This is a genomic window from Streptomyces griseoviridis (genome assembly GCF_005222485.1).
GTDB lineage: Bacteria > Actinomycetota > Actinomycetes > Streptomycetales > Streptomycetaceae > Streptomyces > Streptomyces hintoniae.
Map to the genome: position 1 here is coordinate 2,094,551 of NZ_CP029078.1, position 114,106 is coordinate 2,208,656.

General features: G+C 72.0%; 101 protein-coding genes, 3 rRNA genes, 2 pseudogenes and 1 riboswitch (1 of these 107 only partly in view). Of the genes and pseudogenes, 41 read left to right on the forward strand and 65 right to left on the reverse strand.

All coding sequences use genetic code 11. The features are described from left to right. Positions 1–63: 63 nt before the first annotated feature. Complete coding sequence (locus DDJ31_RS08320) at positions 64–765, reverse strand: transglycosylase family protein (protein WP_127180927.1); 702 nt, start codon at positions 763–765, stop codon at positions 64–66. Positions 766–1,316: 551 nt separating this feature from the next. Here DDJ31_RS08320 and DDJ31_RS08325 point away from each other — a divergent pair. Both DDJ31_RS08325 and DDJ31_RS08330 read left to right on the forward strand, forming a co-directional pair. Next, a complete protein-coding gene (locus tag DDJ31_RS08325; RefSeq protein WP_127180926.1) occupies positions 1,317–2,102 on the forward strand; it encodes a hypothetical protein in 786 nt (261 codons plus the stop codon). Between the two features lie 80 nt (positions 2,103–2,182). Further along, a complete protein-coding gene (locus DDJ31_RS08330; RefSeq protein WP_431029260.1) occupies positions 2,183–2,614 on the forward strand; it encodes a hypothetical protein in 432 nt (143 codons plus the stop codon). Positions 2,615–2,677: 63 nt separating this feature from the next. Here the strand turns inward: DDJ31_RS08330 and der are convergent, their stop codons facing one another. The 5 genes from der to aroH all read right to left on the reverse strand — a co-directional run bounded on the left by der (position 2,678) and on the right by aroH (position 7,162). Continuing rightward, positions 2,678–4,153, reverse strand: coding sequence for a ribosome biogenesis GTPase Der (gene der, locus DDJ31_RS08335; RefSeq protein ID WP_127180925.1), 1,476 nt, complete (start codon positions 4,151–4,153; stop codon positions 2,678–2,680). A 77-nt stretch (positions 4,154–4,230) separates the two neighbouring features. Beyond that, positions 4,231–4,818, reverse strand: coding sequence for a lysophospholipid acyltransferase family protein (locus DDJ31_RS08340; protein ID WP_431029258.1), 588 nt, complete (start codon positions 4,816–4,818; stop codon positions 4,231–4,233). A 53-nt stretch (positions 4,819–4,871) separates the two neighbouring features. Then, positions 4,872–5,558 (reverse strand): (d)CMP kinase, encoded by a 687-nt coding sequence (gene cmk, locus DDJ31_RS08345; RefSeq protein ID WP_127180923.1) that lies wholly within the window; start codon positions 5,556–5,558, stop codon positions 4,872–4,874. A gap of 159 nt (positions 5,559–5,717) precedes the next feature. Continuing rightward, positions 5,718–6,803: a prephenate dehydrogenase gene (locus DDJ31_RS08350; protein ID WP_127180922.1), complete on the reverse strand. Its 1,086-nt coding sequence runs from the start codon at positions 6,801–6,803 to the stop codon at positions 5,718–5,720. Next, complete coding sequence (aroH, locus tag DDJ31_RS08355) at positions 6,800–7,162, reverse strand: chorismate mutase (RefSeq protein WP_127180921.1); 363 nt, start codon at positions 7,160–7,162, stop codon at positions 6,800–6,802. Before aroH ends, DDJ31_RS08350 begins: the two co-directional genes overlap by 4 nt. A 325-nt stretch (positions 7,163–7,487) precedes the next feature. Between aroH and DDJ31_RS08360 the strand changes: the two genes are divergently transcribed. Next, positions 7,488–7,898 (forward strand): Rieske (2Fe-2S) protein, encoded by a 411-nt coding sequence (locus tag DDJ31_RS08360; RefSeq protein ID WP_127180920.1) that lies wholly within the window; start codon positions 7,488–7,490, stop codon positions 7,896–7,898. A gap of 22 nt (positions 7,899–7,920) precedes the next feature. Next, the gene (locus DDJ31_RS08365; RefSeq protein ID WP_127180919.1) at positions 7,921–8,670 is read left to right on the forward strand and encodes a nucleotidyltransferase domain-containing protein; all 750 of its coding nucleotides are present in this window, start codon (positions 7,921–7,923) and stop codon (positions 8,668–8,670) included. Here the strand turns inward: DDJ31_RS08365 and DDJ31_RS08370 are convergent. From DDJ31_RS08370 to DDJ31_RS08420, 11 genes are all read right to left on the reverse strand, one after another. Then, positions 8,667–9,692 (reverse strand): ADP-ribosylglycohydrolase family protein, encoded by a 1,026-nt coding sequence (locus tag DDJ31_RS08370; RefSeq protein WP_127180918.1) that lies wholly within the window; start codon positions 9,690–9,692, stop codon positions 8,667–8,669. The genes DDJ31_RS08365 and DDJ31_RS08370 overlap by 4 nt on opposite strands. Next, positions 9,689–10,501 carry an NUDIX hydrolase gene (locus DDJ31_RS08375; RefSeq protein WP_127180917.1) on the reverse strand — a complete coding sequence of 271 codons (813 nt, stop codon included), beginning with the start codon at positions 10,499–10,501 and terminating at the stop codon, positions 9,689–9,691. Before DDJ31_RS08375 ends, DDJ31_RS08370 begins: the two co-directional genes overlap by 4 nt. Positions 10,502–10,657: 156 nt before the next feature. Then, on the reverse strand, positions 10,658–11,779 hold the full coding sequence (locus DDJ31_RS08380) for a pseudouridine synthase (protein WP_127180916.1): 1,122 nt from the start codon (positions 11,777–11,779) through the stop codon (positions 10,658–10,660). Further along, the gene (gene scpB, locus DDJ31_RS08385) at positions 11,779–12,348 is read right to left on the reverse strand and encodes an SMC-Scp complex subunit ScpB (RefSeq protein WP_240678450.1); all 570 of its coding nucleotides are present in this window, start codon (positions 12,346–12,348) and stop codon (positions 11,779–11,781) included. The genes DDJ31_RS08380 and scpB overlap by 1 nt, the downstream gene beginning before the upstream one ends. 68 nt (positions 12,349–12,416) lie before the next feature. Further along, positions 12,417–13,616: a segregation and condensation protein A gene (locus DDJ31_RS08390; RefSeq protein WP_127180914.1), complete on the reverse strand. Its 1,200-nt coding sequence runs from the start codon at positions 13,614–13,616 to the stop codon at positions 12,417–12,419. 18 nt (positions 13,617–13,634) lie between these two features. Next, a complete protein-coding gene (locus DDJ31_RS08395; RefSeq protein ID WP_127180913.1) occupies positions 13,635–14,219 on the reverse strand; it encodes a hypothetical protein in 585 nt (194 codons plus the stop codon). Next, the gene (locus DDJ31_RS08400; RefSeq protein WP_127180912.1) at positions 14,204–15,340 is read right to left on the reverse strand and encodes a ParA family protein; all 1,137 of its coding nucleotides are present in this window, start codon (positions 15,338–15,340) and stop codon (positions 14,204–14,206) included. The genes DDJ31_RS08395 and DDJ31_RS08400 overlap by 16 nt, the downstream gene beginning before the upstream one ends. A gap of 412 nt (positions 15,341–15,752) precedes the next feature. Then, on the reverse strand, positions 15,753–16,877 hold the full coding sequence (ald, locus tag DDJ31_RS08405; protein WP_171480981.1) for an alanine dehydrogenase: 1,125 nt from the start codon (positions 16,875–16,877) through the stop codon (positions 15,753–15,755). Between the two features lie 132 nt (positions 16,878–17,009). Continuing rightward, complete coding sequence (locus DDJ31_RS08410) at positions 17,010–19,073, reverse strand: tetratricopeptide repeat protein (protein WP_127180911.1); 2,064 nt, start codon at positions 19,071–19,073, stop codon at positions 17,010–17,012. A 164-nt stretch (positions 19,074–19,237) separates the two neighbouring features. Further along, positions 19,238–19,864: an NUDIX domain-containing protein gene (locus DDJ31_RS08415; RefSeq protein ID WP_127180910.1), complete on the reverse strand. Its 627-nt coding sequence runs from the start codon at positions 19,862–19,864 to the stop codon at positions 19,238–19,240. A gap of 82 nt (positions 19,865–19,946) precedes the next feature. Beyond that, the gene (locus tag DDJ31_RS08420; protein ID WP_127180909.1) at positions 19,947–21,596 is read right to left on the reverse strand and encodes a CTP synthase; all 1,650 of its coding nucleotides are present in this window, start codon (positions 21,594–21,596) and stop codon (positions 19,947–19,949) included. A gap of 503 nt (positions 21,597–22,099) precedes the next feature. Between DDJ31_RS08420 and DDJ31_RS08425 the strand changes: the two genes are divergently transcribed. Beyond that, entirely contained in the window at positions 22,100–23,902 is a 1,803-nt protein-coding gene (locus tag DDJ31_RS08425; RefSeq protein ID WP_127180908.1) for a glycoside hydrolase family 15 protein, read from the forward strand. Positions 23,903–24,126: 224 nt separating this feature from the next. Further along, complete coding sequence (locus tag DDJ31_RS08430) at positions 24,127–25,755, forward strand: PucR family transcriptional regulator (protein WP_127180907.1); 1,629 nt, start codon at positions 24,127–24,129, stop codon at positions 25,753–25,755. 24 nt (positions 25,756–25,779) lie between these two features. On the opposite strand, the gene DDJ31_RS08435 is transcribed toward DDJ31_RS08430, so the two are convergent. The 5 genes from DDJ31_RS08435 to DDJ31_RS08455 form a co-directional block, all read right to left on the reverse strand. Then, positions 25,780–26,916 (reverse strand): glycosyltransferase family 4 protein, encoded by a 1,137-nt coding sequence (locus DDJ31_RS08435; protein WP_164785018.1) that lies wholly within the window; start codon positions 26,914–26,916, stop codon positions 25,780–25,782. 680 nt (positions 26,917–27,596) lie between these two features. After that, positions 27,597–29,348, reverse strand: a complete 1,752-nt coding sequence (gene recN, locus DDJ31_RS08440) for a DNA repair protein RecN (RefSeq protein ID WP_171480789.1) — start codon at positions 29,346–29,348, stop codon at positions 27,597–27,599. An 85-nt stretch (positions 29,349–29,433) separates the two neighbouring features. Next, positions 29,434–30,339 (reverse strand): NAD kinase, encoded by a 906-nt coding sequence (locus DDJ31_RS08445; RefSeq protein WP_127180906.1) that lies wholly within the window; start codon positions 30,337–30,339, stop codon positions 29,434–29,436. Further along, complete coding sequence (locus DDJ31_RS08450) at positions 30,336–31,151, reverse strand: TlyA family RNA methyltransferase (protein ID WP_127180905.1); 816 nt, start codon at positions 31,149–31,151, stop codon at positions 30,336–30,338. Before DDJ31_RS08450 ends, DDJ31_RS08445 begins: the two co-directional genes overlap by 4 nt. Before the next feature lie 7 nt (positions 31,152–31,158). Beyond that, a complete protein-coding gene (locus DDJ31_RS08455) occupies positions 31,159–31,440 on the reverse strand; it encodes a hypothetical protein (protein WP_127180904.1) in 282 nt (93 codons plus the stop codon). Between the two features lie 42 nt (positions 31,441–31,482). Here DDJ31_RS08455 and DDJ31_RS08460 point away from each other — a divergent pair, with 42 nt between their 5' ends. After that, complete coding sequence (locus DDJ31_RS08460; RefSeq protein WP_127180903.1) at positions 31,483–31,830, forward strand: SCP2 sterol-binding domain-containing protein; 348 nt, start codon at positions 31,483–31,485, stop codon at positions 31,828–31,830. A 94-nt stretch (positions 31,831–31,924) separates the two neighbouring features. Here DDJ31_RS08460 and DDJ31_RS08465 read toward each other — a convergent pair whose 3' ends face one another. The 4 genes from DDJ31_RS08465 to DDJ31_RS08480 all read right to left on the reverse strand — a co-directional run bounded on the left by DDJ31_RS08465 (position 31,925) and on the right by DDJ31_RS08480 (position 36,058). Then, the gene (locus tag DDJ31_RS08465) at positions 31,925–32,866 is read right to left on the reverse strand and encodes an ABC transporter ATP-binding protein (protein ID WP_127180902.1); all 942 of its coding nucleotides are present in this window, start codon (positions 32,864–32,866) and stop codon (positions 31,925–31,927) included. After that, on the reverse strand, positions 32,863–33,900 hold the full coding sequence (locus tag DDJ31_RS08470; protein WP_127180901.1) for a FecCD family ABC transporter permease: 1,038 nt from the start codon (positions 33,898–33,900) through the stop codon (positions 32,863–32,865). Before DDJ31_RS08470 ends, DDJ31_RS08465 begins: the two co-directional genes overlap by 4 nt. Beyond that, positions 33,897–34,940 carry a FecCD family ABC transporter permease gene (locus DDJ31_RS08475; protein WP_127180900.1) on the reverse strand — a complete coding sequence of 348 codons (1,044 nt, stop codon included), beginning with the start codon at positions 34,938–34,940 and terminating at the stop codon, positions 33,897–33,899. The genes DDJ31_RS08470 and DDJ31_RS08475 overlap by 4 nt, the downstream gene beginning before the upstream one ends. Before the next feature lie 89 nt (positions 34,941–35,029). Then, on the reverse strand, positions 35,030–36,058 hold the full coding sequence (locus DDJ31_RS08480; protein WP_127180899.1) for an HAD hydrolase-like protein: 1,029 nt from the start codon (positions 36,056–36,058) through the stop codon (positions 35,030–35,032). A gap of 82 nt (positions 36,059–36,140) precedes the next feature. On the opposite strand from DDJ31_RS08480, the gene DDJ31_RS08485 reads away from it, so the two are divergent. Continuing rightward, positions 36,141–37,433, forward strand: a complete 1,293-nt coding sequence (locus DDJ31_RS08485) for a DUF1015 domain-containing protein (protein WP_127180898.1) — start codon at positions 36,141–36,143, stop codon at positions 37,431–37,433. A 115-nt stretch (positions 37,434–37,548) separates the two neighbouring features. On the opposite strand, the gene DDJ31_RS08490 is transcribed toward DDJ31_RS08485, so the two are convergent. From DDJ31_RS08490 to DDJ31_RS08515, 6 genes and pseudogenes are all read right to left on the reverse strand, one after another. Beyond that, positions 37,549–38,448, reverse strand: a complete 900-nt coding sequence (locus tag DDJ31_RS08490; RefSeq protein WP_206280834.1) for a tetratricopeptide repeat protein — start codon at positions 38,446–38,448, stop codon at positions 37,549–37,551. A 762-nt stretch (positions 38,449–39,210) separates the two neighbouring features. After that, positions 39,211–39,726, reverse strand: a pseudogene (locus DDJ31_RS40005) (tetratricopeptide repeat protein); the annotation flags it as partial. Positions 39,727–39,840: 114 nt separating this feature from the next. After that, a 5S ribosomal RNA gene (gene rrf / locus DDJ31_RS08500) occupies positions 39,841–39,957 on the reverse strand. A 104-nt stretch (positions 39,958–40,061) separates the two neighbouring features. Then, positions 40,062–43,183, reverse strand: a 23S ribosomal RNA gene (locus tag DDJ31_RS08505). Positions 43,184–43,481: 298 nt separating this feature from the next. Continuing rightward, a 16S ribosomal RNA gene (locus DDJ31_RS08510) occupies positions 43,482–45,006 on the reverse strand. Together the 16S, 23S and 5S rRNA genes form the textbook arrangement of a ribosomal RNA operon. A 573-nt stretch (positions 45,007–45,579) precedes the next feature. Then, on the reverse strand, positions 45,580–46,221 hold the full coding sequence (locus tag DDJ31_RS08515) for a DNA-3-methyladenine glycosylase (protein WP_127180896.1): 642 nt from the start codon (positions 46,219–46,221) through the stop codon (positions 45,580–45,582). Positions 46,222–46,358: 137 nt separating this feature from the next. On the opposite strand from DDJ31_RS08515, the gene DDJ31_RS08520 reads away from it, so the two are divergent. The 3 genes from DDJ31_RS08520 (at position 46,359) to DDJ31_RS08530 (ending at position 48,426) form a co-directional block, all read left to right on the forward strand. Further along, positions 46,359–47,141 carry a sporulation protein gene (locus DDJ31_RS08520; RefSeq protein WP_127180895.1) on the forward strand — a complete coding sequence of 261 codons (783 nt, stop codon included), beginning with the start codon at positions 46,359–46,361 and terminating at the stop codon, positions 47,139–47,141. A gap of 86 nt (positions 47,142–47,227) precedes the next feature. Then, positions 47,228–47,767 carry a YbhB/YbcL family Raf kinase inhibitor-like protein gene (locus DDJ31_RS08525; protein ID WP_127180894.1) on the forward strand — a complete coding sequence of 180 codons (540 nt, stop codon included), beginning with the start codon at positions 47,228–47,230 and terminating at the stop codon, positions 47,765–47,767. Between the two features lie 152 nt (positions 47,768–47,919). Next, positions 47,920–48,426: an HNH endonuclease gene (locus tag DDJ31_RS08530; RefSeq protein WP_127180893.1), complete on the forward strand. Its 507-nt coding sequence runs from the start codon at positions 47,920–47,922 to the stop codon at positions 48,424–48,426. 182 nt (positions 48,427–48,608) lie between these two features. Here the strand turns inward: DDJ31_RS08530 and DDJ31_RS08535 are convergent, their stop codons facing one another. The 3 genes and pseudogenes from DDJ31_RS08535 to DDJ31_RS08545 form a co-directional block, all read right to left on the reverse strand. Next, positions 48,609–49,553: an SPFH domain-containing protein gene (locus DDJ31_RS08535; RefSeq protein ID WP_127180892.1), complete on the reverse strand. Its 945-nt coding sequence runs from the start codon at positions 49,551–49,553 to the stop codon at positions 48,609–48,611. A 130-nt stretch (positions 49,554–49,683) separates the two neighbouring features. Beyond that, a complete protein-coding gene (locus DDJ31_RS08540) occupies positions 49,684–50,115 on the reverse strand; it encodes an NfeD family protein (protein WP_127180891.1) in 432 nt (143 codons plus the stop codon). A 316-nt stretch (positions 50,116–50,431) separates the two neighbouring features. Next, positions 50,432–50,962: pseudogene (locus DDJ31_RS08545) on the reverse strand (ABC transporter ATP-binding protein); the annotation flags it as partial. A gap of 137 nt (positions 50,963–51,099) precedes the next feature. On the opposite strand from DDJ31_RS08545, the gene DDJ31_RS08550 reads away from it, so the two are divergent. After that, positions 51,100–51,882 carry a hypothetical protein gene (locus DDJ31_RS08550; protein ID WP_127180889.1) on the forward strand — a complete coding sequence of 261 codons (783 nt, stop codon included), beginning with the start codon at positions 51,100–51,102 and terminating at the stop codon, positions 51,880–51,882. A gap of 185 nt (positions 51,883–52,067) precedes the next feature. Here DDJ31_RS08550 and DDJ31_RS08555 read toward each other — a convergent pair whose 3' ends face one another. The 4 genes from DDJ31_RS08555 to DDJ31_RS08570 all read right to left on the reverse strand — a co-directional run bounded on the left by DDJ31_RS08555 (position 52,068) and on the right by DDJ31_RS08570 (position 54,785). After that, positions 52,068–52,307 (reverse strand): chaplin, encoded by a 240-nt coding sequence (locus tag DDJ31_RS08555; RefSeq protein ID WP_127180888.1) that lies wholly within the window; start codon positions 52,305–52,307, stop codon positions 52,068–52,070. A 286-nt stretch (positions 52,308–52,593) separates the two neighbouring features. After that, positions 52,594–52,839: a chaplin gene (locus DDJ31_RS08560; protein ID WP_127180887.1), complete on the reverse strand. Its 246-nt coding sequence runs from the start codon at positions 52,837–52,839 to the stop codon at positions 52,594–52,596. Between the two features lie 166 nt (positions 52,840–53,005). Beyond that, entirely contained in the window at positions 53,006–53,647 is a 642-nt protein-coding gene (locus tag DDJ31_RS08565) for a response regulator (protein WP_127180886.1), read from the reverse strand. Continuing rightward, positions 53,640–54,785 carry a GAF domain-containing sensor histidine kinase gene (locus tag DDJ31_RS08570; protein ID WP_127180885.1) on the reverse strand — a complete coding sequence of 382 codons (1,146 nt, stop codon included), beginning with the start codon at positions 54,783–54,785 and terminating at the stop codon, positions 53,640–53,642. The genes DDJ31_RS08565 and DDJ31_RS08570 overlap by 8 nt, the downstream gene beginning before the upstream one ends. 286 nt (positions 54,786–55,071) lie before the next feature. Between DDJ31_RS08570 and DDJ31_RS08575 the strand changes: the two genes are divergently transcribed. The 3 genes from DDJ31_RS08575 (at position 55,072) to DDJ31_RS08585 (ending at position 57,895) form a co-directional block, all read left to right on the forward strand. Then, entirely contained in the window at positions 55,072–55,764 is a 693-nt protein-coding gene (locus DDJ31_RS08575; RefSeq protein WP_127180884.1) for an SDR family NAD(P)-dependent oxidoreductase, read from the forward strand. Then, positions 55,764–56,834: an S-adenosylmethionine:tRNA ribosyltransferase-isomerase gene (locus DDJ31_RS08580; RefSeq protein WP_127180883.1), complete on the forward strand. Its 1,071-nt coding sequence runs from the start codon at positions 55,764–55,766 to the stop codon at positions 56,832–56,834. The genes DDJ31_RS08575 and DDJ31_RS08580 overlap by 1 nt, the downstream gene beginning before the upstream one ends. A 323-nt stretch (positions 56,835–57,157) precedes the next feature. Then, positions 57,158–57,895 carry a transglycosylase SLT domain-containing protein gene (locus DDJ31_RS08585; RefSeq protein ID WP_127180882.1) on the forward strand — a complete coding sequence of 246 codons (738 nt, stop codon included), beginning with the start codon at positions 57,158–57,160 and terminating at the stop codon, positions 57,893–57,895. A gap of 102 nt (positions 57,896–57,997) precedes the next feature. Here the strand turns inward: DDJ31_RS08585 and DDJ31_RS08590 are convergent, their stop codons facing one another. Next, on the reverse strand, positions 57,998–60,514 hold the full coding sequence (locus tag DDJ31_RS08590) for an ABC transporter ATP-binding protein/permease (protein ID WP_127180881.1): 2,517 nt from the start codon (positions 60,512–60,514) through the stop codon (positions 57,998–58,000). Between the two features lie 241 nt (positions 60,515–60,755). Here DDJ31_RS08590 and serB point away from each other — a divergent pair, with 241 nt between their 5' ends. After that, the gene (gene serB / locus DDJ31_RS08595) at positions 60,756–61,970 is read left to right on the forward strand and encodes a phosphoserine phosphatase SerB (protein ID WP_127180880.1); all 1,215 of its coding nucleotides are present in this window, start codon (positions 60,756–60,758) and stop codon (positions 61,968–61,970) included. 121 nt (positions 61,971–62,091) lie between these two features. On the opposite strand, the gene DDJ31_RS08600 is transcribed toward serB, so the two are convergent. The 4 genes from DDJ31_RS08600 to DDJ31_RS08610 form a co-directional block, all read right to left on the reverse strand. Next, a complete protein-coding gene (locus DDJ31_RS08600) occupies positions 62,092–62,610 on the reverse strand; it encodes a SixA phosphatase family protein (protein ID WP_127180879.1) in 519 nt (172 codons plus the stop codon). A gap of 65 nt (positions 62,611–62,675) precedes the next feature. Beyond that, complete coding sequence (locus DDJ31_RS08605; protein ID WP_127180878.1) at positions 62,676–62,882, reverse strand: hypothetical protein; 207 nt, start codon at positions 62,880–62,882, stop codon at positions 62,676–62,678. A 196-nt stretch (positions 62,883–63,078) separates the two neighbouring features. Next, the gene (locus tag DDJ31_RS39000; RefSeq protein WP_093836269.1) at positions 63,079–63,195 is read right to left on the reverse strand and encodes an SGM_5486 family transporter-associated protein; all 117 of its coding nucleotides are present in this window, start codon (positions 63,193–63,195) and stop codon (positions 63,079–63,081) included. Between the two features lie 48 nt (positions 63,196–63,243). Continuing rightward, positions 63,244–64,746, reverse strand: coding sequence for a CynX/NimT family MFS transporter (locus tag DDJ31_RS08610; RefSeq protein ID WP_127180877.1), 1,503 nt, complete (start codon positions 64,744–64,746; stop codon positions 63,244–63,246). An 82-nt stretch (positions 64,747–64,828) separates the two neighbouring features. On the opposite strand from DDJ31_RS08610, the gene DDJ31_RS08615 reads away from it, so the two are divergent. Next, positions 64,829–65,518 (forward strand): FadR/GntR family transcriptional regulator, encoded by a 690-nt coding sequence (locus DDJ31_RS08615; protein WP_127180876.1) that lies wholly within the window; start codon positions 64,829–64,831, stop codon positions 65,516–65,518. Here the strand turns inward: DDJ31_RS08615 and DDJ31_RS08620 are convergent. From DDJ31_RS08620 to fabG, 3 genes are all read right to left on the reverse strand, one after another. Continuing rightward, positions 65,499–65,843: a hypothetical protein gene (locus DDJ31_RS08620; RefSeq protein WP_127180875.1), complete on the reverse strand. Its 345-nt coding sequence runs from the start codon at positions 65,841–65,843 to the stop codon at positions 65,499–65,501. The two genes, DDJ31_RS08615 and DDJ31_RS08620, sit on opposite strands and share 20 nt — an antisense overlap. 196 nt (positions 65,844–66,039) lie before the next feature. Further along, entirely contained in the window at positions 66,040–66,807 is a 768-nt protein-coding gene (gene fabI, locus DDJ31_RS08625; protein ID WP_127180874.1) for an enoyl-ACP reductase FabI, read from the reverse strand. 5 nt (positions 66,808–66,812) lie between these two features. After that, the gene (fabG, locus tag DDJ31_RS08630; RefSeq protein ID WP_127180873.1) at positions 66,813–67,517 is read right to left on the reverse strand and encodes a 3-oxoacyl-[acyl-carrier-protein] reductase; all 705 of its coding nucleotides are present in this window, start codon (positions 67,515–67,517) and stop codon (positions 66,813–66,815) included. 212 nt (positions 67,518–67,729) lie between these two features. On the opposite strand from fabG, the gene DDJ31_RS08635 reads away from it, so the two are divergent. The 4 genes from DDJ31_RS08635 (at position 67,730) to tyrS (ending at position 72,946) form a co-directional block, all read left to right on the forward strand. Further along, positions 67,730–69,256, forward strand: a complete 1,527-nt coding sequence (locus DDJ31_RS08635) for a TldD/PmbA family protein (RefSeq protein WP_127180872.1) — start codon at positions 67,730–67,732, stop codon at positions 69,254–69,256. A gap of 812 nt (positions 69,257–70,068) precedes the next feature. After that, a complete protein-coding gene (locus DDJ31_RS08640) occupies positions 70,069–70,242 on the forward strand; it encodes a hypothetical protein (protein WP_206280845.1) in 174 nt (57 codons plus the stop codon). Continuing rightward, a complete protein-coding gene (locus DDJ31_RS08645) occupies positions 70,239–71,633 on the forward strand; it encodes a metallopeptidase TldD-related protein (RefSeq protein WP_127180871.1) in 1,395 nt (464 codons plus the stop codon). Before DDJ31_RS08640 ends, DDJ31_RS08645 begins: the two co-directional genes overlap by 4 nt. Before the next feature lie 44 nt (positions 71,634–71,677). After that, positions 71,678–72,946 carry a tyrosine--tRNA ligase gene (tyrS, locus tag DDJ31_RS08650; RefSeq protein WP_127180870.1) on the forward strand — a complete coding sequence of 423 codons (1,269 nt, stop codon included), beginning with the start codon at positions 71,678–71,680 and terminating at the stop codon, positions 72,944–72,946. Positions 72,947–73,015: 69 nt separating this feature from the next. On the opposite strand, the gene DDJ31_RS08655 is transcribed toward tyrS, so the two are convergent. Beyond that, the gene (locus DDJ31_RS08655) at positions 73,016–73,303 is read right to left on the reverse strand and encodes a GlsB/YeaQ/YmgE family stress response membrane protein (RefSeq protein ID WP_127180869.1); all 288 of its coding nucleotides are present in this window, start codon (positions 73,301–73,303) and stop codon (positions 73,016–73,018) included. 246 nt (positions 73,304–73,549) lie between these two features. Between DDJ31_RS08655 and DDJ31_RS08660 the strand changes: the two genes are divergently transcribed. Together DDJ31_RS08660 and DDJ31_RS08665 are read left to right on the forward strand one after the other, a co-directional pair. Further along, positions 73,550–73,942, forward strand: coding sequence for a DUF3099 domain-containing protein (locus DDJ31_RS08660; protein ID WP_127180868.1), 393 nt, complete (start codon positions 73,550–73,552; stop codon positions 73,940–73,942). Positions 73,943–74,182: 240 nt separating this feature from the next. After that, a complete protein-coding gene (locus tag DDJ31_RS08665; RefSeq protein ID WP_127180867.1) occupies positions 74,183–74,401 on the forward strand; it encodes a hypothetical protein in 219 nt (72 codons plus the stop codon). Here DDJ31_RS08665 and moaA read toward each other — a convergent pair whose 3' ends face one another. From moaA to DDJ31_RS08680, 3 genes are all read right to left on the reverse strand, one after another. Then, the gene (gene moaA, locus DDJ31_RS08670) at positions 74,402–75,391 is read right to left on the reverse strand and encodes a GTP 3',8-cyclase MoaA (protein WP_216626891.1); all 990 of its coding nucleotides are present in this window, start codon (positions 75,389–75,391) and stop codon (positions 74,402–74,404) included. It lies immediately after the preceding gene. Positions 75,392–75,551: 160 nt separating this feature from the next. Further along, on the reverse strand, positions 75,552–77,174 hold the full coding sequence (locus tag DDJ31_RS08675; RefSeq protein WP_127180865.1) for a solute symporter family protein: 1,623 nt from the start codon (positions 77,172–77,174) through the stop codon (positions 75,552–75,554). Beyond that, positions 77,171–77,527, reverse strand: coding sequence for a DUF485 domain-containing protein (locus DDJ31_RS08680; RefSeq protein ID WP_127180864.1), 357 nt, complete (start codon positions 77,525–77,527; stop codon positions 77,171–77,173). Before DDJ31_RS08680 ends, DDJ31_RS08675 begins: the two co-directional genes overlap by 4 nt. A gap of 258 nt (positions 77,528–77,785) precedes the next feature. On the opposite strand from DDJ31_RS08680, the gene DDJ31_RS08685 reads away from it, so the two are divergent. The 4 genes from DDJ31_RS08685 (at position 77,786) to DDJ31_RS08700 (ending at position 83,954) form a co-directional block, all read left to right on the forward strand. Further along, complete coding sequence (locus DDJ31_RS08685) at positions 77,786–79,312, forward strand: S8 family peptidase (RefSeq protein WP_127180863.1); 1,527 nt, start codon at positions 77,786–77,788, stop codon at positions 79,310–79,312. A gap of 206 nt (positions 79,313–79,518) precedes the next feature. Beyond that, a complete protein-coding gene (locus DDJ31_RS08690; RefSeq protein ID WP_127180862.1) occupies positions 79,519–81,039 on the forward strand; it encodes a S8 family peptidase in 1,521 nt (506 codons plus the stop codon). Positions 81,040–81,245: 206 nt separating this feature from the next. Continuing rightward, a complete protein-coding gene (locus tag DDJ31_RS08695; RefSeq protein ID WP_127180861.1) occupies positions 81,246–82,826 on the forward strand; it encodes a CoA transferase in 1,581 nt (526 codons plus the stop codon). A gap of 117 nt (positions 82,827–82,943) precedes the next feature. Beyond that, positions 82,944–83,954 (forward strand): CopD family protein, encoded by a 1,011-nt coding sequence (locus DDJ31_RS08700; RefSeq protein ID WP_164785017.1) that lies wholly within the window; start codon positions 82,944–82,946, stop codon positions 83,952–83,954. Positions 83,955–84,004: 50 nt separating this feature from the next. Here the strand turns inward: DDJ31_RS08700 and DDJ31_RS08705 are convergent, their stop codons facing one another. Both DDJ31_RS08705 and DDJ31_RS08710 read right to left on the reverse strand, forming a co-directional pair. Continuing rightward, positions 84,005–85,051: a zinc-dependent alcohol dehydrogenase family protein gene (locus DDJ31_RS08705; RefSeq protein WP_127180859.1), complete on the reverse strand. Its 1,047-nt coding sequence runs from the start codon at positions 85,049–85,051 to the stop codon at positions 84,005–84,007. A 223-nt stretch (positions 85,052–85,274) separates the two neighbouring features. Further along, positions 85,275–85,988, reverse strand: coding sequence for a VIT1/CCC1 transporter family protein (locus DDJ31_RS08710; protein ID WP_127180858.1), 714 nt, complete (start codon positions 85,986–85,988; stop codon positions 85,275–85,277). Positions 85,989–86,161: 173 nt separating this feature from the next. Between DDJ31_RS08710 and DDJ31_RS08715 the strand changes: the two genes are divergently transcribed. From DDJ31_RS08715 to DDJ31_RS08730, 4 genes are all read left to right on the forward strand, one after another. Next, positions 86,162–87,166: a DEDDh family exonuclease gene (locus DDJ31_RS08715; RefSeq protein WP_127180857.1), complete on the forward strand. Its 1,005-nt coding sequence runs from the start codon at positions 86,162–86,164 to the stop codon at positions 87,164–87,166. Between the two features lie 42 nt (positions 87,167–87,208). Beyond that, on the forward strand, positions 87,209–88,003 hold the full coding sequence (locus DDJ31_RS08720) for an SURF1 family cytochrome oxidase biogenesis protein (protein ID WP_240678252.1): 795 nt from the start codon (positions 87,209–87,211) through the stop codon (positions 88,001–88,003). 153 nt (positions 88,004–88,156) lie between these two features. Further along, on the forward strand, positions 88,157–89,944 hold the full coding sequence (locus tag DDJ31_RS08725) for a glycoside hydrolase family 15 protein (RefSeq protein ID WP_127180855.1): 1,788 nt from the start codon (positions 88,157–88,159) through the stop codon (positions 89,942–89,944). 18 nt (positions 89,945–89,962) lie between these two features. Then, on the forward strand, positions 89,963–90,718 hold the full coding sequence (locus DDJ31_RS08730; protein ID WP_127180854.1) for an SDR family oxidoreductase: 756 nt from the start codon (positions 89,963–89,965) through the stop codon (positions 90,716–90,718). Between the two features lie 13 nt (positions 90,719–90,731). Here DDJ31_RS08730 and amaP read toward each other — a convergent pair whose 3' ends face one another. The 5 genes from amaP to DDJ31_RS08755 are packed head-to-tail and all read right to left on the reverse strand — an operon-like array spanning position 90,732 to position 93,054. After that, complete coding sequence (gene amaP / locus DDJ31_RS08735) at positions 90,732–91,319, reverse strand: alkaline shock response membrane anchor protein AmaP (protein ID WP_127180853.1); 588 nt, start codon at positions 91,317–91,319, stop codon at positions 90,732–90,734. Between the two features lie 7 nt (positions 91,320–91,326). Continuing rightward, entirely contained in the window at positions 91,327–91,980 is a 654-nt protein-coding gene (locus DDJ31_RS08740) for a DUF6286 domain-containing protein (RefSeq protein WP_127180852.1), read from the reverse strand. Then, positions 91,977–92,360: an Asp23/Gls24 family envelope stress response protein gene (locus tag DDJ31_RS08745; protein ID WP_127180851.1), complete on the reverse strand. Its 384-nt coding sequence runs from the start codon at positions 92,358–92,360 to the stop codon at positions 91,977–91,979. Before DDJ31_RS08745 ends, DDJ31_RS08740 begins: the two co-directional genes overlap by 4 nt. Beyond that, positions 92,357–92,542: a hypothetical protein gene (locus DDJ31_RS08750; protein ID WP_127180850.1), complete on the reverse strand. Its 186-nt coding sequence runs from the start codon at positions 92,540–92,542 to the stop codon at positions 92,357–92,359. The genes DDJ31_RS08745 and DDJ31_RS08750 overlap by 4 nt, the downstream gene beginning before the upstream one ends. A 32-nt stretch (positions 92,543–92,574) precedes the next feature. Continuing rightward, positions 92,575–93,054, reverse strand: coding sequence for an Asp23/Gls24 family envelope stress response protein (locus tag DDJ31_RS08755; RefSeq protein WP_127180849.1), 480 nt, complete (start codon positions 93,052–93,054; stop codon positions 92,575–92,577). Positions 93,055–93,140: 86 nt separating this feature from the next. On the opposite strand from DDJ31_RS08755, the gene DDJ31_RS08760 reads away from it, so the two are divergent. Beyond that, on the forward strand, positions 93,141–93,869 hold the full coding sequence (locus DDJ31_RS08760; protein WP_127180848.1) for a nucleopolyhedrovirus P10 family protein: 729 nt from the start codon (positions 93,141–93,143) through the stop codon (positions 93,867–93,869). Between the two features lie 40 nt (positions 93,870–93,909). On the opposite strand, the gene DDJ31_RS08765 is transcribed toward DDJ31_RS08760, so the two are convergent. The 4 genes from DDJ31_RS08765 to DDJ31_RS08780 form a co-directional block, all read right to left on the reverse strand. Continuing rightward, complete coding sequence (locus DDJ31_RS08765; RefSeq protein WP_127180847.1) at positions 93,910–94,713, reverse strand: enoyl-CoA hydratase/isomerase family protein; 804 nt, start codon at positions 94,711–94,713, stop codon at positions 93,910–93,912. A 119-nt stretch (positions 94,714–94,832) separates the two neighbouring features. Then, a complete protein-coding gene (locus DDJ31_RS08770) occupies positions 94,833–95,054 on the reverse strand; it encodes a helix-turn-helix domain-containing protein (RefSeq protein ID WP_004002281.1) in 222 nt (73 codons plus the stop codon). Positions 95,055–95,399: 345 nt separating this feature from the next. Then, complete coding sequence (gene abc-f / locus DDJ31_RS08775) at positions 95,400–96,998, reverse strand: ribosomal protection-like ABC-F family protein (RefSeq protein ID WP_127180846.1); 1,599 nt, start codon at positions 96,996–96,998, stop codon at positions 95,400–95,402. Positions 96,999–97,090: 92 nt separating this feature from the next. After that, positions 97,091–97,762: a hypothetical protein gene (locus tag DDJ31_RS08780; RefSeq protein ID WP_127180845.1), complete on the reverse strand. Its 672-nt coding sequence runs from the start codon at positions 97,760–97,762 to the stop codon at positions 97,091–97,093. A gap of 348 nt (positions 97,763–98,110) precedes the next feature. Here DDJ31_RS08780 and ypfJ point away from each other — a divergent pair, with 348 nt between their 5' ends. Further along, positions 98,111–99,001 carry a KPN_02809 family neutral zinc metallopeptidase gene (gene ypfJ / locus DDJ31_RS08785; protein ID WP_127180844.1) on the forward strand — a complete coding sequence of 297 codons (891 nt, stop codon included), beginning with the start codon at positions 98,111–98,113 and terminating at the stop codon, positions 98,999–99,001. Between the two features lie 20 nt (positions 99,002–99,021). On the opposite strand, the gene DDJ31_RS08790 is transcribed toward ypfJ, so the two are convergent. The 3 genes from DDJ31_RS08790 to DDJ31_RS08800 form a co-directional block, all read right to left on the reverse strand. Further along, positions 99,022–100,431 (reverse strand): hypothetical protein, encoded by a 1,410-nt coding sequence (locus tag DDJ31_RS08790; RefSeq protein WP_171480792.1) that lies wholly within the window; start codon positions 100,429–100,431, stop codon positions 99,022–99,024. A gap of 180 nt (positions 100,432–100,611) precedes the next feature. Beyond that, positions 100,612–101,739 (reverse strand): alpha/beta hydrolase, encoded by a 1,128-nt coding sequence (locus tag DDJ31_RS08795; RefSeq protein ID WP_127180843.1) that lies wholly within the window; start codon positions 101,737–101,739, stop codon positions 100,612–100,614. A gap of 93 nt (positions 101,740–101,832) precedes the next feature. Beyond that, a complete protein-coding gene (locus tag DDJ31_RS08800; protein ID WP_127180842.1) occupies positions 101,833–102,543 on the reverse strand; it encodes a class II aldolase/adducin family protein in 711 nt (236 codons plus the stop codon). A 183-nt stretch (positions 102,544–102,726) separates the two neighbouring features. Between DDJ31_RS08800 and DDJ31_RS08805 the strand changes: the two genes are divergently transcribed. The 8 genes from DDJ31_RS08805 to cobO form a co-directional block, all read left to right on the forward strand. Continuing rightward, positions 102,727–103,476: a lysozyme gene (locus DDJ31_RS08805; RefSeq protein ID WP_127180841.1), complete on the forward strand. Its 750-nt coding sequence runs from the start codon at positions 102,727–102,729 to the stop codon at positions 103,474–103,476. Between the two features lie 143 nt (positions 103,477–103,619). Next, the gene (locus DDJ31_RS08810; RefSeq protein ID WP_127180840.1) at positions 103,620–104,873 is read left to right on the forward strand and encodes an inorganic phosphate transporter; all 1,254 of its coding nucleotides are present in this window, start codon (positions 103,620–103,622) and stop codon (positions 104,871–104,873) included. A 32-nt stretch (positions 104,874–104,905) separates the two neighbouring features. After that, on the forward strand, positions 104,906–105,127 hold the full coding sequence (locus tag DDJ31_RS08815) for a hypothetical protein (RefSeq protein WP_127180839.1): 222 nt from the start codon (positions 104,906–104,908) through the stop codon (positions 105,125–105,127). Between the two features lie 116 nt (positions 105,128–105,243). Then, a riboswitch (cobalamin riboswitch) is annotated at positions 105,244–105,383 on the forward strand. 101 nt (positions 105,384–105,484) lie between these two features. Continuing rightward, positions 105,485–106,429, forward strand: coding sequence for a cobalamin biosynthesis protein (locus DDJ31_RS08820; protein WP_127180838.1), 945 nt, complete (start codon positions 105,485–105,487; stop codon positions 106,427–106,429). Then, a complete protein-coding gene (locus tag DDJ31_RS08825; RefSeq protein ID WP_127180837.1) occupies positions 106,426–107,937 on the forward strand; it encodes a cobyric acid synthase in 1,512 nt (503 codons plus the stop codon). Before DDJ31_RS08820 ends, DDJ31_RS08825 begins: the two co-directional genes overlap by 4 nt. Further along, complete coding sequence (gene cobN / locus DDJ31_RS08830; protein WP_127180836.1) at positions 107,934–111,587, forward strand: cobaltochelatase subunit CobN; 3,654 nt, start codon at positions 107,934–107,936, stop codon at positions 111,585–111,587. The genes DDJ31_RS08825 and cobN overlap by 4 nt, the downstream gene beginning before the upstream one ends. Further along, complete coding sequence (locus DDJ31_RS08835; protein WP_127180835.1) at positions 111,584–113,605, forward strand: putative cobaltochelatase; 2,022 nt, start codon at positions 111,584–111,586, stop codon at positions 113,603–113,605. The genes cobN and DDJ31_RS08835 overlap by 4 nt, the downstream gene beginning before the upstream one ends. After that, positions 113,605–114,106, forward strand: the 5' portion of a protein-coding gene (gene cobO / locus DDJ31_RS08840; RefSeq protein WP_127180834.1) for a cob(I)yrinic acid a,c-diamide adenosyltransferase. 107 nt of this gene lie beyond the right edge of the window; 502 of the gene's 609 nt are visible here — the first part of the coding sequence; its start codon is at positions 113,605–113,607; its stop codon lies beyond the right edge, outside the window. Before DDJ31_RS08835 ends, cobO begins: the two co-directional genes overlap by 1 nt.

The window sequence follows — 114,106 nt, forward strand, 5'->3', positions numbered from 1 at the left end:
TGACCCGGCCCCGGGTCCGTGGGAGCGGGCCGGTCCCGGGCCGTCACCCGGGACCGGGCCGGCTCACAGATCGAGCTGCTGTCCGGGCACGATCAGGTCCGGGTCGCCGCCGATGACGGCCTGGTTGGCGGAGTAGAGCCGCTGCCAGGTGGTGCCGTTGCGCTCGGCGATCACGCTCAGCGTGTCGCCCTCGCGGACGGTGTAGTCGCCCCGGGAGGCGCCGCGTGCCGTACCGGCCGCCGGGCGTTGCGGCGCCTTCGACGGCTTCGAGGTGTGCGGGGTGCCGGGGGCCTGCGGGGTCCTCGCCGCGGTGGACTCCGGCGCCGACCTCGCCGTCGAGCCGCCGCCGGAGCCCGTGGCGCCGCTCGGCGCGGACGCGGCCGGCGCGCCGCCCGTCGCTCCGGCCCGGACCGAGCAGACCGGCCAGGCGCCCCAGCCCTGCGCGCCCTGGACCTTGGTGGCGACGGCGATCTGCTGCTCCCTGGTGGCCCCGTCGGCGGTCGCCGCGTAGGCCGCGCCGCCGTAGGCACGCCAGGTGCCGGCGGAGAACTGAAGCCCGCCGAAGTAGCCGTTGCGGGTGTTGATGTGCCAGTTGCCGCCGCTCTCGCACTGCGCGATGCGGTCCCACACTCCGCCGTCCGCGGCTGCGGCGTTGCCGGTCGCGGCCAGCAGTCCGAGCGGGGCGAGCAGGGCCGCCCCGGTGAGGACCGCCGTCGTGCGCGTCTTACGGACGTTGCCGCGAGTGGTGTCGGCACATTCGGACATGTAGTTCCCTCTCCATGCGCCCGGGTTCCCCCAAGGCGGGGCGGGCCGACGGCACAGGGGCCGTTCGCCGCGCTCCGCCCCGTCCGCCGACGGTGGTGGTGCTGTCGATCACGGGTACTGCTCGCTTGGTGCGGTCGGCGGACGTTCCCGAGCGGTGCTCGTTGCACACGGCGGAGGAATCTAAGGAGCGGGGCGGGCCGAGGACAACCAACGGGCCTTAGGGCCAGGCCAGTTCAGGGTTACCGCCGGTATCATCGATTTCTGGACACCCACTTCATCACGGGATATCCCGATATTGCGACCAGTAGGCGGAGCTGACTGTGACTCACATCACTCCTCCAACTCCCTTGCGGTTCGGCCCCTTTGACGATGAGTGACCGATTCTGGACCGATCGTGACCGTCTGCGGCGGACCGACCGATCACGTTCGCCCTGGGGCGTGACCACCACCACAGATCACCCGTTGTCCTCTTCATGAGCCCGGGGCCCACCCGGTTCACGGGCCGGGAGCCGCCCGGCCCCGCCCCGCACCACTTCCCGAGGGAGCCACCCGTGCCGCGCATGCTCGACGTCAGCGACGAGGTACGTGCCGAGATCGGCGACGAAGAGGCCGACCGGCTGCTCGCCGGAGAGAACACCCCCGGCAGCTACGACTGCACGTCCTGCCGCACCCCGGGCGACTCCGAACAGGAGCGCACCAGCACCGTCCTGTTCATCGGCGACGAGACCGCCGTCCTCGCCTTCGCCCACGCCACCTGCCTGCCCTCCCAGGTCGTGCAGGTCACCGAGGACCAGCTCCAGGGGGCCGTGCGCTCCATCTCCGGGGACTCCGTGGACCTCGGCCCCTCGAAGGTCGTCCCCGAGCAGGCCGTGCTCGGGGTGACCAGCGGACTCGTGCTGATCGCCGGGGAGTTGCACCCCGCCCTCGTCGTCGAGCCGACCGCGCCGATCGCCCGCCCCGGCACCGACGGCGTCAATGGCGACGAGTTCCTGCCGCTCCTCGTCGAGCAGGGCTTCACGCCGCTCTCCGCGATCGACGCCCCGCCCGCGGTGCTGCACGGCTGGTCGGTGCTGCTCGCGGTGGGACAGCTGCACGCGGTGCTCCAGCCGGGCCCGAGCGGCGGCCAGCCGGTGGCCTGGTGGCAGGCGCACCAGCCGCTCCAGGTCACCGAGAGCTGGCGGGCGGCCGCCAACAAGCACCAGCAGGTGCTGATGTTCGCGGCGCCGGTCGGCTCCATCGGCCGTCAGCCCCGCGAGGACCTGCTGCGGGACGCGCTCGACAAGGCCGCCGCCAACGGCAGGCTGGTCGCCGCCGCGATGCCGCTCGCGGGCGTCTGAGCCGCCGTCCGCACACCCGCACGCCCCTGAAGAGGCGCTCCCCGACCGCATCCCTTCAGGGGCCGGGTCGTTTGCACAACGTGCACTCCTACGACGTTCCGCTCCGCCAGGCCTACCAGCCGGTCCCTCCGCTGTCGCCGCTGCGTCACGGCAGGGAGATCCCTCCGGCGCGCTCGGCCCACGATCTCCACGGCGGCTCCTCGGCCACACCGATCTACGACGCGCTCTACGCCGAGTACGTCAAATCCTTCCGCACCCTGCCGGGCGACCGCAGCGGTGAGGAGGAGCTGGGTTTCACCGCCTTCGGGAACATTCCCTACGGCGCGGGCGTGCACTCCCAGAACTCCGGGCACCGTCCCGGTTCGTTCAGCAGCTCCTACAGCGCCTACAGCGCGGGCGCGTACAGCGCGCGGCAGCAGTCGCAGTGGCAGCGGGTGGGCCAGATCGGGCAGCAGGGGGGCGGCATGCAGCACGTACCGGCCGCACTGCCGCCCGGCGGACGCGGCATCTGAGCGGCGGTACACCGAAGGGCGGCCCCGGTACTCGACCGGGGCCGCCCTTCGGGCCGTTCGGGGTTACTTCTTCTTGCCGCGCTTCTCGCGCACCCGCACCGAGATGTGGATCGGGGTGCCCTCGAAGCCGAACTCCTCGCGCAGCCTGCGCTCGATGAAGCGCCGGTAGCCCGCCTCGATGAACCCGGAGGCGAACAGCACGAACCGGGGCGGCTTGGTGCCCGCCTGGGTGCCGAAGAGGATGCGGGGCTGCTTGCCGCCGCGGATCGGGTGCGGGTGGGCGGCGACCAGCTCACCGAGGAAGGCGTTCAGCCTGCCGGTCGGCACCCGCGTCTCCCAGCCCGCGAGGGCCGCCTCGACCGCCGGGACCAGCTTCTCCATGTGCCGCCCGGTGCGCGCCGAGACGTTGACCCGGGGCGCCCACGCGACCTGCGCGAACTCGGTCTCGATCTCGCGCTCCAGGTAGTAGCGGCGCTCCTCGTCGAGGTTGTCCCACTTGTTGTAGGCGATGACCAGCGCGCGGCCCGCCTCGACGGCCATGGTGACGATCCGCTGGTCCTGCACCGAGATCGACTCGGTGGCGTCGATCAGGATGACCGCGACCTCCGCCTTCTCGACGGCGGCCGCGGTGCGCAGCGAGGCGTAGTAGTCGGCGCCCTGCTGGAGGTGGACCCGCTTGCGGATGCCGGCCGTGTCGACGAACTTCCAGGTGACACCGCCGAGTTCGATCAGCTCGTCGACGGGGTCGCGGGTGGTGCCCGCCTGCTCGTTGACGACGACGCGCTCCTCGCCCGCCACCTTGTTCAGCAGCGAGGACTTGCCGACGTTCGGGCGGCCGATCAGGGCGATCCGGCGCGGGCCGCCGACAGCGGTGCCGAAGGTCTGCTCCGGCGCCTCGGGCAGCGCCTCGAGGACGGCGTCCAGCATGTCGCCCGTGCCCCGGCCGTGCAGGGCGGAGACGGGGTGCGGCTCGCCGAGGCCGAGCGCCCACAGGTAGGAGGCGTCGGCCTCGCCGCTGGGGCCGTCGACCTTGTTGGCGGCCAGCACGACCGGCTTGCCGGCCTTGCGCAGCAGCCGGACGACCGCCTCGTCGGTGTCGGTCGCGCCGACCTTGGCGTCCACCACGAAGACGACGGCGTCGGCGGCCTCGATGGCGTACTCGGCCTGCGCGGCCACGGACGCGTCGATGCCGAGGACGTCCTGCTCCCAGCCGCCGGTGTCGACGACCTTGAAGCGGCGGCCCGCCCACTCGGCCTCGTAGGTGACGCGGTCCCTGGTGACTCCGGGCTTGTCCTCGACGACGGCCTCGCGGCGGCCGATGATCCGGTTCACCAGGGTCGACTTGCCGACGTTCGGCCGGCCGACGACGGCGAGCACCGGCAGCGGTCCGTGGCCCGCGGCCTCGATGGCGCCCTCGACGTCCTCGCTGTCGAAGCCCTCTTCCGCGGCCAGCTCCATGAACGCTGCGTACTCGGCGTCGCCAAGCGCTCCGTGGTCGTGCTCCTCGCCCGAGCCCTCGGAGTGGATGTGGTCGTTCATGAAGTCCGTACCTCGTTCATCGTGGTGATCGGTGGGCCGTCCCGGTGTCGCCGGGCCGGTCCACTACTCAGTGTCGCCTAGCGACCGGTCAGTCGCCTGGCGTTTTCCAGGTGGGCGGTGAGCTGCTTCTGGATGCGTTCGGTGGCCTCGTCCAGGGCCTTGCGGGTGCGGCGGCCCGAGCCGTCGCCCGCCTCGAAGGGGTCGCCGAAGACGACGTCGACGCGGGACCGCAGCGGCGGCACCGCCTTGACCAGTCGGCTGCGCCGGTCGGTGGAGCCGAGCACCGCGACCGGGACGACCTGGGCGCCGCCGCGCACCGCGAAGTAGGCGAGCCCGGCGCGCAACGAGGCGAAGTCGCCCTCGCCGCGGGTGCCCTCGGGGAAGATGCCGAGGACGCCGCCGGCCTTCAGCACGTCGAGCGCCCGGGTGATCGCGCCCCGGTCGGTGGTGTCCCGGTCGACCTTCAGCTGCCCGATGCCCGTCAGGAACGGGTCGAGCGGGCCGATGAAGGCCTCCTTCTTGATGAGGAAGTGCGTCGGCCTGGGGGCCACGCCCATGACCATGGGGCCGTCGATGTTGTGCGCGTGGTTGACGGCGAAGATCACCGGGCCGGTCGCGGGCACCTTCCAGGCGCCCAGGACGCGCGGCTTCCACAGCCCGTACATCAGGCCGACCCCGATGCGCCTGCCGATCTCGGCGCCCCGCTCGGAAGACTGTGTCACTTCCCCGCCCGCTTCTCCTCGACGAGGGTCACGACGCACTCGATGACCTGCGTGAGGGTCAGCTCGGTGGTGTCGACCTCGACCGCGTCGTCCGCCTTGGCGAGCGGCGAGGTCTTGCGGCTGGAGTCGGCGGCGTCCCGCTTGATGAGGGCCTCGCGGGTGGCGTTGACGTCGGCGCCCTTCAGCTCGCCGTTGCGGCGGGCGGCGCGGGCCTCGGCCGAGGCGGTGAGGAAGATCTTCAGGTCGGCGTCGGGCAGCACGGTCGTGCCGATGTCCCGGCCCTCGACGACGATGCCGCCCTCGGCGCCGGCCGCCACGGCGCGCTGCAACTCGGTGATCCTGGCCCGCACCTCGGGCACCGCGCTGACCGCGCTGACCCGGGAGGAGACCTCCTGGGTGCGGATCGGGGCGGAGACGTCGACGCCGTCGACCGTGATGGTCGGATTGGCCGGGTCGGTGCCGGAGACGATCTCCGGCTTGCCCGCCACGGCGGCGATCGCGGACGGGTCGTCGACGTCGATCGCGTTGGTCACCATCCACCAGGTGATGGCACGGTACTGGGCGCCGGTGTCCAGGTAGCTCAGGCCGAGCTGCGTGGCGACGGCCTTCGACGTGCTCGACTTACCGGTGCCGGCGGGGCCGTCGATGGCGACAATCACGGGCTGGGCGGCGCCGTTTTCCACGGGGGGACACCTTCCTGGTGCGGTGTGGTGGGAGTGGGTGGGGCGCGATCGTGCCCCGTACAAGGTTACTGGCTCCCCGGAGGGCGTTTCACGGCCGGACGGGCCCGGCGGCCCGTGCCTGCTCGGGCCCGTCCGCTCACGGCCGGGCGGCCTGGCCCCTCACTGCCTGATGGCCCAGCCGCGCTCGCGCAGCGACGCCGTGAGGACCGGCGCCGCGTGCGGCTCCACCATCAGCTGCACCAGACCCGCCTGCTGCCCGGTGGCGTGCTCGATGCGCACGTCCTCGATGTTGACCCCGGCGCGACCGGCGTCGGCGAAGATGCGGGCGAGCTGGCCCGGCTGGTCGTCGATGAGGACGGCCACGACCTCGTAGGCGCGGGGCGCGGAGCCGTGCTTGCCCGGGACCCTGACCTGGCCGGCGTTGCCGCGCCGCAGGACGTCGGCGATCCCGGCGCCGCCCGCGCGCCGCTTGTCCTCGTCGGCGGACTGGAGGGAGCGCAGGGCGCGGACGGTCTCGTCGAGGTCGGTGGCGACGTCGGCGAGGAGGTCGGCGACCGGGCCGGGGTTCGCGGAGAGGATGTCGATCCACATCCCGGGGTCGGAGGCGGCGATCCGGGTCACGTCCCGCACGCCCTGCCCGCACAGCCGCACGGCGGCCTCCTCGGCGTGCTCCAGGCGGGCCGCGACCATGCTGGAGACCAGGTGGGGCATGTGCGAGACGAGGGCGACGGCGCGGTCGTGGGCGTCGGCGTCCATGACGACCGGCAGGGCCCGGCAGTGCGAGACCAGTTCGAGGGCGAGGTTGAGGACCTCGGTGTCGGTGTCCCTGGTGGGGGTGAGGACCCAGGGGCGGCCCTCGAAGAGGTCGGCGGTCGCGGCCAGCGGCCCGGACTTCTCCCGGCCGGACATCGGGTGGGTGCCGATGTAGCGGGACAGGTCGAGGCCGAGCGCCTCCAGCTCGCGGCGGGGTCCGCCCTTGACGCTGGCCACGTCGAGGTAGCCGCGGGCCAGGCCGCGCCGCATGGCGTCGGCGAGGACGGCGGCCACATGGGCGGGCGGGGCGGCGATGACGGCGAGGTCGACCGGCGCGGTGGGCGGCTCGTCGGTGCCCGCGCCGAGCGCGGCCGCCGTGCGGGCCTGTTCCGGGTCGTGGTCGGCGAGGTGCACGGTGACGCCCCGCCGGGCCAGCGACAGCGCGGCGGAGGTGCCGATGAGGCCGGTGCCGATGACGAGCGCGGTCCTCACTGGGCGATGTCCCTGCGCAGGGCGCCCGCGGCACCGAGGTAGACGTGCGCGATCTCGGCGCGGCTGCGGTCGGACTCGATGTGCGCGAGGATCCGCACGACGCGCGGCATGGCGCCCTCGATGTCGAGTTCCTGGGCGCAGATCAGCGGGACGTCCACGATGCCCAGCTTGCGCGCGGCGGCCGCGGGGAAGTCGCAGTGCAGGTCGGGGGTGGCCGTGAACCAGACGCTGATCAGGTCGTCGGGGGTCAGGGCGTTCCGTTCGAGAACGGCGGTGAGCAGGGCTCCGACCTGCTCCTCCATGTGTCCGGCCTCGTCCCGTTCGAGCTGGACGGCCCCCCGGACCGCTCGTACCGCCACGGTGCTGCTCCTCGTCGTTCCGCTGCATGGGTCTCTGCTCGTCCAGCCTAGCCAGCCCGCGCGGAACGGCATCGTGGCGCCCGCCTCCTGAGACGGCCCGCGGACGCCGGGGCTCCGCCGCCCGGAGGGCACCTTTTCTCCGCTCTCCACCGTTTCCCTCCCGATTTCCCATGTCCCGGGTGGTTCGGGTGCCAAGATGCTGCTGCTCCGCCCGGAGCGCCCGCCTCGGCCTTCCGGTCCCTTCCCCGGTCCCGCCGAAGGCGCCGGCCCCTCTGCCCTGGCTTCGCCGCCCTCCCTGTTCCTTCCGCACGTACGGAGTGACGACATGACCCACGCCTCGACCCGGCGCACGATCCTTCTCACGACCGGCGCGGTGGCGCTCGCCGCGGGCTGCGGTTCCGAGAGCGGCGGCGGCAGCGGTGCCGCGTCGCAGTCCGCCGGCTCCGGCGGCAAGGAGCTGGCGACGACGGCCGACATCCCGGTCGGCGGCGGCACGATCTTCAACAACCAGAAGGTCGTGGTGACCCAGCCGAAGAAGGACGAGTTCAAGTGCTTCTCGGCGATCTGCACCCACCAGGGCTGCACGGTGGCCAAGGTCGCGAACGGCACCATCGACTGCCCGTGCCACGGCTCCAAGTTCCACATCGCGGACGGCTCGGTGGCGCACGGTCCGGCGACGAGGCCGCTGCCCGCGGAGAAGTTCGAGGTGCGCGGAAATTCGATTCGCCTGACGTGAGGGTCCGCGTACCGTCCCGTCCATGCGCCCCGACCCGGCGGCCGACCCGGTCCCGCCCCCGACGCCCGAGACCCTGGTCCGCGACCACACCGTCTACGCCTGCGTCATGGGGTCGCGGGCCTTCGGTCTCGCGACCCCGGACAGCGACATCGACCGGCGGGGCGTGTTCCTCGCCCCCACTCCCCTGTTCTGGCGGTTCGAGAAGCCGCCGGCGCATGTCGAGGGGCCGGGCGAGGAGCGGTTCAGCTGGGAGCTGGAGCGGCTGTGCGCGCTGGCGCTGCGCGCGAACCCGAACGTCCTGGAGTTCCTGCACTCCCCGCTGGTCGAGCACGTCGACGACACCGGGCGTGAACTCCTCGCGCTGCGCGGGGCGTTCCTCTCCCGCGAGGTCCACAGGTCGTTCACGGGCTACGCGCTCGGCCAGCGCCGGAAGCTGGAGGCCGACCTGCGGGTGCACGGCGCCCCGCGCTGGAAGCACGCGATGCATCTGCTGCGGCTGCTGACGAGCGCCCGCGATCTGCTGCGCACCGGCACGCTGACCGTGGACGTCGGCGCGGAGCGCGAGCCGCTGCTCGCCGTGAAGCGGGGCGAGGTGCCCTGGGACCGGGTGCGGGCGCGGATGGACCGGCTGTCGGCGGAGACCGACGACGCCGTGCGCCGCACCCCGCTCCCGGCGGAGGCGGACCGCCCCCGGGTGGAGGACTTCCTGATCCGCGCCCGCCGCGCGTCGGCGCTGCGCGCCCTCGCCGGGGAGGGGCCGGGCGGCTGCTAGGGCCTGTCGTCCCAGAGCGCGCCCAGTGCCGTCAACTCGCTTCCGTGCTCGATCCGTTCGGTCCACGGGGTCGGCCAGGCGCCGTCGCCGAGGTGGGCGCCCGCGAAGGCGCCGGTGAGGCAGGCGATGGAGTCGGAGTCGCCCGAGGTGCAGGCGGCGCGGCGCAGCGCGGTGAGGGGGTCTCCGGGGAACCAGAGGAAGCACAACAGGCCGGTCGCCAGGGCCTCTTCGGCGATCCAGCCGGCTCCGGTGGCCAGGCAGGGGTCGGTCTCGGGGGAGACGTCGGTGACCGCTTCCTGGAGCCGGTCGAGGATCGCGAGGCACTCGTCCCAGCCGCGGGCGGCGAACCGCTCGGGGCTCGGGTCCTGGCCGCGGGTCCACAGGTCGCCGAGCCAGTCGTGCCGGTAGCGGGTGCGGTGGGCGACCGCGTACGCCCTCAACTCGGCTGTCAGGTCGGCTGGTTGGACGCCCTGCGCGAGCAGGTGCACGGCGCGGGCGGTGAGGTCGGAGGCGGCGAGCGCGGTGGGGTGCCCGTGGGTGAGGGCGGACTGCAACTGGGCCGCGCCGGCGCGCTGTTCGTCGCTGAGACCGGGGGCGAGTCCGACGGGCGCGACCCGCATGTTGGCGCCGCAGCCCTTGGAGCCGATCTGACTGGCGTCCTGCCAGCGGCGGTTGCCGTCCTCCAGCAGACCGCAGGCGGTGAGGCAGGTCCGGCCGGGCGCGCGGTTGTTCTCGGGCGAGCGGTACCAGGCGCCGAACTCCTGCCGCAGCGGCCCTTCCAGGCTCTCGGGCGCGAGCACCCCGCGGTCCATGGCGGTGCGCAGGGCGTCCGCCACGGCCAGCGTCATCTGGGTGTCGTCGGAGACGAAGGCCCGCCGGGGCAGCTCCATCTCCCGCCAGGGGCCGCACTTGGCGAGGATCGACGGCACGTCGTTGAACTCGGTGGGGAAGCCGAGCGCGTCCCCGAGGGCGAGCCCGAGCAGGGAGCCGGTGGCGGCGCGCTTGTGGACGGTGGTGGTCATGCGGGGCGTCCTTCCGTGGACGGCCGCAGCAGCGGCGGGTGGAGGGTGGCGGCGGGGCCGGCGCGGTAGAGCGCGGCCGGTTTGCCGCGGCCCCTGGTCAGCCGCGCGGCGCCGGGCACCGGTTCGACGAAGCCGGGGGTGGCGAGCACCTTGCGGCGGAAGTTGGGCCCGTCGAGTGAGGTGTCCCAGACCGCCTCGTAGACGTGGCGCAGCTCGCCGAGGGTGAACTCGGGCGGGCAGAAGGCGGTGGCGAGGCCGGTGTACTCCAGCTTGGCGCCGACGCGTTCGTGCGCGTCGGCCAGGATGCGTTCGTGGTCGAAGGCGAGGGCGGGCCTGGGGCGGTGGGGCAGCCAGGCGGCGCGGGCCGCGTCGCTGCCGGCCCGCGGTTCGGGGGCGTCGGGCAGCAGGGCCGCGAAGGCGACGGAGACGACGCGCATCCGGGGGTCCCGGTCGGGCTCGCTGTAGGTCCGCAGCTGCTCCAGGTGGAGCCCGGTGACGTCGTCGAGGCCGGTCTCCTCGGCCAGCTCGCGCCTGGCGGCCGTCTCGGCGGACTCGTGGGGTTCCACGAAGCCGCCCGGCAGCGCCCAGCGGCCCGCGTAGGGCTCCTGTCCGCGTTCGACGAGCAGGACCCGCAGGTCGCCGTCGCGGACGGTCAGGACGGCGAGGTCGGCGGTGACGGCGAAGGGCTCGTAGGCGTACTTGTCGTACGCGGCACCTTCATCGCCTCGGTCACGGCCCGCACTGCCCGCACCGTCCGCACCGTCCGCACCGTCTGCGTTGTCTGTGTTGGCTGCGTTGTCGTACACCATGCACTCTCCCCCGTCTCCCGCCCCAACTTAAGAGTCAAGGCGACCATTAACTTGGTCCGACTATAAGGAGATCGACCGGTCGGGGGCAAGGGGGAAAACACATCGGCCGGCCCCGGAGAACTCCGGAACCGGCCGACACCCGCGCGGGGCGAGGGGCTACAGCTCGACTTCCTGCATCAGCATGCCGACCTCGGTGTTGGACAGCCGCCGCAGCCAGCCCGACTTCTGGTCGCCCAGCGTGATCGGACCGAAGGAGGTGCGCACCAGCCGCTCCACCGGGAAGCCCGCCTCGGCGAGCATCCGCCGCACGATGTGCTTGCGGCCCTCGTGCAGCGTCACCTCGACGAGGTAGTTCTTGCCGGTCTGCTCGACGACCCGGAAGTGGTCGGCGCGCGCGTACCCGTCCTCGAGCTGGATGCCGTCCTTGAGCTGCTTGCCCAGGTCGCGCGGGATCGGGCCGACGATCGCCGCGAGGTACGTCTTCTTCACCCCGTACCTGGGGTGGGTCAGCCGGTGGGCCAGCTCACCGTGGTTGGTGAGCAGGATGACACCCTCGGTCTCGGTGTCGAGCCGCCCCACGTGGAAGAGGCGGGTCTCCCGGTTGGTGACGTAGTCGCCCAGGCACTGCCGGCCCTCGGGGTCCTCCATCGTGGAGACGACACCGGCCGGCTTGTTCAGCGAGAAGAACTGGTACGACTGCGTGGCCACGGTCAGACCGTCGACCTTCACCTCGTCCCGCTCCGGGTCGACCCGCTTGCCCTGTTCGAGGACGATCTCGCCGTTGACCTCGACCCTGGCCTGCTCGATCAGCTCCTCGCAGGAGCGCCGGGAGCCGTAGCCCGCGCGCGCCAGCACCTTCTGGAGCCGCTCGCCCTCCTGCTCGGCGCCCGGGAAGGTCTTGGGCGGCTTGACGTCCTTCTTGCCCGCGTACCGCTCCCGGTTGCGCTCCTCGGCCCGCGCGTCGTACTCGCGCGAGGTCGCCGGGGCCCATCGGCCGCGCCCGGTGCCCTGGCCCTGCTTGGGTCCGCCCTTGGCGCCGCCGCGCGCGGACGCGCCGCGCCCCGACTTCGGGCCCTCGTGGGACGCGCCGGGGCCCACGTCGTAGCGGCGCTCCTCGGGGCGGGGCTTGCTCGGCCTGCCGGCCGGCTTGTCGTCCCGGTTGTTGCCGGTGCCGCGGTTGCCGCCACGGGCACCGCCGCTCCCGCCGCGGCCGCCGCTGTTGCCACCACGGCTCCCGCCGTTGTTTCCGCTGCTGTTCCTGCCGCTGCTGCTTCGCATCAAAGTTCCGTCTTGTCGTCTGCGTCCTCGGAATCCGGAGCGTCCGGATCGAACGACGGGACCCCTTCCAGTGTGTCGGCCTCGATCGCCTCCGCCTCCGGGAGGAAGGGCGCGAGTTCCGGGAGCTCGTCAAGGCCGCGCAGGCCCATCCGCTCCAGGAAGTAGTTCGTCGTCGTGTACAGGATCGCACCTGTTTCGGGTTCCGCGCCCGCCTCCTGGACCAGACCGCGTTGCAGGAGGGTGCGCATGACCCCGTCGCAGTTGACTCCGCGGACCGCGGAGACCCGGCCGCGGCTCACCGGCTGCCGGTAGGCGACGACCGCGAGCGTCTCCAGCGCGGCCTGGGTGAGCCGGGCCTGCTGGCCGTCGAGGACGAAGCCCTCGACGGCCGCCGCGTAGGCGGGACGGCTGTAGAACCGCCAGCCGCCCGCGACCAGCCGCAGCTCGAAGCCCCGGCCCTGCGCGGTGTACTCGTCGGCCAGCGCGCGCAGCGCGGCCGCCACCTGCCCGCGGGGCCGCTGGAGGATCTTCGCGAGATGGTCCTCGGTGGCGGGTTCGTCCACGACCATGAGGACCGCTTCGAGCGCGGGCGCGAGGTCGAGGTGGGCGACGGCGGACCCGGTGTTCTCGGTGGTGCTCACGCCTTGTCCTCCTTCGGTGGCTCGGGCGCCCGGTCGAATTCGTCGGTCACCCGCGGCTGGTCCGCGCCCTCCCCGCCGGTCCAGCGCACCAGCAGGTCGCCGAGGGCCGTCTCCTGGTCGAGCGCGACGGCCTTCTCCCGGTACAGCTCCAGGAGCGCCAGGAAGCGGGCGACGACGGTGAGGGTGTCGTCGGTGTCCTCGACCAGGGCCCGGAAGCTGGCCTCGCCCAGCTCCTTCAGGCGCGCGACCACGATCCCGGCCTGTTCCCGCACGCTGACCAGCGGCGCGTGGATGTGGTCGACGTACACCTGCGGCCTGGGCCGCGGCTGCATCGCCTTGACGGCGAGCCGCGCGAAGCCCTCGGCGCCGATGCTGATGACGACCTCGGGCAGCAGCTCCGCGTGGTGCGGTTCGAGCCCGACGGTACGGGGGTAGCGGCGGGCCTCGTCGTCGAGGCGCCGGTCGAGGATGTCGGCGATCTGCTTGTAGGCGCGGTACTGGAGCAGCCGCGCGAACAGCAGGTCACGGGCCTCCAGGAGCGCGAGGTCGGCCTCGTCCTCCACCTCGGCGGCGGGCAGCAGCCTGGCCGCCTTCAGATCGAGGAGGGTGGCGGCGACGACCAGGAACTCGGTGGTCTCGTCCAGGTCCCAGTCAGGGCCCATGGCCCGGATGTGCGCCATGAACTCGTCGGTGACCCGGGACAGGGCGACCTCGGTGACGTCCATCTTGTGGCGGGAGATCAACTGGAGGAGCAGATCGAACGGCCCCTCGAAGTTGGCGAGCCGGACCGTGAAGACACCGCCGCCGTCGTCATCGTCACCGCCGCCCCCGGACGGCGCCGGGGGATCCGCGGGGGCGGGCGCCTCGGTGACCCGCGCCGCCCGAACGGTTCCGCGCGCCGGCTCGGCGGTCCGGGGCTCGACGGTCTCCGGCTCGACGACGGCAGGGGCCGCCTGGACGCTCTCGGGCGCCGCCTCGACGGTCCCCGGCGTCGGCTCGGCGCTCCCCGGCGACGGCTCCGCGGTCCCGGCGCTCCCGGATGCCTCCTCGGCGGTCCCGGTCGCCGCCTCGACGCTCTCGGGTGCCGCGGGCGGTGCCTCGGCGGGGCGGGTGTCCGCTCCCGGTCCCCTGCCCAGCGCACGCCGTCGCCCGGCGGGCGCGCCGGGTCCTGGGGCGGGTGGGTCGTTCGAGGTCATGGCCCTCGCAGGCTACGCCTACCGCCCGCGCAACCGGCGTACCAGAATGCTCGCGTCCCCGCGGGACTCCAGGTCGGCCAGGACGACGGCGACCGCCTCCCGGACGATCCGGCCCCGGTCGACGGCGAGCCCGTGCTCACCGCGGAGCACCAGACGGGCGTGCTCCAGATCCATCAGTTCCTCGGCGGACACGTACACGGTGATCTTCTCGTCGTGCCGCTCCCGTCCGCTTGGCCTGCGGGCCGGCGGACGGCCGCCGCGCTTGCGGGGCCCGGCGTCGGCGGAGGCAGAACCTTCCTGCGCGCCCTGGCGCCTGCCGGAGCGGTCGTCGACCGTCCCGGGCGCCGTCCGGCTGCGGGACTCGCCCGCGTCGGCGGGACCGGGCTCCGTGGCCACGTGCTCCGCGCCGCCGCCGTCGCCGCCCTGGGCGGGCACCGCGTGCGGCGCGTCCTCGGTGGCCGCGATGCCGTCGCTCTCCCCCGCCGGACCCGGTACCCGGGCGTCACCGCCGGGGCCGCGCCGCGGGGCCGACGGCTGGAGCGCCGTTCCCCCTGTCGTACGGAAGAGTTCGTCGGCTCCCGGCAGACTCACTCGGCGTGACACCGGGCGAGCACCTCCCTGGCGAGCTGACGGTAGGCGGCCGCGCCGACGGAGTTGGAGGCGTAGGTGGTGATCGGCTCACCGGCCACCGTGGTCTCCGGGAAGCGGACCGTGCGGCCGATGACCGTGTGGTACACGTGGTCGTCGAACGCCTCGACCACGCGCGCGAGCACCTCACGGCTGTGCACCGTGCGGGAGTCGTACATCGTGGCGAGGATGCCGTCCAGCTCCAGTTCCGGGTTGAGCCGCTCCTGGACCTTCTCGATGGTCTCGGTCAGCAGCGCCACACCGCGCAGCGCGAAGAACTCGCACTCCAGCGGCACGATCACCTTGTGGGCGGCCGTGAGGGCGTTGACCGTGAGCAGGCCGAGCGAGGGCTGGCAGTCGATCACGATGTAGTCGTAGTCGGCCATCAGCGGCTTCAGGGCGCGCTGGAGCGTGGACTCGCGCGCGACCTCGGAGACCAGCTGGACCTCGGCCGCGGACAGGTCGATGTTGCTCGGCAGCAGGTCCATGTTGGGGACCGCGGTCTTCAGGAGCACCTCGTCGGCCGCCATGCCCCGCTCCATGAGCAGGTTGTAGACGGTGAGGTCGAGCTCCATCGGGTTGACGCCGAGACCCACCGACAGCGCGCCCTGGGGGTCGAAGTCGACGAGCAGCACGCGCCGGCCGTACTCCGCGAGCGCGGCACCCAGGTTGATGGTCGACGTCGTCTTGCCGACGCCGCCCTTCTGGTTGCACATCGCGATGATCTTCGCGGGGCCGTGGTCGGTCAGCGGGCCCGGGATCGGGAAGTACGGCAGCGGACGTCCCGTCGGCCCGATGCGCTCACGGCGCTGGCGGGCGGCGTCGGGCGCGAGCGTGGCCGCGTACTCCGGGTCCGGCTCGTATTCGGCGTCTGGGTCGTAGAAGTGCCCGTCGGGCAGTTCGTCGTAGTCGGCGAAGTGGTTGTGGGGCGCGCCACTTCCGTCGCCGGCCATGGCGTTCACGTGATGGCCATCCATGCTCTGGTGTGCTGACTGAGTCACCGCGGTCCTCGGGTGGCTCTGATGGGATGCGAAGGTGCGCACCGCGACGGAGCCGACAGCCTCGAACCCCGCGGGACCTTGGTCCCGTACCGGCATTCCTGGTTGACCACCTCCGGGAGAAAATGTCGACTCATTCACAAGTCGTCTTACCTCCTTGGTGACCAGGAAACTTCTAGACAGGTCAGCGTGGCACCATGCCGACGGTTGGCGACTCTATGGCGTGTCGGGCGTCCGCAGCAACACAATCCGCCGGACCCGGCAGGATGTGTCGGCAATGAAACATCCCTCTGTCAAGGGCGTACAGCCGTCGCACCGCAGGTTTCCCCGGTGTACGAATCGGCCAAAGGGTTACGTTCGAGGCGAGTTGGCCGAGTGCCGCAAAGTGACCATACACACATCCGGCCGGACCTTGTGGGCAAGGTCCGGCCGGATGTGCGACGTTGACGGGCCGTGTTGACGTATCGCCTTTTACCGAACGGTGACTTAGCCGCCGGACGGCCCCGACGGCTCAGCCGAGAAGCGTCTCCAGCTCGACGTGCTCCAGGCCGTGCGCCTCGGCGACCTCGCGGTAAACCACCTTGCCGTCATGGGTGTTGAGGCCCTTGGCGAGCGCGGCGTCGCGGCGCAGCGCGGCCACCCAGCCCCGGTTGGCGAGTTCCACGATGTACGGCAGCGTCGCGTTGGTGAGCGCGTAGGTGGAGGTGTGGGGCACCGCGCCGGGCATGTTGGCGACGCAGTAGAAGACCGATCCGTGGACCGGGAAGGTCGGTTCGGCGTGGGTGGTCGGACGGGAGTCCTCGAAGCAGCCGCCCTGGTCGATCGCGATGTCGACAAGGACACTTCCGGGCTTCATCCGGGAGACCAGCTCGTTGGTCACCAGCTTCGGCGCCTTGGCGCCGGGGATGAGGACCGCGCCGATCACGAGGTCGGCCTCCAGGCACGCCTTCTCCAGCTCGAAGGCGTTCGAGACGACGGTCTGGATCCGGGTGCCGAAGATCTTGTCGGCTTCCTTGAGCTTGTTCAGGTCCTTGTCGAGCAGCGTGACGTGGAAGCCCATGCCGATCGCGATCTGGGCGGCGTTCCAGCCGGAGACACCGCCGCCGATGACGACCGCCTTGCCGGCCGCCACGCCCGGGACGCCGCCGGGCAGCACGCCCCGGCCGCCGTTGGCGCGCATCAGCTGGTAGGCGCCGACCTGCGGGGCGAGCCGGCCCGCGACCTCGGACATCGGGGCGAGCAGCGGCAGCGCGCGGCCCGGCAGCTCGACCGTCTCGTAGGCGATCGCGGTGGTGCCCGACTCGATGAGCGCGTCGGTGCACTCCTTGGAGGCGGCCAGGTGCAGGTACGTGAAGAGGGTCTGGTCCTTGCGGAGGCGGTGGTACTCCTCGGCGATCGGCTCCTTGACCTTGAGCAGCAGGTCGGCGGTGGCCCACACCTCGTCGGCGGTCGCCAGTATCCGGGCGCCGGCCGAGACGTACTCGTCGTCGGTGATGGAGGAGCCGAGTCCCGCGCCGCCCTCGATGACGACCTGGTGACCGTGGCGCACCAGCTCGTGCACACCGGCGGGGGTGATGGCCACCCGGAACTCGTTGTTCTTGACCTCGCGGGGGATGCCGACCTTCACGTCGATCACGGTCCTTGACTCAGGGGTGCGGGACATACAGCACATACCCAGGCGGGCATGGCACACCGGGGTACACCGCGGGAGAAGGTGCGGCAGAGCCAGTTTAATGAAGGTGTTCCCGCTGTCTAGCCTTCCAAAGCATCAATCTTTAGTCGATGTACTGCGGATTTCGTAGGCGTTAGCACGGTGTTCCGTGTCATCGGCCTGGTCCGGGTCGCCCGGGTCCTCCCCGAGCAGCCGTTCGGCCGCGGTGCGGTGCAGTCCGGCGGACGCCGGATCGCCGAGGTGCTCGAGGGTGTCGGCGAGCCGCAACTGGAGCGCGGCCTGAAGCCGCACGTCCTCGGCGCGACGCGCCCACTCCAGCGCCTCGTGACAGGTGTGCAGCGACTCCTCGGGCCGCCCGGCGTACTCCTGGACGCGGGCCAGCTCGCTCAACGCCCGTGCCTGGGACGCCACATCGCCGTCCTTGCGGTACCCGGCGACCGCGGCCCGCCACCCCCGCTGGGCCTCCCCGTAACGGCCCGCGAAGGTCTGGGCGGCGGCGATCCTGCCGTACAGCCGGGCGGCGTCGGCGCGCTCGTCCCGGGCGAGGCGCTGGGCCAGGGCCCGGCCGAACCAGTCGGCGGCCCGGTCGTAGTCCCCCAGCTCCAGGTGAGCGCCGCCTACGGATTCCATCGCGCGGCCGGTCGCGTACGGGTCGTTCGCGCTGCGCCCGGCGTCCAGCGCCTCCCGGTAGCGCACCAGCGCCTGGGCGGTCCGGCCGGTCTGGGCGTCCAGATCTCCGAGGTTCAGCAGCGCGGCGGCCTTCTCCCTGGGCAGCTCGCGGCGCTCGGCCACATCGAGGACCAGGCCGTGGACGCCGTACAGGTCGGGCGCGGCCGCCTGGGTGCCGAAGTGCGCGACCATCGTCCTGACCAGCTGCGACATCAGCCGCCTCGCCAGCGTGTCAAGCTCCCCGTCGGCGACCGCGAGCCGGGCCGCGGCCAGCAGCGCGGGCCGCCGGATGCGCAGCCAGTCCTCGGCCGCCCGCGGGCTCGGGAAGCGCAGCGAGCGCGGCATGCCCTGGAGTTTCTCGCGCGCCTCCGGGCTGTCGGTCTCGGTGATGGCCCGGCAGGACTGGAGCAGCCGCACGGTCCGCTCCAGCATCCGGGCGCGGGCCAGCTGCAACTCGGCGGGGCGGTCCTGCTCCTCGGCGAGCGCCCGCAGATGCGGGTGCAGACAGCCGGGGACCTCGTACTGCGGCAGCGGCGAGGGGACGGCCCGCAGCAGGCCGAGCCCGACGAAGTCGTCGAGGGTGGCGCGGGCGCGCCCGACCGAGCAGCCGGCCAGCGCGGACGCGGTGTGCGGGTCGATCAGCCCGGCCGGGGCGAGCGCGAGCAGCCGCAGTGTCCTGGCGGCGGACGCCGGCAGCGAGGTGTGGACGAGCTGGAACGCCCGGCCGAGGGGGGTGCTGTCGTCGCCCTCGGCGCGCAGCTGCTTCGCGACGTCGGCGACGGCCGCCTTGGGCCGGGCGGCGAGCCAGCCGCCCACCAGGGTCAGCGCGGCGGGGTGCCCCTGGCACTCCTCGACCAGGCCCTCGGCCGCGCACGGGTCGACGGTGATGCGGACCGAGCCGGTGGAGCGGGTGAGCAGGTCGAGGGCCGACTTGGTGTCGAGGCCGCCGATCGTGCAGGGGCGGACGTCGGAGATGCCGGTGAGCGGTCCGGTCGAGACGGCGACGGCCAGGCAGTCCGGGGTGTCGGGGAGCAGCGCGTCGACCTGTTCGGCGTCGACGGCGTCGTCGAGCAGGAGCAGGGCCTTGCGGTCGGCGAGGGCGGTGCGCAGGGCCGCGCTCAGGTCGTCCTGGTCGGCCCCCGCGGGGGTCGGCAGGTCGAGGGCGGCGAGCAGCTCGCGGGCGGCGCGCTCGACGGGGACGGGGGTGCCGTCGGATTCGCTGAGGCGGACCCTGAGCACCCGTCCGTCGTAACGGTCGGCGACCTGTCGGACGAGTTCCTCGGCGAGCGCGGTGCGTCCCGAACCGGCTCTGCCGGCGATCAGGAGGACGCGCGCGCGAGGCGCCTTGCGTCCCGCGATGGTGTCGAGGCCCGCGCGCTCGATGTCGGCGAGGAGTTCTTTCAACTCCCTTGTCCTGCCGAGGAACTGACGCTCCGCAGCAGCCGTTCCCGACAGCCGTACGCCGCCTGTGTCCACCGCCTGATCCGTCACGGGCCACACTCCCGTCCCACCGCACGCGCGCAAGCCCGCCGGGTCTCCGGATCGGGCGTTTCCAGAGCCTAGTTCACGCTCTGCTACGTTCCGGGCGGAGCGCGGCGGACACGTCCCCCGATCGGATCAACCGATCGTCACAACAATAGGTGGGAGGGGGACGTTCAGGACGTGAAGGGACGCGCCGGCCAGGGCGCGTCGGCCGGCCTCAGCGCGTCGAGGCCGTCGCCCTGCCGGGCACCGACCAGCGAGAGCACCCCCACGACGAGGCAGTTGTTGTGCAGCTCGCCCGCGAGGACGCCGCGCACCAGGTCGGCGACCGGCACCCGCGCGTACTCCATGTCGGCCTCTTCGTCCTCGACCGCGAAGCGCTCGCCGTCGGCCTCGGACAGCTCCCGGGCGAGGAAGATCCGCACCGCCTCGTCGCAACCTCCCGCCGTGGTGTAGACGTCGGTCAGCACCCGCCAGTCCTCGGCCTTGACGTGCGCCTCCTCGTACAGCTCGCGCTGGGCCGCGTGCAGCGGGTTCTCGCCCGGCACGTCGAGCAGCCCGGCCGGGATCTCCCACAGCTTCTGGCGCACGGGGTGGCGGTACTGCCGGATCAGCAGCACCCGGTCGGAGTCGTCCAGCGCCAGCACGGCCACCGAGCCGGGGTGCACCTGGTAGTCGCGGTGGACCACACTGCCGTCCGGCATGACCACGTCGTCCGTGCGGACGGAGGTCTTGTTGCCCGTGAAGGGCGTCCGCGTGGCCCGGATCTCCCACTCGGTGGGGATGTCCTTGATCGTCATGCCGTGCCCTTCCCGACGTGCTGAGGAGAACGGGGTGCGCACCGCTCGCGGCGCGCACCCCGGTCACCGTACAACTGGTGTGCTACTTGGCGATCTTGCGCTCGACCGCGGCCTTGACCAGACCCGCGAACAAGGGGTGCGGGCGGGTCGGACGCGAGCGCAGCTCCGGGTGCGCCTGGGTGGCGACCAGGTACGGGTGGACCTCGCGCGGATACTCCACGTACTCCACGAGCTTCCCGTCGGGCGAGGTGCCCGAGAAGACGATCCCGGCCTTCTTCTCCAGCTCCGCGCGGTAGGCGTTGTTCACCTCGTAGCGGTGGCGGTGGCGCTCCTCGACGTACTCCTTGTCGTCGTACACCTCCCGCACGATCGACCCCTCGGCCAGCTTCGCCGGGTACATGCCCAGCCGCATCGTGCCGCCCATGTCGCCGTCGCCCGCCACGATGTCGAGCTGCTCGGCCATGGTGGAGATGACCGGGTGCGCGGTCGCCGAGTCGAACTCGGTGGAGTTGGCGTCCTGGATGCCGGCCAGGTTGCGGGCGGCTTCGATGACGATGCACTGGAGGCCGAGGCAGAGGCCGAGGAGGGGGATCTTCTGTTCTCGGGCGTACTGGATGGCGCCGACCTTGCCGGCGACGCCGCGGTCGCCGAAGCCGCCGGGGATGCAGATCGCGTCGGTGTCGGCGAGCTGGGCGGCGGCGCCCGCGGGGGTCTTGCAGTCGTCGGAGGTGACCCATTTGATCTTCACGCGGGCCTTGTTGGCGAAGCCGCCGGCGCGCAGGGCCTCGGTGACGGAGAGGTAGGCGTCGGGGAGGTCGATGTACTTGCCGACCAGGGCCATGGTGATCTCGTGGTCGGGGTTGTGGACGCGGTCGAGGAGGTCGTCCCAGGTGGTCCAGTCGACGTCGCGGAAGGGCAGGTCGAGTTTGCGGACGACGTAGGCGTCGAGGCCCTCGCCGTGGACGGTCTTGGGGATGTCGTAGATGGAGCGGGCGTCGGGGCAGGCGACGACGGCGGCTTCGTCGACGTCGCACATCAGGGAGATCTTCCGCTTGATGGCGGTGGGGACCTCGCGGTCGCAGCGCAGGACGATCGCGTCGGGCTGGATGCCGATGTTGCGCAGGGCGGCCACCGAGTGCTGGGTGGGCTTGGTCTTCAGTTCGCCGGAGGGGCCGATGTAGGGCAGGAGCGAGATGTGGACGACGAAGACGTTGTCGCGGCCGACCTCGTGGCGGACCTGGCGGACGGTCTCCAGGAACGGCAGTGACTCGATGTCGCCGACGGTGCCGCCGACCTCGGTGATGACGACGTCGACGGCGTCGGTGGCCATCCGGCGGATGCGGTGCTTGATCTCGTTGGTGATGTGCGGGATGACCTGCACGGTGTCGCCGAGGTACTCGCCGCGGCGTTCCTTGGCGATGACGGTGGAGTAGACCTGGCCGGTGGTGACGTTGGCCGAGCCGTCGAGGTCGCGGTCGAGGAAGCGTTCGTAGTGGCCGATGTCGAGGTCGGTCTCGGCGCCGTCGTTGGTGACGAACACCTCACCGTGCTGGAAGGGGTTCATCGTGCCGGGGTCGACGTTCAGGTACGGGTCGAGCTTCTGCATCACGACGCGCAGCCCGCGGGCCTTGAGCAGCATGCCGAGGCTGGAGGCCGTCAGGCCCTTCCCGAGGGAGGACGCGACACCCCCGGTGACGAAGATGTGCTTGGTCGTCGAGGAATTGGACGGCATGGCCAAGACGGGGCTCCCGTGGTCGCGGTCTGGGGGTGCGGTACGGCCGCCGGCCCGGATTTTCCGGGGGTGCCGTCGCTGCGGTTCGGGGGTTTTTCTCCCACCGGTCCACGGGCTACCAGGGTATCAGCGCCTCAGAGCGATGGCTTCCGGCCACACTCCGCACACATGTCGACACGAGACCCGCCCGATCTCACGGCTTTCTCACCCGTCGCTCACCCGATCGGTGGACTCGGGTTGTCCGGAGCGGCACGCAGATCATCTACGTGCGTCGTATCCTGCTCGGACGTTCTCTGCCGGGTCCGTCCGGCCATACGGCACCACCCCCGCCCGTTGGCACCGGAACAACAAGAGCCCGTCAGTTGGTTGAGGAGAAATTGTCGTTTTGCCACACGGCTTGACGACTGCTTTGCTTCAGCACTCAACGACGTAAGACAGAACCCCTTGACCGCACCAGCGACCGCCCCCATGGGCGTGACGTGGCCGTTCGACTGGAGTTGCACGTGGCCGGGCGCATCGAAGATTACGCACTCATCGGAGACATGCAGACCGCCGCACTGGTCTGCCGGGACGGCACAGTCGACTGGCTGTGCCTGCCCCGCTTCGACTCGCATGCCATCTTCGCCGGGCTGCTGGGCACCGAGGAACACGGCTTCTGGCGGCTCGGCCCGGCGCACGCGTCGGACGCCGAACCGCCCACCGCGAACCGCCGTACCTACCGGGGCGACTCACTCATCCTGGAGTCCGAGTGGGACACCCCGCGCGGCACCGTACGCGTGACCGATTTCATGCCCCCGCGAGACGGCGCACCCCAGCTGATCCGCATCGTGGAGGGCGTCTCGGGCCGCGTCCCGATGCGCTCGGCCCTGCGGATGCGGTTCTCCTACGGGCGGGTCGTGCCGTGGGTGCACAAGCACGACGGGCGGACCGTCGCCGTCGCGGGACCCGACTCGGTGTGGTTCGACACGTCGGCCGAGACCTACGGGAAGTCCCTGACGACGTACGCCGACTTCACCGTCGCCCCGGGTGACCGGATCGCGTTCACCATCTCCTGGGAGCCCTCGCACAAGGAGCCCCCGGCCCTGCCCGAGCCCGAGGCCTCGCTCGTCGCGACCGAGGAGTTCTGGCGCGAGTGGGTGGAGCACTGTACGTACCACGGGCCCTACCGGGAGGCCGTGATCCGCTCCCTGATCACCCTCAAGGCCCTCACCTACGGCCCCACCGGCGGCATCGTCGCCGCCCCCACCACCTCCCTGCCCGAGGACATCGGCGGCGTCCGCAACTGGGACTACCGCTACACCTGGCTGCGGGACGCGGCGATCACGCTCTCCTCGCTGCTGCGCACCGGCTACCGCGAGGAGGCCCGCGCCTGGCGCGAGTGGCTGCTGCGCGCGGTGGCGGGCGACCCCGAGAACCTCCAGATCATGTACGGCATCGCCGGGGAACGGGAGCTGGGCGAGGCCGAGCTGGACTGGCTGCCCGGCTACGAGAACTCCGCGCCGGTGCGCGTCGGCAACGGCGCCGCCCACCAGCTCCAGCTGGACGTCTACGGCGAGGTCACCGAGGCCCTGCACCTGGGCCACATGACGGGCCTGGCCCGCAACGACTACGCCTCGCTGCTCCAGCTCAAGCTGATCCGCTACCTGGAGCAGCACTGGGACGAGCCGGACGAGGGCATCTGGGAGGTGCGCGGCCCGCGCCGCCACTTCGTGCACTCCAAGGTGATGGCCTGGGTCGCCGTCGACCGCACGATCAAGCTGATCGAGTCGGGCGACGCCGACGGCCCGCTGGAGCGGTGGCGCGAGCTGCGCGACGACATCCACCGGGACGTCTGCGAGAAGGGGTACGACAAGGAGCGCAACACCTTCACGCAGTCGTACGGCTCGAAGGAGCTGGACGCGTCGCTGCTGCTGATCCCGCAGATGGGCTTCCTGCCGCCGGACGACAAGCGGGTCATCGGCACCATCGAGGCGATCCAGCGCGAGCTGTCCACGCCGGACGGCTTCATCCTGCGCTACCCGACCGAGGGCGAGAGCGAGGGCGTCGACGGCCTCCCCGGCGACGAGGGCGCCTTCCTGGCCTGCTCGTTCTGGATGGCGGACGACCTCGCGATGATCGGCCGCGTGGACGAGGCCCGCAAGCTGTTCGAGAAGCTCCTCGCCCTCCGCAACGACCTCGGCCTCCTCGCCGAGGAGTGGGACCCGGTCAACCAGCGCCAGGTGGGCAACTTCCCGCAGGCCTTCAGCCACGTCCCGCTGATCGACACGGCCCTGCGCCTGACGGCGTCGGGAGCGTACGGAGGCTGACCCGCCCCGCCCCTGGAGAACCCGCCCGCCCCGGAACCCCCGGGGGGCGGGTTCTTCCGTACTAGGGGGCGGCGGAACGGGGTGGAAACCTTCCGTGCGCCGGGCCGGGCCACCAAAGGCGGGTTCCTCACCGGCGGCCCCGATGCCCGCCGACGCCCGCCCGATGCCCCGTCCGCGCCCACCGGGGCTGACCGGACGGCATCCGCGCAGGTAGCGTCCGCTTCATGGACAGCGGATTCGACACCCCGGGCGCCGGGATCACCGTTCGGCGGGCGCTGGAACTCCCCGGGCTGCGCAGCGGGCTGCCCGAGGTGCTCGCGGGCGCGGAGCGGCTGCACCGCACCGTGCGCTGGGTGCACGCGGGCGAGGTGCCCAACATCGCCTCGTTGCTCAAGGGCGGCGAGCTGCTGCTGACCACCGGATACGGTCTCGGCACCCGCCCGGCCGACCAGCGGGCGTTCGTGCGCACCCTGGCCGAGCGGGGCATTGCGGCCCTCGTGGTGGAGCTGGGCCCGCGCTTCACCCGGCTGCCCGCCGCCCTCGTCGACACCGCGCGCACGACCGGTCTTCCGCTCGTCCAGCTGCACCGCGAGGTGCCGTTCGTGACGGTCACCGAGGAGATCCACACCGAGATCGTCAACGGGCACTACGCGTTGCTCCAGCGCGCCGAGGAGGTGCACAGGCGGTGCACCGAGGCGCTGCTCGGCGGGGGCGGGGTGCCGCAGGTCCTCGGCATCCTCGCCGACTTCAGCGGCAACCCGGTCTTCCTTGAGACCCCCGAGGGACAGCTCCTGTACGCGGCGGGGGCGGGACCCGAGGGCGCCGACCCGCTCCAGGTGTGGGAGGGGCTGCGCGCCCAGCACAAGGACGACCCGCCGGCCGGTTCCGCGCTGGTGGACGTGCCGGGCGGCGGCCCCGGCACCGGTGCGGTACGGGCCAGGCTGGTGCTGCTGCCGGTGCGCGCTCCGCTGACGCCGGTGCACCGGATGGCGGCCGAGCGGGCCGCCGGCATCCTCGCCGTGGTGCTGATGCAGGCCCGGCAGGAGGAGGAGTTGGCGGCCCGGGGGCGCGGCGACTTCCTCACCGATCTCGCCGAGGGCCGGATCGCCGCCGAGGACGCGCCCGCGCAGGCGCGCGTGCTGGGCTTCAAGCCGGGCCGCAGCCCGCTGCTGCCGGTCGTCATGCGGCTGGCTGATGCGCTGGTGCCAGGCGGCGGCTGGGCGGTCCTGGCGCGCGCGGTCGCCGAGGAGCTGACCGCGGTGGGCGTGCCGGTGCTGCTGGGGGTGCGGCCCGTGGAGGGCCGGGTGCCGCTGCTGGTGGGGCTGCGGTCGGAGTCGGAGCGGCCCGCGGTCGCCGACCGGGTCGCGGCGGCGCTGCGGGCGGGCGTGGAGCGGGCCGGGATGCAACGGCCGGGCGCGCGGCCCCCGGTGGTGGTGGTCGGGGTGGCGGGCGGCTGGGCGGCGGCCTCGGCGGGGCTGCGGCACGCGGCGGAGACGGCGACCGCGGCGCAGGGCCTCGCGGACCGGCCCTGGTACGACGCGCGGCGACTGGACATCGATCTGCTGCTGTGGCGGCTGCGCGACCACCAGGACCTGGCCGCTTTCGTGGACCGGGCGATCGGCCCGCTGCGCGATCACGACGTGCGCTCACGGCCGCCGCTGCTGCCGACCCTGGAGACCTATCTGGCGCACGCGGGCCGCAAGGCGGAGACCGCCCGTGAACTGCACCTCAACCGGCAGACCCTCTACAACCGCCTCGCCCGCATCGGCGAGTTGCTCGGCACCGACCTCGACGACCCGCAGACGGTACTGGCGTTGAGCCTGGCGCTGCGCGCCCGACGGCATGTGACCTGAGCGGTCGGCAGCTGACCCGGACGTTCAGATCAGCGGCAGAGGGCGCGTCAACTCGTCGTACACGCTGAGCACTTGGGCGACGGTCTCGTCCTCGGTCGGCCAGGTCGCCGCCTGCCGGGCGCCCTTCTCCCGCATCAGGGCCCGCCGTTCGGGATCGCCGAGGAGGCGGACGACGGTGTCGGCGAGGGCGACGGCGTCGCCGTACGGGACCAGTTCGGCCGCGTCGCCGACGAGTTCGGGGATGCCGCCGACGTCGGTGGCGACCAGCGGCACGCGCGCGTGCAGGGCCTCCTGCGCGAGCACAGAACGGGCCTCCCAGCGGCTGGGCAGCAGCGCGAGGTCGGCGGCGGCGATCAGGTCGGAGACGTCGTCCCGGCCGCCGATCAGCCGGACGGGCAGTTCCTCGTCGTCGATACGGTGCTGGAGTTCGGCCCGCAGCGGGCCCTCCCCCGCGATCGCGACCAGCGGCCCGGGGTCGAGGCGGCACCAGGCGCGGGAGGCATCCAGGAGCGTGTGGTAGCCGCGGTGCCGGTCGAGGGAGCCGACGGCCATCAGCAACGGGCGGTCGAGGGCGCCGAGTTCGGCCCGCACCTTGGAGCGCAGCCCGTCCAGGTCCTCGGCGTCCGCGATCCGGCGGGGCGCGGGCAGCGCGACGGCGGCCAGCCTGGCGTCGCGGGCGCCGGTGCCGCGGGCCCGGTCGACCAGGGCCGAGGTGGTGCCGAGCACCACGGCGGCGGCCCGCACGACCCGTCGTTCCAGGAGGCGCACCAGGTGGGCGCGGGCGCCCTCGGCGTGCGCGCGGTCGTGCCAGGTGACGACCAGCGGGGTGTGCCGTCCGCTGAGGGCGAGGACGGCGCGGAAGGACGCGTGCAGCCCGTGCGCGTGGACCAGGTCGGCGTCCTTGCAGGCTTCCCTGAGCATCGCCACGGACGCCGGGTCGCTGCTGCGCGGCACGTGCACGTGGTCGGCGCCCGCGCCGGTGAAGTCGTAGGCGCGGTCGGCCTCACCGGGGGCGCACACCGTCACCCGCACGCCCCGTGCGACGAGCCCGAGGGCCAGCGACCGCACGTGCGCGCTGCTGCCGGCGTTGCCTCCGCCCAGCACCTGCACGGTGCGCAGCGGAGACTGGCCGGTCGGTGAGTGGCTGCTCACGAGGCTCACGTGGCCGGGGCTCCTGGTTCGGCGTGGGACGGTCACGAAGAAAGTACAGAAGGATCGAGCGGAGAGGGTGAGCCGCGCGGATTCCTCCACGTACTCGGTCAAGGATGCCAGCACGTACGGGTGTTCCGGGAACGACAAGGGCGGAACGTCTGCCCGTACCGGTAGGACACTTCACCCTTTCGAGTGACAGAACAAGCGGCTCCGATGACGGAACGACCGCCTCCGCTCACGGCACCGGGGGACGGGCTCACTCCCGGTCCCACTCCCCGCTCCGCCGCCGGGGCCCCGCACCGGATCCCGGTCAGGACCTCGCTCCGGCCCCCCACTTCGCACCCACCGCGAGCCCCTCCCGACACCCGGCCACAAGCCCCTCGGCTGCCCGCGCCCTAGGAAGGGAAACCCACCGGGCACCGAGGGGGACGGAGACTCACCGGACCGACCTGCCGGACGGACCGGAGGGCGACGGCCCGACGGGCCCGACGGACGGAGCCCGGGGCAAGCCGCCCTACGGCGGCCGATGGCAGGCGGCCCGCCGAACGGACCTCGCGGGGAACGGCCTGCGGAGGGACCGGCGGCAGGCGGGCAGACGGCCCGGGGAGCGACCGACGGCAGGCGGGCAGACGCCCGCCGCCCGCCGGGCCGCTGTCGGCCCGCCGGACCGCTGTAGGCCCTCCAGACCGCTATCCGTCAGCCCGAGCCGTCGCGAGGAGTTCCTCCGCGTGGGCCCTGGCCGTCTCCGAGTCCTCCTGGCCGGCCAGCATCCGGGACAACTCCCGTACCCGGTCCTCCCCTTCGAGGACCTTCACGCCCGACCTGGTGACCGATCCGTCGTTCGTCTTCTCGACCAGCAGCTGCCGGTCGGCGAACGCGGCGACCTGCGGGAGGTGGGTCACCACCACGACCTGTGCGGACTTGGCGAGCTTGGCGAGCCGGCGGCCGATCTCGACCGCGGCCTTGCCGCCGACGCCCGCGTCGACCTCGTCGAAGAGGTACGTCGGCACCGGGTCCGTGCCGGCGAACACGACCTCGACGGCGAGCATCACCCGGGACAGCTCACCGCCGGACGCGCCCTTGGCGATGGGCCGCGGCGGCGCCCCGGGATGCGGGGCGAGCAGCAGCTCGACCTCGTCGGCACCGGACGGTCCGTACGCGACCGTCCGTCCGCCGACCTCGATGCCGGCCGCCTCCTCGGTGGTCTCGGTCTGCCGGATGTCGAACGACACGCGCGCGTGCGGCATCGCGAGGGAGGCAAGCTCCGCCGTCACGGCCGCCGCGAACCGCTCCGCCGTCTCCGTCCTGGCGTCCGTCAACGCCTGGGCGAGGACGCTCAGTTCGGCGCGCAGGGTGTCGCGTTCCGCGGTCAGCTCGCCGATCCGCTCGTCGTCGCCGTCCAGTTCGGTCAGCCGGGCCGCGCTCTCCTCGGCCCAGGCCAGCACCGAGGCGATGTCGTCGCCGTACTTGCGGGTCAACGCGCCGAGCGCGGCCCGCCGTTCCTCGACGGCCGCGAGCCGCAGCGGGTCGGCGTCCAAGTCGTCGGCGTATCCGGCCAGTTCGCCCGCGACGTCGCCGAAGAGGATGCCGATCTCGCCGATCCGGTCGGCGAGCGCGGACAGCGCCGGGTCGTGCGAGCGCACGGCCTCCAGGGCCCGCTGGGCGCCCGCGACGAGCGTCGCCGCGTCGATGCCCTCGGGGTCCTCCGGGTTGCCCGCGAGCGCGGCGTGCGCGATCGTCGCGGCCGACGCGAGGGCCTCCGCGTGCCCGAGCCGCTCGGCCTCCTCGGCCAGCTCCACGTCCTCACCGGCGCGCGGTTCGACGCCCGCGATCTCGTCGAGTCCGTAGCGCAGCCGGTCGGCCTCCTGGGCCCGCTCCCGCGCCCGGGTGACGATCTCGTCCAGCTCGACGGCGACGGCCCGCAGCCGCCGGTACGCCTCGGTGTACCGGGCGAGCGGCCCGACGACGGCGTCACCGGCGTACCGGTCGAGCGCCTGCCGCTGCCTGGACAGCTTCAGCAGCCCCTGCTGGTCGGTCTGACCGTGCACGGCCACCAGGTCGTCGGCCAGCTCGGCCAGCAGCCCCACGGGCACGCTGCGCCCGCCGACATGGGCCCGGGACCGCCCCTCGGCCGAGACCGTCCTGCTGATCAGCAGCGCCCCGTCGTCCAGCTCGGCACCGGCCTCCTCGGCGCGCCGGACGGCGCTCGCGCCCGGGGGCACCGAGATCCGCCCCTCGACGACCGCCTTCTCGGCGCCGATCCGCACCAGCGCCGGATCGGCGCGACCGCCCAGCAGCAACCCGAGGCTGGTGACCACCATGGTCTTGCCCGCGCCCGTCTCACCGGTGACTGCGGTGAACCCGGGCGACAGCTCGACGACAGCGTCGTCGATGACCCCGAGCGACCGTATCCGCATCTCCTCCAACACGCCCCCGACCATACGAGGTTTTGCCCGCGGTGCGCGAAGCGGCCCCACCCGACCGGGGAGGCCGCGGGTCGTTACTTACCGGCGGGCTCCTCGTTGGCTACTGCCGCGCGCCCCGCCAGCCGGCCACCGGCAGGGCGAACTTGGCGACCAGCCGGTCGGTGAACGAGGCGTGGTGCAGCCGGGCGAGACGGACCGGGACGGCGCCCCTGCGCACCTCGACCCGGGCCCCGGGCGGCAGCTCGAAGGTCCGCCGCCCGTCGCACCACAGCACCCCGGGCGGGATGTGCGGCAGCAGCTCGACGGCGAGCACCGAGTCGGGCGAGGTGACCAGCGGCTTCGCGAACAGGGCGTGCGCGCTGATCGGCACCATCAGCAGCGCCTCCACCTCGGGCCACACCACGGGACCGCCGGCCGAGAACGCGTAGGCGGTGGAGCCGGTGGGCGTGGACAGGACAATGCCGTCGCAGCCGAACCCGGTCACCGGCCGGCCGTCGATCTCCAGCACCACTTCGAGGAGCTTCTCGGCGCCCGCCTTCTGCACGGCGGCCTCGTTCAGGGCCCAGTCGGTGTGCACGATGTCGCCGTTGCGGTGCACGACGACGTCGACGGTCATCCGCTCCTCGACCTCGTACGCCTTCGTCACCACCCGGTCGACGACCTTGTCGAGGTCGTCCCGCTCGGCCTCCGCGAGGAAGCCGACGCTGCCGAGGTTGACGCCGAGCATCGGCACCCCGGACGCCCGCGCGAACTCGGCGCCGCGCAGCAGCGTCCCGTCGCCGCCGAGGACGATCAGCAGCTCGCAGCCCTCGAGGCACTGCGGGGTGGCCTCCTGGACCAGCTCGACCTGGTCGGGCAGCGGCAGGTCACGCGCCTCGTACTCCAGGACCCGGACGATGATGCCCTCACGCAGCAGCCCCTTGACGACCAGCTCGGCGCTGCGGATCGCAGCGGGCCTGCCGGTGTGGGCGAGCAGGAAAACAGTACGAACTCGGTTCTGCGTCAACGCGGTCCCTCCGCCACTGCACGGTCAACGTCGGCCGGGTCAAGCTCGGGTGCCCCGGCCCGCAGCCACAGAAAGTACTCGACATTCCCGGACGGCCCCGGCAGCGGGCTCGCGGTGACGCCCCTGACCCCGAGCCCGAGGTCCCACGCCCGCCCCGCCACGCCCCGCACGGCCTCGGCCCGCAGCTGCGGGCTGCGCACCACTCCCCCGCTCCCCAGCCTTTCCTTCCCGACCTCGAACTGCGGCTTGACCATCATCACCAGGTCGGCGTCCGGCTTCACGCACCGCTTCAGGGCGGGCAGCACCAGCCCCAGCGGGATGAAGGACAGATCGCCCACGACAAGATCCACAGGTTCCCCATCGATCGCTTCAAGCGTCAACTCGCGTACGTTCGTACGGTCCTTGACGGTGACGCGTTCATCGCTGCGCAGAGTCCAGGCGAGTTGTCCGTATCCGACGTCGACGGCGACGACGTGCGCGGCGCCCGCCCGCAACAGGACGTCGGTGAAGCCGCCGGTCGAGGCGCCGGCGTCCAGTGCCCTGCGCCCCTCGACGGCCAGTCCGAGCGGCACGAACGCGGCGAGCGCCCCGGCGAGCTTGTGGCCGCCGCGGGAGACGTAGTCGGGGTCGCCGTCGTCGTCGCGGACCACGATGGGGGCGGCGGTCTCCACCTGGGTGGCCGGTTTGGTCGCGAGGGTCTTGCCGACGCTGACCCGCCCCGCGGCGATCAGCTGACTGGCGTGCTCCCGGGATCGCGCGAGTTTCCGGCGGACCAGTTCCGCGTCCAGACGGCGACGTGCGACTCCTGCCACGGTGCGTTCAGCTCCTGCTCTGGTACGGCGACGGGGGCGCCGGAGGTCCCGGACGGGCGTCGAGCGCGGTGAGCGCGTCGCGCAGCCCCCGGTGTACATCCTCGTACACCTCGACGTGTCCGTCCGTGGCGAGGTGGTCGGCGTCGGCCAGCCGCTCCAGGCGGGCGTCCACCTCGGCGTCGCCGGTGGGGGTCAGGCCCACCTCGAGGGGAGCCGGGGCTGCGGGCTCGGGCTCGGGCCCGGCCTGCGCCCGCTGCTCGGACCCGGCCTGCGGCACTGTGTCGCTCATGCCCCGACGCTACCCCGAAGGGCTGCGGTACCGTCGGTGCCGATGGCCACGATCGAGGAGTGCCGCGCCGCACTCGACAAGCTCTCCGACAGCATGCAGCGCGCCGAGGGCGACGTCCGCACGGCAGCCGCCATGGACCGCTCCGTCAGCTGCCGGATCACCGACCTCGACGTCACGTTCCTCGGCCGCCTGACCGGCGGCCGGATCGAGGTGGACCGCACGGTTCAGGGGCCGCCGCCCGAGAAGGCGCAGATCAGGCTCGCCCTGACCGGCGACGACCTTCTCGCGATGGTCGGCGGCGAGCTGAACTTCGCCAAGGCGTGGGGTTCGGGCCGGGTGAGACTGGAGGCGGGCGTGCGCGACCTGCTGCGGCTCAGGAAACTCCTGTAGCGGCGGTTTCCGTTCCGCGAGCCGCCCGCGCTCGTCGTCCCGGGCGGTGTCGCGCGGTCGCCCGCCCGGTCCGAGTGCTTCCGTCACCGGCGGCTCACGACGCGTCCGTGGCGGCCACCTTCTCCTTCGCGCCCGCCCCGGGGCCGTCCTTGGGCGCGGCGCCCGCCTCGCGCGCCGGGCGTCCCGCCTTCGCGCCCTCGCGTGCCTTGCGGGCGGCGGGCACCACCAGCGGGGTCCCGGTCTCCGGGTCGTCGATCACCTGGCAGCGCAGCCCGAAGACCTCCTCGACGAGTCCCGCCGTGACGATGTCCTTGGGGGCGCCCTCGGCGATGATCCGTCCCTCGCGCAGCGCGATGAGGTGCGTGGCGTAGCGGGCCGCGTGGTTGAGGTCGTGCAGCACCGCGACCAGCGTGCGGCCCTGCTCCTCGTGGAGTTCGGCGCACAGGTCGAGGACGTCGATCTGGTGCTGGATGTCGAGATAGGTGGTCGGCTCGTCGAGCAGCAGCAGCGGGGTCTGCTGGGCGAGCGCCATGGCGATCCAGACGCGCTGGCGCTGGCCGCCGGACAGCTCGTCGACGTACCGGTCGGCGAGTTCGGCGACCCCGGTCTGCGCCATGGACTCCCGTACGACGCGCTCGTCCTCGGTGGACCACTGGCGCAGGATGCCCTGGTGCGGGTAGCGGCCGCGGCCCACCAGGTCGGCGACGGTGATGCCGTCGGGCGCGATCGAGGACTGCGGCAGCAGGCCGAGGGTGCGGGCGACCTTCTTCGCCGGCATCGACTGGATGACCTGCCCGTCCAGCAGCACCTGCCCGACGTTGGGCTTCAGCATCCGCGACAGCGCCCGCAGCAGCGTGGACTTGCCGCACGCGTTGGGTCCGACGATCACGGTGAAGGAGTTGTCGGGGATCTCCACCGAGAGTTGCTCGGCGATGACCCGCTGGTCGTAGGCGAGGGTGACCTTCTCGGCGGACAGGCGGTTCACGGTGCTCCTTGGGTTGTTCGGCCCGCTGACGGGGAGGGGGTTGGCGCTCATATCCGGCCCGCCCTGCGCTCGGTGACCAGCAGCCACAGCAGATAGACACCGCCGAGGACTCCGGTGATCACTCCGACCGGGATCTGTCCGGCGCCGAAGGCCTTCTGCGAGGCCCAGTCGGCGACGACGAGCAGGGCGGCGCCCATGCAGAGCGAGGCCAGCAGATTGGGTCCGGGCGCGCGGGTCAGCCTGCGGGCGAGCTGGGGCGCGGTGAGGGCGACGAAGCTGACCGGGCCCGCGGCGGCGGTGGCGCTGGCGGTGAGCAGCACGGCGGCGATCATCAGCAGCGCCCGCACCCGCTCGACCCTGACCCCGAGGGCGTGCGAGACGTCGTCGCCCATCTCCATCAGCCGCAGCCCGCGCGCGTTGCCGAGGACGAGCGGGACGAGGACGGCGCACAGGGCGAGCAGCGGCCAGACCTGTGCCCAGTTGCGGCCGTCGAGGGAGCCGGTCATCCATACGACGGCGCGGGCCGCGTCGACGATGTCGGAGACGGTCATCAGATAGCCGTTGACGGCGGTGACGACCGCGGAGACACCGATGCCGACCAGCACGAGCCGGTAGCCGTGCACGCCCTGCTTCCAGGCGAGCAGGTAGATGCTGACGCCGGTGACCAGACCGCCGACCAGCGCGCCCGCGGTGACCTGGGCGGCGCTGCCGGAGAACAGCACGATCACGACGAGCGCCCCGGCGGTCGCGCCCTGGCCGAGGCCGAGCACGTCCGGGCTGCCCAGCGGGTTGCGGGTGACGGCCTGGAAGAGGGCGCCGCCGAGCCCGAGGGAGGCGCCGACCAGCAGCCCCACCAGGACCCGGGGCAGCCTCAGTTCGTTGACGATGAACTCCTGTCCGGCGTTGCCGCCGCCGAACAGCGTCCTGACCACGTCGGCCGCCGGGATCGCGAAGTCCCCGGTGCCGATCAGCACCACGCCCGCGGCGAGCGCGGCAAGCAGCAGCAGGCCGACGACGATGACGGACCGGACGTCGAGCCGCACCGAGAGCCCGCCGGGCGACCTCAGGACTCGGTTGCTCCTCACAGCTGGGCCGTCCTTCGCCGTCGTACCAGGTAGATGAAGACCGGCCCGCCGATGATCGCGGTGACGATGCCGACCTGGAGCTCCGAGGGCCGGGCGACGATCCGGCCGACGACGTCGGAGCCGAGCAGCAGCACCGGCGACAGGATCGTGGCGTACGGCAGGATCCAGCGCAGGTCGGGTCCGGTGAAGGAGCGCACGATGTGCGGGACCATCAGGCCGACGAAGACGATCGGGCCGCAGGCGGCGGTGGTCGCTCCGCACAGCACGGTGGCGGCGAGCATGGCCAGCGCCCGGGTGCGGTTGAGGTGGGCGCCGAGGGCCTTGGCGGTGTCGTCGCCCATCGCGAGCGCGTTCAGCGGGCGGGCCAGCGAGAGGGCGAGGAGGGTGCCGGCCGCGAGGAACGGCAGCACCTGGAGGATCGTTTCGTTGTCCGCGGAGGCGAGTGAACCGACCGTCCAGAAGCGCATCTTGCCCAGCGCCGCCTGGTCCGTGATCATCACGGCCTGGAGGTAGCCGTAGAGCGCGGCGCTGATCGCGGTGCCGGCGAGCGCGAGCCTGACCGGTGTCGCGCCCCGGCTGCCGCCGAGCACCCAGACCAGCGCCCCCACGGCGGCGGCACCGGCGAACGCGAACCACACGTACCCGCTGAGCGAGGTGACGCCGAAGAACGTCATCGCGGTGACGACGGCGGCGGAGGCGCCCGCGTTGATGCCGAGCAGCCCGGGGTCGGCCAGCGGATTGCGGGTCAGCGCCTGGAGGACGGCCCCGGACAGGCCGAGCGCGGCACCGGCGAGCAGCCCGAGCAGGGTGCGGGAGAGCCGCTCCGCGACCACGACGTCGCCGTAGCCGCCGGTGTCCTCGAAGAGGCCGTGCCAGACCTGCGCAAGGGACAGTTCTTTCGCGCCGATCGCGATGCTCGCCGACGCGACGAGCACCAGGACGACGAGGGACAGGAGGAGCCCGACGGCACGTATCGCCCGTCGACCTGGGGGCGCGGGTGGGGCTTCCGCGCGCGGTTCGGGGGGACTCTCGACCAACACCCGGTTAGGTTAGCCTACCCTCGCATCTCCCTTCGATCCCTGGCCGTGCCCGTCCTCCGATGCACAGCGAACCGGCGGTGTGGCCCGGCTCACAGCCCCAGCCGGTCGAGTGCCTTCGTGGCCTCCAGCGCGCACGTGCCGTCCCCCGCCGCCGTCCAGGCCGCCGCGCAGAGGGCGCGCAGCCCGTCCAACGCCCCGCCCTCACCGTCGAGTTCCAGCCTCTCCGGGCCCGCCGTCGCCGTCCAGCCACCGCACCGGAATCCGTCGCCCGCCTCGACGACCTCCGGCTGCCCGGTCAGCAGTCCGCGCAGGTCGGCGTCGACATAGGTGGGCCGGTGGTGCGGCGGCGCGGCGAGCAGTTGGGCGCCGTCGGTGACTCCGGTGAGGACGAGCAGGGAGTCCACCTCGCCGTTGAACGCGCCCTCGATGTCCGTGTCGAGGCGGTCCCCGACGACCAGCGGACGCTTCGCGCCGGTCCGCAGGATCGTCTCCCGGTGCATCGGCGGCAGCGGCTTCCCCGCGACCTGCGGCTCGGCGCCCGTCGCGATCCTCACGACCTCGACCGCCGCGCCGTTGCCCGGCGCGATCCCGCGCGCGCTGGGGATCGTCAGATCGGTGTTGGAGGCGTACCAGGGCAGCCCGCGCGCGATGGCGTACGCCGCCTCGGCGAACCGCCCCCAGGGCAGCTCGGGCCCGCCGTAGCCCTGCACCACGGCCACCGGCTCGTCCTCGGCCGACTCGACGGGTTCCAGGCCGCGCTCGCGCAGCGCCACCCGCAGCCCCTCCCCGCCGATCACCAGCACCCGCGCGCCCGCGGGGACCTGATCGCTGATCAGCCGCGCGACCGCCTGCGCCGAGGTGATCACGTCATCGGCGTCCGTCGGTATGCCCAGCTCGGTGAGGTGGCCGGCCACCGCGTCAGGTGTCCGCAGCGCGTTGTTGGTGACATAGGCGAGGTGCAGACCGCCCGCGCGGGCGGTGGCCAGCGACTCAACGGCGTGCGCGATGGCGTTGCCGCCCGCGTACACCACCCCGTCCAGGTCGAGCAGCGCCGTGTCGTACGCCTCGCTCAGGGCCTGCCCACTGCCCTCGGGCCTCGTCCTGACGACCTGGCTCATTCCGCATCGCTCCTCGTTCGACGGCCTTCTCCGGCTTTCCCCCGATCATCCCCCACGGCACTGACAGACGTACGATGCCGGGATGAACTCAGCAGGTCACTCGGAAGCGACGGCGCCCCGAGGACTGGAACTCACCCCGTTCCGAGGCCTTCGCTACGACCCCGACCGGGTCGGCAACCTGGCCGCCGTCACCTCACCGCCGTACGACGTCGTCGTCCGCCCCGACGGCCTGCACCATCTCCAGGACTCCGATCCGCACAACATCGTCCGGCTGATCCTGCCGCAGGCGACCAGCCCCGGCGCCCGCAACGAACAGGCCGCCGAGACCCTGCGCCGCTGGGTCGCCGAGGGCGTCCTGACCACCGACCCGTCACCCGGCCTGTACGTGTACGAGCAGGACGACGGCGACGGCATGCTGCAACGCGGTCTCATCGGCGCCCTGCGCGTCTCCGACCCCGCCGACGGCGTGGTCCTGCCGCACGAGGACGTCATGCCGCACGTGGTCGCCGACCGGGCTGCCCTGATGCGGGCCACCTCCGCGAACCTCGAACCCCTGCTGCTGACCTACCGGGGCGACGACCGCACGGCGGTCACCGCCAAGCTCATCGAACGGACGGCCGAACAGCCCCCGCTGCTCGCCACCACCACCGACGACGGCTTCAGCCACCGCCTGTGGTCCCTCACCGACCCCGCCGACCTGGCCACGATCCGCTCCGACCTGGCCGGCCACCAGGCCCTGATCGCCGACGGCCACCACCGCTGGGCGACCTACCGGCGGCTGCGCGCGGAACACCCGTCCCCGAGCCCCTGGGACCACGGCCTGGTCCTCCTGGTCGACACGGTCCGCTACCCGCTCCGGGTGCGCGCCATCCACCGGCTGCTGCACACCCTCCCGGTGGCCGACGCGGTCGCCGCCCTCGACGGCCTGTTCCGGGTCCGCCGCCTGGACGTCCCGCTGCCCGGAGCGCTGGCCGCGCTGGCCGAGGCGTCCGGTGCGGGCAACGCGTTCCTGCTGGCGGGCGACGGCGCCTTCCACCTCGTCGACCGCCCCGACCCCGACCTCCTCGCCCGCACGGTCCCGACCGGCCACCCGGAGGCCTGGCGCACCCTGGACGCGACGGTCCTGCACGCCACACTCCTCGACCACGTCTGGCACATCCCCGAGGACTCCCCCGCCCACATCGCCTACATCCACGACACGGCGGCCACGGTGGAGAAGGCGGAACGCGACGGCGAGACGGCGGTCCTCATGCACCCGGTGCGCGAGGAGGTCGTCCGCGAACTGGCCCGCCAGGGCGTCACGATGCCCCGCAAGTCGACGTCGTTCGGCCCGAAACCGGCGTCGGGACTGGTGCTGCGCGCACTGGAACTGTGACGGCACGCGGGTAGGTGCGCGCGGTGCGAGATCACGGGAATCGCGAGGATGACGAGGATGACGAAAAAGGGGCGGGATCCGGATGGCTCCGGATCCCGCCCCTTCTGTTCAGACATCAGTCCTTGTCGTCAACGTCCTTGTCGACCTTGACGTCGTCGGCCTTGACGTCGTCGACCTCATCAACGCCGTCAACGTCATCGCTGTCGTCGTCAACGTCATCAACGTCGTCGCCGTCTTCGATGGCGTCAACCTCGTCATCGTCAACGTGGTCAACCTCGTCAACCTCATCGAGAGTGTTGACGGGGTTGACGGTGTCGATGGCGTCCTCGTCGTCCTCGACAAGGGCGTCGACGAACTCGACACCGTCCAGTTCGGCGAGCCGGTCGGAGGCGTCGGTGCTGCTGTCACGGTCGGCCTCGACGGCCTTCGCGAACCACTCCCGGGCCTCGCCGTTGCGGCCGGCCGCGAGGAGCGCGTCCGCGTAGGCGTACCGCAGTCGCGCGGTCCACGGCTGGATGGAGTGGGAGGCAAGCTCCGGGCTCTGGAGGGTGACGATGGCCGCGTCGAGCTGGTCCATGTCACGCCGGGCGCCGGCGGCGACGAGCCGCATCTCGACCTGGCCTGCCTTGTCCAGCTTGTGCACCTCGGCGGCGCCCGCCATGTCCAGGGCCTTCTCCGGACGCCCGAGCCCACGCTCGCAGTCCGCCATGACGGGCCACAGCTCGACACCGCCGGTCATCCGGCGCGCCGCCCGGAACTCGGCGAGCGCCTCGGAGTACTTCTGGTTGGCGTACGCCGCGAACCCACCGGCCTCGCGGACGGCGGCGACACGGGACGCGAGCCGCAGGGCGACCTTGGAGTAGGCGTAGGCGGCTTCGGGGTCCTCGTCGATGAGCCGGGCGACCATCACCAGGTTCTTGGCGACGTCCTCGGCAAGGGTCTTGGGCAGGCTCTGGAGCTCCTGCTTGACGTCCTTGTCGATCTCCTCGCCGGTGACGTCCTCGGGGATCGGCAGCCGCTTGATGGGCTCGCGGTCACGGTCCCGATCGCGGTCGTCCCGGCCCCGGTATCCACCACGGTCGCCGCCTCGGTCGTCACGCCCGCGGTAGCCGCCACGGTCGTCACGACGCGGTCCACGGTCCCCACGGTCGTCGCGGCCCCGGTACCCACCGCGGTCGCCGCCACGGTCATCGCGCCGGTCGTCCCGACGGTTGTCGTCGCGCCCACGGTAGCCGCCGCGGTCGTCGCCCCGATCGTCACGACGGAACGCGGGCCGCTCCCCCTCACGCCGGAAGCCACCGCCTCGGTCATCCCGCCGACTGTCGTCCCGCCGGAAGGGCGGACGGTCGCCACCACGGTCGTCACGACGGTCATCGCGACGGAACGGGGGACGGTCGCCACCACGATCGTCACGTCGGTCGTCGCGGCGGAAGGCGGGTCGGTCGCCGTCACGGCGGAAGCCGCTACCGCCGCGGTCGTCACGACGGGGCCCGCTGGGACGGTCGTCGCGACGGAACCCACCACGGTCACCGCCACGATCATCACGGCGGTCGTCACGGCGGAAGGGCGGACGGTCGCCACCGCGATCGTCACGTCGGTCGTCACGGCGGAACGGGGAACGGTCGCCACCGCGATCGTCGCGCCGGTCGTCCCGACGGAAGGGCGGGCGGTCGCCGCCGCGGTCATCGCGCCGGTCATCGCGGCGCACGAAGCCACCACGGTCCTGGCCGCCTCGGTCATCGCGCCGGAAGGGCGGACGGTCGCCGCCACGGTCGTCGCGCCGGTCGTCACGGCGGAACGGGGGACGGTCGCCACCTCGGTCATCGCGTCGGTCGTCGCGGCGGAAGGCGGGTCGGTCGCCGTCACGGCGGAAGCCACTGCCGCCGCGGTCGTCACGACGGGGCCCGCTGGGACGGTCGTCACGACGGAACCCACCACGGTCACCGCCACGGTCGTCTCGCCGGCTGTCGTCACGTCGGTCGTCCCGGCGGAAGGCCGGCCGGTCGCCGTCACGGCGGAAGCCACTACCGCCACGGTCGTCGCGACGGGGTCCGCTGGGACGGTCGTCACGGCGCGGACCGCTCGGGCGGTCGTCGCGGCGACCGTAGCCACCGCGGTCGTTGCCGCCCCGGTCGCTACCGCCGCGGTCGTTGCCACGGCGGTCATCGCGGGGACGGTCATCGCGACGGTCGTTGGCACCACGGTCGTAGCCGCGACTGGGGCCGCCGCGGTAGCCACCACGGTCACCTCGGTCACCACTGTCCCGTCGCCGCTGGTCGCGCTCCGGTCGGTCGTCGGGAGAGTTGGTGGACATGGGTGACTCCTGTCTTCGGTACTGCAAGCATTGTAAAAACAAAAGGACCCCTGGTCCCAGCTGAACGCTGGGACCAGGGGTCCTTCAAAAATTGTTCGGCGGCGTCCTACTCTCCCACAGGGTCCCCCCTGCAGTACCATCGGCGCTGTAAGGCTTAGCTTCCGGGTTCGAAATGTAACCGGGCGTTTCCCTCACGCTATGACCACCGAAACCCTAATGGTTTCGAGCGAACAAGCACACTCTTTAATTGTGTGTTCAGCTCTCAGCCGGCAACGGTCGTTGCCTCAGAACTAACACAGTGGACGCGAGCAACTGAGGACAAGCCCTCGGCCTATTAGTACCGGTCACCTCCACACGTTACCGTGCTTCCAGATCCGGCCTATCAACCCAGTCGTCTACTGGGAGCCTTAACCCATCAAGTGGGTGGGAGTCCTCATCTCGAAGCAGGCTTCCCGCTTAGATGCTTTCAGCGGTTATCCCTCCCGAACGTAGCCAACCAGCCATGCCCTTGGCAGGACAACTGGCACACCAGAGGTTCGTCCGTCCCGGTCCTCTCGTACTAGGGACAGCCCTTCTCAAGACTCCTACGCGCACAGCGGATAGGGACCGAACTGTCTCACGACGTTCTAAACCCAGCTCGCGTACCGCTTTAATGGGCGAACAGCCCAACCCTTGGGACCGACTCCAGCCCCAGGATGCGACGAGCCGACATCGAGGTGCCAAACCATCCCGTCGATATGGACTCTTGGGGAAGATCAGCCTGTTATCCCCGGGGTACCTTTTATCCGTTGAGCGACGGCGCTTCCACAAGCCACCGCCGGATCACTAGTCCCGACTTTCGTCCCTGCTCGACCCGTCGGTCTCACAGTCAAGCTCCCTTGTGCACTTACACTCAACACCTGATTACCAACCAGGCTGAGGGAACCTTTGGGCGCCTCCGTTACTCTTTAGGAGGCAACCGCCCCAGTTAAACTACCCATCAGACACTGTCCCTGATCCGGATCACGGACCCAGGTTAGACATCCAGCACGACCAGACTGGTATTTCAACGACGACTCACACCGAACTGGCGTCCGATGATCAAAGTCTCCCAGCTATCCTACACAAGCCGAACCGAACACCAATATCAAACTGTAGTAAAGGTCCCGGGGTCTTTCCGTCCTGCTGCGCGAAACGAGCATCTTTACTCGTAGTGCAATTTCACCGGGCCTATGGTTGAGACAGTCGAGAAGTCGTTACGCCATTCGTGCAGGTCGGAACTTACCCGACAAGGAATTTCGCTACCTTAGGATGGTTATAGTTACCACCGCCGTTTACTGGCGCTTAAGTTCTCAGCTTCGCCGAGACGAATCTCGACTAACCGGTCCCCTTAACGTTCCAGCACCGGGCAGGCGTCAGTCCGTATACATCGCCTTACGGCTTCGCACGGACCTGTGTTTTTAGTAAACAGTCGCTTCTCGCTGGTCTCTGCGGCCACCCCCAGCTCACCGTGTAAAACGGATCACCAGACGTGGCCCCCCTTCTCCCGAAGTTACGGGGGCATTTTGCCGAGTTCCTTAACCATAGTTCACCCGAACGCCTCGGTATTCTCTACCTGACCACCTGAGTCGGTTTAGGGTACGGGCCGCCATGAAACTCGCTAGAGGCTTTTCTCGACAGCATAGGATCATCCACTTCACCACAATCGGCTCGGCATCAGGTCTCAGCCATGTGTGCGACGGATTTACCTACCGCACGGCCTACACCCTTACCCCGGGACTACCATCGCCCGGGATGGACTACCTTCCTGCGTCACCCCATCACTCACCTACTAACCGCTTGGTCCGGCGGCTCCACCACTCCCCTCAACTCCGAAGAGATCAGGGCGGCTTCACGGCCTTAGCATCACGATGCTCGATGTTTGACGCTTCACAGCGGGTACCGGAATATCAACCGGTTATCCATCGACTACGCCTGTCGGCCTCGCCTTAGGTCCCGACTTACCCTGGGCAGATCAGCTTGACCCAGGAACCCTTAGTCAATCGGCGCACACGTTTCCCACGTGTGTATCGCTACTCATGCCTGCATTCTCACTCGTCAACCGTCCACAACTCGCTTCCGCGGCTGCTTCACCCGGCAGACGACGCTCCCCTACCCATCACAGCGGGCGTTGGCCCTCATGCTGCAATGACACGACTTCGGCGGTACGCTTGAGCCCCGCTACATTGTCGGCGCGGAATCACTAGACCAGTGAGCTATTACGCACTCTTTCAAGGGTGGCTGCTTCTAAGCCAACCTCCTGGTTGTCTGTGCGACTCCACATCCTTTCCCACTTAGCGTACGCTTAGGGGCCTTAGTCGATGCTCTGGGCTGTTTCCCTCTCGACCATGGAGCTTATCCCCCACAGTCTCACTGCCGCGCTCTCACTTACCGGCATTCGGAGTTTGGCTAAGGTCAGTAACCCGGTAGGGCCCATCGCCTATCCAGTGCTCTACCTCCGGCAAGAAACACACGACGCTGCACCTAAATGCATTTCGGGGAGAACCAGCTATCACGGAGTTTGATTGGCCTTTCACCCCTAACCACAGGTCATCCCCCAGGTTTTCAACCCTGGTGGGTTCGGTCCTCCACGAAGTCTTACCTCCGCTTCAACCTGCCCATGGCTAGATCACTCCGCTTCGGGTCTTGAGCATGCTACTAAAAACGCCCTGTTCGGACTCGCTTTCGCTACGGCTTCCCCACACGGGTTAACCTCGCAACACACCGCAAACTCGCAGGCTCATTCTTCAAAAGGCACGCAGTCACGAGGCAAGCACAAGTGCTTGCCCGACGCTCCCACGGCTTGTAGGCACACGGTTTCAGGTACTATTTCACTCCGCTCCCGCGGTACTTTTCACCATTCCCTCACGGTACTATCCGCTATCGGTCACCAGGGAATATTTAGGCTTAGCGGGTGGTCCCGCCAGATTCACACGGGATTTCTCGGGCCCCGTGCTACTTGGGTGTCTCTCAAACGAGCCGCTAATGTTTCAGCTACGGGGGTCTTACCCTCTACGCCGGACCTTTCGCATGTCCTTCGCCTACATCAACGGTTTCTGACTCGTCTCACGGCCGGCAGACCATGAAAGAGAGATCCCACAACCCCGTATACGCAACCCCTGCCGGGTCTCACACGCATACGGTTTGGCCTCATCCGGTTTCGCTCGCCACTACTCCCGGAATCACGGTTGTTTTCTCTTCCTGCGGGTACTGAGATGTTTCACTTCCCCGCGTTCCCTCCACTTGCCCTATGTGTTCAGACAAGGGTGACAGCCCATGACGACTGCCGGGTTTCCCCATTCGGAAACCCCCGGATCAAAGCCTGGTTGACGACTCCCCGGGGACTATCGTGGCCTCCCACGTCCTTCATCGGTTCCTGGTGCCAAGGCATCCACCGTGCGCCCTTAAAAACTTGGCCACAGATGCTCGCGTCCACTGTGCAGTTCTCAAACAACGACCAGCCACCCATCACCCCCGGCAACAACCGGAGTTCACTGGGGCCGGCAACTGAAGGAAAAATCATTCCCTCAGACACCCAACAGCGTGCCCGACACAGTCAGTCCATGATGTTCACGTTCCACGCCGAAGCAGTACTAGCAAACCCATCAGACTTTCCGTGCCGAGTAGTCAACGTTCCACCCATGAGCAACCAGCACCGGACATTCGCCGATGTACTGGCCTCTGACCAGCCGAGGCTGGTGAGAAGTGCTCCTTAGAAAGGAGGTGATCCAGCCGCACCTTCCGGTACGGCTACCTTGTTACGACTTCGTCCCAATCGCCAGTCCCACCTTCGACAGCTCCCTCCCACAAGGGGTTGGGCCACCGGCTTCGGGTGTTACCGACTTTCGTGACGTGACGGGCGGTGTGTACAAGGCCCGGGAACGTATTCACCGCAGCAATGCTGATCTGCGATTACTAGCGACTCCGACTTCATGGGGTCGAGTTGCAGACCCCAATCCGAACTGAGACCGGCTTTTTGAGATTCGCTCCACCTCACGGTATCGCAGCTCATTGTACCGGCCATTGTAGCACGTGTGCAGCCCAAGACATAAGGGGCATGATGACTTGACGTCGTCCCCACCTTCCTCCGAGTTGACCCCGGCGGTCTCCCGTGAGTCCCCAGCACCACAAGGGCCTGCTGGCAACACGGGACAAGGGTTGCGCTCGTTGCGGGACTTAACCCAACATCTCACGACACGAGCTGACGACAGCCATGCACCACCTGTACACCGACCACAAGGGGGCGCCTGTCTCCAGACGTTTCCGGTGTATGTCAAGCCTTGGTAAGGTTCTTCGCGTTGCGTCGAATTAAGCCACATGCTCCGCCGCTTGTGCGGGCCCCCGTCAATTCCTTTGAGTTTTAGCCTTGCGGCCGTACTCCCCAGGCGGGGCACTTAATGCGTTAGCTGCGGCACGGACAACGTGGAATGTTGCCCACACCTAGTGCCCACCGTTTACGGCGTGGACTACCAGGGTATCTAATCCTGTTCGCTCCCCACGCTTTCGCTCCTCAGCGTCAGTATCGGCCCAGAGATCCGCCTTCGCCACCGGTGTTCCTCCTGATATCTGCGCATTTCACCGCTACACCAGGAATTCCGATCTCCCCTACCGAACTCTAGCCTGCCCGTATCGACTGCAGACCCGGGGTTAAGCCCCGGGCTTTCACAACCGACGTGACAAGCCGCCTACGAGCTCTTTACGCCCAATAATTCCGGACAACGCTTGCGCCCTACGTATTACCGCGGCTGCTGGCACGTAGTTAGCCGGCGCTTCTTCTGCAGGTACCGTCACTTTCGCTTCTTCCCTGCTGAAAGAGGTTTACAACCCGAAGGCCGTCATCCCTCACGCGGCGTCGCTGCATCAGGCTTTCGCCCATTGTGCAATATTCCCCACTGCTGCCTCCCGTAGGAGTCTGGGCCGTGTCTCAGTCCCAGTGTGGCCGGTCGCCCTCTCAGGCCGGCTACCCGTCGTCGCCTTGGTGAGCCATTACCTCACCAACAAGCTGATAGGCCGCGGGCTCATCCTGCACCGCCGGAGCTTTACACCGTCAAGGATGCCCAAGACGGTCATATCCGGTATTAGACCCCGTTTCCAGGGCTTGTCCCAGAGTGCAGGGCAGATTGCCCACGTGTTACTCACCCGTTCGCCACTAATCCACCCCGAAGGGCTTCATCGTTCGACTTGCATGTGTTAAGCACGCCGCCAGCGTTCGTCCTGAGCCAGGATCAAACTCTCCGTGAATGTTTTCCCGTGATCGGGATGACACCACGAGAGCGGTGCGAGGAGAGGAATAATCCCCTCGCACACAGCGTCCTCGCTGTGTTTTCTTCAAAGGAACCTCGCCCCGGTCATGATGACCGGAGACGGGGTATCAACATATCTGGCGTTGACTTTTGGCACGCTGTTGAGTTCTCAAGGAACGGTCGCTTCCTTTGTACTCACCCTCTCGGGCTTTCCTCCGGGCTTCCCTTCGGTCTTGCGTTTCCGACTCTATCAGATCTTTCCGATCCGATTTCCTCGGTGCTTTCCGGGGTTTTCGCTTTCGCGCTTTCCCTTTCCGGCGGTTCCGACTCTATCAGATCCTTTCGAGCCTGATTCCCTGTCGGCGGGGCCTTTCGACATTCACTACGTTAGACGATTCCTTCGGCAACTCATAATCGGGCTGCGCGGATTCGAATTAGGGCATGCGGGCACGCCAAAATTCGACCCTGTCGAGGGGGTGTCTTCGGTAGTGGTTTTGCCGCTTCCGACTGTTGGCGAACGCCGTACCCGGTTCAGCGGCTCGGGCTACATTACGCAGCCCGCCACAGCGCGTCAACTTGAGCGTCGCCTCGGCGTATGAGCCCGATACGGGCTGACCGTCGGGTCGTTGGCGCTCCAGAAACGCCACGGGTGGACACCGCCGGCTCCGGAGACTCCGGTGCGGGGACCGCTGCTCACCTGGTCGGACGGGACCGGGGTCCCCGCGAGGATCCGCAGGGGGCTGTCGGCGGGGCCGCAGGCGTCGGTTCCGTTCAGGGCCCGGTCCACGCCCAGCGCGGTGGCCAGGCGGGCCGGTCCTTTGGCCAGTTCTCGGTCGTTACGGGCCGAGAGTCGACGTTTGCGGGCCAGCTCGGCACCCTCGGTGATCTCCCCGGCACGGAGCAGGACGGCGCTCGACCGGCCCTCGGGGCCGCAGACCAGGTTCATGCAGAACCACATGCCGTAGGTGAAGTAGACGTACACGTGTCCTGGCGGCCCGAACATCACGTCGTTGCGGGGTGTGCGGCCGCGGTAGGCGTGCGAGCCCGGGTCGTTGGGACCGTCGTACGCCTCCACCTCGGTGAGGCGCAGGGTGATCGGGCCGTCCGGAGTGGTGCGGAGCAGGACGCGGCCCAGGAGGTCGGGGGCCACCTCCAGTACAGGGCGGTCGAAGAACTCCCTGGGCAGTGGCATACGGTCCGGTGGCGTGATCATGGCGTGCCAGCGTAGTCGAGTGCCGGTGGGGCCCAGGGGTGGTCAGGGCGGCGCCGGATCGGCAGGGTGTGGTCGCGGAACCGGTCATCACCGGATCGCGTATGTAGGGCCAAGGGTTCATTCGCAGAGGGAGAGTCATGGCGTTCAAGAAGCTGCTCGCGAGTCTCGGGGCCGGCGGGGCTTCGGTCGAGACGGTGCTGACCGAGGTGAACGTCGTTCCGGGCGGTGTCGTCCAGGGTGAGGTGCGGATCCAGGGCGGTTCCGTCAACCAGGACATCCAGGGCCTGTCCGTGGGGCTTCAGGCGAAGGTCGAGGTCGAGAGCGGGGACGAGGAGTACAAGCAGAACATCGAGTTCACGAAGGTGCGGCTCGGTGACGCGTTCGAGCTCCAGGCGGGGGCCGTGCACGCGGTGCCGTTCGGCCTGGAGATCCCGTGGGAGACGCCGATCACGATGATCGACGGGCAGGCGCTGCGCGGGATGAACATCGGGGTGACGACCGAGCTGGCCATCGCGCGTGCCGTGGACTCCGGCGATCTGGACCCGATCAATGTGCACCCGATGCCCGCGCAGAAGGCGATCCTCGACGCCTTCATCCAGCTCGGCTTCCGCTTCAAGGCGGCCGACATGGAGCGCGGCCTGATCCGTGGGACGCGGCAGCGGCTGCCGTTCTACCAAGAGATCGAGTTCCACTCACCGCCGCAGTACCGCGGCCTCAACGAGGTCGAGCTGAGCTTCGTGGCGGACGAGCACGCCATGGACGTCGTGCTGGAGATGGACAAGAAGCCCGGTCTGTTCAGCGAGGGCAGCGACACCTTCCGCTCCTTCCAGGTGGGCCTGCACGACTACCACGGGACGGACTGGACGGCCTACCTCAACCAGTGGCTGTCCGAGGTCGGCAGCAAGCGCAACTGGTTCTGAGGGTCCGGCCCGCGCGCCGCCGCGTGATCCGGACAGGCCCTAGGCTCGGAACCGCTGGTTCCAGTAATCGATCAGGAGGTACCGAGGTGACCGAGCTCAAGCGGCGGCCGCTCCCCCATGACTTCCACCCGCCCGTTCCCGCGTTCACGGTGACGAGTGACGACGTCGCGGAGGGCGGCACGCTCAAGGACGCTCAGGTCTACGCGGCCGGCAACACCTCGCCGCAGCTGCGGTGGGAGGGCTTTCCGGCCGGGACCAAGAGTTTCGCCGTGACCTGCTACGACCCGGACGCCCCGACGGGCAGCGGGTTCTGGCACTGGGTGCTGTTCGACATCCCGGCCTCGGTGACGGAGCTGCCGGTCGGCGCGGGCACCGGTCGGTTCGAGGGGCTGCCCGAGGGCGCCGTGCAGGCGCGCAACGACTACGGGAGCCGGGACTTCGGTGGCGCCGCGCCGCCGCCCGGTGACGGACCGCACCGGTACGTGTTCACCGTCTACGCCGTGGACCAGGAGAAGCTCGGCCCCGACGCCGACGCGTCGCCCGCGTTCGTCGGCTTCAACCTGCGGTTCCACACGATCGGGCGGGCCCAGCTGATCGGTGAGTACGAGATCCCCGCGGAGGGCTGAGCAAGCCGAGCGTTCATGGAACGTTTGCCCGCCCCTGGTCATGGAAGTGATCAGAGGCGGGCATTTTTATTGCGTTGTCCATCTCGGCACGCCCGTCCAGAGTTGATCCAGGCCCGCCGGGAGCGGGCAGGTGCGCATGGGAGGTGGGCTGGATGCGGGACACGCTGGTTCTGAACGCGAGTTTCGAACCGCTGTCGACGGTCACATTGAACCGGGCGATCGTGCTGGTGCTCCAGGACAAGGCCGTCGTCGAGCAGGCCCACCCCGAGCTGCGGATGCGCGGTGCGGACGTGGACATACCCGCCCCGCGCGTGATCCGGCTCTGCCGGTACGTGCGGGTGCCGTTCCGAAGACGAGCGCCGTGGTCGAGGCGGGGTGTGCTGATCAGGGACCGGCACCGGTGCGCGTACTGCGGCAGGCGCGCGACGACCGTGGACCACGTGGTGCCGCGGGCGCAGGGGGGCGCGGACTCCTGGCTGAACACGGTCGCCTCCTGCGCCGAGGACAACCACCGCAAGGCCGACCGGACGCCGGAGCAGGCCGCGATGCCGTTGCTCAGGCAGCCGTTCGAGCCGACGCCCGCGGGCGCGATGCTGCTCTCCCTGGGGGCCGAGGACTTCGACGCGCTTCCCTCGTGGCTGGCGCAGGACGCGGCCTGAGCCGCAGCCGAGGGACGGATGGCTGACGGCTGCGACCGCGAGTGCGAGTGCGAGTGCGACTCAAGCCTGAAGACTGGCCGGCGCTTGGCCACCGGCTACCGGCTACCGGCTACCGGCTACCGACTACCGACGAGAAGAACCCCGCATCCCGGGAGGGGATGCGGGTTCGGTGCTGTACGGGGTCAGTCGATCGCGGGCTTCTCGCGGCGCTCCGTGGACTGCTGCGGGACGCCGCCGCCCGAACCGCCGCCCAGGCCGCCGAAGTTGCCGAACGCGCCGGAGAGGCCCTTGAGGGCGTCGCCGATCTCGCTGGGCACGATCCAGAGCTTATTGGCGTCGCCCTCGGCGATCTTCGGGAGCATCTGGAGGTACTGGTAGCTGAGGAGCTTCTGGTCCGGGTCACCGGCGTGGATCGACTCGAAGACCGTGCGGATCGCCTGGGCCTCGCCCTCGGCGCGCAGGGCGGCGGCCTTGGCCTCACCCTCGGCACGCAGGATCTGCGACTGCTTCTCGCCCTCGGCGGTGAGGATCGCGGCCTGCCGGGTGCCTTCCGCGGTGAGGATCGCGGCGCGCTTGTCACGGTCGGCGCGCATCTGCTTCTCCATCGAGTCCTGGATGGAGGTCGGCGGCTCGATGGCCTTCAGCTCGACGCGGTTGACGCGGATGCCCCACTTGCCGGTGGCCTCGTCGAGGACTCCGCGCAGCGCCGCGTTGATCTCCTCGCGGGAGGTGAGGGTGCGCTCCAGGTCCATGCCACCGATGATGTTGCGGAGCGTGGTGACGGTGAGCTGCTCGATCGCCTGGATGTAGCTGGCCACCTCGTAGGTGGCGGCTCGCGCGTCGGTGACCTGGTAGTAGATGACCGTGTCGATGTTGACGACCAGGTTGTCCTGGGTGATCACCGGTTGCGGCGGGAACGGCACGACCTGCTCACGCAGGTCGATGCGGTTGCGGATGGTGTCGATGAACGGGACGACGATGTTGAGGCCCGCGTTGAGCGTGCGCGTGTAGCGGCCGAACCGCTCCACGATGGCGGCGCTCGCCTGCGGGATGACCTGGATGGTCCTGATCAGGGCGATGAAGACCAACACCACCAGAATGATCAGGACGATGATGACCGGTTCCATCGGTTTCCCCGTACCCTTCTCCGCGTCGGCGCTTTGGGACGATCTTATGCTTGTTGAAGATCTTGCTGGTCGAGTCTGACAGACCGTCGGGCAACTCGTGTGCCGTTCGCCTCAGTTGAGTCCTGCGAGGTCAGATGACGATCGCCGTGGCCCCCTCGATGTCGACGACGTCGACCTCCTGGCCGGCGTCGTAGGCGCGGCCGCCGTCGAGGGCGCGGGCCGACCAGACCTCGCCCGCGAGCTTGATCCGGCCCCCTGAGCCGTCGACGCGTTCCAGTACGACGGCTTGTCTGCCCTTCAACGCGTCGATGCCGGTGACGTGTTGGGGCCGCTGGTGACGGTGGCGGTTCGCGATGGGCCGTACGACGGCGATGAGCGCGACGGACACACCGGCGAACACCAGGACTTGGAGGATGCCGCCGCCGCCGGACCCGGCGACTCCCGCGGCCGCGAGGGCGCCTGCGGCGAGCATGGCGAACTCGGGCATGGCGGTCACCACGAGGGGGATGCCGAGGGCCGCCGCGCAGACCAGCCACCAGACCCATGCGTCGATGTCGTTCACGCGGTCAATGGTAGGTCCGCAACGCCCTTGCGGACAGGGCGCGATGGCTTCAGCTCAGCGGCAGACCGCGTGCCGTCCAGCGCTCGCCGACCTGCTCGACGACGAGCGGCAGGCCGAAGCAGAGGGAGAGGTTGCGGGAGGTCAGCTCCAGCTCCAGGGGGCCGGCGGCGAGCACCTTGCCGCGGCGGATCATCAGGACGTGCGTGAAGCCCGGGGCGATCTCCTCGACGTGGTGGGTGACCATCAGCATCGAGGGGGCGATCGGGTCGCGGGCGAGCCGGCCGAGGCGGCGGACCAGGTCCTCGCGGCCGCCGAGGTCGAGGCCGGCGGCGGGCTCGTCGAGCAGGAGCAGCTCGGGGTCGGTCATCAGGGCCCGCGCGATCAGGGCGCGCTTGCGCTCTCCCTCGGAGAGGGTGCCGAACTTGCGGTCGAGGTACTCGCTCATGCCGAGGCGGTCGAGGAAGGCGCGGGCGCGCTTCTCGTCGATCTCCTCGTAGTCCTCCTGCCAGGTGGCCGTCATGCCGTAGGCGGCCGTCAGGACGGTCTCCAGGACGGTCTGGCTCTTGGGGAGCTTGTCGGCCATGGCGAGGCCGGCCATGCCGATGCGGGGGCGCAGCTCGAAGACGTCGGTGCCGGGCCTGCCGAGGGTCTCGCCGAGGATGGTGGCGGTGCCCTTGCTGGGGTAGAGGTAGCTGGACGCGACGTTCAGGAGGGTGGTCTTGCCGGCGCCGTTCGGACCGAGGATGACCCAGCGCTCGCCCTCCTTGACCGACCAGGAGACCTGGTCCACCAGAGCCCGGCCCTCGCGGACCACGGATACGTCCTGAAGCTCCAGAACATCGCTCATGAGCGCGTTGTCTCCCCTTGCTGTGTGACCGGTTCGGCGTCTCGGCGGTCGCGGGCGCCTGTGGGCGCCGCCCTCGAAGAAATCTACGCCACCGGCCGCCCGGTCCCATCCATCGGTCCTGTCCTTAGGGTGGAGGCATGTTCTCGGAACCACGCTCAGGACGCCTCACGGCATGGGGAAACGCACTGTTGGTCGGACTTGTCTCACCGGATGACGCGGTGCTCGCGATCGTCGGTGACGACGCCGTGCACCGGGTGGAGGGGCTGCCCGGTGAGGCGGGTCCTGTCGGTCTGACGCTGGCGCTGGGGCGGCTGCGGGCGCTCGGGGTGAGCGGGTTGCGGCTGGCGCTGCCGGTGCCGGGGCATCCGCTGGGGCTCAGCGGGCCGCCGGAGTTCAACGCGCGGGCGCTCGACGTCGAGGAGGCCGTGGTCTGTCACGGCGCGGCGCTCGGGCTCGTCCCCGAGGTGTCCGAGGCCGGGCCCGAGGGTGATCTGCACGTCGAGGTGGTCTGGCACTGTCTGCCGGTGCGGGAGGCGCCGCCTGCCGACGTGCCGTCGCTCGGTGAGGCGGAGCGGGAGTTGGCCGAGGCGCTGCGGGAGGCGACCGAGGTGCTGTCGCGTCTTGACGTGGCGGGTTCCGGGCCGGTCGCCGAGGCGGCGATCGACGCGTACCGGGCGCGGGCCGAGCGGGGGCGGGAGGCGTTGGCGCCGGGGTATCCGCCGCGCGCGGTGCGGGTGCTGGAGCTGGCGGACCGGGTGGGGGCGCTGGTGTCGCTGGCGCTGGAGAACGGGCACGGGGGTGCGGTGAGCGCCGGGGAGATGGCGGCGCGGGCGGTGGCGTTGCGGCCGGTGGAGCGGACGGCCCGGCGGGCGCGGGTCGCGGCGTACAACTCCGTTGTGGAGGAGCGGGAGCGGGGGTGACGGTCGCTGTCCCGGACGGGCGAGGGAGGCGGCCGGGGTGGGTGGGGTGTTCGGAGCCCGCGTCCCCGGACCCTCGCTGTCGGCCTGCACGGCCTCGTCCTCGAACGCCGGACGGGCTGGTACGGCCCCGCATGACTGAGGCCCCGCTGGTCCGTGTGACCTGCGGGGCCTCGTCGGTCGGCTGGTCAGCCGTTGATGCCCTTGTTGCCGAAGGCCGGGTTCAGCAGGCCGATCACGTTGATGCTGTCGCCGACCACGTTGACCGGGATGTGGACGGGGACCTGCACGGCGTTGCCCGAGGCGACACCCGGCGACTTCACGGCCGCGCCGTCGGCACCCGCGTCGGCGACAGCGGCGCCGGCCGAGGCACCGGCGGCGATGCCCGCGACGGTGATGGCCAGGGCGGCCTTCTTGGCGATGTTCATGTGAAGTGTTCCTCCTGCTGCTGATACGGGTCCGACCCGGCCGCGGGCCGTGCGCTGACCAACGCGGCAGGTGACGGGGCGGGCACGGGGCCGTGCCCGCAACCGTCCGTTCGGATCAGTCGGACGAAAAGACGAAAACCGGAGGAGCGTCGAGATCCGAACCGGAGCGGGGCGGAGGAGACGGCGAGCAGACTCCGGACCGGTGACGAGGGGACAGCGCCGGAAAGCCGGACGGCCTCCCGGGGAGGGCCGGGAGGCCGGTGGTCGAGCCCTGTGGGGATCGACGTCAGCGGTTGATGCCGAGGTTGCCGAAGGCCGGGTTCAGCACGCCGATCACGTTGACGCTGTTGCCGACCGCGTTCACGGGGACGTGGACGGGGACCTGGACGACGTTGCCCGAGGCGACGCCCGGGGAGTGGTGGGCCTCACCGGCGGCCAGCGAGCCGTCGGTGGCGGAGGCCAGGCCCGCGCCGGCGGCGAGCAGCCCGCCGGCCACCATCGTCACGGCCGCTGCCTTCTTCAGGTTCTTCACTTCTGAGCCCTTCTAGCGATCGCCGCGACGGTCCGCCGCGGCACGCACTGGAGAACGGCCGGGGCGACCGGAGGTTGCGCCATTCGGGGGACATTCCCACGACGGTATGAATCTCAGTCCGGAGCGCAACCTTCCGGGGGCCGCGCGCCCGCTGACGCGCCCCTGGTCAGCCCGCCGCTCCGTGCCGTACGGCCCAGAGCGCGGCCTGGGTGCGGTCCGCCAGGTCGAGCTTCATCAGGATGTTCGAGACGTGGGTCTTGACCGTCTTCTCGGAGAGGACGAGGGCGCGGGCGATCTCCCGGTTGGAGCGGCCGTCCGCTATCAGGCCGAGCACCTCGCGTTCCCGTTCGGTGAGTGAACCGGCGCGGCCGCCGCCGGGGTTGGTCTCCTCCTGGGACAGCAGGGCGCCCGCCACCTCGGGCTGGAGCAGGATGTGGCCGGCGTGCACGGAGCGGATGGCGCCGGCCAGGGCGTCCGGGTCCACGTCCTTGTAGACGTATCCGGCGGCGCCCGCGCGCAGCGCCGGGACCACCGTGCGCTGTTCGGTGAAGCTGGTGACGATCAGCACGCGCGCGGGGTTGTCGAGCGCGCGCAGCCGACGCAGGGCCTCGACGCCGTCCATGCCCGGCATCTTGACGTCCATGAGGACGACGTCCGGTCTCAGTTCCTCGGCGCGGGCGACCCCTTCGGCGCCGTCGGCCGCCTCTCCCACGACCTCGATGTCGTCCTGTACTTCGAGGAAGGTGCGCAGGCCCCGGCGGACGACCTGGTGGTCGTCGACCAGGAGCACCTTGATCGCGTCAGCCACCGGGAACCTCCATCTCGATCGTGGTGCCCTCGCCGGGCGCCGAGTGCACGGTCAGGCTGCCGCCGACGCCGCTGGTGCGGTCGTGCATGGAGACGAGGCCGAGGTGGCGGCCCGCCCGGCGGGTGGTGTGCGGGTCGAAGCCCTTGCCGTCGTCGGTGACGCGCAGCACGACGCCGCCGCCGCGGCGGCCGACGGTCACGGCGACGCGGGTGGCGCCCGAGTGCCGCAGGGCGTTGTGCAGGGCTTCCTGGGCCACCCGCAGCAGGGCTTCCTCCTGGGCGGCGGGCAGGGCGCGGAAGCCGGTGCTGGTGAACGTCACGCGCGCGGTGTGGGCGCGGTCGAGGACGTGGATCTGGGTGCGCAGGGTGGCGAGGAGGCCGTCCTCGTCGAGGGCGGCGGGGCGCAGCTCGACGACGGCGGCGCGCAGTTCGTCGGCGGCCTCGGCGGCGAGCGCGGCCACCTGCTGGAGTTCGCCCTTGGCGCGGCCCGGGTCGCGGTCGACGAGGGCGGCGGCGGCCTGGGCGGTCAGGCGCAGGGAGAACAGCTTCTGGCTGACCGCGTCGTGCAGTTCGTGGGCGAGGCGGGAGCGTTCCTCGGCGATGGTCAGTTCGCGGCTGCGCTCGTAGAGGCGGGCGTTGGTGAGGGCGATCGCGGCGTGCTGGGCGAGGATCGCGAGGAGTTCCTCGTCCTCCTCGGTGAAGCCGCAGGCGCCGGCCGGCTTGGCGCGGTTCTTGTTGGCGAGGAAGAGGGCGCCGATCACCTCGTCGCCGTCGCGGACGGGCAGGCCGAGGAAGTCGGACATGTCGGGGTGGGCGGCGGGCCAGCCCTCGAAGCGCGGGTCCTTGCGGACGTCGGCGAGGCGTTCGGGCTCGGCCTCGTGGAGCATCGCGGCGAGGATGCCGTGCTGGCGCGGGAGCGGTCCGATGGCCTTCCACTGGTCGTCGCTGACGCCGTCGACGACGAACTGGGCGAAGCCGCCGTGGTCGTCGGGGACGCCGAGGGCGGCGTACTGGGCGTCGAGCAGCTCCCGGGCCGAGACGACGATCGTCTTGAGGACGTCGCGCACCTCCAGGTGCCTGCTCATGGCCAGCAGCGCGGAGCTGACCGCGGCGAGGCCGGACCGTGGACCTTGACTCATGTCCCTCACGGTACCGGCGGGGTGTGACAGCGGGGATCGGGCCGGTGGCGGCCCTCGCCCGGTCCTGTGTCCTAGGTCGGAGGTCCCCCGTGGCCGCCGCTCGGCCTGGGCCGGAGGTCCCGGGGGGGTCGGGGGTCTCCTAGGGCGAAGGTCCTCGGGTCGGCGGTGTAGGGCGAAGGGCCCTGGTGGTCGCGACCGGCGTCCGAGGTGGCGGGCGCGGTGCCGTTCCTAGCGTGGAGGCACGTCGGTCGGCGGCGCGAGGGAACGGGACGAGGGGACGTGGATCATGCCGGTAGCGATCATCACGGGGGCGTCGAAGGGGCTGGGGCTGGCGCTCGCCGAGGGGCTGGCCGGGCGCGGCTGGGATCTGGTGCTCGACGCGCGGACGGCGGCGCCTCTGGACGAGGCGGTGCGGGGGCTGTCGCGGCACGGCACGCGCGTGGCGGGCTTCGCCGGTGATGTCACCGATGCGGGGCACCGGGCGGAGCTGGTGGCGGCGGCCCGGCGGCTGGGCGGGGTGGATCTGCTGGTGCACAACGCGAGCGCGCTGGGTGCCGAGCCGCTGGTGGAGCTGGCGGAGCTGCCGCTCGCGGGGCTGCGGCGGGCCCTGGAGGTGAACGCGGTGGCGGCGCTCGGGCTGGTGCAGGAGGCGCTGGTGCCGCTGCGGGTGTCGGAGGCGGGCGCGGTCGTCGTCGTCAGCTCGGACGCGGCGGCCGAGGCGTACCCGGCGTGGGGCGGGTACGGGGCGTCCAAGGCAGCTGTGGACCAGTTGGCGGCCGTGCTGGGGGTGGAGGAGCCGGGGCTGCGGGTGTGGGCGGTCGACCCGGGTGACATGGCGACGGACCTGTACGCGGCGGCCGTGCCGGGTGACGACGGGCCGCGTCCGGCGCCGGACGCGGTGGTGCCGGCGTTCCTGCGGCTGCTGGACGAACGGCCGCCGAGCGGGCGGTACGCGGCGCCCGCGCTGCTGGAGGCGTGATGACGCTCACGGTGGAGGTGCCGACTGAGCTGTCGGCGCGGGTGCCGGCCGAGCAGCGGGGGCCTGGGCTCGGCCGGGACGCGGTGCGGCTGCTGGTGTCGCGGGGCACGGAGGTGTCGCACCACGCGTTCCGGGAGCTGCCGGGGCTGCTGCGGGCCGGGGATCTGCTGGTCGTGAACACGTCGGCGACGGTGGCGGCGGCGGTGGACGGGCGGGTCGGGCACGCGCGCGTGGTGGTGCACTTCTCGACGCGCGGGGACGACGGCCGGTGGGCGGTGGAGCTGCGGGAGCCGTCGGGGGACGGCAGCACGCGGGCGCGTGCGGGCGGGCCCGCGGGGACGGAGGTGCGGTTGGCGGGCGGTGCGCGGCTGGTCCTGGAGGAGCCGCTGAGCGCCCGTGGGGAGCGGCTCTGGTGGGCGCGGGTGTCGGGGGCGGGGGTGCCGGGGCTGCTGCGGGAGCGGGGGCGGCCCATCCGGTACGCGTACACGGACCGGGACCAGCCGCTGTCCGCCTATCAGACGGTGTTCGCGCTGCCGTCGGGTGACGGGACGGGGAGCGCGGAGATGCCGAGCGCGGCCAGGCCGTTCACGGCGCGTCTGGTGACGGAGCTGGTGAGCCGGGGTGTGTGGTTCGCGCCGATCGCCCTGGACACCGGGGTGGCGTCGGCGGAGGCGCACGAGCCGCCGTACCCGGAGCGGTTCTCGGTGCCTGAGGCGTCGGCGCGGCTGGTCAACGCGGTGCGGGCCGGTGGCGGGCGGGTGGTGGCGGTGGGGACGACGACGGTGCGGGCGGTGGAGTCGGCCGCGGGGCCCGACGGCGTCGTACGCGCGCGTGCGGGCTGGACGGACCTCGTGGTGACCCCTGAGCGCGGGGTGCGGGTGGTGGACGGGCTGCTGACCGGGCTGCACGAGCCGCAGGCGTCGCATCTGCTGATGCTGGCGGCGGTCGCCGGGCGGGCTGCCGTGGAGCGCGGGTACGCGGCGGCGGTGCGGGGACGCTATCTCTGGCACGAGTTCGGGGACGTCCATCTGCTGCTGCCCGCCGAGGACCTCACCGAGAGCATTGCGTGAGCAACTGATGGTGAGAACGGGGCCTCCCGGATGTGAGCCCGCGCATAGGGCGCACATCACCTACGAAGGAGCGTAGGAGAGGGAGATGTCCTGAATGAGCGGGGAGGACTTTCCTATCTGTCCCTATTTGCCCCTCCCCGTTCCACTACCCGGCTTCGTACGTCACACCTTTGCCAGGGCATTTTGCGGCCGCTAAGAATTGCTCTCGTCGCTCGGCGCCGTGGGTTTCCCGCTCACGGCGTTCGTACGGGAGGACCCGAGTCCCCCCGCCGGACGTCCGGACGTAGAGCGACCTCCGCGCTATTCGAAGAGGTCCGTCTGCCATGCCCAAGAACATCTCCTTCCGTGATCGACGTCGCGCCCTGACCCGTCACCACAAGATCGCCATCGCCGGTGTCGCCACCCTCGGTGCCGCCGCCGTGGCCTTCTCCACGGTGCCGGGCAACGCGCAGCCCGCCACGAGCGAGGCCGCTTCCTCGGCACAGTCCCACGTCGCGTACAGCACCGAGCCGATCAAGGACGTCAAGGCCAGCGTCACCGACCAGCTGGCCGGCGCCAGCCTGAAGGCCGAGGCCGCCAAGGCCAAGACCGCGGCGAAGCAGAAGGCCGCCGCGCACACCGCCGCGCAGAAGAAGGCGGAGGCCGCGGCCAAGAAGAAGGCCGAGGCCGCCCACAAGGCCAAGACCGCGAGCCGCTCCACCGCGCGCACCGCGGTCAAGCCGGCCGCCGCCAAGTCGTACAGCAACAACCTGCACGGCTGGATCAACGAGTCCCTCGACATCATGAAGAGCAAGGGCATACCGGGTTCGTACAACGGTCTGTACCGCAACATCATGCGGGAGTCCTCGGGCAACCCGAACGCCATCAACGGCTGGGACATCAACGCGATCAACGGCATCCCCTCGAAGGGTCTGCTCCAGGTGATCCCGCCGACGTTCAAGGCGTACCACGTCAAGGGCACGTCCTCGAACATCTACGACCCGGTCGCCAACATCACCGCCGCCGCCAACTACGCGGCCGACAAGTACGGCTCGATCGACAACGTCAACAGCGCGTACTGAGGTCGGCGCGGACCTCTCCACGTGAACGCCGAAGGGCGGCACCCCGCACGGGGTGCCGCCCTTCCCGCCGTCCGCGCACAGCTGGTCGCGCACGACGCCGAGCTAGTCGCGCATGACCTCGGGCTCGTGGCGGCGCAGGAAGCGGGCCACGAAGAAGCCGCAGATCACTCCGAGGACGATCAGGGCGATCATGTCCAGGCTCCAGGCGCCGACGGTGTGCTCCCACAGCGGGTCGTTGCTCTCGCCCGCGTCGGGCGGGCTGATCCTGTTGAAGTCCAGCGTGGCGCCCGCGGCAGCGACCGCCCAGCGGGACGGCATCAGATACGAGACCTGGTTGACGCCGACCGTGCTGTTCAGCGTGAACAGGCAGCCCGTGAAAACGATCTGGATGATCGCGAACATGACCAGCAGCGGCATGGTCTTCTCGGCCGTCTTGACCAGCGCCGAGATGATCAGGCCGAACATCATCGCGGTGAAACCGAGCGCCATGATCGGCAGCGACAGCTCCAGCAGCGTGGAGCCGCCGAAGACCAGGCCCTTCTCGGGCAGCTCACGGCCGGAGAAGCCGATGACACCGACCAGCAGACCCTGCAGGACGGTGATCACGCCGAGCACGAAGACCTTGGACATCAGGTACGCCGAGCGGGACAGGCCGGTGGCCCGCTCCCGCTCGTAGATCACCCGTTCCTTGATCAGCTCGCGGACGGAGTTCGCGGCCCCCGCGAAGCAGGCGCCGACCGCCAGGATCAGCAGGACGGTGGTGGCGGTGCCGTTCGGGACGATCCGGCCGGTCTGCGCGTTGGCCAGGTTCGGCAGCAGCCCCTTGTCCGGGTTGATGAGCAGGCTCACCGCGCCCAGGACGCCCGGCAGGATCACCATCAGCGCCAGGAATCCCCGGTCGGAGATCAGGACCGAGGTGTACCGGCGCACCAGGGTGACGAACTGGCTCGTCCAGCCCTGCGGCTTCGGCGGCTTCATGCCCTGCATCGGCGACGTCTGCGCGGGCTGCGACGCGACGGCGTCGATGTCGGCCGCGTACATCTGGTAGTGCTGCGAGCCCTTCCAGCGGCCCGCCCAGTCGTAGTCGCGGTAGTTCTCGAAGGCGGAGAAGACGTCGGCCCAGGTGTCGTAGCCGAAGAAGTTCAGCGCCTCCTCGGGCGGCCCGAAGTAGGCGACGCTGCCGCCGGGCGCCATCACGAGCAGCTTGTCGCAGATCGCGAGTTCGGCCACGGAGTGGGTGACGACGAGGACCGTGCGGCCGTCGTCGGCGAGGCCCCGCAGCAGCTGCATGACGTCGCGGTCCATGCCCGGGTCGAGCCCAGAGGTCGGCTCGTCGAGGAAGATCAGCGACGGCTTGGTGAGCAGCTCAAGGGCGACCGAGACGCGCTTGCGCTGACCGCCGGAGAGGGAGCTGACCCGCTTCTCCTTGTGGATGTCGAGCTTCAGCTCGCGCAGCACCTCGTCGATGCGGGAGTTGCGCTCGGCGGCCGTGGTGTCGGCGGGGAAGCGCAGCTTGGCCGCGTACTTGAGGGCCTTCTTGACGCTCAGCTCCTTGTGCAGGATGTCGTCCTGCGGGACCAGACCGATGCGCTGGCGCAGCTCGGCGAACTGCTTGTAGAGGTTGCGGTTGTCGTACAGGACGTCGCCCTGGTCGGCGGGCCGGTAGCCGGTGAGCGCCTTGAGCAGGGTCGACTTGCCGGAACCCGACGGGCCGATGACCGCGATCAGGGACTTCTCCGGGACGCCGAAGGAGACGTCCTTGAGGATCTGCTTGCCGCCGTCGACCGTGACGGTCAGATGGCGGGCCGAGAACGACACCTCGCCGGTGTCGACGAACTCCTCGAGGCGGTCCTCGACGATCCGGAAGGTGGAGTGGCCGACACCGACGACGTCGGTCGGGCCGAGCACCTGGGTGCCGCCCTTGGCGATCGGCTGGCCGTTGACGTACGTGCCGTTGTGCGAGCCGAGGTCGCGGATCTGCATCCGGCCGTCGGGTGTGGCGTGGAACTCGGCGTGGTGGCGCGAGACCTGGAGGTCGGAGACGACCAGCTCGTTCTCCAGGGCGCGGCCGATCCGCATCACCCGGCCGAGCGAGAACTGGTGGAACGTGGTCGGGGAGCGGTCGCCGTGGATCGGCGCGGCCCCCGCGGCGCCGTCCGGGCCCTGCTGCGCCGGGATCCGGCCACCGGGCTGCTGCTGCGGCTGCTGCTGGGGCGCGGCCTGCTGCTGCCCCCAGCCGGCACCGGCGCCCTGCGCCGCGTACGGCTGCTGCCGCGCCTGGGGCTGCTGCCCGGCCTGCGGTGCGGCGACGGCGGCGGCGCCCCGGGCGCTGACGCGCGGGCCGTCGGTCGCGTTGCCCAGGTGGACGGCCGAACCGGCGGCTATCTCCGCGCGGTTGACGCGCCGGCCCTCGACGAAGGTGCCGTTGGTGCTGCCGTGGTCCTCGAGGACCCAGCCGCGGCCGTCCCAGGTGACCGTGGCGTGACGCCAGGAGACCCGGGCGTCGTCCAGCACGATGTCGCCCTGCGGATCGCGTCCGAGGGTGTATGGCCTGGACGCGTCAAGTGTCCAGGTCCGTCCATTCGATTCCAGTACGAGTTCCGGCACGCCAAGCCCCACTGAGTAGTCCCCCGATTTGCCCCCGTCGCGGGGAGTCTAGGGATGTCGAACATCGTCGGGAACTATTCCAGGCTCGGCCCCCTGTCCGAAAGTCGGGCGTGCGCGACCCCGGTGGCCCTGCGTGCCGCGCGGGCCGCCCGTGGGAAAGCGGGGCGTCACCCGGGCGTCACCCACTGTTCCGTGTCCGCTGGTCGGACCGCCGCGGCGGGAGGCACGGGGTGCCGGATACGGTGGGTGCACCATGAGTGCTTCGCAGCCTTCGTCCTCGGACGCCCCCACCATCCTCGTCAAGATCTTCGGCAAGGACCGGCCGGGTATCACGGCCGGCCTCTTCGACACCCTCGCCGCCTTCTCCGTCGACGTCGTCGACATCGAGCAGGTCGTCACCCGCGGTCGCATGGTGCTGTGCGCGCTGGTGACCGAGCCCGCCGAAGGGGTGGAGGGGAACCTGCGGTCCACCGTCCACAGCTGGGCGGAGTCGATGAAGATGCAGGCCGAGATCATCTCCGGCCTCGGCGACAACCGGCCGCGCGGGCACGGCCGTTCCCTGGTGACCGTGCTCGGCCACCCGCTCACCGCGGAGGCGACGGCCGCCATAGCGGCCCGCATCACCCGCGCGGGCGGCAACATCGACCGCATCTTCCGGCTGGCCAAGTACCCCGTGACGGCGGTCGAGTTCGCCGTCTCGGGTGTCGAGACCGAGCCGCTGCGCACCGCCCTGGTCACCGACGCGGGCGCGCTCGGCGTGGACGTCGCGGTGGTCGCGGCCGGGCTGCACCGCAGGGCCCAGCGGCTGATCGTGATGGACGTCGACTCGACGCTCATCCAGGACGAGGTGATCGAGCTGTTCGCGGCGCACGCGGGCTGCGAGGACCAGGTCGCCGAGGTGACGGCGGCGGCGATGCGCGGGGAGCTGGACTTCGAGCAGTCGCTGCACGCGCGCGTGGCGCTGCTCGCCGGGCTGGACGCCTCGGTGGTGGAGAAGGTGCGCAGCGAGGTGCGGCTGACGCCGGGCGCGCGCACGCTGATCCGGACGCTGAAGCGGCTCGGCTACCAAGTGGGCGTGGTCTCCGGGGGGTTCACCCAGGTGACCGACGATCTGCGGGAGCGGCTCGGGCTCGACTTCGCGCAGGCCAACACGTTGGAGATCGTCGACGGGAAGCTGACCGGCCGGGTCACCGGGGAGATCGTGGACCGGGCGGGCAAGGCGCGGCTGCTGCGCCGGTTCGCCGCGGAGGCGGGTGTGCCGCTGGCGCAGACGGTGGCGATCGGTGACGGCGCGAACGACCTGGACATGTTGAACGCGGCCGGGCTCGGGGTCGCCTTCAACGCGAAGCCGGTCGTCCGGCAGGCCGCGCACACCGCGGTGAACGTGCCGTTCCTCGACACCGTCCTGTATCTGCTGGGCGTCACCCGGGAAGAGGTCGAGGCGGCGGACACGCACGACGACGTCTGAGCGTCGGGCGGGGCGGCCGTCGGGGGGCGGCGGGGGCCTGATGTCGGCGCCGCGGGCCGTGGCGGACGGACCGGGGGCCCGGCACCTTCGGTGGTGCCGGGCCCCCGGTCCGCCGGTGGGGTCACTCGGACGGTGCCCAGAAGTCGACCAGGGTGGCGGTGCCGGGCTCCAGCGACTTCCAGGAGCCCTCGAAGGTCAGGACGGCGAACGCGGCGGTCGGGAAGCCGCGGCGGGCCAGCCGCTGCCCGGCGTCGCCCTCGACCGCGCCGACGAGGATCTCGGCGAGGCTCTGCACCCCCGGGTTGTGGCCGATGAGGACGGCGTTGCCGGTGTCGTCCGGGGTTTCGTTCAGCAGCGCGATCAGCTCGCCCGGGGAGGCGTCGTAGATGCGCTCCTCGTAGCTGGTCTTCGGCCGGTGCGGGAACTCGTGGACAGCCAGTTTCCAGGTCTCGCGGGTCCGGGTCGACGTGGAGCAGAGGGCCAGATCGAGGGGGATGCCGGTGTCGGCCAGCCTGCGTCCGGCTTCCGCGGCGTCCAGACGGCCCCGCTCGGCGAGGGGGCGCTCATGGTCGGTCACCTGCGGCCAGTCGGCTTTCGCATGCCGGAAGAGGACGATCCTGCGGGGTTCTGCGACGCTCATGCAATCCAGCTTCGCACGAAACAGGCCATGGGGCGCAGGGAGTTGACGTGCCGCTTTGTCGGTGCTCAGTGACGCAGCAGTTGCTGAGCGCGCTCGACGAGGTGGGTGATCGCCGGGTCGCCCGTCGCCGCTTGGGCGTCGGTGGGGTTGAGCATCAGGGCGAGCAGTGCGACGAAGGCGAGGGCGGGCAGGGCCAGCGCCCACCAGGGGAGCCTGATGTCGACACCGCCCGGGGTGGTCGTGTGGTGCCGGGTGTGGGTACTGGCCGACATCGCTGCCTCCGGTGGGCTTCGGGCGGGTCCGGTGCGGGGGCCGCGGTCCCGATGCCGCGGTCACACTCAGACGCTACGGACTCCGCGGCCCTCAACCCATCCGGAGATCCACCCACTTGACCCTGACACCCGCCCCCTAGGGGATGGGGGGTTAACCCCACCGCCGGGTGTCAGGGATGTCGGGAGCGGCGGGTGATCAGGGAGAGGCGATCGTCGCGATGATCCCGATGATCACGAAGATGGCGAAGAACGATCCGAAGACCAGGAGCATCTTCTTCTGGCCGTTGCGGGGGTTCGGGTCGAGCACTGGCATGGCGCCAGTCTCGCACCCCCGGCGGGCGCGGGGCCCGCCGGGGTGAGGTCAGCGGGCGGCCTCGTCCTCCACCGTGCGGTTGCGCCCGGCCAGCACGCCGACCGCCATCTGCGGCACCATGAGGCCCGCCATGAGGGCGATCGGCAGGCCCCAGCCGCCGCTGCTCTGGTAGAGCACGCCGACCAGGAGCGGACCGGGCACGGAGATCAGATAGCCGGCGCTCTGCGCGAACGCCGACAGCTGGGCGACGCCCGCGCCGGTGCGGGCCCGCATGCCGACCATGGTCAGGGCGAGCGGGAAGGCGCAGTTCGCGATGCCGAGCAGCACCGCCCAGGCCCAGGCGCCGCCGGCGGGGGCGAGGTAGAGACCGGCGTAGCCGGCCAGGCCGCACAGGCCGAGGACGATCACGATGGGCCCCTGGTGGGGCAGCCGGGTCGCGAGCCGCGGGATGACGAAGGCGAGCGGGACGCCCATCACCATCGTCACGGCGAGCAGCAGACCCGCGGTGCCCGCGGAGAGGCCCGCGTCCCGGAAGATCTGCGCCATCCAGCCCATGGTGATGTAGGCGGCGGTGGCCTGGAGCCCGAAGAAGACGGCGAGCGCCCAGGCGATGGGGCTGCGGGTGATGCGCAGGGCGGTTGGGGCGGTGTCCGCGTGGGCGGGGGCGGCGGGCGCGGGGGCGCCTGGTGCCGTGTCCCGCGTGCCTTCGGTGCGCGCGGGGGCGTCTTCGGTGCGGGGGCCGGGCGTCGGCGTTGACGTCGCCGTCGTGGGAGCGTCGCCGTTCCGGGGTCCCGGCGTCGTCGTGGGGCCGCCGTCGGCCGTTCGCACGCGCGCGTGGCTCTCCTGGCCCCGGGTGTCGCCGCGGCGGTCGCGCACGAACGGGATCCAGGGCAGCACCGCCACCGCGGCGAGGGCCGCCCAGACGCCGAGGCCCGATCGCCAGTTGCCGCCCAGGGCGTCGGTGAGCGGGACGGTCACGGCCGCCGCTGCCGATGTGCCGAGGGCGAGCGCCATCGAGTACAGGCCGGTCATGGAGCCGACCCGGTCGGGGAACCAGCGCTTGACGATGACCGGCATCAGGACGTTGCTGACCGCGATGCCCATGAGGGCGAGGGCGCTGGCCGCGAGGAACCCGGCCGTGCCGCCCACCCAGGGGCGGATCACCAGGCCGGTGGCGATGGCCGCCATGCCCGCGCAGACCACCGTGGCCGGTCCGAAGCGGCGGGCGAGGCGCGGGGCCATGATCCCGAAGACGGCGAAGCAGACCGGGGGCACGGAGGTGAGGAGCCCGGCGACGCCGCCGCTCATGCCGAGCCCGTCGCGGACCTCTTCGAGGAGGGCGCCGAGGCTGGTGATGGCGGGCCGCAGGTTCAGGGCGGTCAGCACGATGCCGACCATGAGCAGTCGCGCCGTCCACGCGCGCGTGGCGGTTTTCCCCGTCGGGCCGCCGGCCGTCGCGGTGGGGGCCGGCTCCGCGGTCCCGGGGGACGCGGAGGACTCGGTGGTGCGTATGTGCGGGGACGACTTCGTCCGGGTTTCCTCGCTTGCCATAAGGCCCATCATAGAATGATGGGATGTTTTGTTGTCCATCCCCGGGTCGTCCTGACCCGCTCTCCCCGTGCGAAGGTGTGCCATGCCTTTGAGCCACCCACGCCGTTCGGTGCTGTCCGAGCAGGTCATCGCCGAGCTGCGGAACCAGATCACCTCGGGCGAGTGGCCGGTCGGATCGCGCATCCCGACCGAACCCGAGCTGGTCGAACAGCTCGGTGTCGCCCGCAACACCGTCCGTGAGGCCGTCCGCGCGCTGGCCCACAACGGCCTGCTGGCCATCCGGCAGGGCTCGGGCACCTATGTGGTGGCGACCAGCGAGCTGGCGGGCGTGATGCACCGCAGGTTCGCCGACTCCGACCCGCGGCACGTCGCGGAGCTGCGGGCCACCCTGGAGTCGTCGGCGGCCCGGATGGCGGCCGAGCGGCGCACCGAACGGGACCTGGCGCAGCTCGACGCGCTGCTGGCACGGCGCGAGCAGGCCTGGCGGTCGGGCGACTCGGAGGCGTTCGTGTCGGCGGACGCGACGTTCCACCTGGCCGTGGTGTCGGCCTCGCACAACGACGTGGTGATCGCGATGTACGCGGACCTCGGCGAGGTCATGCTGGCCTGGCTGCGCGAGGACGTCGGCACCGAGCTGACGCCGGAGACGTACATGGACCACGCGCGGCTGGTCGACGCGATCCGCGCGGGCGACACCGAGGCGGCGGGCGCGGAGGCGGCGAGCTATCCGTTCCTGTGCCGGCCGAGCCGTCTCAGCCCTTCTGGTGGCTGACCCAGACCGCGCCGACATCCTTCCAGCACCGGCCGGTCAGCCGCACCGTCATGGCCGGTCCAGCGGCGACGGGGCTGCCGTCGCTGCCCACGTCCCACCAGCGGTCGCACTGGACGTGCAGGCTGACGCGGTCGGGCTCCGGGTACGGGTTGTGGCAGTACGCGGTCACATGGGAGCCCCGCACCTCGGTGCGGCACGCGGCTCCGAACAGCTCAGGCGCCGCGGCGGGCCTCTTCACGCGCGCGCGGGGGGCCGCCTCGTACGGCAGGGACAGCAGCAGCGCGACGGCCACGGTCGCTGAGGCCATGCTCCTGGACATGCGCACAAGGGAGACCTCCTCAGCCGTGCTCCGCAGGGGAACCGCGCGGTGGGGTCGAGATGACTCAAGAGTGCGCGCCCCGGGCTGCCCACCGCCCGGTCGGCTAGGCCGAACGGGCGACGTGCGGCGCGGGCGGCGGAGCCACGGCCGAGGGCCCGCGCCGGTGGTGGCGCGGGCCCTCGGTCTGTGCGTCGTACGGGTGTCAGGCGCCGATGGCGTGCAGCCCGCCGTCCACGTGGACGATCTCGCCCGTGGTCTTCGGGAACCAGTCGCTGAGCAGGGCGACGATGCCCTTGCCGGCCGGCTCCGGGTCCTTGAGGTCCCACTCCAGCGGGGAGCGGGTGTCCCAGACGGCGGCCAGGTCGCTGAAGCCCGGGATGGACTTGGCGGCCATGGAGGCGAGCGGGCCCGCCGAGACGAGGTTGCAGCGGATGTTCTGCTTGCCCAGGTCACGGGCGAGGTAGCGGCTGGTGGCCTCCAGGGCGGCCTTGGCCGGGCCCATCCAGTCGTACTGCGGCCACGCGTACTGCGCGTCGAAGGTGAGACCGACGACCGCGCCGCCGTTCTGCATCAGCGGCAGGCAGGCCGTCGTCAGCGACTTCAGGGAGAACGCCGAGACGTGCATCGCGGTGGCGACCGACTCGAACGGCGTGTTCAGGAAGTTGCCGCCGAGCGCGTCCTGCGGCGCGAAGCCGATGGAGTGCACGACGCCGTCGAGGCCGCCCAGCTCCTCGCCGACCAGGTCGGCCAGGCGCCCGAGGTGCTCGTCGTTGGTGACGTCCAGCTCGATGACCTTGGCGGGCTTGGGGAGCTTGCGGGCGATGCGCTCGGTCAGCGTGGGCCGCGGGAAGGCGGTCAGGATGATCTCCGCGCCCTGCTCCTGCGCCAGCTTGGCGGCGTGGAAGGCGATGGAGGACTCCATCAGCACACCGGTGATCAGGACGCGCTTGCCCTCGAGGATTCCGCTCATGGTGATCAGTGACCCATTCCCAGTCCGCCGTCAACGGGAATGACGGCTCCAGTGATGTACGACGCGTCGTCCGAGGCGAGGAACCGCACCGCGGCGGCGATCTCCTCCGGCTGCGCGTAGCGGCCGAGCGGCACCTGCGACACGATGCCGGCGCGCTGCTCGTCGGTGAGCACCTTCGTCATGTCGGTGTCGACGAAGCCGGGCGCGACGACGTTGAAGGTGATGTTGCGCGACCCCAGCTCACGGGCGAGGGAGCGCGCGAAGCCGACGAGCGCGGCCTTGGAGGCGGCGTAGTTCGCCTGCCCCGCGGAGCCCAGCAGACCGACCACGGAGGAGATCAGGACGACCCGGCCCTTCTTGGCGCGCAGCATGCCGCGGTTGGCCCGCTTGACCACGCGGAAGGCGCCGGTGAGGTTCGTGTCGATGACCGAGGTGAAGTCCTCCTCGGACATCCGCATCAGGAGCTGGTCCTTGGTGACGCCCGCGTTGGCCACGAGGATCTCCACCGGGCCGTGCTCGGCCTCGATCTCCTTGTAGGCCTGCTCCACCTGCTCGGTGTCGGTGATGTCGCACTTGACGGCGAGGAAGCCGGCCGGCGGCTCTCCCGAACGGTAGGTGACGGCGACCTTGTCGCCGGCGTCGGCGAACGCGCGGGCGATGGCGAGGCCGATGCCCCGGTTTCCTCCGGTGACGAGAACCGAGCGGCTCAACGGATCACCCTTTCGATAGCGGTCTGACAGCCCCGCCCGAACACCTCGATGACAGGCGGGTTCCTCAAAAACCTATCGGTCCTGGCCCGGAGCCGGAGAATCGGGCACCGACAGTGACATCCGGGAGTCACTGTGGGGTCCCTACAGAAACGCGCCCCCGGTGCGACATCATCGGACCGACCACCGGTCACGACAGGCAGGGAGAGACCTCGGTGCCCCATTCCATCGACGAAGCCTTCACGGCGCTGCCGCTGCGCGCCCTCGCCGACGCCGCGTTGGCCCGCGCGCGTGCGCTCGGCGCCGAGCACGCCGACTTCCGGTTCGAACGGGTGCGCAACGCGTCCTGGCGGCTGCGGGACGCCAAGCCCGCCGGGTCGTCGGACACCACCGACCTCGGGTACGCGGTGCGCGTGGTGCACGGCGGGACCTGGGGGTTCGCCTCCGGTGTCGATCTGACGATGGACGCGGCGGCCCGCGTCGCCTCCCAGGCCGTCGCGATGGCCAAGCTGTCCGCGCAGGTCATCAAGGCGACCGGGTCCGACGAGCGGGTGGAGCTGGCCGACGAGCCGGTGCACGCCGAGAAGACCTGGGTGTCGTCGTACGCGATCGATCCGTTCGCCGTGCCCGACGAGGAGAAGTCGGCGCTGCTGGCCGACTGGAGCGCGCGGCTGCTCGGCGCGCGCGGGGTGAACCACGTCGACGCGTCGCTGCTCACCGTGCACGAGAACAAGTTCTACGCGGACACCGCGGGCACCGTGACGACCCAGCAGCGGGTCAGGCTGCACCCGCAGCTGTCGGCGGTGTCGGTGGACGAGTCGAGCGGCGAGTTCGACTCGATGCGCACGGTGGCGCCGCCCGCGGGCCGCGGCTGGGAGTACCTGACCGGCACCGGCTGGGACTGGGACGGCGAACTGGAGCGGATCCCGGAGCTGCTGGCCGAGAAGATGCGCGCGCCGAGCGTCGAACCGGGGCTTTACGACCTGGTCGTGGACCCGTCCAACCTGTGGCTGACGATCCACGAGTCCATCGGCCACGCCACCGAGCTGGACCGCGCGCTGGGGTACGAGGCCGCCTACGCCGGCACCTCCTTCGCCACCTTCGACCAGCTCGGCACGCTCAGGTACGGCTCCGAGCTGATGAACGTCACGGGCGACCGCACCGCCGAACACGGCCTGGCGACCGTGGGCTACGACGACGAGGGCGTCGAGGCGCAGTCCTGGGACCTCGTCAAGGACGGCACCCTGGTCGGCTACCAGCTCGACCGCAGGATCGCGCGGCTGACCGGCTTCGACCGCTCCAACGGCTGCGCGTACGCCGACTCCCCCGGGCACGTGCCGGTGCAGCGGATGGCGAACGTGTCACTGCGCCCCGACCCGGCGGGACTGTCGACGGAGGACCTGATCGGCGGGGTGGACCGCGGGATCTACGTGGTCGGGGACCGGTCGTGGTCCATCGATATGCAGCGTTACAACTTCCAGTTCACGGGTCAGCGGGCCTACATGATCCGTAACGGCCGCCTGGAGGGGCAGATCCGGGACTTCGCGTATCAGGGGGTCACTCCCCAGTTCTGGGGCTCCATGGAAGCGGTCGGAGGCCCGCAGACGTACGTGCTCGGAGGGGCTTTCAACTGCGGAAAGGCACAGCCGGGGCAGGTCGCCGCCGTGTCTCACGGGTGCCCGTCAGCAATGTTTCGGGGTGTGAACATCCTCAACACCTCCGACGAGTCCGGCCGTTCCTGACGGGTGGCCGCTCCGGCTCGAAGCCCGCACCAGGTCGACACGCGATCACAGCGACGCTCCGTGCCACGTCGTCCCAGTCCTCGATGCCGTCCTCGGAGGACGTCAGCGAGGGCGGGACGACCAGCCCCTTGACGGGCTCCGGCTTGAGCCCCGGTCACGTGCAGAGATCGTTCCGAAGCCGCGGCCCTCGGAAACCCGCGCATCAGCCGCGGCGACTCTCCCGCGACCGCACGGCGCCAACCTGTTCCATACGTCGGATCTCCCGCTCCGCGGCTTCCAGATGGCCGGGCTTCGACAGGACGACAGGGGTGATCGGCCCACTCCGTGTCAGCCCACCAGACGAGTTCGTCCAGGTGATCCGAGGCGAGCAGCAGATCCGGGGGTGACGCGGACAGGGCCGCGTGCGCGCCGGCGACCAGCTGGTCGAGACGGCGTCGCGCGTCGTCGTCACCCGCTGCGCACATCGCGATGAAGCCCGACAACACGTCGAGCCTGCGCGACACTTCCGCCCGCTGCCAGATCTCGTACAGTCCCGCCATCCACCGTTCCCTCTCCGCCGGACGTCTGGCGCGGGGGCCGTTCCCTCGTAGTGCGGTCGGGTGTGACACCCGCACAGGCGATCGGTGGGTAGCCTCTGATCCGACCCGGAACCCGGCATCCGGGGCCCGCTTCGGGGAGTTCCGAGGCGGGTCCGGACGTCGGCACCAGGTCACCACCAGACCCCGTACAGTCCGGTTTCGACCCGTATGAACAGGGATTGAGGACAGCCCGTGGAGACCCGTCTGACCTGCGCAAACGCCGATCCTCGGGGGATGCCCCGCAACCCTGCCGTGCATGTCCGGTTCAGCGGCCGACCGCGGGACGTCGCGTACCGGGCGACGACCACCGGCTTCCGGGGTCCGGTGGCCGCCGTGCCGCACGGTTGCCCTTCCGCCCTCTTCAAGGGCGTCGACATCATCAACACCACGCAGGAGGCCGGTCGATGAGCGCCCGTAGCGTCAAGCCGCACGAGATCGTCGAGCGGGCGCTGGAGTTGTCCACCGCCGACGGCTGTGTCGTCATCGCCGACGAGCACTCGTCCGCCAATCTGCGCTGGGCGGGCAACGCGCTCACCACGAACGGGGTCACGCGTGGGCGCAGGCTCACCGTCGTCGCCACCGTGGACGGCGGCCAGGGGGCCGCCTCCGGTGTGGTCTCCCGGTCGGCCGTGACCGCCGACGAGCTGGAGCCGCTGGTGCGGGCCGCCGAGGCCGCCGCGCGCGGTGCGGGGCCCGCCGAGGACGCGCAGCCGCTGGTGTCGGGGGTGCCGCACTCGCCGGAGTTCACGGACGGGCCCGCCGAGACGACGTCCGCGGTGTTCGCCGACTTCGCGCCCGCCCTCGGGGAGGCGTTCGCCCGCGCGCGGGCCGGCGGCCGTGAGCTGTACGGGTTCGCCAACCACGAGCTGGTCAGCAGCTACCTCGGCACCTCGACGGGGCTGCGGCTGCGGCACGACCAGCCCAACGGCACGCTGGAGCTGAACGCGAAGTCGCCCGACCGCGCCCGCTCGGCGTGGGCGGGACGTGCCACGCGGGACTTCAAGGACGTCGACCCGGCGGCACTCGACGCCGAACTCGCCGTCCGTCTCGGCTGGGCCGAGCGGCGCACCGAGCTGCCCGCCGGGCGGTACGAGACGCTGCTGCCGCCGACCGCCGTCGCGGACCTGCTGATCTACCAGTACTGGTCGGCGTCGGGCCGGGACGCGGTCGAGGGCCGGACGGTGTTCTCGCAGCCGGGTGGCGGCACCCGGCTCGGCGACCGGATCGCGGAGCTGCCGCTGACGCTGCGCAGCGACCCGGACGAGCCCGGTCTCGAGTCGGCCCCCTTCGTGCTCGCGCACTCCTCGGGCGGCGACGAGTCGGTGTTCGACAACGGGCTGCCGATCACGGCCACCGACTGGATCAGGGAGGGCGAGCTGTCCCGGCTGACGACCACCCGGCACAGCGCGGGGCTGACCGGCCTGCCGGTGGCGCCGTCCGTCGACAACCTGATCCTGGACGGCGGCGACGACCGCTCCCTGGAGGAGATGGTCGCGGCCACCGAGCGGGGCCTGCTGCTGACCTGCCTCTGGTACATCCGCGAGGTGGACCCGGCGACCCTGCTGCTGACCGGTCTGACCCGGGACGGCGTGTACCTGGTCGAGAACGGCGAGGTGACCGCGGAGGTCAACAACTTCCGGTTCAACGAGTCGCCCGTGGGGCTGCTGAAGCGGGCCACCGAGGCCGGGCGCACGGAGAAGACGCTGCCCAGGGAGTGGGGCGACTGGTTCACCAGGGCCGCGATGCCCGCGCTGCGGGTGCCCGATTTCAATATGAGCTCTGTCAGTCAGGGCGTATAACCTCGTACCCGGATCACGAGACCACCCGAGGAGATACGAGAACCGTGACGGACATCGTCGACGAGCTGAAGTGGCGTGGGCTGTGGGCCCAGTCCACTGACGAGGACGCACTGCGCAAGGCGCTCGCGGACGGTCCGGTCACCTTCTATTGCGGTTTCGACCCGACCGCGGCCTCCCTGCACGTCGGTCATCTGGTGCAGGTGCTGACCATGCGGCGCTTCCAGCAGGCGGGGCTGCGCCCGCTGGCGCTGGTGGGCGGGGCCACCGGACAGATCGGTGACCCCCGTCCGACGGCGGAGCGCACCCTGAACGACCCGGAGACGGTCGCGAACTGGGTGACCAGGCTGCGGTCGCAGATCGAGCCGTTCCTGTCCTTCGAGGGCGAGAACGCGGCGGTCATGGTCAACAACCTGGACTGGACGGCCGGGCTGTCGGCGATCGAGTTCCTGCGGGACATCGGCAAGCACTTCCGCGTCAACAAGATGCTGACCAAGGACTCCGTGGCCCGTCGCCTGGAGTCGCAGGAGGGCATCAGCTACACGGAGTTCAGCTACCAGCTGCTCCAGGGCATGGACTTCCTTGAGCTGTACCGGCGCTACGGCTGCACCCTCCAGCAGGGCGGCTCGGACCAGTGGGGCAACCTCACGGCGGGGCTCGACCTGATCCACCGCCTGGAGCCGGGGGCGTCGGTGCACTGCGTCGCCACCCCGCTGATGGTCAAGGCGGACGGCACCAAGTTCGGCAAGACCGAGGGCGGCGCCGTCTGGCTCGACCCGGAGATGACGACGCCGTACGCGTTCTACCAGTTCTGGCTGAACGTCGACGACCAGGACATCTCCGGCTACCTGCGGATCCTGTCGTTCCGCTCCCGGGCCGAGCTGGAGGAGCTGGAGCGGCAGACCGAGGAGCGTCCGCAGGCGCGGGCGGCGCAGCGGGCGCTGGCCGAGGAGCTGACGACGCTGGTGCACGGCGCTGACCAGACGGCCGCGGTGATCGCCGCGTCGAAGGCCCTGTTCGGCCAGGGTGAGCTGGCGGACCTCGACGAGCGGACGCTCGCCGCGTCGCTCTCCGAGGTGCCGCACATCCAGGTCACCGAGCTGGCGCCGGTCGTCGACCTGTTCGCCGAGGTCGGTCTGGTGGCCAGCAAGTCGGCCGCGCGCCGGACGGTGAAGGAGGGCGGGGCCTACGTCAACAACGTGAAGGTCGCGGGCGAGGACGCGGTGCCCACCGCGGCCGACCTGATCCACGGCCGGTGGCTGGTGCTGCGGCGCGGGAAGCGCAATCTCGCCGCCGTCGAGGTGACCGGCGCGTAGGGACGACGGACCCACAGCTGAGGGGCGCGGGACCGGAGGGTCCCGCGCCCCTCAGCTGTGTGCGCGGGTTCAGACGCGTCCGCGCTGCTGCTTGTGCTTGCCGAGCGTCGCCATGTACAGCATGTCGCCCACCGCGACGATGATGATCGCGGCGATCAGCTGGAAGGCGTGCCGGGTCCAGTCGATGCCCGAGGTGGAGGCCACTCCGGCGGCTCGCGCGACGGCGTTTCCGACGATCGCGCCCAGCATGCCGAAGATCGTCGTCAGCCACAGGGGGCTGTGCTGCTTGCCCGGGATGATCGCCTTCGCGATCAGGCCCAGCACGAATCCCACGATGATCGCCCACAACCAGCCCATGGCTGCCTCCTGGTTCAGCTCGACGTGAGCATTTCGCCCAGTGTCGGGCCGTCGGCGCCGCGCCGCATGTCGGGCGGGGCCGGCCGGCGCGGCCGGGGCGTTCACCCGGTCGCGTACGGAGGCGGCCCCGCTCTCGTGGCCGGGGCGGGCGCGGCGTACCGTGGATGCTGCCCGGGAAGGCCGCCGACCGGAGGCGCACCGGGCCTGGGCCGGGGAGAGTCCGAGGCCGGCGGAGGGTGGACAGTGATGCTGAAGCGGCACGGCGACAGCCAGGTTTTCCGGATCACCGGGGCCCGTACCGGACTCGACGAGGACGTCCGCGGGCGGCAGCGCCGGTATGTCATCTCCATGCTGATCCGCACCCTGTCCGTGATCCTCGCGGCCACCCTGTGGAACGTCGAACGGCATGTCGCCGTGGTGGCGTTGGTGCTCGGGGTGCTCCTGCCGTATGTCGCGGTGGTGATCGCCAACGCCGGGCGGGAGAACGCGCCGGGGCTGCCCACCACGTTCGTGACCGCTCCGGTGCGGCCGATGCTGGCCGCGCCGCGGCCGGCCGACGGTTTCACGGAGGGCGTCCCGGAGGACGGGGCCGGGGGGCGTGCGCCGGGCGCGCACAGTGGTCCGCGCGAGCGGGCCTGACGTCGGCGAGGATGGCCGAAAAGCGGAAGGTCCGCGGCCGCCAGGCTCAAGAAAAGCTCAGATCAATCGTGTTGTTCCGGTGCCGGGCCGCGGGTCTCCCGTGACATACTTCGTAAGCGCTCCGCATCCCCCGTCGGAGCGACGGACCGACGCCGGGCAGCTCCCCCCGTGGCTGCTCGGCGTCGCCTTGTGTGGCGGCCGTTCAGCCGTGTTCACCCCCCTCTCTGCGAGACGATCCCTGTGAGTGACGAGACCCCGATCTGTTCCGCCAAGGGCTGCCGTGCCGCCGCCGTGTGGGTCCTGGCCTGGAACAACCCGAAGCTGCACACCCCTGACCGCCGCAAGACGTGGCTGGCCTGCGAGGAGCACCGGGAGCATCTGTCGCAGTTCCTGGGCGTGCGGGGCTTCCTCAAGGACGTCGTGGCGCTGAGTGAGTGGGAAGCGCGGGCGGGCGAGTAGTCAGCCGCCGATCGCCGACATCGGGCGGTCGGGTTGGAGGAACGTCGGGTCGTCCAGTCCGGAACCGGCCTTCTTTCCCCACATGGCGGTGCGCCAGATGTCGGCTATCTCCTCGGTGGGGGCGCCCGAGCGCAGGGCGGCACGGAGGTCGGTCTCCTCGCGGGCGAAGAGGCAGGTGCGTATCTGGCCGTCGGCGGTGAGGCGGGTGCGGTCGCAGGCCGCGCAGAACGGGCGGGTCACGGAGGCGATGACGCCGACGCGCTGGGGGCCGCCGTCGACCCGCCAGCGTTCGGCGGGGGCGGAGCCGCGGGCGTCGGAGCCCTCGGGGGTCAGCTCGAAGCGGGTGCGCAGGGCGGCCAGGATGTCGTCGGCGGTGACCATGCCGTCGCGCTTCCAGCCGTGCTGGGCGTCGAGCGGCATCTGTTCGATGAAGCGCAGTTCGTAGCCGTGCTCCAGGGCCCAGGCGAGGAGGTCGGGGGCTTCGTCGTCGTTCAGTCCGGGCATCAGGACGGAGTTCACCTTGACCGGGGTGAGTCCCGCGTCATGGGCGGCGGCGAGTCCTTCGAGGACGTCCCGCAGGCGGTCGCGGCGGGTGAGGGCCTTGAAGACGGCGGGCCGCAGGGTGTCGAGGGAGACGTTGACGCGGTCGAGGCCGGCCGCCTTGAGGGCCGTCGCGGTGCGCTTGAGGCCGATGCCGTTGGTCGTCAGGGACATCCGGGGGCGCGGGGTGAGCGCGGCGACCCGCTCGACGATGCCGACCAGGCCGGGCCGCAGCAGGGGTTCGCCGCCGGTGAAGCGGACCTCCTCGATGCCCAGGGAGGTGACGGCGATGTCGATGAGGCGGACGATCTCGTCGTCGGTGAGCAGATCGGGCTTGGCCAGCCAGCTCAGGCCCTCTTCGGGCATGCAGTAGGTGCACCGCAGATTGCACCGGTCGGTCAGCGAGACCCGAAGGTCGGTGGCGACCCGGCCGTAGGTGTCGATGAGCACGTGTGCCCCCCTTCCTCGCGCGGACCTGTCGTTCTCCGTCACCTGCGAGCCTACGCGACCCCTGTGACAGCGACAGGGCCCGATCCCACGAGGAACGGCACGGCCGCGTCGTAGGGAGCTACGACGCGGCCGGGTCCAGGGGGCGCTCAGCGGGTGCCGGTCAGTGGGCGCCCGTGCCGGTCAGGGACCTGACCTCCAGCTCCGCGTACTTGGCCGCGTCGGGCTCCTCCTTGGAGAGGTAGGTGCCGAGGATGCCGAGCAGGAAGCCGACCGGGATCGAGATGATGCCGGGGTTCTCCAGCGGGAACCAGTGGAAGTCGACGTCGGGGAACATCGAGGTGGGCTTGCCCGAGACGACCGGCGAGAACAGCACCAGGCCGACGGCGGTGACCAGGCCGCCGTAGATCGACCAGAGGGCGCCCGAGGTGGTGAACCGCTTCCAGAAGAGGCTGTAGAGCAGCGTCGGCAGGTTGGCGGAGGCGGCGACCGCGAAGGCGAGGGCGACCAGTCCCGCGACGTTCAGGTCGCGGGCGAGGGCGCCGAGCACGATGGAGACGGCGCCGACGCCGACGGTCGCCCAGCGGGCGGCGCCGATCTCCTGCTTCTCGCTCGCGGTGCCCTTCTTGATGACGTTCGCGTAGATGTCGTGCGCGAACGACGAGGACGACGCCAGGGTCAGGCCCGCCACGACGGCCAGGATGGTGGCGAAGGCGACCGCGGAGATGGTGGCGAGCAGGATCGCGCCCCAGTTGGAGTCGGTGCCGCCGAGGTGCAGGGCGAGCAGCGGCGCGGCGGTGTTGCCCGCCTTGTTGGAGGCGATGATCTCGTCGGGCTTGATCAGCGCGGCGGCGCCGAAGCCGAGGGCCAGCGTCATCAGGTAGAAGGCGCCGATCAGGCCGATCGCCCAGATCACGGACTTGCGGGCGGCCTTGGCCGTGGGGACCGTGTAAAAGCGGATCAGGATGTGCGGCAGGCCGGCGGTGCCCAGGACCAGGGCGATGCCGAGCGAGATGAAGTCCAGTTTGGTGGTGCCGGTGGCGCCGTACTTCAGGCCGGGCTCCAGGAAGGCCGAGCCCTTGCCGCTGTTGGCGGCGGCCGAGCCGAGCAGGTCGGAGACGTTGAAGTGGAACTTCAGCAGGACCAGGAAGGTCAGCAGCAGGGCGCCGGCGATCAGCAGGACGGCCTTGACCATCTGGACCCAGGTGGTGCCCTTCATGCCGCCGATGGTGACGTACACGATCATCAGGAGGCCGACCAGGGCGACGATGCCGATCTTGCCGCCGTCGCTGGTGATGCCGAGCAGCAGCGAGACGAGCACGCCGGCGCCCGCCATCTGCGCGAGCAGGTAGAAGATCGAGACGACGATGGTGGAGGCGCCCGCAGCGGTGCGCACCGGGCGCTGGCGCATCCGGTAGGCGAGCACGTCACCCATGGTGTAGCGGCCGGAGTTGCGCAGGGGTTCGGCGACCAGGAGCAGCGCGACCAGCCAGGCCACCAGGAAGCCGATGGAGTACAGGAAGCCATCGTAGCCGAAGAGGGCGATGGCGCCCGCGATGCCGAGGAAGGACGCGGCGGACATGTAGTCGCCCGAGACGGCGAGGCCGTTCTGGAAGCCGGTGAACTGGCGTCCGCCGGCGTAGAAGTCGGCGGCGTCCTTGGTCTGCCGGCCGGCCCAGACGGTGATGACGAGGGTCGCGGCGACGAACACCGCGAAGAGGGTGACGATCAGCGTCCGGTGCTCGCTGGCCGCGCCGCTCGCGGCGAGGGTGATCGCGGGGCTCATGCGCCGTCCTCCATGCGGGACTTGATGGCTTCGGCCTTGGGGTCGAACGTCGTGGCGGCGTGCCGCGCGTACCACCACGCGATGAGGAACGTGGTGAGGAACTGGGCGAGTCCCAGGGCGAGTGCGACGTTGATGTTGCCGAACAGCTTGGTGCCCATGAAGTCGCCCGCGTAGTTCGACAGCAGGACGTACAGCAGGTACCAGACGATGAAGGCGACCGTCAGCGGGAAGGCGAAGCCTCGGTACGAGCCGCGCAGTTCGACGAACTCCGCGCTCTCCTGCACCGCGACGAACTCCTCGGTCGGCGGGAGTTGATTGGGTGTCTTCGACGGTGGCGGTGTCTCGGTGGCCACGGAGTCTCCTCGCGTTGCGGATGCTTTTGCGACAGCGGACGGGTGGGGTCGTGCTCCCTGCTCAAGGGCACGGCGGGGCACGGAGGCAGGTTCAACTCCCTTTCAACTCCCTTTGCCGTTTCCAGGTCACCGTCGAAAGGTCATTGCTGGCCAGGGAGTTGGGGAGATAGCTTCGACCTGCAGTGTTCGTCATGTACCTGCCCTGGGCAGCACCTGTGTGCCGGGGGCTGTCCCGTACCCGGATGATGTGGAGACCCCATGGCTCATCTGCGTTCCAGACGCCGGCTCGCCCTCGCCGTGCCGGTCGTGCTCTCCCTGACCGCCTCGCTTGGCTTCCTGCCCGCGGCGGCGCAGGCCGCTCCGAATCCGGAGCCGGCCGCCAGGACGGCCGGCACGGAGACCTACGCGTACCTCGTCAACACCCGTCCCGACGCCTCGACGGTCACGTCCGTCAAGAAGGCGATCAACGCGGCCGGCGGTTCCGTCGTGGTGGCGTACGAGAAGATCGGCGTGATCGTCGCGCACTCCGCGAGCCCCGACTTCGGACGCCTGATACGCGCGGTGCGCGGGGTGCAGTCGGCGGGCGCCTCACGCACCTCGGCGGTGACGGCGGCGGCCACCACGGACGAGGGCTCCGTGCAGGTGCTGTCCACGGCCCAGGCGGCGCGGCTCGCGGGCTCCTCGGCCAAGGGCCAGGAGCCCCTGGAGGCCGACCAGTGGGACCTGCGGGCGATCGGCGCCGACAAGGCCGCCCGGATCGATCCGGGCAGCCGGAAGGTGACCGTCGCCGTGATCGACACCGGCGTCGACGACACCCACCCCGACCTCGCGCCCAACTTCTCCGCCTCCCAGTCGGCGAACTGCGCGAGCGGCAAGGCGGACACCACCTACGGTGCCTGGCGTCCGGTGGACGCGGACCACTACCACGGCACGCATGTGGCGGGCGAGATCGCGGCGGCCCGCAACGGCGTCGGCGTCGCCGGTGTCGCGCCGGGCGTGAAGGTCGCGAGCATCACCGTGGCCCAGCCGGACGAGAACTCGCTGTTCTTCCCGGAGAGCGTGGTCTGCGCGTTCGTGTTCGCCGCCGACCACGGGGTCGAGGTCACGAACAACAGCTACTACGTTGATCCATGGCTGTACAACTGCCTTGACGACCCCGATCAGCGCGCCATTGTTGATTCGGTCAATAGGGCCCAGCTGTACGCGCAACGCAAGGGCACGCTCAATGTGGCCTCCGCGGGCAACTCCAACGACGACCTCGACGCGGACGCCCTCCTCGACGACTCGAGCCCCGACGACTCGACCCCCGTGGACCGCACGATCGACCCGCACCGGTGCTTCGACGTGCCGACCCAGCTGCCGGGCGTGGTCACGGTCAGCGCCACCGGCGTCAAGGGCACCAAGTCGTACTACTCCAGCTACGGCGCGGGCGTGGTCGACGTGGCGGCGCCCGGCGGCGACAAGTACCAGATCCCGGACACCCCGTCGCTGAACGGCCGCATCCTGTCCACGCTGCCGAACAACCAGTACGGCTTCCTCCAGGGCACCTCGATGGCCGCACCGCACGTCGCGGGCGTCGCCGCGCTGCTGAAGTCGACGCACCCGCGTGCCACCCCGGCCCAGCTCCAGGCGCTCCTGAAGGCGCAGGCGGACAACCCGGGCTGCCCGGCCGACCCGTACGACGGGGACGGCGACGGTGTGGTGGACGCCGTCTGCGTGGGCGGCAAGCGGGTCAACGGCTTCTACGGATCCGGTGTCGTCAACGCGCTGCGCGCGGTGAAGTAGCCCCGTACCGTCCCGGGCGCCACCGTTCTGCGAGGGCTCCCGCACCGCCCTTATGATCCGTTTCCTCCGGATCGCCCGCCTTCCTCTCATCGACCGCCGCGCCGTGCCATCCGTGTCACGCGCGTCATCCGCGTCATCCGCGTCACCTGAGTGACCCGCACCGCACCCATCGCTCGTTCCGCGAACGAAACTGGAGACATCGACACATGACAGCGCCTCACCCCCGTCTGCGCCGCGCGATCGTGTTCCCGCTCGGTACGGCCCTGGCGACGGCTTTCGCCTTCCTGCCGAACGTCACGGCCTCGGCCGCCCCGGCCGCGGCACCCGTCGCGTACGACGGTCCCGCCCTCAGCTACGTCGTCAACGTCGCTCCCGGAAAGGCGCCCGCGGCGTCGGTGAAGAAGGCGATCGAGCGGGCCGGCGGCACGATCGTGACGTCGTACACCCAGATCGGCGTGATCGTCGTCCACTCGTCGAACCCCGACTTCGCGAAGACCGTCCGGACGGTGCGCGGGGTCGCGTCCGCGGGCAACACCCGCAACGCGCCGCTGCCCGCCCAGTCGACGACCGACGTGGGCACCCCGAAGGCGCTCACCGCCGAGGAGCTGAAGAACGTCCAGGCCGCCGCCGCTGGGCAGGACCCGCTGGAGCCGCTGCAGTGGGACCTGCCCGCCATCAAGGCGGACAAGGCGCACGAGAAGTCGCTCGGCAGCTCGAAGGTGACCGTCGCCGTCATCGACACCGGCGTCGACGACACCCACCCCGACCTCGCGCCCAACTTCGACCGCAAGGCGTCGGTCAACTGCGTCACCGGCAAGCCCGACACGGCGGACGGCGCCTGGCGGCCGAGCGCCGCGGAGAGCCCGCACGGCACGCACGTGGCCGGTGAGATCGCCGCCGCCAAGAACGGCGTCGGCATGACCGGCGTCGCGCCCGGCGTGAAGGTGGCCGGCATCAAGGTCTCCACGACCGAGGGGTACTTCTACACGGAGGCCGTGGTCTGCGGCTTCGTGTGGGCGGCCGAGCACGGCGTCGACGTCACGAACAACAGCTATTACACCGACCCCTGGTACTTCAACTGCAAGAACGACCCGGACCAGAAGGCGCTCGTCGACGCCATCACCCGGGCCACCCGGTACGCGGAGCGCAAGGGCACCGTCAATGTCGCGGCGGCCGGCAACGAGAACTACGACCTCGCCTCCGACGAGATCACCGACCCGGCGTCGCCCAACGACGGCACGCCCTCGGACCGGGTCGTCGACCCGTCCAAGTGCTACGACATACCGACCCAGCTGCCGGGTGTGGTGACGGTCGCGTCGACCGGCGCCAAGGGCCTGAAGTCGTCCTTCTCCAACCACGGCCTCGGCGTCATCGACATCGCCGCGCCCGGTGGCGACTCGACCGCCTACCAGACTCCGGCCCCGCCGGCCACCAGCGGCCTGATCCTGGGCACGCTGCCCGGCGGCAAGTGGGGCTACATGGCCGGTACGTCGATGGCGTCGCCGCACGTCGCCGCGGTGGCCGCGTTGATCAAGTCGACCCACCCGCACGCCTCGCCCGCGCTGGTGAAGGGGCTGCTGTACGCGGAGGCCGACGCCACCGCGTGCACCAACCCGTACGACATCAACGGTGACGGCAAGGTCGACGCGGTCTGCAAGGGCCCGAAGAACTACAACAGCTTCTACGGCTGGGGCGTCGCGGACGCGCTGGACGCCGTGACGAAGTAGCCGGGGAGGCCGGATCGGCCGCCACGCGCGCGTGAGGAGGGCCGGACAGGCGGGGGACGCCTGTCCGGCCCTTCCGCGTGTCCGCGCGGGCCGCGCGTGTCCGGCCGTCAACCAAGGTCCGGCCCTCGATCAAGGACTGCACAGGCAAGGACTGATCAAGGGTTGATCTCCGAAGGTTGATTGGATCAATACTACATAGTGGAATCATGACTGGGATCAATGTGGCGTGGTCGGCGTTGGGCGGTGCTCCGGAGCTGGTCGCGCGCGTCGTGGACGAGGTGCGCCGCGACGTGCTCGACGCACGGCTCCCGGTGCGGGAGACGGCACGCGCGTGCGTGGCCGGGTGCGCGCTGGCCGCCGCCGAACTGGGAGCGCGGCGCACCGGGGCCGCCGAGGTGCCGGCCGTGCGGGTGGACGACGGGGCGGTGGCGACGGCGTTCGTCAGCGAACGCCATCTCCGGGTGGACGGGCGGGCGTCGGCCGGATTCGCCCCGCTGTCCCGGTTCTGGCGGACGGCCGACGGCTGGGTGCGCACGCACGCGAACTACCCGCACCACCGGGAGCGGTTGCTGACCGCGCTGGAGGTGACGGGAGGCGGGGGCCCGGGAGCCGGGGACGTGGACGCCGGGGCCATGGACGCCCGGGAGCGGGCCGTCCGGGAGCGGGCCGTCCGGGAGCGGGCCGTCCGGTACGAGGTCGACGCCGTCGCCGCCGCGCTCGCCGAGCGCACCTCGGTCGAGGCGGAGGACGCGGTGTACGCGGCCGGGGGCCTGGCCGTCGCGCTGCGCACCCCCGAGGAGTGGGCCGCGCACCCGCAGGGCGCCGAGGTGCGCCGGCTGCCCCTGGTGGAGCGCGGCACGCTGGACGCGCCGCCGGGACGGCCCCTCACACCCCTAAGGCCCTTCGCACCCCTCGCACCCGTCTCGCCCCTCACGCCCCGCACCGGCGCCGCCGGTCCCCTGCTGCCCGCCGCCGGTCTCCGCGTCCTGGACCTGACAAGGGTGATCGCGGGCCCCGTCGCCACCCGCACCCTCGCCCTGCTGGGTGCGGACGTGCTGCGGGTGGACGCCCCGCACCTGCCCGAACTGCCCGTCCAGCATCTCGACACCGGGTTCGGGAAGCGCTCGACGCGGCTCGATCTGGCCGTGGACGGGCGGACGTTCGAAGAACTGCTCGGGTCGGCGGACGTCGTCGTCACCGGATACCGGCCGGGCGCCCTCGACCGGTTCGGCCTGTCGCCCGAGGCGCTGGCGGAGCGGCGGCCCGGGGTGGTCGTGGCGCAGCTGTCGGCGTGGGGCGCCCACGGTCCCTGGCGCGAACGGCGGGGCTTCGACAGCCTCGTCCAGGTGGCCACCGGGATCGCGGTGGCCGAAGGGTCGGCCGAGCGTCCCGGCGCGCTGCCCGCGCAGGCCCTGGACCACGGCACCGGGTATCTGCTGGCGGCGGCCGTCCTGCGGGCGCTCACCGAGCGCGCGGACGACGGCGCGAGCCGCTACGTGCGCCTGTCCCTCGCCCGGACGGCCGAGTGGCTGCTGCATGAAGTACCCAGAGATCGCGAAGTCCCCAGGGCCGGCGAAGGTGACCGGCGCGGCAACGGTGACGTTGACGTTGACCGGAGCGCGGTTCCGGGCGGACCGTACGGCTCCCCCGACCCCTGGCTCACCGAACGGGACAGCCCCTGCGGCCGTCTCCGGTACGCGCTGCCCCCGCTGTCCTTCGCGAACGGCCCGAAGGACTGGGCCGGGCCGCCGACCCGCTGGGGTACGGACCCGGCGCGCTGGAGGTGAGCGGCGGGAGCGAGGGCGGACGCGGGTGGCCGGAGAGCCACCCGCCGACGGGTCGCCCTACCGCCGGTTGTTCTCCTTCGGTTGCCCGCTTCCGTGAAGGCCGGTGAAGATCGTGAGGTGACCTTGATGAGACCCCCGCCCGAGGTGGCCGGCCCGAGCGGTCCGATATCCCGCCGGGCGACCGGCAGGACCGTCGCCGTCCTCGTGCTCGTCGCGCTCGGCGCGCTGATACCGACGCTCGGCCCGGCCGCCGCGCTGGAGGGGACCGGCGAGGCGGCGGCCCCCGGGGTCGCGGGCATCGGCCTGCTGCGGACGGTGCTGTTCGCGGCGCTTTCGGTCCCGTTGGGCGAGTTGTTCGTGGACCGGCTGGCCCGACGGGTGCCGGGCGCCGCACCCGGCCGCCCCCGCAGCTGGTCAGCGCTCGCGGCCTGCGCCGGTCTCCTCGCCGCCCTCGGACTCGCGTCCGTCGTGGCCACCGGCAACCTGGTGCCGCACAGCGTGGCCGCGATCGACGTCGGCGGCCTCTACGACTCGCGGGACGGCAGGCTGGCGCTCGTCGAGGTGAACGCCTTCCTGCTGGCGGCCCTGTGCGCCCGTTCCGGCCGGCCGGCGACCCAGCTGTGGCCGCTGGCCGCGGTGGTCGTCGCGGAGGCCCTGCGCGCGCATCCGACGACCGAGCACACGCCGCTGCTCGGTTCGGGGCTCACCCTGGTGCATCTGATCTGCGCGGCGCTGTGGACGGGCGGCCTGCTGCACGCGCTGCGCGTCCTGCGGCACTGGGGTGCCGTCCCCGCGGGCCCGGCGCTGCTCGGCCGCTACGCGCGCGTGGCGGTTGTCCTGCTCGCCGCGATCACCGCGACCGGGGTGTGCAGTTCGCTGCGCCGGATGCCCGCCGACACCGTCCTCGACCAGTTGACGGAGACGGCGTACGGGCGGGTGCTGCTCGCCAAGGTGCTCCTGGTGGTCGCGGTCGGACTGCTCGCCCTGTGGGCGCGGACGCGGCTGCGCCGGGCGGCCGACCCGCTGACCGCCTGCTCCCCCGCGCGGGCCGAGGTGGTGGCGCTGGGGGCGGTGGTCGCGGTGTCGGGACTGCTGACGGCGCTGCCGCTGCCGATCCGCTGGTCGTGACCGGCCGTCATCCCTGACCAACCGTTGATCCGCTCAACCATTGATTCCGCTCAACCGTTGGTGACGAGCACCTTCAAGGCGGTGCGTTCGTCCATCGCCCGGTAGCCGGCCGGGACGTCCTCCAAGTCCACGGTCAGGTCGAAGACCGGCGACGGGTCGACGGTGCCGTCCAGGATGTCGGGCAGCAGCTCGGGGATGTAGGTGCGCACCGGGGCGACCCCGCCGCGCAGCGCGATGTTCCGGTCGAACAGGACGCTCAGGTCGAGTCCTGTGCCGCTGCCGTGCGGGACGCCGACGAAGCCGATGGCGCCGCCGTCGCGGGTGATGTGCACGGCGGTGCGCATGGACTGCTCGGTGCCGACCGCCTCGACGACGGCGTGCGCGCCCTGTCCGCGGGTGAGTTCGCGGACGGCGGCCACGGCGGCCTCCCCGCGTTCGGCGACGACGTCGGTGGCGCCGAACCGGCGGGCGAGGTCGGTGCGGACCTGGTGGCGGCCGAGGGCGATGATCCGTTCGGCGCCGAGCCGCTTGGCGGCGAGGACCGCGCAGAGGCCGACGGCGCCGTCCCCGACGACCGCGACCGTGGCGCCGGGGCGCACGCCCGCGCCGAGGGCGGCGTGGTGGCCGGTGCCGAGGACGTCGGAGAGGGTCAGCAGCGCGGCCAGCAGCCGGTCGTCGGAGGCGGCCTCCTTGGGCAGCTTGACCAGCGTGGCGTCGGCGAACGGGACGCGTACGGCCTCGCCCTGGCCGCCGTCGTAGCCGACCGAGCCCCAGAAGCCGCCGTGCGTGCAGGAGGTGGTGAGCCCCTCACGGCAGTAGGCGCAGCTGCCGTCGGACCAGACGAAGGGCGCGACGACCAGGTCGCCGCGGCGCAGCGACCCCACCTCGGAGCCGGTCTCCTCGACGGTGCCGAGGAACTCGTGGCCGATCCGCTGCCCCGGCGTGCGCGCGGACTCGCCGCGGTAGGCCCACAGGTCGCTGCCGCAGACGCAGGCGCGCAGCACCCGCACCACGGCGTCGGTGGGCAGTTGCACCACGGGTTCGGGAACGTCCTCCACGCGCAGGTCGAAGGGGGCGTGGATGGTGGTGGCGCGCATGACGGGGTCCTTCTGGTGCGGTGGTGCGGTGTGCGTCCGCCCGGTGCGGGCGGGGTGGTGCGGGCGTCCGCCCGGTGGGGCGGGGGCGCCGCGGGCCTCCGCCCGGGTCAGGGGCGGGTGGTGCGGGCGTCCGTGAGGGGCGCGCGTCTCACCGTACGCCGCCTCGGGCACCCGTCGCGCGGGGGCGTGGGACGGGTCGGGCCGGGCGCCCCCGGGTGGCGGGTCACACCCCGGCCACCCCCAGGAGCGTCCCCGCCGCGTAGGTGACGCCCATCGCCAGGGCGCCGCCGAGCACGTTGCGCAGGATCGCCCGGCGCGGGCCCGCGCCGCCCAGCCCGGCGCTGCTCCAGCCGGTGAGGGTCAGGGCCGCCAGGACGCAGACGACGGTGACGAGCAGCCGCCAGCCGGCCGGCGGCAGCACGATCGCGAGCAGCGGCAGCAGCGCGCCCGCGGTGAACGCGAGGAAGCTCGCCCAGGCCGCGTGCCAGGGGTTGGTGAGCCGGTCGGGGTCGATGCCCAGCTCGACGCTCGCGTGCGCCTTCAGGGCGTCGCGTTCGGTGAGCTGGACGGCCGCCTCGTGGGCGACCTCCCGGGACAGCCCGCGGTTCTGGAGCATCTCGGTCAGCTCCTCCAGTTCGGCGTCGGGCTGCTCGCGCAGTTCGCGCTTCTCGGCGGCGAGGGCGGCGAGTTCGGAGTCGCGCTGGGTGGAGACGGAGACGTACTCGCCCGCGGCCATCGACATCGATCCGGCGAGCAGCCCGGCGAGTCCCGCCGTCAGCAGGGCCGCGCGGTCGTCGGTGGCTCCGGCGACGCCGACGACGAGTCCGGCCGTGGAGACGATGCCGTCGTTGGCCCCGAGCACGGCGGCGCGCAGCCAGTTGAGCCGGGAGCCGAGGGCGCCGCCGTGGGCTTCGCCTTCGTGGGTTGGTTCGGTCACATCGGGAGGATGGCACCTGGGCGGTCGCGCGCTCCTCACCGACGCATTCCGCGCACCGCGCCCGCACGGACGAACGAGTGGTCCATCCCGCGTTCGAACGGGCCGTGTCCGCACGGGCGCTGACCGACCCTCGGGGAACGGGGTGTCAGTCGTGGCCCGTATCCTCGGGGACCATGCTCGAAGACCTCACGACCGCAGCGTCCGCCCCCGTTCCGTGGCCGGCCGCGTATCCGCAGGGATACGCGGTCGTCGACGTCGAGACCACGGGCCTGGCCCGCGACGACCGGATCATCTCGGCGGCGGTCTACCGGCTCGACGCGCGCGGTGAGGTCGAGGACCACTGGTACACGACGGTCAACCCGCAGCGCGATCCCGGGCCGGTGTGGATCCACGGTCTGACCAGTGACGTGCTGGCGGACGCGCCCCTCTTCGAGGAGGTCGCCGAGGAGTTCGCGGCCCGGCTCGCGGACCGGGTGCTGGTCGCGCACAACGCGGTCTTCGACTGGCAGATGATCGCCCGGGAGTACGCGCGGGCGCGCGCCGAGGCCCCCGTGCGGCAGCGGCTGTGCACCATCGCGCTCGCCAAGGAGCTGGCGCTGCCGCTGCCCAACCACAAACTGGAGTCGCTGGCCGCGCACTTCGGGGTGGTCCAGCAGCGCGCGCACCACGCGCTGGACGACGCGCGCGTGCTGGCGGAGGCGTTCCGGCCGAGCCTGCGCGCGGCGGCGGCGGGCGGGGTCAGGCTGCCGCTGCACGAGTGCCGGCCGCTGACGGAGTGGGCGGACCGGCCGGCGCCGCAGATCGGCCGGCAGGCGGGCCCGGGGCAGGCGGGCGGCTACGGGAGCTACCGGCCGTCGAGTTGGCGGCCCGCGCGCAAGAGGCCGGTGTGCCCGCATCCCAACCCGGGCCGCTACGAGGACGGCAAACCGCTCAAACAGGGCATGCGGGTGGCGTTCTCGGGGGACACCTCGGTCGAGCGTGAGCTGCTGGAGGACCGCGCGGCCGAGGCCGGTCTGCATGTGGCGACGAGCCTGTCCCGGCTGACCAGCCTGCTGGTGACGAACGACCCGGACTCCGGCACCTCGAAGGTCGTCAAGGCCCGCCAGTTCGGCACCCCGGTGGTCGACGAGGCGGCCTTCGGGCAGCTGCTGAGGGACGTGGCCCCGGCCGACGAGTGACCCGCGCTCGGACCCCGACGGGCCGAGTTGTACCGTCAGGGTGTGTACCGCTTCCTGTTGACCCGCCAGTGGGTGATCCTCACCGTCGTCGCGCTCGCGCTGATCCCGACGATGATCGAGCTGGGCTTCTGGCAGCAGAGCCGGTACGAGCTGCGCACCGCCCGCAACCAGCGGGTCTCCGACGCGCTGCACGCCGATCCGGTCCCGGTGGAGCGGCTCACCTCCCCCGGGCACGCCGTCACCTCGAAGGACAAGTACCGCACGGTCACCGCGACGGGCACCTTCGAGAGCGACCAGGAGGTCGTCGTGCGCCGCCGGGTCAACTCCGACGACGAGGTCGGCTACCACGTCCTCACCCCGTTCCGGCTGGCGGACGGCAAGGTCGTGCTCGTCAACCGCGGCTGGATCCCGGCGAACGGCTCGCAGACGGCGTTCCCGAAGATCCCCGCGGCGCCCGCGGGCCGTACCACCGTCACCGGGCGGCTGATGGCCGACGAGACGACCGAGGCCAGCGGCATCAAGAACGTCACCGGCCTGCCCGACCGGCAGATCATGCTGATCGACAGCGCCGAGCAGGCCCGTCGGCTGCACGCCGAGGTGCTCGGCGGTTACGTCCAGCAGACGGCTCCCGAGCCCGAGGGCGGCACCCCTGAGCAGATCTCCGACCCGGGCAGGGAAGACGCCCCGCTGAACTACGCGTACATGATCCAGTGGTGGCTGTTCGCCGCCGCGGTGCCCGTCGGCTGGTGGGTCCTGGTGCGCCGGGAGCTCCGCGACCGCGCGGAGGCGGCGGCCACCGAGGAGAAGCCGGCCGAGCCCGAACCGGCCGCTGTCTGACCCCTCCCCGGCACACCGCGCGCGCGGTGTCCCGGTCCCGCGCGCGCGGTGTCTCGGCGCACCGGCTCGGGTGTAACGGATCTCTCACCGGTTCCTAACCCACCCGGCCCCCTCCCCTGATTGCCACACCCGTCTGGCGGGAAACCGGACCCCGTGCACCAGCGCATCGAGGATTACGCCGTCATCGGCGACGAACAGACGGCAGCCCTGGTCGGCAGGGACGGTTCCGTGGACTGGCTCTGCCTGCCACGCTTCGACTCGGCGGCCTGCTTCTCCAGGCTCCTGGGGGACGAGGAGAACGGCCACTGGAGAATCGCGCCCAAGGGCGCACACGGCCCCTGCACCCGGCGGGCCTACCGGCCGGGCACCCTCGTGCTCGACACCGAGTGGGAGACCGACGAGGGGGCGGTCCGGGTCACCGACCTGATGCCGCAGCGCGACACCGCGCCCGACCTGATCCGGATCGTCGAGGGCGTCCGCGGCAAGGTAACCGTGCGCAGCACCCTGCGGCTGCGCTTCGACTACGGCTCGATCATGCCGTGGATGCGCAAGTCGGACGGCCACCGGGTGGCCGTCGCGGGACCCGACTCGGTGTGGCTGCGCACCGAGCCCGCCGTGCGCACCTGGGGCAAGGACTTCGGCACCCACTCGGAGTTCACCGTCGAGGAGGGCGAGCGGGTCGCGTTCGTGCTGACCTGGCACCCCTCGCACGAGCCGCGCCCGCGGATAGTGGACCCCGACGAGGCGCTGCGCGCCAGCGTCGCCGACTGGCAGGCCTGGTCCGCGCGGTGCCGCTACGACGGCCCGCACCGGGACACCGTGCTGCGCTCCCTGATCACCCTGAAGGCGCTGACCTACGCGCCCACCGGCGGCATCGTCGCCGCCGCCACCACCTCGCTGCCCGAGCAGCTGGGCGGGGTCCGCAACTGGGACTACCGCTACTGCTGGCTGCGCGACTCCACCCTCACCCTGGGCGCCCTCCTCAAGGCGGGCTATCTGGAGGAGGCGGAGGCCTGGCGGAACTGGCTGCTGCGCGCGGTCGCGGGCGACCCGGCCGACCTCCAGATCATGTACGGCCTGGCGGGCGAGCGGAGGCTGCCCGAGTTCGAACTGCCGTGGTTGTCGGGGTTCGCGGGCTCGGCGCCGGTCCGGATCGGCAACGGCGCCGTCGACCAGGTGCAGCTCGACGTGTACGGCGAGGTGATGGACTCGCTGTGGCTGGCCCGGCACGCGGGGCTGACCAGCAGGCCGCACATCTGGGCGCTCCAGTGCGCGCTGATGGACTTCCTGCGCACGGCCTGGCGGGAGCCGGACGAGGGGCTGTGGGAGGTGCGCGGCGGGCGTCGGCACTTCGTGCACTCCAAGGTGATGGTGTGGGTGGCGGTCGACCGCGCGGTGCGCACCATGGAGGAGAACCCCGAGCTGGAGGGCGACCTCGACGGCTGGCGGGCGATGCGCGACGAGGTCCACCGGGAGGTGTGCGAGAAGGGCTACGACCCGGAGCGCAACACGTTCACCCAGTCCTACGGCTCCCCCGAACTCGACGCGTCGCTGCTGCTCATCCCGCGCGTCGGTTTCCTGCCGCCCGACGATCCGCGGGTGGTCGGCACCGTCGACGCGATCCGTGCCGAGCTGGACCACGACGGGCTCGTGCTGCGCTACAGCGCGGGGAAGACGGACGTCGACGGGCTGCCGGGCGACGAGGGCGCGTTCCTGGTCTGCTCGTTCTGGCTCGCGGACGCGCTGCATCTGACCGGCCGCACCGAGGAGGCCAGGGAGCTGTTCGAACGGCTGGTGGGGCTCACCAACGACGTGGGGCTGCTGTCCGAGGAGTACGACCCGGTGACGGGCAGTCTGCTCGGCAACTTCCCGCAGGCCTTCAGCCACATCGGCCTGGTCAACACCGCCCTCGCGCTGTTCTGGGACGACCAGCCCGACTGACGGGGCAGGATGGACCCCATGGATCTTGGACTGAAGGATCGGGTGTACATCGTCACCGGGGCCACCCGCGGCCTCGGCAACGCCACCGCGCGGGAGCTGCTGGCGGACGGCGCGAAGGTGATCGTCACGGGGCGTGACGAGCGGCGGGTCGCGGAGGCGGCGGCCGAACTGGGCCCGGACGCGGTGGGGGTGGCCGTCGACAACGCGGACGCCGACGCGGCGCCCCGGCTGATCGCCGCCGCCCGCGAGCACTTCGGGCGCTTCGACGGCGTCCTGGTGAGCGTGGGGGGCCCGCCCGCCGGGTTCGTCGCCGATCTCACCGACGAGCAGTGGCGGGCGGCGTTCGAGTCGGTGTTCCTCGGCGCGGTGCGGATGGCGCGGGGCGCGGCGGCCGAGCTGCGGGACGGGGGTGTGATCGGGTTCGTGCTGTCGGGGTCGGTGCACGAGCCGATCGCCGGGCTGACCCTGTCGAACGGGCTGCGGCCCGGCCTCGCCGGGTTCGCGAAGTCCCTCGCGGACGAGCTGGGGCCGCGCGGCATCCGGGTGGTCGGGGTGCTGCCCGCCCGGATCGACACGGACCGGGTGCGGGAGCTGGACGGGATGTCGGCCGACCCGGCGGCCACCCGGATCGCCAACGAGTCGCGCATTCCGCTGCGCCGTTACGGCACCCCGGAAGAGTTCGGCCGGGTGGCGGCCTTCCTGCTGTCGCCCGCCGCCTCCTACCTGACGGGGATCATGGTGCCCGTCGACGGCGGTGTGCGGCACGGCTTCTGAGCCGGCGGGCGGCTCAACTCACGCGTTCCGCGCGGTGCTTGACGGCTCTGACGCGGATCTCCGTCGGCAGCTCGGCGAGCCCCGCGGAGTCGCGGGCGCGGGCGAGGGGCCCGGTGGCGATGTCCTGGAGGGTGGTCCCCGGGTCCACGTGCGGTTCGAGCAGCAGCCGCAGCCGGGCGGCGGGCGCGCCGCGGCTGCCGCGCAGCCGGACGCGGGCTCGGGCGACGCCGTCGAGCCGGGACGTCTGGTCGGCGAACACGTCCTCCAGGGCGCCGCCGCGCAGCCGGGCGCCCTCGCCGTCGCGGGTGTCGACCAGGACCTCGGCGAGGCGCCTGCGGCGCAGCACGGCGGCCAGCCACCACAGGGCGAGCAGCACCAGGACGGCGAGCACCGCGATGACGGTCGGCCACCACCAGCCGTCGGCCCGCCAGCGGGTGCGCTGGGCGTGGCTGAGGAGCACGTCGTGGCGGCTGCCGTAGACCCACCAGGACGGCGGGTTCGCGCCGAGTCCGACGGCGAGCACGGAGCCGCCCGCCACCAGCAGGATCAGCCCGACGAGGGCGAGCAGGATCCGGTTGACGCCTCTGAGCACGTTCCTCATCCCTTCGTCATCCGTTCTTCCCCGGCCTGCGTACCCGCACCTTGAGCGCGGGCGGCCTGGCCAGGCCGAGCCCGGCGACCGCCTCGGCGAGGACGTGCTCCAGGTCGGCGCGGACGTCGTCCAGTTCACGGAAGTGGGAGACGGCGCGGACGTCGGCGCGGGCGCGGGTGGTGCGCACCCGTGCCGACTGGACGCCGGACACCTCCATCGCGCGGTCGCGCAGCACCAGGGCGGCGGCGTCCCGGTGCAGTCCGGCGTGGATGTCGGGGTGCAGGGCCCGCATCGGCAGCACGGCGCGCAGCCCGGGGGTGAGGGCCAGCGCGATCAGCCAGAGGCCGAGGGCGGCGGTGATCCCGGCGCCGACCAGTACCCAGGTGTCGTCCAGGGGGCGGCGGGCGAGCTGGTCGGCGAGCTGGCGGCGCCAGCTCATGGCGGGCCGGTCGGCGCGGACGGCGGCGACGTCGTAGAGCAGCAGGCCCGCGGCGCCGAGGAGCAGCAGGGCGACGATGCCGGCCGGGACCCGGCGGGTCGACCAGAAGCGGCGTTCGCTCGCGCGGGCGCCGTCGAAGACCGGCGGGGACGGTGCGGGTGTGCTGCCGGGCGCCCGTTCGACGACCGGCAGCCGTTGGGTGGTGCCTTCCGAGCCCTGGGGCTCACTCATCGCGTCCTCCCCTGTGCCACGCCGTGCGTCGGGGTCAGGTGCAGCCGCTCCACGTGGACGGCCACCTCCGGAACGTCCATGCCCACCAACGCGCCTACCCGCTCGGTCACCTGTCGACGCACCTGGGCGCAGCGGGCGCCGATGTCGCACGGGTAGTCGAGTTCGAGGTGGACGTGGATGCGGGCGGTGTGCTGGTGGACGGCCACGGTGGCGTGCGGGGGCACGGTGTCGGGGGCCGTCGGTCCGATCGCCTCCCCCGCCGCCTGTCCGGCGATCTTGGCGACCACCCGGTCGGCGATCCGGTCGGCGCCGCGTTCGCCCGCCGGTACGACGGGCGGGGTGGCGTCCGGTCCTTCCGGGTCCTCGGTCACGGCGGTCATCGGCGGCGGTCGTCACGCGTGCGGAAGAAGTCGCCCAGTTCCAGGTCTCCCTGGAGGAACCGGCCGACCACGAAACCGATGGCGCCCAACGCGGCCACCAGCACAAACGCGCCGAATCCGCCGAAGTATCCGGCGAAGCCCAGCGCCATACCGGCGATCATGCCGGCCAGGGCCATGTTCATGCGGTGTTCCTTCGCTCGTCGGTCCGGTCAGCTCACTGGATCCGGGGTTCGGGTTCGTCGTCCTCCTCGTCGGGGAGCTTCACGTCGCTCACCGCGATGTTGACCTCCACGACCTCGAGGCCGGTCATCCGCTCGACGGCCGCGACGACGTTCTCGCGCACGTCCCTGGCGACGTCGGCGATGGAGACGCCGTAGTCGACGACGATCTCCAGGTCGAGCGCGGTCTGCACCTCGCCGACCTCGGCCTTGACGCCGCGCGACACGGACTTGGTGTTGCCGGGGACGCGGTCCCTGACGGCGCCGAAGGTGCGGCTCATGCCGCTTCCCATGGCGTGCACGCCGAAGACGTCGCGGGCCGCGAGGCCGGCGATCTTCTCGACCACGCCGTCGGCGATGGTGGTGCGCCCGCGGGTGCCCGCGCCGCCGCCGCCACGCCGGGTGGGCCTGCGGGCGGAGGTTTCCTGGGCGCTGTCCGGGCTCTGGTTCCGGTTCTGCTCCGAGGTGTCGGTCATGACCGTACGTCCCTTCGGTCGTCGTCCTTTTACCACCGTATGCGCGGTTCGCGCACCGCGCGCCAGGGATACGGCAGGCTGGGGCAATGACGGCAGACTGGACACGTGCGGTACGGGAGCAGTTGGGGCTCGGCAGGCTGCTGCCGCTGGGCGGGGCGCGCGACGGCGCGTGGATCTCGGAGGCGGCGGCGGAGGCGGTGCTGCGGCGGGCGGCCGGGGAGGTGCGGGGGGTGCGGCTCGGTCGGCTGCGGCTGGCGCTCGCGGACGAGGAGGGGGCGCCGGAACCCGTCGTCCCGGCGCCGCCGAGCGGGCTGCGGCCCGGTCCGCTGGCGCTGACGGCGGAGTTCACCGCGACGGCCGCGCAGCCGCTGCCCGCGGCCGCCGAGCGGCTGCGGGCGGCGCTGGCGGGCGCGGCGGCGTCCCGGCTCGGGCTGCGGCTGGCGGCGGTTGATCTGCGGGTGACGGCCCTGCTGGACGAGGAGCCCAACCCGGCGCCCGCCGATCCGCCCGCTCCGCCCCGGATGGACCGGTCGGGTGACGCCGACGAGAACAAGGCGGCGCGGGCGGCCGAGTCGGTGCCCGGGGTGGCGGCGGTGACGCGGAGTCTGGATCAGGGGGTGCGGATCGAGGAGCGGCAGGCCACCGGCGGCGCCGGGTCCGGTGGCGGGGCGCTCGCGGGCCGGCACGCGCGCGTGGAGATCACGGTGACGGCGGACCACCGGGCCGTGGAGGTGGCCCGCCAGGTCCGCGCGGCGGTGGCCGCCGCGCTGCCCGACCACCCCACGGTGGCGGTCCTGGTGACGTCGGTGGGCTGAGCCGCCCGGCCCGGTCCCGCGGTCCTCGCGGTCCTCGCGGTCAGTCGCCGAGGCCGGCGAGGTCCCGCAGCCTGCGGGCCTGGGCGGCGCGTTCGGCGGCGCGCTGCTCGTCGTAGCCGCGCTCGGCCGCGCCCTGGAGCAGGGCCTTCGTCTCGATGAGGGCGTCACGGGGTGCCGACAGCAGGGCCGTGGCGAGGTCCTGGACGGTCGCGTCGAGCTGGGCGGCGGGGACGGCGAGGTTGGCGAGGCCGGTGGTGACGGCCTCCTCGGCGCCGACGTAGCGGCCGGTCGCGCAGATCTCCAGCGCGCGGGCGTAGCCGACCAGGCCCACCAGCGGGTGGGTGCCGGTGAGGTCGGGGACCAGGCCGAGGCTGGTCTCGCGCATGGCGAACTGCACGTCGTCGGTGACGACGCGCAGGTCACAGGCGAGGGCGAGCTGGAAGCCCGCGCCGATGGCATGGCCCTGCACGGCGGCGATGGAGACGAGGTCGCTCCGCCGCCACCAGGTGAACGCCTCCTGGAAGGCGGCGATGGCCGCGTCGAGGTCGCCGTCGCTGCTGCGGGCGAGATCGATGAAGGTGGGCTCGCCCTCGATGCCCTCCGGTGTGAACATCTGCCGGTCGAGGCCGGCGGAGAAGGACCGGCCCTCGCCGCGCAGCACGACCACGCGGACCGACCCCGGGAGGAGCCGGCCGGTCTCGGTGAGGGCCCGCCACATGGCGGGGCTCTGTGCGTTGCGCTTCTCCGGGGCGGCCAGCGTCACCGTGGCGATCGCGTCGTCCACGGTGAGCCGTACGCCGTCCTTGTCGAGTACCGGACCGAGGTCCTGGGCGGGCGAAGCCATGGGGTTGCCTCCGATGCGTGCGGTCAGCAGAGCAAGCTAAGTGACTGCACAGTAACCACCCGGTCGATCACAGAACCGACCGGGTGGCCACCATCGAAGCCGATGGGCCGCCCGGGGAGTCAGGACGAGGCTGCCTTCTTGCCCCGCGTCGCCCCGCCGCGTCCACGCAGCGTGACGCCCGACTCGCTGAGCATCCGGTGCACGAAGCCATACGAGCGGCCGGTCTCCTCGGCCAGCGCTCGGATGCTCGCACCGGAGTCGTACTTCTTCTTCAGGTCTGCCGCGAGCTTGTCGCGCGCGGCGCCGGTAACCCGGCTGCCCTTCTTCAGAGTCTCGGCCACCCGTGCCTCCTCATGGGAAGTGCGCTCTGGACTTCTCATGATCACCCCTCCCGGGCTTCATGGCCACCCATTCGGCAAGGTCCATGGGACAGGCTTTTGACGACAGGAGTCCGTCCCCACATGCGGAATCGCGCATTCCGTAGGCTCCCGTTCCGCCCGCCGAACAGGCAGCGCGGAGAAGTACCAGGTCAGCGACGCGAAACGGCCGGGCCCCCGGTGATAGAGGGCCCGGCCGGAAAATCGTTGGAGGACACACCTTGATACGAGGAGATCTCACACAGATGGTGGATCACCGCTAGGCCGAATGATCCATACGCCGTGGATCAGGGCTCTCATCAGGCAGGGTCACGCGAGGGAGACGAGGTCGGCGTAGTCCGCCCCCCACAGGTCCTCCACACCGTCGGGCAGCAGGATGATCCGCTCCGGCTGGAGCGCCTCGACGGCGCCCTCGTCGTGGGTGACCAGGACGACGGCGCCCTTGTAGGTGCGCAGCGCCCCGAGGATCTCCTCGCGGCTCGCCGGGTCGAGGTTGTTGGTGGGCTCGTCGAGCAGCAGGACGTTGGCCGAGGAGACGACGAGGGTGGCCAGCGCCAGCCTGGTCTTCTCGCCGCCGGAGAGCACACCGGCCGGCTTGTCGGCGTCGTCGCCCGAGAACAGGAACGAGCCGAGCACCTTGCGGACCTCGACCAGGTCCATGTCCGGGGCGGCCGAGCGCATGTTCTCCAGGACCGAGCGCTCCGGGTCGAGCGTCTCGTGCTCCTGCGCGTAGTAGCCGAGCTTGAGCCCGTGTCCGGGCACGACCTGGCCGGTGTCCGGTGTCTCCGCGCCCGCGAGCAGCCGCAGCAGGGTCGTCTTGCCCGCGCCGTTGAGGCCGAGGATGACGACCCGTGAGCCCTTGTCGATGGCCAGGTCGACGTCGGTGAAGATCTCCAGCGAGCCGTACGACTTCGACAGGCCCTCGGCGGTGAGCGGGGTGCGGCCGCAGGACGCGGGCTCGGGGAAGCGGAGCTTGGCGACCTTGTCGGACTGGCGGACCGCCTCAAGGCCGGAGAGCAGCTTGTCGGCGCGGCGGGCCATGTTCTGCGCGGCGACCGTCTTGGTGGCCTTGGCGCGCATCTTGTCGGCCTGCGAGTGGAGGGCGGCGGCCTTCTTCTCGGCGTTGGCGCGCTCGCGCTTGCGGCGCTTCTCGTCGGCCTCGCGCTGCTGCTGGTAGAGGCGCCAGCCCATGTTGTAGATGTCGATCTGGGCGCGGTTGGCGTCCAGGTAGAACACCTTGTTGACGACCGTCTCGACCAGGTCGACGTCGTGGGAGATCACGATGAAGCCGCCGCGGTAGGTCTTCAGGTAGTCCCGCAGCCAGACGATCGAGTCGGCGTCGAGGTGGTTGGTGGGCTCGTCGAGGAGCAGGGTGTCGGCGTCCGAGAAGAGGATGCGGGCCAGCTCGATACGGCGGCGCTGACCGCCGGAGAGGGTGTGCAGGGGCTGGCCGAGCACCCGGTCGGGCAGGTTGAGCGCGGCGGCGATGGTGGCGGCCTCGGCCTCGGCGGAGTAGCCGCCCTTGGTGAGGAACTCCGTCTCCTGGCGCTCGTACTGGCGCATCGCCTTGTCGCGGGTGGCGCCCTGGCCGTTGGCGATGCGCTGTTCGTTCTCGCGCATCTTGCGGATCAGGACGTCGAGGCCGCGCGCGGACAGGACGCGGTCGCGGGCGAGGACGTCGAGGTCGCCGGTGCGGGGGTCCTGGGGCAGGTAGCCGACCTCGCCCGAGCGGGTGACGGTGCCGCCGGCGGGGATGCCCTCACCGGCCAGGACCTTGGTGAGGGTGGTCTTGCCCGCGCCGTTGCGGCCGACCAGGCCGATGCGGTCGCCCTTGGCGATGCGGAAGGACGCGGACTCGATGAGGACGCGGGCACCGGCGCGCAGCTCGATACCGGAGGCGGAGATCACGGACAGACTCCAGGGCGGAAGTGACTGACGGATGGGCGGCTGGGGACGGACCCGCCGGTCTAATGCGCGAGGAGTCTGGCCATGGGGCAAGTCTAACGGGGGCTCGCAAGCCCTTTTCCGGTGCCGCGGGCGCCGGGCAGCTCGTTGCCGAGGGGCGTGCGGTGCGGGACGACGCGGCCCAGGTCGTCCACGGCGACGACCTGCGCGGTCCAGGCCGCGTCGGCGCAGGGCTGGGCGAGCAGCACGGCACCGGCGTGACGCAGCCCACGCGCGGGCGCGAACGCGCAGCCGTCGCGGGCGGGCAGCACCCAGCGCAGGTCGCCGTCGGCGATCCGGTAGGCGGAGACCCGCGGCGGGGTGACGACGCCGAGGATGCCGTGGCCCAGCGGGCGCAGGACGCCGCTGCCGCCCTGGGCGGGCAGCCAGCCGGCGGTCGCGGGCAGCGTCCGGTGCCAGCGGACGGCGGGGGTGTGCGGCCCGGTGGTGGTGGCGGTGACCGTGCCGTCGTCCCAGAGGGCGAGGGCCTCCCCGCGCGCGTGGCGGACGACGTCGAGCGGGCGGTGGCCGGTGCGCGCGTAGCGCCAGCGCAGGGCGCCGGTGGCCGGGTCGTACGCCTCGACGGCCCCGGCGCGGGTGCGCAGCGCGGTGGGGGCGGTCGCGGCGGCGGGTCCGGTGGTGAGGCGGTCGCCGTAAGGGGCGGGGCGCAGGTGGTGGGCGGCCAGCAGGGCGGCCGCGGTGAGCAGCAGGGCGAGGGCCGGCCTCACGGGACGGCCGCGGCGGAGAAGGCGGAGAAGGCGGGGACGGCGGGGGTCTGGCGCGGTCGGGAGGATGGGTGGGGGTGCGGGGGTTCGGGTCGGTGCGGAGGTTCGGGTCGGTGCGGCCTCAGCGACCCCGGCCTGAAGTACGACCACCGCGCCCCCTCGGAAACTGCCGACCGGCGCCTGCCGGATCCGGCGCAGAGCGTAGCCAGCCGGGTGGCCCGCGGGGCCGGTGCGTGGGCGGGACACGGCGGGCCGCGCGGGGCCTGTCCCCCGTTCGGCGGTCCGTGCGGGCCGGGGCTGCGGGCAGGATGGCGACACCCGTACAACCGTTTCCCCGAGGATGGTGCCCCCGTGCAGTTCGACGACGACGCCCCGCTCGACACCTCCGACGTGCAGGACGTGCGCGGCAGCCGGGTCCCCGGCGGCCGGGCGACCGTGGGCGGCGGCATCGTCGGTCTCGTGGCGCTGCTGCTCGGCCTGTTCTTCGGCATCGGACCGCAGGAGCTGGGGCTGGCCGACGGCTCGGACCGTCCGGCGTCGACGGCGTCCTCGCTCGCGCAGGTGCAGCAGAGCTGCCGCACCGGGCGGGACGCCAACACCAAGGAGGACTGCCGGCTGGTCGCGGTGGTCAACAGCGTGCAGGACCACTGGCGGCAGGAGTTCGCCCGCGGGGGCGGCACGTACACGGCCTCCCCCACGGTCTTCTTCAGCGGCCGGGTCGGCACCGCGTGCGGCGCGGCGACCAGCGCGGTCGGGCCGTTCTACTGCCCCGGCGACCGGAAGGTCTACCTCGACCTGGGGTTCTTCGACGAGCTGCGCACCACGTTCGGGGCGAGCGGCGGGGCGTTCGCGCAGGCGTACGTGGTGGCGCACGAGTACGGCCACCATGTGCAGGACCTGATGGGGACGTTGCGCCGGGCGCAGGACGGGCGGACCGGCGCGGACAGCAACGCGGTGCGGGTCGAACTCCAGGCGGACTGCTACGCGGGGGTGTGGGCGCACCACGCGACCACGACGAAGGACCGCTCGACCGGGCGCCCGCTGGTGACGAGCCTGACGGACGCCGACATCCGGGACGGTCTCGACGCGGCGGCGGCCGTGGGCGACGACCGGATCCAAGAGCGGTTCCAGGGCCGGGTCGCCCCTGAGTCGTGGACCCACGGTTCGGCGCAGCAGCGGCAGCGGTGGTTCCGGCAGGGCTACCAGACCGGGGACATGGGGAGGTGCGACACCTTCCGCTGACCGGCCCGGCGCCGGCGCGGTCAGCTTCCCCCGGTGTGGACCTGGAAGGCGGCCCTGCGGACCGCCTTGGCCAGGGCCGGGTCCGGGTGGGCCGCGGCCAGCGCCACCAGGACCTGGACGGTGCGGGGGTGGCCGACGGCGCGCACCTCGTCGAGGAGGGCGGGCACGGTCGGCTGGAGGGCGGACTCCAGGTGCCGTACCAGCATCGGGGCCTCGCCGTGGTCGGCGACGGCGGCCGCGGTGTCGACCCAGAGCCAGGTGGCCTCCTCACGGGTGAGCACCTCGTGGGCGTCCTCGGGGTCGATGCCGTCGTGCTCGGCGAGCCACAGCAGGGCGTAGGGCCGCAGGGCGGGCTCGTCGGCGACGGAGCGGACGTCGGGTTCGGCGGGGGCGCCGACGACGCGGAGCGCCTCGAAGGCCAGGCCGCGCAGCAGGGCGTCCTCGCCCCGGGCGGCGGCGAGGAGTTCGGTGACGGCGCCGCCGACGGTGCGGGCGGCGAGCCAGGCGCGGTACTCGGCGCGGGCCGCGTTCGGGCGGAGCTGGGCGCAGCCGCGCAGCATGTCCTCGGCGCCCTGCTCGATGTTGCCCGCGGGGCTCTGCGCGGCGACGCAGATCTGCTCCAGCTTGACCCAGACCGCCCAGTTGCCCAGCGGGGTGAGGGTGGCGTGGCCGTCGCCGCAGGTGAGGGCGCCGACGGAGGCGAGGGCGTGCAGCGCCCAGTCGAGCAGGGGGGCGAGCGAGGTGTCGTCGTGCTCGGCCGGCAGGGGCGCGGGGGCGGGCTCGGGCTGCGGGCCGTAGGGGATCTCGCAGCGCTCGGTGCGCAGTTCGATGACCCGCTGCTCCAGCAGGTCGAGGAGTTGCGCGACCGGGACGGGCCCGGCGGAGAGCTGGAGGAAGGAGAGCACCTGGGGCATGGCCGAGACGACCTCGGCGACGCCGGCCGGCCCGTGCTCGGCGGGTTCCGGGTGGGCGAGCGACCAGGCGTCGAAGAGGGCGACCCAGCCGCGCAGGACGGCGCTGTCGTCGCGGTTCCAGGCGCGCAGCCGCCAGCCGGGGCGGGCGGTGTCGCCGTGCACCTCGATGAGGCCGGCCAGCCGGGAGGTGTCCCAGTCGGCGCGGACCTGAGCCGTGGTCAGGCCCAGTTCTTCGGCGGCGCGTTCGGCGGTGGCCTCGGCGAGGGTGGCCTTGTCGCCCGTGGTGGCGGCGTCGCCGCCGGGCCCGAGGGCGATGTCCGCCCAGCGGGCGACGCGGGCGGCGCCGGCAAGCTGGGAACGAGCCATTCGGGCAAGTTCCGCGGGGGCCGGTGTGCCCTCCGGCGGGCGGGGCGCGGGGCGGCGGGTGTGCCGCTGGTTCACTGCTCTGGGGGCGGCGGCCAGGGGTCGTGGGCGGACGAGTCGAAGCCTGGAGTCGCGCGGGATACGGGACGTCACGGGTGCAGTCTTCCGGTTGACGGTCCGAAAACCCAAACGGAATGTCACGGCGGGCGACGGGGATGGCCAACGCACCGGGTCCTCGGGGCGGTCGAGGGCCGAGAACCGGCCACTGGTACGGCGTTAAACGGAATGTCGGTGCGCGGTGCCGGGCGGGCCGCGCGCCGGGCCGCCCCGCGGTCACATCAGGGGGGTCAGGAAGCGGCGCAGGACCTCTTCGTACCCCTCCGGGTCGGCGTTCCACATCGCCGCGTGCGGGGCGCCCGGCACCGGGTGCAGGGTGACCAGGTCGGGCCGGTCGGCGGCCAGTCTGCGGGACGGCGCCCAGGGCGCCAGGGTGTCGTCGGGGCCGTGCACGATCAGCGTCGGGACGGCGAGTCCGCCGGGTTCGGCGGCCTGCGCGGTGCGGTCGCCCCTGATGCCGGTACGGCCCTGGGCGGCGCGGACGGCGAGCGGCAGCAGGGCACCCGGGGTGTGCCGGGCGGTGGCGAGGGCGCGCAGGGTGGCCGTCCAGTCGAGGACGGGCGAGTCGAGGACGAGGCCGGAGATCCGGCTGCCGAGCGCCGAGTGGGTGGCGGCGAGCAGCGCCATGGTGGCGCCGGTGGACCAGCCGTACAGGACGACGCGGCGGGCGCCGTGCTGGACCGCGTGCCGGATCGCGGCGTCCAGGTCGCGCCACTCGGTCTCGCCGAGGTGGTGCAGTCCGTCGGGCGAGCGGGGGGCGCCGGGGTCGCCGCGGTAGCTGGGGGCGAGCACGGGGAAGCGCAGGCCGTGCAGGAACTCCATCAGGTTCAGGGTGTGTTCGCGGCCCGCGGCGAGGCCGTGCACGGCGATCACCCAGGTGTCGCGGGGGCCGGGCACGGACCAGGCGGGCAGCGGCCCGAGTTCGCCGGGGACGGCGACGGCGGTGTGGGCGAGGCCGAGGGCGGTGGTGGGGTCGCCGGTGTGCAGGTTCGGCACGAGCCACATCCGGTCGCCGGTCCGCGGGGCGCCGCGGGTGACGCGCTCCAGCCGGCGTACGACGGTGTCGGCGGAGTGCGCCGCCGCGTCGAGGACCGGTCCGACGACCGCGTGGCTGTCGTCGTCGGCGAGGCCGTAGGTGCCGGGGCGCAGGGAGGCGAAGGCCCGGGTGAGGGTGATCCAGTCGTCGCCTGTGGCGTGCACGGTGAGGCGGGGCTCGGTGGGCAGGCGGGTGCCGGACGGCGCCTTGAGGGCGGCGTCGCTGGCGAACCGGCCGGCCGCCACGCTCGCCGCGCCCGCGGCGAGGGCTGCGGTGACGGCCGCGGCCGCCGCTTTGACAGTGCGCACCCGTCCAGTCTCCCGGCGGACCGGGCGCCCGGCCAGTGGGAGGGGCGGGGCGGGTGACGGCGGGTGCCCCGGGCCGGGCTGGCCCGGGGCGGCTCAGCCGCGCTGTCCGTAGCCCCGCAGGCGTTCGCCGGCCTCGGCGAGCTGGTCGGGGGTGAGGAGGCTGGGGGTGAGGCCGGGTACCGAGGCGGCGGTCAGCCAGAGCCGGCACATCCACTCCAGTTGGGCGGTGCGGTCGTAGGCCTGGTCGAGTCCTGCGCCGTGGGTGAGGGTGCCGTGGTTCTGCAGGAGGCAGGCGCTGCGGCCTTCGAGGGCGCGGAGCATGTGCGCGGCGAGGGCGTCGGTGCCGTAGGTGGCGTAGGGGGCGACCCGGACGGCGCCGCCGAGGGCGCCCGCCATGTAGTGGACGGCGGGGAGTTCGGGGACGAGGGTGGAGACGGCGGTGGCGTGCACGGCGTGGGTGTGGACGACGGCGAGCGCGTCGGTGGTGCGGTAGACGGCGAGGTGCATGGGCAGTTCGCTGGTCGGCAGGAGGCTGCCGAGGACCTGGCGGCCTTCGAGGTCGACGCCGGTGACGTCGTCGGGGGTGAGCCGGTCGTAGGGCACTCCCGAGGGGGTGACGAGGACGGTGTCGCCGACCCGGGTGGAGACGTTGCCCGAGGTGCCGACGACCAGGCCGTCGGCGACCGTGCGGCGGGCGGTGGCGACGAGGGCGTCCCAGGCCCGCGCCTCCGCCTCCCGTACGGCTCTCCCCCACGCCTCGGGCGCGGTGTGGTCCTGATGGGTGTCGCGTCGCGGCTCGGCCATGGGGCGATCCTGCCAGCCGGGTCGGGGCCGTGGGGGCGGGGACGGCGCGGACGGCGGGGACGGCGGGCCGATGCCCCGTTTTCGCCTCACTCTTCCGTGCGGGCGCGGAACCCCGGTCATCCGGTGATCTTCGCGTAGCCTCCATCGGTGATTTGTCGCTTCCATCACTGTTCAGGGGGATAAATGGCTTATGCCCGCACGTCGTTCCGTCGGGCCCGTCCGTTCGCGGGGTCCCTGGCGGCGCTCGCCACCGTCGCCGCCGTCGCCGCGCAGCAGTCCGGGCCGGCCGCGGCCGCGGGGCTGCCGAAGGGGCATGACGTCTCGTCGCACCAGCGGACCGTGGACTGGGGGAAGGCGAAGGCCAGGGGCGCGACGTTCGTCTACGTCAAGGCGACCGAGTCCACCTCGTACCGCAACCCGTACTTCGACGCGCAGTACGGCGGCGCCGAGAACCACGGGATCCTGCACGGGGCCTACCACTTCGCGCTGCCGAACCGGTCGTCGGGCGCCGCGCAGGCCGCGTACTTCGTCCGCAACGGCGGCGGCTGGCAGGCCGACGGGCGGACGCTGCCGCCCGCGCTCGACGTCGAGTACAACCCGTACGACAGAAGGCACCGGTGCTACGGGCTCGGCAAGGCGCGCATGGTCGACTGGATCCGGTCGTTCAGCGACGAGGTGGAGCGGCTCGTCGGGCGCCCGCCGGTGATCTACACGACCGCGCACTGGTGGAAGGCCTGTACCGGCGACAGCCGGGCGCTGTCCGCCAATCCGCTGTGGATCGCCCGTCCCGGCGCCTCGAACGCCGGATCGCTGCCGGGCGGATGGCCGTACTGGACCTTCTGGCAGCACGGCACCAGGGGGAGCCTGCCGGGTGACCAGAATCTCTTCAACGGCAGCCTCGCCCAACTGCGGAAGTTCGCCCGGGGCGGATAGCCGCGGGGCCCGTGGGGCGGCGGAACCGAAGGGAGCGGCAACCCTCCCGCACGGTCACCCTGCCGCCCGCCCCAGTTCACCTTCCGTTCATCCAGGTTGCCTACGTTCAACACGCCAATGACTTCGAACGATTGCCTGGGTAAATGGAAAACTTCTCGCTGATCCTCGCGATTGTGGTAGTAACCGCACTCGCGTTTGATTTCACGAACGGTTTTCACGACACCGCCAACGCGATGGCCACCACCATCTCGACCGGTGCGCTCAAGCCCAAGGTCGCGGTGGCCATGTCCGCCGTGCTCAACCTTGTCGGCGCCTTCCTCTCCGTGGAGGTCGCCAACACGATCTCCAAAGGTCTCGTCGACGAGAGCGGTATCCGTCCCGAGGTCATCTTCGCCGCCCTGGTCGGCGCCATCCTCTGGAACCTGCTGACCTGGCTCGTCGGGCTCCCCTCCTCCTCGTCGCACGCCCTGATGGGCGGCCTGATCGGCGCCACCATCGCCTCGGCGGGCGCCGGCGCGGTGCACGGCGACGTGCTGGTCACCAAGGTGCTCATCCCGGCCGTCGCGGCCCCGATCGTGGCGGGCGTCGCCGCGCTCCTGGCGACCCGGCTCTCCTACACCCTGGGCCAGAAGGCCGAGGGCAAGGCCGCCGCCAAGGGCTACCGGACCGGCCAGATCGCCTCCGCGGGGCTGGTCTCGCTCGCCCACGGCACCAACGACGCGCAGAAGACGATGGGCATCATCACCCTCGCCCTGGTCGCGGGCGGCGCCATCGCCCCCGACTCGGACCCGCCCACCTGGGTCATCCTCTCCGCCGGTCTGGCCATCGCGCTCGGCACCTACCTCGGCGGCTGGCGCATCATCCGCACCATGGGCACGGGCCTCACCGACCTCCAGCCGCAGCAGGGCTTCGCCGCCCAGACCAGCGCGGCCACCGTCATCCTGGCCTCCTCGCACCTCGGCTTCTCCCTCTCCACCACGCACGCCGTCTCCGGCTCCGTGATGGGCGCGGGCCTGGGCCGCAAGGGCGGGGTGGTCCGCTGGTCGACCGCCACCCGGATGTTCGTCGCCTGGGGCCTGACCCTGCCGGCCGCCGCCCTGGTGGGCGCGCTCGCCGAGTCCGTGACCAACCTGGGCGACTGGGGCACCGCGGCCGTCGCCGTCTTCCTGATCGCCTCGAGCGCGGCCATCTGGAAGCTGTCCAGGCGCGAGGTCATCGACCACCACAACGTCGTCGCGGCCGACCAGGCCGAGCCGGCCGGCGTGGTGACGCAGGCGATCGCCGCCGTCATCCCGCCCCCGGCGGGCACCGTCCCCGACACCCTGACCGCCACCATCCCGGCCCCGCCCGCCACCGCCCAGAGCACGGAACCGGCCGCCGGTCCCGCCGCCGTCTGAGCCCGTCCACCCGGTAACGGAGGAACCCCGACATGAAGATCGACTGGGCGTCCCTTGGCTCCGTCTTCGGCGTCAGCCTCGTGGTCACCGTGGCCCTCGTGGCCCTGTTCACCCTCGGCATCGCGGGCCTGTCCCGCCGTGAACGGGCCACCGCGCAGGGCGGGTCGGCGCCGCTGGCCGTCACCGGCGCGTACGCCTGCTTCGCCGCCTGCGCGGCGGCCGTGGCGTACGGGATCTCCCTGATCGTCGCCTGAACCGCGCCGGGCGTCGGGCCCACACGCGAAGGGGTGCGGGACGGAACACCGTCCCGCACCCCTTCGCGTGTGGGCCTCGGCACACTCCTTCACCGCAGGTCAACAGCAAGTTGACTGCCGTTGTGCAGCGTGGTGGACTGCCGAGGCCAAGTACGGCGGCACGAGAGGAAGCCGGTGTGAATCCGGCGCGGTCCCGCCACTGTCACCGGGGTAGGAACCCCCGGGAGCCAGGAACTCTCACCGCCGGTCTCGTCGAACCAGGGCGCGGACACCCTGAGTGAGGACATATCGCCATGCGCGGCACCCGACCGAAGCCGAGCGTCCCGGCCCTGCCCGACCCCGTGACCGACTGACCCGATGCGTGCCGATCGCGTCTTCGCGTACGGCGCCGCCGCCGGCCTCCTCGGCGACCGACTGCTCGGCGATCCCCGCCACGGGCATCCGGTCGCCGTGTTCGGACGGGCCGCGGGCGCCGTGGAGCGGGTGCTGTGGCGTGACCACCGCGGGTGGGGCGCCCTGCACACCGCCGTGTGCGCCGGTGGCGCCGTCGGCCTCGGTGCCGTCGCCGCCCGCGCCGTCCGCTCCTCCCCCGCCGCCTCCGTCGCCCTGACCGCCGCCGCCACCTGGGCCGTCGTCGGCGGCACCTCCCTCGGCCGGGAGGCGCGCGCCGTCGCACGGGCCCTGGAGGCGGGGGACCTGGCGGGCGCGCGGGCCCGGCTGCCGCATCTGTGCGGCCGCGACCCGCAGGCGCTGGACGCCGACCAGATCGCCCGTGCCGTCGTCGAGTCCGTCGCCGAGAACACCTCGGACGCGGTCGTCGGCGCGCTGGTGTGGGGCGCCGTCGCCGGGGTCCCCGGGCTGCTCGGGTTCCGGGCCGTCAACACCCTGGACGCCATGGTCGGCCACCGGTCGCCCAGGCACCACCGCTACGGCTGGGCCTCCGCCCGCCTCGACGACCTCGCCGGCTGGCCGGGCGCCCGGCTCACCGCCGTCCTCGCCGCCGTCGCGGGCGACGACCCGCGCGGTGCCCTGCGGGCCTGGCGCGCCGACGCGGGCGCGCACCCGTCGCCCAACGCGGGCCCGGTGGAAGCCGCGTTCGCGGGAGCGCTCGGGGTGCGCCTCGGCGGCACCCTCTCCTACGCGGGCCGCGTCGAGCACCGGCCGGTCCTGGGCGGCGCCGCGGGACGCGCGGTCACCGTGCCCGACATCGACCGCGCGGTACGGCTCTCCGCACGCGTCGGCCTGCTCGCCCTCGGGGTCTGCGCGGCCGGCCGGCTGCTGGCGAGCGGACGCCGGTCATGAGGGGCGGCGGACTCCTCGTCGCCGGCACCACCTCCGACGCGGGCAAGAGCGTCGTGACGGCCGGGATCTGCCGCTGGCTGGTGCGCCAGGGCGTCAAGGTCGCGCCGTTCAAGGCGCAGAACATGTCCCTCAACTCCTTCGTGACCCGCGAGGGCGCCGAGATCGGACGCGCGCAGGCCATGCAGGCGCAGGCCTGCCGGATCGAGCCGACCGCGCTGATGAACCCCGTGCTCCTCAAGCCGGGCGGCGAGCAGAGCAGCCAGGTCGTGCTGCTCGGCAAGCCGGTCGGCGAGATGAGCGCGCGCGGCTACCACGGCGGTCGGCGGCAGCGGCTGCTCGGCACCGTCCTCGACTGCCTCGCCGAACTGCGCGCCGGACACGACGCGGTGATCTGCGAGGGCGCCGGATCGCCCGCCGAGATCAACCTGCGGCGCACCGACATCGTCAACATGGGCGTCGCCCGGGGCGCGCGGCTGCCCGTGCTCGTCGTCGGCGACATCGACCGTGGCGGCGTCTTCGCCTCCTTCTTCGGGACCGTCGCCCTGCTGTCGGCCGAGGACCAGGCGTGCGTCGCCGGGTTCCTCGTCAACAAGTTCCGCGGCGACGTCAGCCTGCTGGAGCCCGGCCTCGACATGCTGCACGGCCTCACCGGACGGCGCGCCTACGGCGTGCTGCCGTTCAGGACCGGCCTCGGCATCGACGAGGAGGACGGCATGGCGGTGTCGCTGCGCGGCCCCGTCCGCGAGTCGGACCTCGCGCCGCCGCTCGGCGAGGACGTGCTGCGGGTCGCCGTCTGCGCCGTCCCGCTGATGTCGAACTTCACCGACGTCGACGCGCTCGCCGCCGAACCGGGCGTCGTGGTGCGGTTCGTGGACCGGCCCGCCGAACTCGCCGACGCCGACCTCGTGATCGTCCCCGGCACCCGCGCCACCGTGCGGGCCCTGGAGTGGCTGCGCGAGCGCGGGCTCGCCGACGCGCTCGCCGCGCGGGCCGCCGAGGGCCGCCCGGTGCTCGGCATCTGCGGCGGCTTCCAGCTCCTCGGCGAGCGGATCGACGACAACGTCGAGAGCCGGCGCGGCCGGGTCGAAGGACTCGGACTGCTGCCCGTGCGGGTGCGGTTCGCCCGCGAGAAGACCCTCACCCGGCCCACCGGGGAGGCCCTCGGCGAGCGGGTCGAGGGGTACGAGATCCACCACGGCGTCGCCGAGGTCACCGGCGGGGACGCCTTCCTCGACGGGTGCAGGACCGGCTCCGTCTGGGGCACCCACTGGCACGGCTCGCTGGAGTCGGACGGCTTCCGGCGGGCCTTCCTGCGCGAGGTGGCCGCCGCCGCGGGCCGCCGCTTCGTGCCGGCGCCCGACACCTCGTTCGCCGCGCTGCGCGAGCGGCAGCTCGACCGGCTCGGCGATCTCATCGAACAGCACGCGGACACGGACGCGCTCTGGCGGCTCATCGAGTCGGGCGCGCCGCAAGGACTGCCCTTCATTCCACCGGGAGCGCCCGCATGAGCACTGTCTTGTTGTTGTCGACCGCCGACACGGACCTGCTGGCGGCCCGTGCCTCCGGCGCCGGCTACCGGATCGGCAACCCGAACCGGGTCGACGTCGCCGAGGAGCTGCCCGCCCTCCTCGACGGCGCCGATGTCGCCGTCGTCAGGCTGCTCGGCGGCAAGCGCGCCTGGGAGGACGGGCTCGCCGCGCTGCGGGCGTCCGGGGTGCCGACCGTGCTGCTGGGCGGCGAGAGCGTCCCCGACGCCGAGTTGATGGCCGAGTCGTCGGTGCCCGCGGGAGTCGTCGCGGAGGCGCTGCGCTACCTCGTCGAGGGCGGCCCCGCCAACCTCACCGAACTCGCCCGCTTCCTCTCCGACACCGTGCTGCTGACCGGCGAGGGCTTCGACGAGCCCCTGAAGATGCCGGAGTTCGGGGTGCACGGCGAGCGCCCCTTCGTCGAGGGCAGGCCGACCGTCGGCGTCCTCTTCTACCGGGCGCACGAACTCAGCGGCAACACCGCCTTCGTGGACACCCTGTGCGACGCCGTCGAGGCGCGGGGCGCCAACGCCCTTCCGGTGTACTGCGGTTCGCTGCGCGGCGCGGACCCCGCCCTGTACCAGCTCCTCACCCGGGCCGACGCGCTCGTCGCGACCGTCCTGGCCGCGGGCGGCACCCACGCCTCCGAGGCGTCCGCGGGCGGCGACGAGGAGGCGTGGGACGTCGGCGCCCTCGCCGACCTCGACGTGCCCGTCCTGCAAGGGCTCTGCCTCACCACCTCGCACCGCGCCTGGCAGGAGTCCGACGCGGCCCTCTCCCCCATGGACGCGGCGATGCAGGTCGCCATCCCGGAGTTCGACGGACGGCTGATCACCGTGCCGTTCTCCTTCAAGGAACAGGGCCCCGACGACGTCCCGGTGTACGTCGCCGACCCCGAGCGGGCCGCCCGGGTCGCCGGGATCGCCGTACGGCACGCCCGGCTGCGGCACACGCCGAACGCCGAGAAGAAGCTCGCCCTCGTCTTCACCGCCTACCCGACCAAGCACTCCCGGGTCGGCAACGCGGTCGGTCTCGACACACCCGCCTCGGCCGTCGAGGTGCTGGACGCGCTGCGCGGCGCCGGCTACGCGCTCACCGAATACCCGAACAACGGCGACGAGTTGATCCACCGGCTGATCGCGGCCGGCGGCCACGACGTGGAGTGGCTCACTGAGGAGCAGCTCGCCTCCGCGCCCGCCCGGGTGCCGCTCGCCGACTACCGCGCCTGGTTCGACACCCTCGAACCCGCCCTGCGCGACGGCATGGTGGCGGCCTGGGGCGAACCGCCCGGCAACCTCTACGTCGACGGCGACGACATCGTCCTCGCCTCCCTCCGGTTCGGGAACGTCGTCGTGATGATCCAGCCGCCGCGCGGCTTCGGCGAGAACCCCATCGCCATCTACCACGACCCCGACATGCCGCCCTCGCACCACTACCTGGCCGCGTACCGGTGGCTGGAGAACAGCTTCGGCGCCGACGCGATCGTCCACATGGGCAAGCACGGCACCATGGAGTGGCTGCCGGGCAAGGGCCTCGGCCTCAGCGGCGGCTGCGCCCCCGACGCGGTCCTCGGCGACCTGCCGCTGATCTACCCGTTCATCGTCAACGACCCCGGCGAGGGCACCCAGGCCAAGCGGCGCGGCCACGCCACCGTCGTCGACCACCTGGTGCCGCCGATGGCGCGCGCCGACACCTACGGCGACCTCGCCAAACTGGAGCAGCTCCTCGACGAGTACGCGCTCGTCTCCGACCTCGACCCGACGAAGGCGCCGGCCGTCCGCGCCCAGATCTGGACGCTCGTCAAGGCCGCCGAACTCCACCACGACCTGCACGTCGACGAACAGCCCGACGACGGCGACTTCGACGAGTTCGTCATGCACATCGACGGCTACCTGTGCGAGATCAAGGACGTGCAGATCCGCGACGGACTGCACGTCCTGGGCGGCGGCCCGGTCGGCGAACCCCGCGTCAACCTGGTCCTCGCCGTGCTGCGCGCCTCCCAGGTGTGGGGCGGGCAGGCCAACGCGCTGCCCGGCCTGCGGGCCTGCCTCGCCGAGCATTTCGGGCTGGTGGAGAAGGAGTTGCTGGCCGAGCCCGGCCGGCCGCTGAAGGTGCCGGCCGAACTGACCGACCTGGTCGAGGGCCCGGCCCGCACCGCGGCCGACGCCGTCGACCTGCTGGAGCAGCTGTGCCGGCGGATCGCCGAGGGCATGGAGGCCAGGGGCTGGGCGAAGGACCGGAGCGCGCCGCTGGTGCGCGAGGTGCTCGGCACCGAACTCCCGGACGCCGTCGCGGTGGTGGAGTTCGCCTGCGCCGAGGTGGTGCCCCGGCTCGCCCGCACCACCGACGAGATCGGCCACATCCTCAAGGCCCTGGACGGCGGTTACGTGCCGGCCGGCCCCTCGGGTTCTCCGACCCGCGGCCTGGTCAACGTGCTGCCGACCGGCCGGAACTTCTACTCCGTCGACCCCAAGGCCATTCCCTCCCGGCTGAGTTGGGAGGTCGGCCAGGCCCTCGCCGACTCGCTGGTGCAGCGCTATCTCCAGGACACCGGCGGCTACCCGAAGTCCGTCGGCCTGACGGTGTGGGGCACGTCCGCGATGCGCACCCAGGGCGACGACATCGCGGAGATCCTCGCGCTGCTCGGCTGCCGCCCGGTCTGGGACGACGCCTCCCGCCGGGTGACCGGCTTCGAGGTGGTGCCCGCCGGCGAGCTGGGCCGGCCCCGCATCGACGTCACGGTCCGCATCTCCGGCTTCTTCCGCGACGCGTTCCCGCACGTGGTCGGACTGATCGACGACGCGGTGCGCGCGGTGGCCGACCTGGACGAGCCCGCCGACGTCAACTACGTGCGGGCGCACGCCGACGAGGACACCGCCGAGCACGGCGACCGGCGGCGCGCGACGGCCCGCGTCTTCGGCTCCAAGCCGGGCGCGTACGGGGCCGGGCTGCTCCCGCTGATCGACGCCCGCAACTGGCGCTCGGACGCCGACCTCGCCGAGGTGTACGCGGTGTGGGGCGGCTACGCCTACGGGCGCGGACTCGACGGCCGGGCGGCACGCGGGGACATGGAGACGGCGTTCCGGCGGATCGCGGTGGCCGCGAAGAACGTCGACACCCGGGAGCACGACCTGGTCGACGCCGACGACTACTTCCAGTACCACGGCGGCATGGTCGCCATGGTGCGGCACCTGACGGGCAGCAGCCCCGAGGCGTACGTCGGCGACTCCGCCACCCCCGACCAGATCAGGACCCGCACGCTGGGCGAGGAGACGCACCGCGTCTTCCGCGCCCGGGTGGTCAACCCGCGCTGGATGGCGGCGATGCGGCGGCACGGCTACAAGGGCGCCTTCGAGATGGCGGCGACCGTGGACTACCTGTTCGGCTACGACGCCACCGCGGGCGTGGTCGACGACTGGATGTACGAGAAGCTCAGCGCCGAGTACGTGTTCGCCCCGGAGAACCGGGAGTTCATGAAGAAGTCCAACCCGTGGGCGCTGCGCGGGATCACCGAGCGGCTGCTCGAAGCGGCCGACCGGGGGCTGTGGGCGGAGCCCGAGGCCCAGACGCTGGAGCGGCTGCGCGCCACCTATCTGGAACTTGAGGGCGACTTGGAGGGCGACGAGAAGTGAGTACACCGTTCCCGTTCACGGCCGTCGTCGGCCAGGACGACCTGCGGCTCGCGCTGCTGCTGAACGCCGTCTCGCCGGCCGTCGGCGGCGTGCTGGTGCGCGGCGAGAAGGGCACCGCCAAGTCGACGGCCGTGCGCGCGCTCTCGGCGCTCATGCCGGACGTCGACACCGTGCCGGGGTGCCGGTTCGCCTGCGATCCGGCCGCGCCCGACCCGGCCTGCCCGGACGGTCCGCACGAGGCGGGCGGCGGCGAGGCGCGGCCGACCCGGATGGTCGAACTGCCCGTCGGCGCCTCAGAGGACCGGCTGGTGGGCGCCCTGGACATCGAACGGGCGCTGGCCGAGGGCGTGAAGGCGTTCGAACCCGGCCTGCTCGCCGACGCGCACCGGGGCATCCTCTACGTCGACGAGGTCAACCTCCTCCACGACCACCTGGTCGACCTGCTGCTCGACGCGGCCGCGATGGGCGCGTCGTACGTGGAGCGCGAGGGGGTGTCCGTGCGGCACGCCTCGCGGTTCCTGCTCGTCGGCACCATGAACCCCGAAGAGGGCGAGCTGCGGCCGCAGTTGCTCGACCGGTTCGGGCTCACCGTCGAGGTCGCCGCCTCGCGCGAGCCCGACCAGCGGGTGGAGGTCGTGCGGCGCAGGCTGGCGTACGACGACGACCCGGCGGCCTTCGCCGGGCGGTGGGCGGGCGAGGAGGCCGCCGTACGGCAACGGATCGTCGCCGCACGGCGGTTGCTGCCGTCGGTGCGGCTGGGTGACGGCGCGCTCCGGCAGATCGCGGCCACCTGCGCCGCGTTCGAGGTGGACGGCATGCGGGCCGACATCGTGATGGCCCGTACCGCGACCGCGCTGGCCGCGTGGGCGGGCCGTACCGAGGTGCTCGCCGAGGACGTGCGGCAGGCGGCGCTGCTCGCGCTGCCGCACCGGCGGCGCCGCAACCCCTTCGACGCGCCGGGACTCGACGAGGACAAGCTCGACGACACCCTGGAGGAGTTCTCCGGGGAGGGCGAGGGACAGGGTGACGGCGAGGAGCCCGACCCCGACGACGACGGGCCCGGCGGCGGTGGCGGCGGCGGGCCCGCCCCTGACGACGGCGGGCCGCAGGACGGCGACGGCGCGGCGTCCGACCGGGCCGGGGAGACGGGGCAGCCGCAGCCCTCGGACGCCGGGTCGGGCGAGCGGACGCCCGCGGCGGCCTCCGAGCCGTTCCGGACGAAGGTGCTGAGCGTGCCCGGGATCGGCGAGGGCGTCGCGGGACGGCGGTCCCGGGCCAGGACCGAGCACGGCCGCACCACCGGCGCGCGACGGCCCAGGGGCGCGCTGACGAAGCTGCACCTGGCGGCCACCGTGCAGGCGGCGGCCCCGCACCAGCGGGCGCGCGGCCGGTCGGGGCGCGGCCTCGTGGTGCGGCGGGACGATCTGCGGCAGGCGACCAGGGAGGGCCGTGAGGGCAACCTCGTGCTGTTCGTCGTGGACGCCTCCGGGTCGATGGCGGCCAGGCAGCGGATGAGCGCCGTCAAGGGCGCGGTGCTGTCGCTGCTGCTCGACGCGTACCAGCGGCGGGACAAGGTGGGTCTGGTGACCTTCCGGGGGTCGGGCGCCGAGGTGGCGCTGCCGCCGACGTCGTCGGTGGACGCGGCGGCCGTCCGGCTCGGCTCGCTGCCGACCGGCGGGCGGACACCGCTGGCGGCCGGGCTGCTCAGGGCGCACGAGGTGCTGCGGGTGGAGCGGCTGCGCGATCCGGCGCGGCGCCCGCTGGTCGTCGTCGTGACCGACGGGCGGGCCACCGGCGGGCCCGAGCCGGTCGCCCTCGCGGGGCGCGCGGCCCGGCTGTTCGCGGCCGAGGGCACCGCCTCGGTCGTCGTGGACTGCGAGTCGGGTCCGGTGCGGCTCGGGCTCGCCGGGCGGCTCGCGGACGAGCTGGACGGGGTCGCGGTGACCCTGGACGAGCTGCGGGCGGACTCGATCGCCGGTCTGGTCAGGGACGTTCAGGGAACGAGGAGGGCCGCGTAGTGCCGCAGGGACAGCCGAGTGTCGTACCCGACGACGGTCTGACGACCCGTCAGCGACGGAACCGTCCGCTGGTCGCGGTGCACACCGGGATCGGCAAGGGCAAGTCGACGGCCGCCTTCGGGCTCGCGCTGCGGGCCTGGAACCAGGGCTGGCCGATCGGGGTGTTCCAGTTCGTCAAGTCCGCCAAGTGGAAGGTCGGGGAGGAGCGGGCGCTGCGGGTGCTCGGCGACTCCGGCGAGGGCGGGTCCGTCGCCTGGCACAAGATGGGCGAGGGCTGGTCCTGGGTGCAGCGGGAGCTCCAGGGCGACAACGTCAGCAACGAGGAGAAGGCCCGGGAGGGCTGGGAGCAGGTCAAGCGGGACCTGGCCGCCGAGACGTACCGGCTGTACGTGCTCGACGAGTTCGCGTACCCGATGCACTGGGGGTGGATCGACACCGCCGAGGTGGTGGAGGTGCTGCGGGAGCGTCCCGGCCAGCAGCATGTGGTGATCACCGGGCGCA

Coding starts and splice junctions, on each gene's coding strand:
- DDJ31_RS08320 (WP_127180927.1), bottom strand. CDS start 765: ATGTCCGAATGTGCCGACACCACTCGCGGCAACGTCCGTAAGACGCGC.
- der (WP_127180925.1), bottom strand. CDS start 4,153: ATGAACGACCACATCCACTCCGAGGGCTCGGGCGAGGAGCACGACCAC.
- DDJ31_RS08340 (WP_431029258.1), bottom strand. CDS start 4,818: ATGTACGGGCTGTGGAAGCCGCGCGTCCTGGGCGCCTGGAAGGTGCCC.
- DDJ31_RS08360 (WP_127180920.1), top strand. CDS start 7,488: ATGACCCACGCCTCGACCCGGCGCACGATCCTTCTCACGACCGGCGCG.
- DDJ31_RS08365 (WP_127180919.1), top strand. CDS start 7,921: ATGCGCCCCGACCCGGCGGCCGACCCGGTCCCGCCCCCGACGCCCGAG.
- DDJ31_RS08370 (WP_127180918.1), bottom strand. CDS start 9,692: ATGACCACCACCGTCCACAAGCGCGCCGCCACCGGCTCCCTGCTCGGG.
- DDJ31_RS08375 (WP_127180917.1), bottom strand. CDS start 10,501: ATGGTGTACGACAACGCAGCCAACACAGACAACGCAGACGGTGCGGAC.
- DDJ31_RS08380 (WP_127180916.1), bottom strand. CDS start 11,779: ATGCGAAGCAGCAGCGGCAGGAACAGCAGCGGAAACAACGGCGGGAGC.
- scpB (WP_240678450.1), bottom strand. CDS start 12,348: ATGGTCGTGGACGAACCCGCCACCGAGGACCATCTCGCGAAGATCCTC.
- DDJ31_RS08390 (WP_127180914.1), bottom strand. CDS start 13,616: ATGACCTCGAACGACCCACCCGCCCCAGGACCCGGCGCGCCCGCCGGG.
- DDJ31_RS08400 (WP_127180912.1), bottom strand. CDS start 15,340: ATGCCGGTACGGGACCAAGGTCCCGCGGGGTTCGAGGCTGTCGGCTCC.
- DDJ31_RS08415 (WP_127180910.1), bottom strand. CDS start 19,864: ATGACGATCAAGGACATCCCCACCGAGTGGGAGATCCGGGCCACGCGG.
- DDJ31_RS08420 (WP_127180909.1), bottom strand. CDS start 21,596: ATGCCGTCCAATTCCTCGACGACCAAGCACATCTTCGTCACCGGGGGT.
- DDJ31_RS08430 (WP_127180907.1), top strand. CDS start 24,127: ATGGACAGCGGATTCGACACCCCGGGCGCCGGGATCACCGTTCGGCGG.
- recN (WP_171480789.1), bottom strand. CDS start 29,348: ATGGTCGGGGGCGTGTTGGAGGAGATGCGGATACGGTCGCTCGGGGTC.
- DDJ31_RS08455 (WP_127180904.1), bottom strand. CDS start 31,440: ATGAGCGACACAGTGCCGCAGGCCGGGTCCGAGCAGCGGGCGCAGGCC.
- DDJ31_RS08460 (WP_127180903.1), top strand. CDS start 31,483: ATGGCCACGATCGAGGAGTGCCGCGCCGCACTCGACAAGCTCTCCGAC.
- DDJ31_RS08465 (WP_127180902.1), bottom strand. CDS start 32,866: ATGAGCGCCAACCCCCTCCCCGTCAGCGGGCCGAACAACCCAAGGAGC.
- DDJ31_RS08480 (WP_127180899.1), bottom strand. CDS start 36,058: ATGAGCCAGGTCGTCAGGACGAGGCCCGAGGGCAGTGGGCAGGCCCTG.
- DDJ31_RS08485 (WP_127180898.1), top strand. CDS start 36,141: ATGAACTCAGCAGGTCACTCGGAAGCGACGGCGCCCCGAGGACTGGAA.
- DDJ31_RS08515 (WP_127180896.1), bottom strand. CDS start 46,221: ATGATCACGCCACCGGACCGTATGCCACTGCCCAGGGAGTTCTTCGAC.
- DDJ31_RS08520 (WP_127180895.1), top strand. CDS start 46,359: ATGGCGTTCAAGAAGCTGCTCGCGAGTCTCGGGGCCGGCGGGGCTTCG.
- DDJ31_RS08530 (WP_127180893.1), top strand. CDS start 47,920: ATGCGGGACACGCTGGTTCTGAACGCGAGTTTCGAACCGCTGTCGACG.
- DDJ31_RS08535 (WP_127180892.1), bottom strand. CDS start 49,553: ATGGAACCGGTCATCATCGTCCTGATCATTCTGGTGGTGTTGGTCTTC.
- DDJ31_RS08550 (WP_127180889.1), top strand. CDS start 51,100: ATGTTCTCGGAACCACGCTCAGGACGCCTCACGGCATGGGGAAACGCA.
- DDJ31_RS08555 (WP_127180888.1), bottom strand. CDS start 52,307: ATGAACATCGCCAAGAAGGCCGCCCTGGCCATCACCGTCGCGGGCATC.
- DDJ31_RS08570 (WP_127180885.1), bottom strand. CDS start 54,785: ATGAGTCAAGGTCCACGGTCCGGCCTCGCCGCGGTCAGCTCCGCGCTG.
- DDJ31_RS08575 (WP_127180884.1), top strand. CDS start 55,072: ATGCCGGTAGCGATCATCACGGGGGCGTCGAAGGGGCTGGGGCTGGCG.
- DDJ31_RS08580 (WP_127180883.1), top strand. CDS start 55,764: ATGACGCTCACGGTGGAGGTGCCGACTGAGCTGTCGGCGCGGGTGCCG.
- DDJ31_RS08585 (WP_127180882.1), top strand. CDS start 57,158: ATGCCCAAGAACATCTCCTTCCGTGATCGACGTCGCGCCCTGACCCGT.
- serB (WP_127180880.1), top strand. CDS start 60,756: ATGAGTGCTTCGCAGCCTTCGTCCTCGGACGCCCCCACCATCCTCGTC.
- DDJ31_RS08600 (WP_127180879.1), bottom strand. CDS start 62,610: ATGAGCGTCGCAGAACCCCGCAGGATCGTCCTCTTCCGGCATGCGAAA.
- DDJ31_RS08605 (WP_127180878.1), bottom strand. CDS start 62,882: ATGTCGGCCAGTACCCACACCCGGCACCACACGACCACCCCGGGCGGT.
- DDJ31_RS39000 (WP_093836269.1), bottom strand. CDS start 63,195: ATGCCAGTGCTCGACCCGAACCCCCGCAACGGCCAGAAGAAGATGCTC.
- DDJ31_RS08610 (WP_127180877.1), bottom strand. CDS start 64,746: ATGGCAAGCGAGGAAACCCGGACGAAGTCGTCCCCGCACATACGCACC.
- DDJ31_RS08615 (WP_127180876.1), top strand. CDS start 64,829: ATGCCTTTGAGCCACCCACGCCGTTCGGTGCTGTCCGAGCAGGTCATC.
- fabI (WP_127180874.1), bottom strand. CDS start 66,807: ATGAGCGGAATCCTCGAGGGCAAGCGCGTCCTGATCACCGGTGTGCTG.
- DDJ31_RS08640 (WP_206280845.1), top strand. CDS start 70,069: ATGCCCCGCAACCCTGCCGTGCATGTCCGGTTCAGCGGCCGACCGCGG.
- DDJ31_RS08645 (WP_127180871.1), top strand. CDS start 70,239: ATGAGCGCCCGTAGCGTCAAGCCGCACGAGATCGTCGAGCGGGCGCTG.
- DDJ31_RS08655 (WP_127180869.1), bottom strand. CDS start 73,303: ATGGGCTGGTTGTGGGCGATCATCGTGGGATTCGTGCTGGGCCTGATC.
- DDJ31_RS08660 (WP_127180868.1), top strand. CDS start 73,550: ATGCTGAAGCGGCACGGCGACAGCCAGGTTTTCCGGATCACCGGGGCC.
- DDJ31_RS08675 (WP_127180865.1), bottom strand. CDS start 77,174: ATGAGCCCCGCGATCACCCTCGCCGCGAGCGGCGCGGCCAGCGAGCAC.
- DDJ31_RS08685 (WP_127180863.1), top strand. CDS start 77,786: ATGGCTCATCTGCGTTCCAGACGCCGGCTCGCCCTCGCCGTGCCGGTC.
- DDJ31_RS08690 (WP_127180862.1), top strand. CDS start 79,519: ATGACAGCGCCTCACCCCCGTCTGCGCCGCGCGATCGTGTTCCCGCTC.
- DDJ31_RS08695 (WP_127180861.1), top strand. CDS start 81,246: ATGACTGGGATCAATGTGGCGTGGTCGGCGTTGGGCGGTGCTCCGGAG.
- DDJ31_RS08705 (WP_127180859.1), bottom strand. CDS start 85,051: ATGCGCGCCACCACCATCCACGCCCCCTTCGACCTGCGCGTGGAGGAC.
- DDJ31_RS08715 (WP_127180857.1), top strand. CDS start 86,162: ATGCTCGAAGACCTCACGACCGCAGCGTCCGCCCCCGTTCCGTGGCCG.
- DDJ31_RS08730 (WP_127180854.1), top strand. CDS start 89,963: ATGGATCTTGGACTGAAGGATCGGGTGTACATCGTCACCGGGGCCACC.
- amaP (WP_127180853.1), bottom strand. CDS start 91,319: ATGAGGAACGTGCTCAGAGGCGTCAACCGGATCCTGCTCGCCCTCGTC.
- DDJ31_RS08740 (WP_127180852.1), bottom strand. CDS start 91,980: ATGAGTGAGCCCCAGGGCTCGGAAGGCACCACCCAACGGCTGCCGGTC.
- DDJ31_RS08745 (WP_127180851.1), bottom strand. CDS start 92,360: ATGACCGCCGTGACCGAGGACCCGGAAGGACCGGACGCCACCCCGCCC.
- DDJ31_RS08750 (WP_127180850.1), bottom strand. CDS start 92,542: ATGAACATGGCCCTGGCCGGCATGATCGCCGGTATGGCGCTGGGCTTC.
- DDJ31_RS08755 (WP_127180849.1), bottom strand. CDS start 93,054: ATGACCGACACCTCGGAGCAGAACCGGAACCAGAGCCCGGACAGCGCC.
- DDJ31_RS08760 (WP_127180848.1), top strand. CDS start 93,141: ATGACGGCAGACTGGACACGTGCGGTACGGGAGCAGTTGGGGCTCGGC.
- DDJ31_RS08765 (WP_127180847.1), bottom strand. CDS start 94,713: ATGGCTTCGCCCGCCCAGGACCTCGGTCCGGTACTCGACAAGGACGGC.
- DDJ31_RS08800 (WP_127180842.1), bottom strand. CDS start 102,543: ATGGCCGAGCCGCGACGCGACACCCATCAGGACCACACCGCGCCCGAG.
- DDJ31_RS08805 (WP_127180841.1), top strand. CDS start 102,727: ATGGCTTATGCCCGCACGTCGTTCCGTCGGGCCCGTCCGTTCGCGGGG.
- DDJ31_RS08810 (WP_127180840.1), top strand. CDS start 103,620: ATGGAAAACTTCTCGCTGATCCTCGCGATTGTGGTAGTAACCGCACTC.
- DDJ31_RS08815 (WP_127180839.1), top strand. CDS start 104,906: ATGAAGATCGACTGGGCGTCCCTTGGCTCCGTCTTCGGCGTCAGCCTC.
- DDJ31_RS08820 (WP_127180838.1), top strand. CDS start 105,485: ATGCGTGCCGATCGCGTCTTCGCGTACGGCGCCGCCGCCGGCCTCCTC.
- DDJ31_RS08825 (WP_127180837.1), top strand. CDS start 106,426: ATGAGGGGCGGCGGACTCCTCGTCGCCGGCACCACCTCCGACGCGGGC.
- cobN (WP_127180836.1), top strand. CDS start 107,934: ATGAGCACTGTCTTGTTGTTGTCGACCGCCGACACGGACCTGCTGGCG.